This is a genomic window from Streptomyces sp. NBC_00212, from assembly GCF_045206365.1.
GTDB lineage: Bacteria > Actinomycetota > Actinomycetes > Streptomycetales > Streptomycetaceae > Streptomyces.
Window position 1 is genome coordinate 7,733,697 of the sequence record NZ_CP108115.1, and the last position, 112,085, is coordinate 7,845,781.

The window sequence follows — 112,085 nt, forward strand, 5'->3', positions numbered from 1 at the left end:
CGTGACGACAGGAGCGGACCGTGGCGACCAGTTCGGACAGCCCGATCGACCCCACCGACCCCTTCAACCCCTCACCGCTCAATCGGCTGCTGTTCGGCCAGGTGTACTCGGCTGCGGTCCGGGCCGTGGCGGTGCACCGCATCGCCGACCAACTGGCCGACGGCCCCCGCACCGTCGAGGATCTCGCCGCGAGCGCCGCTCTGCACGCCGATTCCCTGCGGCGCGTGCTGCGCCTGCTCGCGATGCACGGGCTGTTCAGCCAGGACGAGAAGGGCGCCTTCGCGCTGACCGATTCGGGCGCGGCGCTGCGCACGGACGTGCCCGGCTCGCAGCACGCGGCCGCCATGCTGATCACCCACGAGATGTTCAGCCGGTCCGCAGCCGGAATTCAGGACACTTTGCGCACCGGAAAGACGCCTTTCGAAGCCGCCTACGGGGTGCCGTTCTTCACCCACCTCGCGGGCTCGCCCGCCGAAGGGGAGCTGTTCGACGCCGGGATGGCCTCGATGTCCGGCCGGGTCGACGAACTCGTCGCGGAGAGCTACGCGTTCCCCGGCAGCGGAACCGTGGTCGACGTGGCCGGTGGCCGGGGCGGACTGCTGCGCGCGGTGCTCAGCCGCGAACCCGCCCTGACCGGCGTGCTCTTCGACCAGCCGAACACCGTGTCCGACCACCTGCTCGACACCGAGGAGGTGCGCGGACGCTGGAGCGTGGCGGGCGGCGACTTCTTCTCGGAGGTACCGGCCGGCGGCGACCTCTACCTGCTCAAGCACATCCTGCACGACTGGAACGACGAGGACTGCCTGCGCATTCTCGGCGCGATCCGCCGGGCCGCCGCCCCGGGCAAGCGGCTCCTCGTGGTCGACGCGGTGCTGCCCGACAACGGTGACGCACACCCCGCCGTGGAGCTGGACATCATCATGCTGATGCTGGTGAAGGGACGGGAGCGGACGGCCACGGAGTTCGAGAACCTGCTCACCCGGTCCGGATTCAAGCTGAACCGCATCCTGCCGACCCCGTCGCTGCCGTCGATCATCGAGGCCGAAGCGGTGTGAACGGACTCGGCCGACCGGTCCTCAGAAGGCCGTCGCCAGGTTGCGTACGAAGAGGGCGACGACGCCGATGACGGCGAGGATGATCATCCAGGACGCGAAGCCGGTGTGCCGACTCCCGCGCACCGGCTTCGGGGACCGCTCGGCAGCCTTGGCCTTCTTCGGTCTGCCGCGTCTTGGCTGCTCGCTCCGCGGCGCGGGCCCGGCCGCGGTGTCGGCGAGCAACCTCCGGCAGACGGCGGCGAGTTCACTCGTGCCCTCGGTGAGCGTGGCCACCGCCTCGGAGCGTGCCGGGGCGGTGGTGCCCCCGTCGAGGATCCGGCCCGCGCGGACAAGGACCTGGTCCCGGCCGCCGGTGGGGGAGAGGCTGATCCAGCGCTCCACGTGTGCCCCGCGGATGACCACGGTGCCCGACCGCTCGCGGTACAGGGTGTGCTCCCGCCACAGCAGCTCGGCCAACTCGCCTGCGATGTCCCGTAGTTGCGCGCTCACGCTTCCCCCGTCGTCCCCGGACAATCGAACAAGCATGGCACTCTAGCGGCAGCCGGTGCGCCTCGCGAACCGGCCCCGCCTCATCCCGCCGGTTCGACTTCGAGGTAGTGGTGGCGGCGCGGCCCGCGGTACTCCAGCGCCACCCACCCCAGCGGCCGCAGTACGGCGGCGCAGCGCCGCAGCGACTCGTTCGCCGCGTACTCGGCGCCGCTGCCGGGCGGCCCCAGCCACTCGACGCGGACGCCGGTGGCTCCTTCGGCGGCGCTGACGCGGTAGCCGGTGGCGTACCGCTCGCCCTCCGCGTCGACGGCGGACGGTTCGATGCCCGCCGCCTCCAGGGCCAGCGCGATCGCCCGCACCGGCTGGAGCCGCTCCCACCGCGCCGGTCCCGAGACGTCCATGACCCGGCGGATGTGCAGCAGCCCCTCGAAAGCCGTGCGCACGGCGGCATCCCGGCCGGCATCCGGGGACGCCATGGGCCCGTCCCCGGTCGCCGCCTCGAACGGTTCTGTCATCCGCCCCTCCTGAACTCCCAGCATGCTGGCCGACGTCCCACCGTGTCGAGCCGGCATTCACCGCCCGCCGGCGACCCTGAGGATCGCGCCGGTGGTGTACGAGGCGTCGGGCGAGAGCAGCCAGGCGATGGCGGCGGCGACCTCGCCGGCCTCGCCGGGGCGGCCGAGGGGGATCGCCGAGGCCATCCTGGCCGGCCGGTCGGGGTCGCCCATCGTCGCGTGCATATCGGTGTCGATGATGCCGGGGGCGACCGCGTTGACCCTGATGCGGTCCTGGCCGAGCTCCTTGGACAGGCCGAGGGTCAGCGCGTCGGCGGCCGCCTTGGACGCGGCGTAGTGCACGTAGTCGCCGGGGCTGCCCAGCGTGGCCGCCGCGGAGGAGATGTTGACGATGGCGCCCCCGCCGTTCGCCGCCATGTCGCGGGCGGCGCGCCGGCAGCAGAGCAGATAGCCGAGGACGTTGACGTCGACGACCTGGCGAAGGACCTCGGTGCCGGTGTCGGCGAGGCGGCCGAGCGGGCCGCTCACTCCGGCGTTGTTGACCAGGCCGGTCACCGGCCCGAGCTCGGCCGCCGCCGTATCGAACAGCCGCTCCACGTCCGCCTCTTGAGAGGTGTCGACCCGCACGGTGACACAGCGGGCCCCCGCCGCACGCACCGCCTCGGCGACCTCCTGCGCGGCCGCGCCGTTGCTGACGTACCCGAGCGCCAGGTCGTGCCCGTCCGCCGCGAGGCGGACGCAGGTCGCCGCCCCGATTCCCCGACTGCCGCCTGTGACGATGGTGACCGGACGTGACACGTGCTGCCTCCCGCGCTTGCTGGTGTGTGCATGGTTGGACAGCAAGTCCTATCGCACGCGCGGCAGCTCACCGCCGGGACCCCCACCCGCAGGGTGAACCAGAGGTGGTCCAGACGCGCGGGGGATCCGGCGAGAGGGTCCAGGACTGTGCCCTCTTCGGGGACTCACCCCTCGGCGCAGGCCGCCTCGTCCGTGTCCGTCGGCAGCGGCCCCTGGGCGGCGTCGAGGCCCTCGGTGAGGGTGGCCAGGAGAGTGCGCAGGGTGTGGAAGTCCTCCGGGGGGAGATTGACGGCCCGGGCGATGTGGTGCGGCACCGCCAGCGCGCGCTCGCGCAGCGCCGTGCCCTGTTCCGTGAGGCGGACGGTGACGGAACGCTCGTCAGCCCGGCTGCGGTGCCGCTGCACGAAGCCCGCCGATTCGAGCCGCTTGAGCAGCGGCGACAGCGTCCCCGAGTCGAGCCTCAGCTTCTCGCCGATCCTCTTGACCGGCAGCTCCCCGTGCTCCCAGAGCGTCAGCATCACCAGGTACTGCGGGTACGTGAGCCCCAGGTCCTTCAGGAGCGTGCGGTAGACGCCGTTGAAGGCGCGCGAGGCCGCGTGCAGCGAGAAGCAGAGCTGAAGGTCGAGCCGCAGATAGTCCTCGTCGTGCGGGCGGGCGGAGGGCGTGGTCACCATGCGGCCAGGCTAACACGCGCGCCATTTAGTTGTGCACAACTTAATTGTGTGCTTCAGTTGGTTCCGGGCAGCCGAGGCTTCCCCGTACGGAGCCGCACCGACTCGGTACGGACGGACACGAGAGGAACCGATCACTATGGACGCGCTCTACACCGCAGTGGCGACCGCCAATGGCCGCGAAGGCCGCACCGTCAGCTCCGACGGCCAGCTCGACCTGCCCCTCGCCTTCCCGCCGGCCCTCGGGGGCAACGGCCAGGGCACCAACCCGGAGCAGCTCTTCGCCGCCGGCTACGCGGCCTGCTTCGCCAGCGCGATGGGCTCCGTCGCCCGCCAGCTGAAGCTCGACGTCAAGGACGTCTCGGTGACCGCCGAGGTGGGCATCGGCAAGGACCCCGCCGACGGCGGCTTCGGCATCGGTGTCGTCATGCGCGTCGAGCTCCCCGGGCACCTGGAGGGCGAGAGCGGCGCGAAGCTCGTCGAGCTGACCCACGCGGCCTGCCCCTACTCGAAGGCGACCCGCGGCAACATCCCGTTCGAGATCGTCATCGAGTAGCGGCCCGCGCGCCGCGGTCAGGCGCGCTCGGCCAGCAGGCCGCGGTACCAGGCGAGGGTGGCGTCGAGGGTGTCGCCCATCGCGATCGGCGCGGTGCGGAACGCGGCCTCGAAGGCCCCCGAGCTCACGATCTGCGGCTCGGTGTGCTGGTAGAACATCTCGGCGTACGCGTCCATGAAGACCTGGTCGAACGGGCCGAAGGGGCCCGGCTCGTCGAGCGTCACGATCTTCAGCGGGCGGCCGACCCGGTCCTCGACCATCCCGAGCACCTCGCGGGTGGTCAGGGCCGACGCCGTCGGGAGGTGCCAGACCCGGCCGTCGCCGTGCGGGCTCTCGCCGAGCGTGGCGAGCCCGGCGGCCACCGCGCGGATGTCGGTGTAGCTGTGCGGGAGGTCGATGTCGCCGAGCGTCAGCACTTCGCCGCCGGTCAGCGCCCCGGGGAAGACGGCCGCGCCGAGCGTCGAGTTGAGGACCCCGGGGCCGACGAAGTCGGCGGACCGGCCGAGCACCACCGAAGCGCGCGCCTCGCGGTGCGCGGCCAGGTACTTGTCGTCGAGCTCGGCGCGCATCCGGCCCTTGTGCGCGGTGGCGCGCCACGGGGTGTCCTCGGTCATGACCTCGCCGTGGGTCTCTCCGTACGGGTAGAGCGTGTCGAGGACGACCAGGCGCGCGCCCTGCGCCTCCACGGCGCCGAGCACGGCCTCCTGGATCCGCGGCATGACCTCGACCTGGAGCTGGTAGGCGACGTTGACGCAGTGGTAGACGACCCCGGCGCCCCGAATGGCTGCCGTCGCCCCCTCGGCCGAAGCGACATCGCCCTTCAGCCGGTCGACTCCGGCTATCTCGGGGCCGGTTCCCGACCGGTCGACGAGGCGGACCGGGTGGCCGCGGTGCGCGAGCTCGGTGGCCAGGGCCGTGCCGGCCGGGCCCGCGCCGAGAACCACGTGCAGGTTGCTTTCGGTGTGCGACATGTCGATTCCCCTCATGGCCGGGACGGCGTCAGCCCCCGGCTGCGTTATGTGCAGTGCCGTTAGTTAGAGACTATAACTCTGGCGCGTGCTTGACGCAATGGGGAGAGGTGTTCGTCGTGGATGCGCTGTTTCAGGGCAGCCCTGTGCGGCACAGCGCCCCAAAGGGGCGCGGGGAACTGCGCGATCAGCCTCCACCGGCCCGCGGATGAACCACTCCACTCGCCGCGGGGCCTCAGCCGCGGCCCGGACCTACGCCGCCGGCGCCCCCGGCGGCGTCGTGCCCTCGGCCGCCGCCGCGAGCCGCGCGGACAGCGGGGCGGCGATGTCCTCCAGGGACTTGCCCTCCGCGTCGATCGCGAGGAACGCGGCCACCACCCCGGCCGCCGTCATCAGCGCCGCGCCGATGCCGAAGGCGATGACGGCGTCGCCGACCACCCCGCTGGACGTCAGCGCCGAGAAGACCAGCGGCCCCGAGATGCCGCCCGCGGCCGTACCGAGCGCATAGAAGAAGGCGATCGCCATGGCCCGCGTCTCCATCGGGAAGATCTCGCTCACCGTGAGGTACGCGGAACTGGCACCCGCCGACGCGAAGAACAGCACCACACACCAACAAGCCGTCATCGTCGTGGCGTTGAGCCACCCCTGGGCGAAGAACCACGCGGTCACGAAGAGCAGAACGCCCGACAGCACATACGTACCGGCGATCATCCTGCGGCGGCCGACCGTGTCGAAGAGCTTGCCGAGCAGCAGCGGGCCCAGGAAGTTGCCGAAGGCGATCACGGCGAAGAAGTAGCCGGTCGTTCCGCTGGAGACGTCGAAGAACTTCACCAGGATCGAACTGAACCCGAACGTGATCGCGTTGTAGAGGAAGGCCTGCCCGATGAACAGGGCGAAGCCGAGCACCGCCCGCTTGGGGTAGGCCTTGAACAGGGTCCGGGCGATCTCGACGAAGCCCACGCTCTCGCGCTGCTCGATGGTGATCGACCGCCCCGGCGGCGGGAGCCGCTCGCCGGTCTGCTCCTCCACCTCGTGCTCCACGTCGTCGAGCAACTGCTCCGCGCCCTCCTCGCGGCCGTGGATGAACATCCACCGTGGACTCTCCGGCACGTGCCGCCGCACCAGCAGGATGACGAGACCGAGCACGACGCCGAGGGCGAAGGTGAGCCGCCAGCCGACGTTCTCCGGCAGGATGTCGGTGTTCAGCGCGACGACGGAGAGCAGCGCCCCGCCCATCGCGCCCAGCCAGTAGCTCCCGTTGATGATGAGGTCCACCCGGCCGCGGTACTTGCTCGGGATCAGCTCGTCGATGGCGGAGTTGATGGCCGCGTACTCGCCGCCGATGCCGAACCCGGTCAGGAAGCGGAACAGGAAGAACCACCACGCCGAGAAGGACAGCGCGGTCATCGCGGTGGCCGCGAGATACACCGCGAGGGTGACCAGGAACAGCTTCTTGCGCCCGAACCGGTCGGTCAGCCAGCCGAAGAACAGCGCCCCCGCACAGGCCCCCGCCACATACAGCGCGGCGCCAAGGCCTGTGACCTGGGCGTCGGTGATCGCGAGCCCGCTGCCGCGCTCCGAGAGCCGGCTCGCGATGTTCCCGACGACGGTGACTTCGAGCCCGTCCAGGATCCACACGGTGCCGAGACCGATCACGATCATCCAGTGCCAGCGCGACCAGGGCAGCCGGTCCAGCCTCGCCGGCACCTCGGTCGTGATGGTCCGTGGCCCCGGGCCCCGCACCGCGCTGCTCATGAACCGCCTCCTGCCGCCGCGAGCCGAAACCGCACCTGCCGGACGCGAGTACCCGGCGCTCACCGGACATACTCCCCGCGATCGCCCGCACCCAGTCGGACCCGAACAGGTGGCGCGCCCCGCGGCCGGCAGCGGCTCTCAGACGGAGGGAACGGGATCCGCGTCCTGGCTCAACTCCAGGGCGGAGAAGGTGTGTTGGGCCCAGATGTGACGCGATGTCTCGTGCGGGTACGGCACGGTGTGCGGCTCGGCCGCGAACACGCGGGTCAGCCGGCCGTCGGTGCGGTAGCGGGCCCAGCCCGGGTCGCCGTGCGCCGCGAACGCGGTCCACGCGCTGCCCATCGCATCCGAGACGGCCACGGCCTCGGCCGGCGGTTCCGCGCCGAGCACCATCGTGGCGATCCCGCCGCGCAGCGTGCCGAACACCAGCGGCACATCGAGCCCGTGACAGGCGCCGAGCGCACCGCCCAACGCCGGTGCCCCCCACGCCAGTTCATAGGTGTACGTGGTGCCGCCGCCCATCGCGTGCGCCTCGGCCAGGTGCAGGCTCGGCATCCGGAACAGCCAGTCCGACATGACCAGGTCCTGCATCGTGGTCGGGTCGGCCTCCGGATGGCCGGCCCGGTAGGCCGCCGCCCCCTCGCGGCTCGGCGCGAACCTCGCCAGGGTGGTGTCGGCCTCCTCCTGGGTGACCTTTCCGTAGCGGCCCGCCATCACCGTGAACAGCCGTGCCTCGTCCCGGGTGTGACCCGCGATCAGTTCGACGTCGCGGCTCTGCCCGGCGCGCAGCGCCTCCCAGGGCGAACGGGGAAGCACCTCGCCGTCGACCACCGGTGAGAACGGGAGGTGGGCGTGGGCGATCCGGCCCCAACGCGCCCCGTACTGCGTGATCTTGCCGAGCACCGCGTCCGCCGCGTCCCGCAGGGCCTTCGGCGACACAGGAGCCAGCGCGTCCCAGGTGGCGGGCAGGCCGAGCTCGCCGGCCACGCTCGCGCCGACGTCCGCGGCCAGCGCCGGGCTGAAGACCGTGCCCGGGACGCTCTGCGCCACGGCCCGGTGGAAGAGACCGGCCGCGCTCGGCATCGCCAGGAGGGCCGCGATCGCGCCCGCCCCCGCGGACTCGCCGAAGACGGTCACCCGGCCCGGGTCGCCGCCGAACCCCGCGATGTTGTCCCGCACCCACTCCAGGGCGGCGACCTGGTCGAGGAGCGCCCGGTTGGGCACCGCGCCCTCGAAGTGGCCGTACCCCTCGGCGCCCACCCGGTGGTTGAAGGTCACGACGACCGTGCCCCGGCGGGCCAGCGCCGTCCCGTCGTAGGTGGGCCCGTCGGACGAGCCGACCAGGAAGGCCCCGCCGTATATCCACACCATGACGGGCAGCCGGGCCGACCCGCTCGGATCCGGCGACCAGACGTTGACCGTCAGCCACTCGTCCGAATCACCCGGGCTCTCGGGACCCGAGCCGAACCCCAGGCCGAGCGACTGCGGGGGAGTGGGGCCGAACGAGAGGGCCTCGCGTACGCCGTCCCACGGCAGGGCGGGCGCGGGCGGGGCCAGGTGCAGCGGGCCGACGGGCGGCTGGGCGAACGGGATGCCGCGGAAGACGGCCATGCCGTCCGCGACGCGTCCGCGGACGGTTCCGGAGGTCGTACGGATCTCGGGTGCGGGCGTGCGTCCGGTCATGCGATGTCCCTTCTCGGCAGCGGGACTCCACGATACGGAAGCCGAGGAGGGGAGGTGAGTGGCGGGTGCGCATGACGGGCCCAACTCCCCGCCTGGCATGGGTAGTTGGGGCAGGTGCGGAAAGGGGCGGCGGGCGGACGGAGCGTGGCCCGCCCGCCCGGCCGGGCTACGGAACTTCGCGCAGGTACAGCGCGCCGCAGGTGTGACAGAAGGGGCGGGCGCGGTCCGTGCCCCAGGCGTCGTCGGGCTGTTCGTCGGCGCCCTCGACCAAGTCGTGTCCGCACATGGCCTGTTTCTCGTCGCCGCGGACCATGTGCCATTCCTTCAGGGTGTCGCCGTCGGGTCTTTCGGCAACGATGCGATGGCGCACTGGTGACTCCTCATCCGTATCGGGCCGCGCCCGGCCGCCCGGCCGCGGACGCCGGGTACGCCCCGGCCTTTCGACACTGTCACCGGTACCGCGCCGACGCATGCGGAACACCCGCCGAAGGTGACACGGCGGTTCTCGTCGCGCGGCGTGTTCCATGAGCGCCTCGGCCGTGGCGCGGGCCCGGCGGGCCGGGGCGAGGCGGACCGCTGCCCGCGCTGATCCGCCGGACGGCCGCTACGCCCAGTCGACGCCCAGCTGGGCGAGCGCGCTGCGCTGGGTGTGGCTGAGCCCGGCGCGCCGGGTCTTGGTGTTCGAGTACCAGATGCCCAGCTTCACGACGGTGCCGTCCGGCAGCGTCTCCTCGTGCCCCCGGGGAATGGTGGTGCGGGCTTCCCGCCGGACGTACTGCCCGAGCGCCGCGAGGCCGCGGGTGAAGGCGGCCGGCGCCTTGCCCGTGCCGGTCTTCGCGTCCGGGCGGGGCGGTTTCGCGGGCCTGAGGCCCAGCGCGGAGAGCCGTTCCCGCTGGGCCTCGGACAGGGCGCGCCAGTCCTGCCGCTGCCGCTCGGCCCAGCGCCCGAGGTCGTCGCCGTCGAAGGTCACCCCGGGCCGGATGTCGGGAAGGGAGCCGTCGGCGGCCACGAGGTCGCGCAGCACGGCGTACTGCCGCTGCCAGTCGAGGGGCCAGGGGCAGTTCCAGTCGGGGTCGATCGCGGCCAGCTGGGCCGCCCGGCGCTCCACCCGCTCCGGGTCCTTGCCGAGCCCGCCCGTCCGGCGCAGATTGGCCAGGTGCTGCCCGACCGGCTCGTCCAGCCAGACGGCGTCCTGGCGGGGCGCCAGATGGTTGTGGACGCGGTGGAAGGCGCGGAACGCCGCGAGCTTGCCCTCCCACGCCTCGTCGCCCGGCTCCCACACCATCCCCGCCTCGTCGAGCTGGAACTTGCGATGCTCGTCGAGTTCGCCGGTCCGCAGCGCCCGCCGCTGCTGCGCGACCCACCGGCCGAGCGGGAACCGGGTCACACCCAGGGCGACTTCGGTGTCGTACGGGACGGACACGAGCCCGGTGTAGTGGTGCTCGGCGCGCCAGCGGCGCAGCGCGTTCAGCCCCTCCAGCCACACCAGGGACTCGGGGCGGTAGACCCGGGTGCGCAGGAACGCGGCGACGGTGGCCGGATCGCGCGGCGTCGAGAAGCGCAGGAGCGGGTTCGCGGCATCGTCGGGGGACTCGACGATCCGGCCCCGGCTGTCGCGGCGCAGGTGCGGGTGGCGGCCGCTGTCGGCCGCGCGGGTCAGCGCGTGCGAGGCGAGCTGCTCGACGAGCCGCTCGTCGTGCGAGCGCAGCCCCTGCAGGACGGCCACGAGCGGGGCGTAACTCGCCGAGGCGATCATGTCCTGCGGGTCCTCGTCGCGGCCGAGGAAGACGGGCACCAGGATCCGGGCGGTCTTGGTGGTGCCGTCCGGGTTGGGCCGCAGCGCCCGGCCGATGTTCTGGACGATCTCGACCTGGGAACCCCGGGCGTCGGCGAAGCAGATCGCCTCCACACCGCGCGCGCCGACGATGTCCACGCCCTCGCCGAGCACCCGGACACTCGCGAGGAACGCGCGGTGCACGCTGCGTCCCCCGGCGTCGGTGCCGTCCGCGAACTGCCGCAGCACATCCCGCCGTTCGGACACCAGATGGTCCCCGCACAGCCACTCGGCCCACACCCGGTCCGCCGGGACGTGGCGGTCCGCTTCGAGCCCGTACGGCTCGGCCTGCGAGGGCGGAAGCTTCGCGGCCCGGCGCCGCGCCCTGGAGCTCACCTCGCTCGTGTACAGCTCGGCCGCGGTCTCCGGGAGCCGGGCGGCGAAGGCCTTGGCCTCCTCGACGCGGTGGTGGAACGTCATCACGGTGTGCAGGTCGTGCGCCGCCGCGTGTTCCAGGAGCGCGGTCTGGAGCAGCGCCAGGCGACGGCCCCGCCGCTCCTCCTCCGAGGCACGGGCGCGCAGCGGCGCGGGGTCGCGGATCTCCAGTACGTCGATCTCGAAACCGGCCAGGATGCCGCGCTCGACGGCCTCCGCGAGCCCGAGCTGGACGATCTGTCGGCCGTAGGTGGCCGAGTCCGTGGTCATGCTGGCGATCTCCTGCTCCCGGCCGTCCTTTCCGCGCGGGGGCCGGGGCGCGGCGAGGATCCGCGGGGTGGCCGTCAGGTACAGCCGCCGGCCGGCCGGGACGCGGTCCTGGTCGTGGACGGCCGCCCAGGGGCGCCCGGTGTCGCCGGCCGTGCGGTGGGCCTCGTCCACCACGGCGAGGTCGAACGGGTCGAGCCGCTGTCCGTACATCAACTCGCCGCCCGCCAGGGCCAGTTCGAGCGGACCGGGCACTTTCTCCACTCCGAGCAGGGCCCCTTCCTCGGGGTCGTCCCGCTCCACCAGTGAGGCGTACGTGGCGAGCACGACGACAGGACCCCGCCCGGCCCACAGGGCCAGCTGGATGGGGTTGGTGGTGCACCGCACCCCCAGCCCGTCCAGGACCTCGTCCCTCTCCAGGGAACACACCGCGACCATCGGGGAGCGGTGGCCCACGGCTCGCCAGGCCCGCGCTGTCTGCACCAGGAGGTCGAGGGTGGGCACGAGCACCAGGATCCGGCCGCGCGGGAACATCTCCAGCGTGGCCGACGCGGCGGTGTAGGTCTTGCCGCTGCCCGTCGCCGACACGACGGTGGCCCGGGCCCCGCCCTTGGGCACGTCGGTGCGCGCCGGGAAGCCGAACTCGGCGAGGATCCGCGCCTTCGCGTCCACCTGGTGCTCACGGAGCCTGATCACGCTCGCCCACCGTTCCTCATCGCTGCCTCCGGCCACTTGCGACGCCCGGAGAAGGAAAACTCTAAGCCCCGCCCGCCTGCCGTCCGGTGGCCGAGAGCGGCTCGTCCGTTCGGTGCAGTGCGCAGGATCAAGATCGGTCGCCGGGATGATTTGCCCGGACCGGGCCCCTTGCGACAGTTGATGCCCAGTTCGCCCATCCGAAAGGGAGACCCCATGTCGTTAGCCCGCCCGGACCGGCGTCGCCGCGCACGCGTCGCCAAAACCACCGCCGCCCTGGCGGTGGCCCTCCTCGCGACCGTCGTCCCGGCCCAGGCCGCGCCCGCCCCCACGGCCCCTTCCGCCCCCGCCGCGACGGCCGCTTCGGCGGGCCTGGACCGCAAGGCGCTCGGCGCCGCGCTGGACGCGGTCCACGCGGCGGGCATGTACGGCGTGAACACGGAGGTCAGAGACGGCAGTCAGGAGTGGCAGGGCGCCACGGGGCTCGCCGACGTCGGCGCGGGCCGCCCCATGAGGCCTCAGCTCCAGCACCGCGTGGGCAGCGTCACCAAGGCGTTCACCTCGGTCGCCGTGCTCCAGCAGGTCGCCGAGGGCCGCATCGACCTCGACGCCCCGATCGGCCGCTACCTCCCCGACACCGTCCCCGGCGAGCGCGGGCAGGCGATCACCGTACGGATGCTGCTCAACCACACCAGCGGCATCGGCGACTACATCCCGGGCGCGTTCCCCTCCCTGCTGGAGAAGTCGACCAAGAGCCTGGACGACAACCGCTTCCGCCACTTCCGGCCCGAAGAACTGGCCCGCCTCGGCGTCGAGGCCGAGCCCACCGGCAAGCCCGGCGAGAAGTGGTCGTACTCCAACACCAACTACATCATCGCCGGGATGCTGATCCAGAAGGTCACCGGCGAGGACCCCGAGGCGTACATCACCCGCGAGGTCATCCAGAAGGCGGGGCTGCGCAACACCTACTTCCCGCGCTCCCCGTACATATCCGGACCGCACCCCAAGATGTACGAGTCGTTCTACGGGCTGATCGACCCGCCGCGCGACTACAGCGTGTACGACATGTCGTGGGGCGGGACCGCGGGGGCCCTCGTCTCGACGACGGGCGACCTCGACGACTTCTACCGCAAGCTGCTGCGCGGCCATCTCCTGCCCGCCGCACAGCTCCACCAGATGCAGACCACGGTGCCGGTGCTCGGCGAGAACGGCGAGGTCGTGATGGGCTACGGCCTCGGCGTGGCCGCCGTCGACCTGCCGTGCGGGCGGTTCTGGGGGCACGACGGAGCGGTGTTCGGGGCCGGGACGTCCGTCCTGTCCAGCCCGGACGGCAAGCGCCAGATGGCCACCGCCTACAACCTGATGAAGTATCAGAAGCTGGACAAGGACGGGAAGGTGGAGCCGAGCCCGATCGACGCCGCGCTCGACGGCTTCTACCTCCAGGCGCTGTGCGGCAAGGACGCGGGCGACCGGACGGGCAAGCCCGCCGCCCCCGCCGTGCCGCTCCCGCGCACCCAGGATCTCGCCCCGGCGACGGCCCCGCGCCTGTGACCGATCGCCCGACCCGCCTCCGCGGTCCGCGCTTCGGACCGCCGAGGCACCGGTGGGTCAGCCGAACGACAGGGCCGCGTTCACCCTGGCGTTCGGCGTCGGGTTCTCCACCCGGTTGTTGAGCATGAACAGCCGGCCTCCCGCCCAGGCCAGGTGCGGCGAGAAGAAGCTGCGCTGGGCGTCGGCGGCGGCCTGGGGGCTCTGCAGGAACACCTGCGGGGCGCCGCCCGCCGGGGCCAACGTCGCGACCGCGGAGCCCAGTTGGGGCCCGGCGTCCAGGTAGACCACCACCTTGCCGTTCTCGACGGCGAGCGGGCGCACCTTGCGTGCCTGGGGCGGGTTGGCGCGCCACTTCTCCTTGCCGGTGTTCAGGTCGACGGCGACGACCTGAGTGCCGTCGGCGTCCTTGGTCATGTCCGTGTCCTTGCCGTCGGCCGCTACGTACAGCGTCTGGGCGTCGGCCACTGAGCCGTAGCAGTACTGGAGTTGGTCGACGCTCTGCCCCCAGCCGCTGCACGTACTGGGCATCTGGAACTTCGGCTCGGTCTGGGAGCGGAGCTTGCCGTCCGGGGTGAACGCGAGGATCTTCCAGGTCTTGCCCTCGTGGGGGAGCGCGGTGACGACCAGCGGGTCCACCGACAGGACCTGGCCGATGCGCCAGCCCTTCTCGTACTGGTAGTTCCACTTGGCCTTGCCCGTCACCGGGTCGAGCTCCTGGAGCAGGTCGCCCGGCTGGTCCTTGACGTCGTTCGGGTCGAAGCAGAACCCCGCGCTGATCAGCCGGACGCCGCCGGCGAAGCCCTGGGGGCTGCAACCGCCCTGACCCTGCAGGTCGTACAGCTTGTGGCCGTCGGTGACGGAGAAGCCGGTCGCGCCGCCCGACCAGGCGACCGCGACGGTGTCGCCGGAGATCGCCATGTTGAGGGTGAGCGCGGAATTGGTGGGCTTGTCCTCGGCCCTGACCGCCTTCCAGCCCGCCTTGCCGGAGGCCAGGTCGATCTGCTGGAGGACCTTGCAGTGGGCGCCCTTGGTGTTGCTCTCCAGAACGCCGACGACCAGCTTGTTCTGGGCGGACGGTGCGCGCGGCACCCCGCACAACGGGGTGTCGAAGGTGACCTTCCACCGCTCCTTGCCGTCGGCCACCCCGTAGCCGGTGACCTCCTTGTACATCGCCTTGACCATCACGTCGCCGACCCGCCACGGGCCGTACTGCCAGGCGCCGTCCTTGACCAGCGGAGTCCTGTTCTCGTTCAGCCAGACGTGTGCCTGGCCCGCCGTGATGCCCGCGTTGGGGTCGTAGTCGCCCCCGCCGTCGCCGGTGCCCTTGCCGTCGCCCTGGTCGACGGAGGGCGAACCGGAGGGAGTGGGGGAGGCGCTGGACTTGGCGACGGGCTTGCCGCCGTCACCGCCGGTCGTCGCGAAGTACACTCCGCCGCCGATCACCAGGAGGCCCGCCACTCCTGCGGCCACCATCAGAGCTCGCCTGCCCCGGAACGGGTCGCGGCCGGCCGGGGGCGGCGCCATCGGCGGCTGCTGTGGCGGCCCGAATCCGCCCGACTGCGGCTGTGCGTAAGGGTTCCCCGGCACGGGCCCCTGCCCCGCAGGCATCGGGTGCCCCTGCCCGTAGCCGGGCCGGACCGGTGGCGGCTGCCGCTGCTCCGAGGCGGGTGGCAGCAGGCCGGCACCGGGCCACTGGAAGCCGTCCGGCCGGTGCGGATCCAAGTTCCCATCGGGGTCCGGCAGTTCTCCGGAGTTACGAGCGGTCATGCGTCCAGTGTGACGGGTGGGGCGAATTCTGTGGAGTGGCTTTCTGGCATGGCAACAGCGGGGCGAGTCTCGGCAGCCTCCATGCCGTACGGGAGTTGAACGTGGCCTGATTCGGACCGGCCGTGTTCCCAAGCGCCGTCGCCGTCCCCAATGCTCTGCCGGGGAAACGGCGACGGAGCGAGAGGGGACGGGCACGATGACCGATGCTCAGCGGACCGGCTCGGCAGCGGGCGGCGGGGTGGGAGTGGCGGGCACCGCCGCCGCGGAGGGCATGGCCCCGTTCGACGACCTCTACGATCAACCTGATCCCCGGGCCTACTTCAGGGTGCTCGGCCCGCTCGAATACCGCACGCCGGGCCACGCGCAGCACATCTTCCGGCGGCTGCGGTCCGCCCTCGACGCGGCCGCTCCGGCCGACGGGCCGCCGCTGACCGTGCTCGACCTGTGCTGCTCGTACGGCATCAACGCGGCCCTGCTCAACCACGACGTGACGCTGGAGGACCTGTACGAGCGCTACACCTCGCACGAGGCCGCCTCGATGAGCACGGCCCAACTGGCCGACTGGGACCGGGAGTTCTACGCCGCGCGACGCCGGCGCGACCCGGTCCGCGTCGTCGGGCTCGACATCGCCCCGCACGCCGTCGCCTACGGGCGGGCCGTCGGGCTGCTCGCGGACGGGTTCGCCGAGAACCTTGAGGACGCCCCGCCCAGCCCGGCCCTGCGCCGCGCGGTGCGCGAGGCCCGGCTGATCACCGTGACGGGCGGCACCAGCTTCCTGTCGCCCCGCACCTTCCGGCCGCTGCTCTCCGCGGCGCGCGGACCGGTGTGGGTCGCCTCGTTCGTGCTGCGCACCACCGCGTACACGGAGATCTCCGGGTGCCTCGCCGCGTTCGGCCTCGCCACCGAGCGGGCCGCTCCCACCTTCCCGCAGCGCCGCTTCACCGACGAACGCGAACGCCGCTACGCCATCGACACGGTGACCGCGGCCGGCCACGACCCCGAGGGCAAGGAGTCGGACGGCTACTTCCACACCGCCCTGCACCTGTCGCGTCCCACCAGCGATGTGGTGATGACACCACTCGACACCCTGGTTCCATAGCCGGACACACCACTGCCGCCCCGCACTTCGCGGGGCGGCAGTGGTGTGCTCGGTCAGTTGGCGGACGGGGCGTTCGCCGCGGTCACGTTGACGGCGGCCCAGGCCTTGTCCACCGTCTTGTACTCGGTGCTGCTCGCGCCGTACAGGTCGGCGGCCGCGCTCAGCGTGGCGGTGCGGGCGTCGTGGAAGTCGGTCGTGGAGACCATGTACCGGGTGAGCGCCCGGTAGAAGATCTGCGTCGCCTTGTCCCGGCCGATGCCGGCCACCGTCGAGCCGTCGTAGGTCGGCGAGTCGTAGGCCACCGAGTTGATGGTCTTCTTGCCGCTGCCCTCGGCCAGCAGGTAGTAGGCGTGCGAGGAGACGCCCGAACCCGCGTGGACCTCGGTGTCGTACGACGCCTTCGACCAGTAGTCGACCGTGCCTTCGAGCTTGTCGAGGGACGGCTTGTCCAGGCGGCGCAGGAACTTCTGCTGCAGGCCGAGCTTCTCGCCCATCAGGTAGTTGGGCGGGTTGTTCGGGTTGTTGGTGGCGAACTCGACGTTGCTGCCGAAGATGTCGGCGAGCGACTCGTTCAGCGCGCCGGGCTCGCCGAACTGGTTGTCGTTGGCGTCGACACGGGTCGGCTGGAGGTTCGCCGTGGCGTCCACGACGCCGTGGGTGAGCTCGTGGCCGGTGACGTCGAGGACGACGAGGGGCTGCGCGAAGGTCTGCCCGTCACCGTCGCCGTACAGCATGCAGCCGCAGTCGGAGGACCAGAAGGCGTTGCCGACCTTGCTGCCGAAGTGCACAAGGGCGTGCGCGCCGGCCCCGTCGTTCTTGATCCCGTTGCGGCCGAACGTCTTCTTGTAGAAGTCGAGGGTGCTGGTGATGCCGTACTGCGCGTCGACGGCGGCCGTGGAGCGGTCGCTCGCCTTTCCGGTGCCCCAGCGGTTGGTGGTGCTGGTGAACGCCTTGCCGCCGGTGAACTGCTCCAGCTCCTTGTTGCCGGCGTCGCGGGTCTCGGTCTGGCCGCGGCTCGGGTCCTTGAGCGTGAAGGCGCTCTTCGCGGTCTGCGTGGTGGTCAGCGACACGCTGCCGACGAACAGGGACGAGCCGGTGCCGGTCGCCTGTGCGGGGAAACCGGTCGCGGCGGACGAGGCGAACGGGGCCGGCGACGCCGTGCCCAGCGCGGGGCTGAGCTTCTGGCCGCTCTTGCGGAGCTTCTCCTGGACGCTGGGCGACAGGAACGAATCGCTGGCCGGGGTGTTGCTGAGGACCGTGCCGGTGGCCGCGTCGACGACGACCGTACGGCTGCCGGACTCGGCGGTGGAGCTGTCCTTCACCTGGATCTGGTAGGCGAGCGCCGAGCGCCCGGCGCGGGCGTCGACCACGAGCTGGGCGGCGCCGGCCGTGCCCTTCGCGATGGCGGCGGCCTTCGCCTGGGCCTGTCCCGCCGTCACCTTGGCGCTGGTGGTGGGAACGTCGACCTGGTGGCGCAGTGCCCGGGTCACACCGGTGTAGCCGGATCTGGCGTCGAGGTGGATGACGAGGTCGCCGCCGAGGACCGGGAGTCCGCGGTGCGAGCGTATGAAGCGGACGTGCTGCTTGCCGTCGGCGTCGACCAGGACGTCGGTGGCCTGAAGCGTGTCGTCCTTGCCGACTCCGGTGGCGGAGGCGTGGGCGACGGCCGCGGTGCGGGCCGCGTCGATCACCGGCTGGAAACCGGCGCTCGCGGCGGGGGCGGTGGCCCCCTGGGCGGTCGGGGCGGCGAAGGCCGTGGCCCCGCTTCCCGCCGTGATGGTGACGGCCGTGGTGACGGCCAGGGCTATCGCCAGGCTGCGTATGTGGGGTGTACGCACGGTGGGGGGTCCTTAGAGGGTGCGGGGGCGGTCGGCTCAACAACCACCCGTACGCACGGTGCTGTTGTGCACCGTGGGGACCGTGTGGTCCCGGCCGAAACCCTGCTATGCCTGGCATGAACATGTAAAGAGGGATGATCGAGTTCTGTGCTCCCGGAACCCAGATTTAACAATTGCCCGGGACTTCGATGGCTGGAAGGTGTCCAGCTCCCCTCACCGGCCCAGATGCATGATCACGCCAAGGGGTTGCCCGGCTCCCGCAAGGTTTGGGCGAAGGTCCAGGTACGGAGTTCGCGTTGCCCAACGAACCCGGCTCGTACGTCTGTTGCCGACCGGAACCCGACGAAGTTCGTCCTTTTCAGGCGTACGCCCCGTCCGTCACGGAAAGGTAGGTGCCGTGCCAACGGACGACGAAACGGCCGACGGATTCGCAGCGGAGCTGCGGCGCCTGCGAGGCCTGCGCAAGGTGTCCCTCACGGGACTGGCCCGCTCGATCCACTACAGCAAGGGATACCTCAGCAAGATCGAGAACGGCAGCAAGCCGCCCACCCTCGACGTCGCCCGCCGCTGCGACGACGCCCTTGGCGCCCAGGGCGAACTCGTGCGCCTGCTGCCCAAACCGGCCGCCGTGCCCGCTGCGCGCACCGCGCACGGCGGCCCCGCCGAGACGGCCCAGTGCCCCTACCGCGGGCTCGCCGCCTACGGGCCGCAGGACGCCGCATGGTTCTACGGCCGCGAGAGCGCGACGGCCGAACTGACCGGACGGCTCGCCGAACGGATGGGCCGCGGCCCGCTCGCCGTGGTCGCCCCTTCGGGCGCCGGGAAGTCCTCGCTGCTCCAGGCCGGGCTGCTGCCCGCGCTGCGCCGCGGCGCCCTGCCCGTACCCGGCTCCGACGACTGGCCGGTCGTGGTGTGCACCCCAACCGCCCACCCGCTCAAGGAACTTCTGCGCTGCGCGTCCGACGTGCTCGGCGCGGCGGGCGCGGAGATCACCCCCGAAGCGCTGGCCGCGCGCCCGCGCACCCTGCTCGACGCCTGCGCGGCGCACGGCCGCAGCCCCGGCCTGGTCCTCGTGGTCGACCAGTTCGAGGAGGTCTTCACCCTCTGCGAGGACGAGCGTGAGCGCCGCGACTTCGTCGCGGTCCTCCACTCCCTGGCCACCGCCCGCGACGTCGACGGCGCCACCGCCCGCGCCGCCGTCGTGGTCGGCCTGCGCGCCGACTTCTGCGGCCGCTGCCTGGACCACCCGCACCTCGTGGAGGTCTTCACGCACGGCCTGTTCGCTCTCGGCCCGATGTCCGCAACCCAGCTGCGCCAGGCCATCACGGGACCCGCTGAACGAGCCGGGCTCAGCCTCGAACCAGGCCTGGTGGAACTCCTGTTGAGGGATCTGGGCACCGACTCGGCGGCCTCCGTCGGCTCGCTCCCCCTGCTCGCGCACGCCCTCCTCGTCACCTGGCAGCAGCGCACCAGCCGCACCCTGACCGTGGCCGGCTACGAGACGACCGGCGGCATCCACGGCGCCGTCGCCCGCACCGCCGAGTCGGTCCACGCCCGGCTCGACCCGGCCGAACAGCTGACGGCCCGCCAGCTCCTCGTCCGCCTCGTGCACGTGGCGGACGACAGCGCGGAGACCCGCAGACCCGTCGAACGCGACCTGCTGATACGGCAGTTGACCGACCCCGAGTCCGGCGCCCGCGCCCTCGACGCCTTCGTCCGCGCCCGGCTCGTCACCGCGGGCAGCGAGGCGGTGGAGATCACCCACGAGGCCCTCCTGCACGCCTGGCCACGGCTGCGCGGCTGGATCGACGCAGACCGGGCGGGCCTGGTGATGCGCCAGGAGGTCTCCGACGCCGCGACCCAGTGGGTCCGGGCCGACCGCGACCCGAGCCTCCTCTACCGGGGCACCCGCCTCGCCGCCGTGCGCGACCGGACGCAGCAGGCCTCCGACCGGGCCCAACTCGGGCCGGTGGAGCGGGAGTTCGTCGATGCCTGCGAAGCCGAGGAAGGGCGCGGGGAGCGCACGGCCCGGCGCCAGACCCGGATCCGCCGCGCCCTGCTCGTCACCCTCGCCGGGCTCCTCGCGGTCGCGGTGACGGCCGGAGCCCTCGCCTTCCAGCAGCGTCAACGGGCCCTGGACCAGAGCCGCACCGCCCAGTCGCAGGCCCTGGCCGTGCGCTCGGGTGCGCTGGCCGCCGGGCAGCCGGAGGCCTCCATGCTGCTGGCCGCCGACGCCTACCGCACCGACCGCACCCCGCAGGCGCGCGGCGCCCTGCTCAGCACCCAGGCGACCTACTTCGACGGGCGGCTGCGCGGCCACTCGGGCCCGGTCAACTCGGTGGCGTTCAGCCCCGACGGCAAGACCCTCGCGACGGCCAGCTCGGACGCGAGCGTGCGGCTCTGGGACACCGCGAGCCACCAGGCGACGGCCACCCTGACCGGCCACACCGGAGCGGTCACCTCAGTCGCCTACTCGGCCGACGGCACACGCCTGGCGACGGCGGGCGCGGACGGCACCGTCCGGCTCTGGGACGCCGCCACCCACCGCATGACCGCGATCCTGCCCGGCCACCAAGGGGCCGTCCGCTCCGTGGCGTTCAGCCCCGACGGCCACACCCTGGTGTCGGGCGGATCCGACCGCACCGTACGCCTGTGGAACGTGCCCGACGGCACCCCGAGCGCCGTCCTCACCGGTCACACCGACGCGGTGATGGCGGTCGCCTTCGCCCCCGACGGGCACACCGTGGCCTCGGCCTCCGCCGATCGCACCGTACGCCTCTGGGATGTGACGGACAGTCAGCCACCCGTGATCCTCACCGGCCACAGCGACCAGGTGCTCGGCGTGGCGTTCAGCCCCGACGGCCACACCCTGGCATCCGGCGGCGCCGACCGCACCGTACGGCTGTGGAACCTGCCCGACGCGACCCTGCGCAGCGTCCTGACCGGGCACAGCGACGACGTCAACGCCGTGGCCTTCACGCGGACCGGAGACACCGTCATCAGCGCCAGCGGCGACGGCACCGTCAAACTGTGGGACGCCGTGAACCACCGGGTGGTCGCCACCCTGTCCGGCCACACCGACTACGTCCTGGCCGTCGCCGCCGGGCCCGACGAACGCCTCGCCACCGCCGGGTTCGACCAGTCCGTGGTGCTGTGGGACCCGGGCCGCTCCGCGCTCACCGCACGGCCGTTCACCGAGGCGTGGCAGTCCGCGTTCTCGCCCGACGGCAGCCTCCTCGCCTCGGCGGAGGCGGACCGCACCGTCCGGATCTGGGACGTCGCCCACCACCGGCTGCGCACCACCCTCACCGGCCACGACGGCTCGGTGTTCGCCGTTGCCTTCTCGCCCGACGGTCGCCTCGTCGCCTCCGCGGGCGCCGACCGCACGGTCAGACTCTGGGACGCGGCGACCGGCCGCCCCGAGGCGACCCTGACCGGCCACGACGGCTCGGTGTTCGCGGTCGCCTTCTCGCCCGACGGTCGCCTCCTCGCCTCGGCGAGCGCCGACCGCACCATCACCCTCTGGGACGTCGCCACGCGGAAGCCGTACGCCACGCTCCACGGCCACGAGGACTTCGTCAACGCCGTCGCGTTCAGCCCGGACGGCCGCACCCTGGCCAGCGGCAGCGACGACCTGACCGTGCGGCTGTGGGACGTGAACGACCCCGGCCGCGGGCCGCGTTCCGTCCTTCGCGGCCACACCGGCTCGGTGCGCTCCGTCGCGTTCGCCCCCGACGGCCGCACTCTGGCCAGCGGCGCCAACGACGGCACCGTACGCCTGTGGGACCTCGCCCGCGGCACGGCGGCCGGCACTCTCGCCGGGCACAGCGGCTCGGTGCGCGCGGTCGCGTTCAGCCCCGACGGCAGGACCCTCGCGAGCAGCGGCAGCGACCAGACCGTACGTCTGTGGAACCCTGATCGCGGCGAGCAGATCGCCACCCTCAGCGGACACACCGGCGCCGTCTGGGGCGTCACCTTCGACCCCGGCCGGCCCGGCACGCTGGCGAGCAGCAGCAACGACGGCACCGTCCGGCTCTGGAACACCGACGTACCCCGCCAACAGGCCGAGGTGTGCCGCCTGTTGGGCGACACCGGGCCCGAACGCTGGGCCCACCTGCTGCCCGACCTGCCCTACCGGCCCCTGTGCCCGTCCACCAACTGACCTGCGGAACCCGGGGTGTTTCCCGCGTGTTTCCCGTTTCCCGTCGGCACGGGAGACGGCCGCCACCTCGACAGGGGCCCTCCGCACGGCACAGTCTCGAACCACCGCGGCAGGTGATCCGGCTCCGCACAGGAGCATCTGCCGCGTGCCAGGCGCCGGCCCGGCGCACGCTCGGAACGTACGACGAAACGGGGAGACAGACATGCACCATACGCTGGTCAGAGCGCGGCGCACCCTCGCCGCGGCGGGCATCGTGGCGGCCTGCGCCATCGTGCCAGCCGCCCAACTCTCTTCGGCGGCGCCCCAGTTGAGGGTGGCCGCAGCGGCCGCCGGAGGCTGCGACGTGCTCGCCCCCGGCGCCTCGGCCACCGCCGAGGCGGCGGTCCGGGCGGCCTGCTCCCAGCTCGGCATCTGGTACACGTGGGGCGGCGGCCACGGGCCGCAGCCCGGCGCCACCTACGGGCAGGTCGACCCCACCGACCCGGCCAGCAACCACGACCCGGAGCGGCTCGGCTTCGACTGCTCGGGCCTGGTCCGCTACGCCTACGCCCGGGCGACCGGGCAGGACATCCTGGCCGGCAACTCCAACAGCCAGTACCACTCCTCGCACGCCACCGCCCGCTTCGGCGCGGCCCAGGGCACCGGGCCGCTGCTGCCCGGCGACCTGATGGCCTGGGGCGGCGACAACTCCATCCACCACATCGCCGTCTACCTCGGCGCGGGCAAGATGGTCGAGGCCCGGCAGTCCGGCACCCATGTGATGGTCAGCGACGTGCGGCTCGGCGGCGACTACAACGGCGCCGTACGCATCGGCGCGGACCCGGGCCAGAACGGCACCTTCTCCACCTGGGGCACCGACGTGTGGACGCACGCCGAACCGTCCACCACGAGCGCCCGGGTCAACAAGTTCACCGGCCCGACCCGCGTGAAGGTCGGCTGCCAGAAGCACGCCCAGCTCGTCGAGGCCGAGGGCTACCGCAACGACGCCTGGTCCTACCTGCCCGACTACAAGGCATGGATCACCAACATCTACATCCAGGGATCCGCCTGGCTCGACGGCGTCCCCACCTGCGCCTGAACAGCCCGGCCCACCTACGCACCCACACCCGCAAGGAGTTCACCGTGAACGCACGCAAGAAGATCGCCCTGTTCCTCTCGGCCACCGCGCTGACCGCCGGCCTCACCGCGACCGGGCTGCCGGCCGCCGTCGCCGCACCCGCCGGGCCCGCGGCCGAGTGCGGGGTCCGCTCGGACGGCCGGCTGTACTGCGGCAACGCGGTCGGCGCGAAGGGCTACGCCGACCGCTCGTACCGCTCGGCCACCCGCGGCACGCTGACCACCGACTTCAACTGGTTCGTGTGCTGGGGCCACGGCGACCCGCACCAGGGCGGAAACGACATCTGGTACTGGACGCAGCTCGACAACGGCGCCTGGGGCAACGTCCCGGCCGTCAGCCTGAGGACCGGCCAGGACCCCGCCCCCGGCCTGCGCGAGTGCTGACCCCGGCACCCCTCTAGAGCACCGGGCCGCCCGTCGATCCCCCGACGGGCGGTCCGGCCAACTCGCTTTCCTGTTGATGTAGTTGATGACGCGTCAGGGGCCGATCGGGTGGCGCGTCACGGGAACAGCAGCGAATCCTGCGGCCCGATTCCCTGCGCCGTCGCGAACAGCGAACTGAGCCCCGCGTCGAAGCGCGCGGTGTACGAGACGTCGTCCGCGAGGCCGCCACCCCGCTCGGCGCCGCCGAGCACCCCGACCACGGTGCTCCCGCCGTCCGGCGCCGAGATCACCCACGGGCTGCCGGACACCCCGGTCGAGAAGCCCGCACACCGGGCCTCGCGGAAGTCGCCGTAGGCGGGCCGGGAGTCCACCGTGCAGGTGTGCTGGCCCGGCCTGTCGTGCGGATAGCCGATGAGGGTGACCCGGGCGAGGACATCGGAGAGCCGTTCCGGGTGCGGGGGCACACGGAACGCGGAGCCGACCGCCTCCTGCACGCTTCTGCCGCCGACCCGGGCCACCCGCACGAACGCCCAGTCGTACGGCCAGTTCTCGGCGCCGTCGCGAGCCCCGGTGAACCGCGGGTCCGCCAGCGCGGCCAGGACCGGCCACTGGCCCTGCGGGGTGAGCCCGTCGTGATAGCCGGGCGCGAACGAGGCCCCGTCCAGCGGAAGGCAGTGCGCCGCTGTCACCAGCAGATCGCCGTGCCTGCTGTCCACCACGGCGGCCGTGCAGGACTGCCCACCACCGGGCCGCAGGAAGACCCCCACCACCGGGTACGAGCAGACCGACCGCAGGTCGTGCGGGACCGGGCGGAGGTGCTCGGCCGCACACGCCGCCGACTGTTGTGGGCGGGAGGTGCGGTGGCCCGCGCCGTCGACCCCGGCGCCGTCGAAGGAGCCGCTGTAGCGCGCGGCAGCCGCCCCGGGCGGTCCGGCCGAGGGCCCGGCGGCCCGGGCCGGCGAGGCGACCGCGGTGGCGGCCTCGTCGTCCCGGGCCGGGCAGATCGTCAACGTGCAGGTGAGCACCGTGATCAGAACCGCCCACCGGGCGACTCCGAGCATCGCCCCGAGCCGGCCGCCACCGTGCGCATTTCGTCTCATTAGCACTCTGGCGAGGCTAGGGCCCGGACACCGGAAGGAGTCGCGTCGACACGACCGCCATCCGGGCTCAAAACGTTCGGGCGGCCTCGGTGCCCGCGCCGAGACCCTGCGAGCGGGCGCCGGCTGAGGGAAGCTGGGAGGGTGCTCGCGGGGCCCCCGCTCGCAGGAGGTGTCCATGGATCCCGTGTCGGCCCTGAGGCGGATCGCCTTCCTCCTCGAACGCGGCCAGGGCGCCACGTACCGCGTACAGGCCTTCCGTACCGCCGCCGCGGCGATCAAGGACATGCCGCCGGACGAGGTCGGGGAACGCGCGGCCGTGGCCGGGCGCCTGGAATCGGTCAAGGGGATCGGCCCGAAGACCGCACAGGTGGTGCGCGAGGCACTCGCCGACCAGGTGCCGGGCTACCTCCAGCGCCTTGAGTCGGAACTGGAGGCCGCGGCGCCGCTCGCGGTGGGCGGCGACGACCTGCGGGCCGCGCTGCGCGGCGACTGCCACATGCACTCCGACTGGTCGGACGGGGGCAGCACCATCGACGACATGGGGCGTACGGCCGCCGAGCTCGGCCACGAATGGGCCGTGCTCACCGACCACTCGCCCCGGCTGACCGTCGCTAACGGACTGACCGCCGAGCGGCTGCGCAGCCAGCTGGAGGTGGTGGCCGAACTCAACGAGCGCTGGGCGCCGTTCAGGCTCCTCACCGGCATCGAGTGCGACATCCTCGACGACGGCTCCCTCGACCAGGAGGACGAACTGCTCGACCAGCTCGACGTCGTGGTCGTCTCCGTCCACTCCAAGCTCCGCATGGACGCCGCCGCCATGACCCGGCGCATGGTCGCGGCCGTCGGCAACCCCCTGGCCGATGTGCTGGGGCACTGCACCGGACGCCTGGTCACCGGGCGCGGGCGGCCCGAGTCCGAGTTCGACGCGGACGCGGTCTTCGCCGCCTGCGCGGAGGGCGGCACCGCCGTGGAGATCAACAGCCGCCCGGAACGGCTGGACCCGCCGCGCCGCCTCTTGGCCCGGGCCGTCGAGGCGGGCGTCCTGTTCGCCATCGACACCGACTCCCACGCCCCGGGCCAGCTCGACTGGCAGATCTACGGCTGCGCGCGGGCCGAGGAGTGCGGCGTACCGCCGGAGCGGATCATCACGACCTGGGCGATGGAGGATCTGCTGACCTGGACCCGGAGCCGCGAGGTCCCGGCGGCCTGAGCGGGCCTGTTCGAGAGGGCCGGCATGTGGGAGCCGGGGCGTTCACCCAGTGCTGGGTGGAGCCCCGGCTCTCGTGCCGCGTGGGTTCAGCCGCGGTCGATCCCGGCGTCGCGCATCGCCTGCTCGGTCCGCTCCTGCTCGTCATCGGCATGCTGCTTGTCGGCGCGCTCGGAGATCTGCTGTCTGGCCTCGGAGGCCTTCGCCCTGGCCTGTTCGGCGGCCTGCCGCGCCTTGTCCTGGAAGTCTTCGGCCTTGACCATGGAGATTCACTCCTGCATGTGGGTGGGGTGGAACCCCTTCACCGTGGCACGCCCCGTCACCCACCGCACGCCAAGAAATTACGCAGCGTGATGATCGGCGGCGTGCCGCCAGAAGTCGTGCATCAGGGCGGCCGGGGTCGGCCCGGTCATCTCCACCTGGCTCAGCAGGATGGTGACCTCGCCGGTGGACGGAACGACATAGGCCGCGGTACCGGTGCCGCCGACCCAGCCGTAGCGCCCCGGCACGTTCCACGGCTCGACGCGCTCGATGTCGACCGAGCCGCCGAATCCCCAGCCCTGGCCCTGCAGGAACAACGTGCCGGCGGCGCGCTGGGCGGGGGTCAGATGGTCGGTGGTCATCTCCCGCACCGCCTCGGGCGAAAGCAGCCGTCGCCCCTCGACGGTCCCGCCGCCGAGCAGCAGCCCGGCGAAGGCGTGCAGGTCGTCGACGGTGGACACGAGCCCGCCCGCGCCGGACGGGAACGCGGGCGGGGTGCTCCACTGCCCGTCGGGGGCGTCGACGAGCTCCAGACCGCCCGACGGAAGGGGCCGGTAACAGCTGGTGAACCGGCCCAGATCGCGGGCCGGCACCGAGAACCCGGTGTCGGTCATGCCGAGCGGTTCGAAGAGGCGCTCGGCCAGGAACTCGGGCAGCGTACGTCCGGAAACCCGGGCGATCAGGACGCCCTGGAGGTCGGAGCAGAGGTTGTACAGCCAGGCCTCGCCCGGCTGGTGCAGCATCGGAATGCGGGAGAGCCGCGCGAGCCATTCGTCCGGCGCGGGCACCGACTGCGGGCGGGGGGGAGCCTGGTGGAGCTCGCTGAACAGGGGCGCGACGGCCGGCAGGGAGAAGTCGGACGGGAAGCCGTACCCGGCGCGGAAGTCCAGCAGATCGGCCACCGTGATCGGCCGTTCGGCGGGGACGACGTCGTCGACGGGGGAGAGCGGCGTACGGACGACCATGGGCGAGGCCAGCTCCGGCAGCCATCGGGCGATCGGGTCGCCCAGCGCGATCCGCCCGTCGTCGACCAGCATCATGACCGCCGCGGCGGTGACGGGTTTGCCGATCGAGGCGATGCGGAAGATCGAGTCCCTGGTCATCGGGGAGGCGCCGCTCGTGTCCTGGGAGCCGGTGACCACGCACTCCACGCGGTCACCGCGGGCCACCAGGGCCACGGCGCCCGGCACCGTCCCGTTGTCGACGTAGGTGTCGAGGATCTTCTGCAACGCGCTCATGGGCCCACCTTCTGGGAAGTCCGCTTCTCGAAGTCCGTCGGAAGGGAGACTCCCTCTGGGCCACAAAATCATCGCTCGTCGCCGTGCGCCGTGCGCCGTGGGGTGCACCCGGTGCGACCGCCGGTCACGTGAAGTAGCCCCGCCGACGCGGGGAAACGGTGAGATCCTGGAACCGGGATATTTCGCCCCGAGGAGGCATCTCATGCGTAAGGTCGCTGACTGTCGGGAGTACCCGAGCGATTCGAATTGCAGCCTGACGATCTCCGGTACGGAAGAGGAAGTCGTCCGGGCGGCCGCCGAGCACGCCGCATCGGTGCACGGCCACACCGACTCCCCCGAACTCCGCGAAGAGGTAAGGAAGATGCTGAAGGACGAGGCCACCGTCTAGCGCCCGCCCCAGCAACCCCGGACCAGGATCGACCACCCTGCGGGCCGTTCCAGGTAGGCGTCGGGCCCCGCGCCCCGAGCGCACCCGACTGGACCCGAGCGGACCCGACTGGTCAGAGCTCCGCCGCAGGTGGCGTAGGGTGGTGTTCACCGACGCGGGGTGGAGCAGCTCGGTAGCTCGCTGGGCTCATAACCCAGAGGTCGCAGGTTCAAATCCTGTCCCCGCTACGAGAATTCGGCCCCCGGCACTCAGTGTGCCGGGGGCCGAATGCGTGAGGCGGCCCCTTGCGGGTATGCCTCCTCGACCCGGCAATCTGTGGGGACCCTGTGCGTCGGGCTCGCTGGGGTGGGTGTGCGCGGGGGCGTGTGCGCTCGGCGGGCTGGGGGTGTGTCGATGTCCGGGTTCTGTTACGCGTTGAACCACCCGCTTCGGCCGGTGCGGATGAGGTCCAGAGTGTGGGTGTCCGGCAGCGAGAAGCGCCGGACATTCGCACCGTCGGACGGTCGCGCAGCACGCTGCCCACCGTCCTGAACTGGGGGTTTCCATGTCCGCACGTTCCATATCCCGTGTCTTCGCCGTCCTGGTGGCCGGCGCCGCACTCGCCGGCGCCACGGCTCTGCCCGCCACCGCCGCCGCTCCGCGCTCGCCGATCACCTTCGGCGCCATCCAGTACGACAGCCCCGGCAAGGACGACGGCTCGCAGCGCAGCCTCGACGCCGAGTGGGTCACCGTCACCAACACCGGTCGCTCCACCGTCAACCTGAAGGGGTGGACGCTCAGCGACCGCAGCCACCACGTGTACACCTTCGGCGGCTTCACCCTGGGCGGCCACGCCTCCGTACGTGTTCACACCGGGATCGGCCGCAACACCCGTACCGACGTGTACCAGAACCGTCGCGCCTATGTGTGGAACAACACGGGGGACACCGCCACGCTGCGCGACAACCGCAACCACGTCGTCGTCACCAAGTCCTGGGGCCGCCACTGATCCCGCCGAGCGCCAACTGATGGGCGCACAGCGGTAGTTGACGCGGCCGGCACACCTCGGGGAGGGGAGTGCCGGCCGTCGCCCCGCCCGTACGTTCATGCCTCTGGCCTCGGGAAAAGGGAACCGACGCACCCCGCCGCCCATCTTCTCGGGCGACGTTTGGCCGTGGGTGGGGCTCTCGGGGTTCACGGGGCTTTCATGAGGGTGGGGTGGGGCATGTTCGCTGTAGGTGGGGCCTTCGGGGTGGTGTTCGGATGTGTGGGTCTGCTGTTCGCCGTGGTGGGCATCGGGGCACTGCTCTGGGTGGTCCGCAGGGTGTCGGAGCACAAGCGCACCCTGCGTGAGGGGGTGATGGCGCAGGCCCGCTGTCTGGAGACCTATGTGGTGCGCACCCACCGTTCCGACGGGCCGGTGCACCACCAGCGCCGTCTCATCGTCGGGTTCTGTGCGGGCGACGGGCGTGATGTGCGGGTGCGGGTGACATCACGGCAGCCGTATGTGACGGGCGACCCGGTGGTGGTGCGCTATCTGCCGAACCGCCCCGAACGCGCGGTCGTGGACGAGGCGCCGACCGGTATCGGGGTGGTGTCGTGCCTCTTCGGCGGGGCCATGGTGGTCTTCACCTGCGTGGGCCTGTTCTTCGCCGCGATCGGCTTCGGCGCGGCCGTGTTCCTGGGTGCCTCGGCCGACGACGGTGGTCCGGTCCCCTTGCCGGACCCGTATCGCACCGCCGGGCCCTGAGAGCCCGAGTCTGCCTCCGACCGGTCCGGGCGAGGGACTCCGATGTGGGCGATTTCTGGTGTGGGGGAGGGCGGTGGGATGATGGCGCGATGTCTGATCGTGTTGTTGTTGCCGCTTGTGACGGGGCCTCGAAGGGCAATCCCGGCCCTGCCGGATGGGCCTGGGTGATCGCCGACGCGGAGGGGCGGCCGGAACGCTGGGGCGCGGGGCCGCTCGGCACCGCCACCAACAATGTCGGCGAGCTCACCGCCCTGGAGCGGCTCCTCGAAGCAGTCGACCCCGGCACGCCCATGCAGGTGCGCATGGACTCCCAGTACGCCATGAAGGCGGTCACCCAGTGGCTGCCGGGCTGGAAGCGCAACGGGTGGAAGACCGCGGCGGGCAAGCCGGTCGCCAACCGTGAACTCGTCGAGCGCATCGATGAGTTGCTGGCCGAACGGGAGGTGGAATTCGTCTATGTGCCCGCACACCAGGTGGGCGGCGACCCGCTGAACGCCATCGCCGACCAGGCCGCGAGCGACGCGGCCACCACCCAGCGCGCCGCCGGCACGGCGCTCGGCGACCAGGAGATGCCGGCACCCGCCCCGGCTCGCGCCAGCACGACGCGGGCCAGGCCCGCCACCGCGCGCAAGACATCCTCCGCGGCCAAGTCGCCCGCCTCGGGCGCCGGTTCGGGCAAGCCGCGGACCATCAAGGCGAAGTTCCCCGGACGCTGCCCCTGCGGCCGGCCCTATGCCGCAGGCACTCCCATCATGAAGCGCGAGCAGGGCTGGGGCCACCCGGACTGCAGCCCTGTGGTGTGAGGCACGGGGCTGCCACGTCACCTGTCCGGTCGGTGGCCACGCGTGTGCCGGCCGAGCCGGCACCGCGCGCCGGTCAGTCGGTGGCCACGGGGGTGACGGCGTCCTCCCCCTTCTTGACGTCGCTGTCCGCCGGCGCCGCGGACGTGTGGGTGTCGCCGCTCTCGGGAGCCGTGTAGAACACGGACCGGTTCTGTCGGGTGCGCTGTGCCTGCCCCTTGGCCACGAGGTTTTCGAGGGTGTTGCGCACCACGGTGCCGGCGATGCTGCGGCCGGGGTGCGCGTCGGTGAGACCCGCCGTGATCTCGGCCGCGGAGCGCGGCTCACCGCTCTGCGCGAGGTGCGTCGCGACGAGCTCCCGCAGGGTGGGAGTACCCCCGGACGCCTTGGCCTTGGCGGCGGGCTGCGCCTGCTTCTTGGCGGCGCGACCTGCGGACTTGGAAGCCGAACGCGCCTGGGGGATGCGCGGGACAGGAGCCCCGGCGGCCTTCTTGGACGCCTTGCCCGGTGCGGGCACGGCAGGGGTGCCGATCGCCTGCTGCATGGAGGCAAGCAGGGCGTGGTTGTTCTCCAGGACGCTCAACTGCTCCTGGAGCGCACTGATCTGGCCGGCGATGTGTTCGCGTTCGGCGACGTTGCTGTCGAGATCGCTCTGGATCTGGGCAGCGTACTGGGACTGGAGCGTGGTGCTGTCCGGCACGAGTCGTTCCTCCGGGGGCGTGTGCGTACGTGATTGGTGCCGGATGTTACGCGCCTCCTCTGTGTAGGGGCACCCACTTGACAGTAGATGAGACCGCTCAGGGTGAATGAATCCTGCGGGCAACCGCTCTGCGGGGGCACGCCGAGTAATGTCGCGCCCTGAGATGAGGGCCATTTCCACCCCCGCTCGCTTCCCGGTCCCGGGGTACTTCGGGTATCGGATGGTGTTGTGTGAGCCCGGCACCCATCTGCGAGGCGCAAGGTGTGGGGCGCTGTCACACCTCGGCGCCCAGGGTCACCTGGCGGAGCGTCATTCCGGTGTCGTGTATCGGAGTTCCCGCTCGCCCAGGGTGCGCCGCACACATGCCGCGACCACACGACTGAGGCTTCCGGTGCGGGCGAGCAGCTCGCGCTGAAGGCGGGCGCCGTTGCCGCGGGCGAGCAGTTCCGCGGTCGCCTTGTGGGCCCAGGCGAAGTCCCCGCTGTCTTCGAGCGCCTCCCGTACGTGGTCGAAGAGCGCCCGTGCGACGACGGGTGCGGGGGCCGGCCGCATGGTCAGCGGGTGCAGCAGGTCGCCGTCGAGCCCCGAGCGCGCGGCCCGCCACGCGGCGAGCCGCAGCAGCTGCACCCCGTGCCCCAGCGGCGGCCGCCCCCTGCGCCAGTCCCGGGCGGCGGTCTCGACCAGCGCGCGGACCAGACACGCCACGAGCAGCGCGGTGGTGGCCTCCAGGCACACATCCGCCACGCGGACCTCCACCGTGGGGTAGCGGTGGGAGAGCCGGGCGTCGAAATAGATCATCCCCCGGTCGTGCACCACACCGCTCGTCACCATGTCGTCGACCTGGGAGTGGTAGCGCTCGGCCGAGCCGAAGACACCCGTCGGCCCGGACATGGGCCACCGCCCCCACACCCTGCTGCGGTAACTGCTGTACAGGGTGTCGTCGCCCTGCCAGTACGGCGAGTTCCCGCTCAGCGCGGTCAGGACGGGCAGCCACGGCTGGATCCGGTCCACGACGGCGACGCCCTCGTCGTCCGATGCGACCGACACATGCACGTGGCATCCGCAGGTGAGCTGTTCCTGGGTCGTCAGGCCGAACTGCTCCTCCATCCACTGGTAGCGGCGGCCCACGTTCACGGCGGGCCGGACGGGCAGGGGAGAGGTCGCGAGGGCGGCGACCGCCGCTCCGGCTTCGGCCGCGTGCCGGGCCGCCTCGTGGCGCCAGTGCACTATCTCCGCGCCGAGTTCTTCCATGTCCGTCTGCGGCCGGGTCCCGAACTCCAGCTGCTGACCCTGCAGTTCACGCGCGAACGTGCCCTTGGCCGGGCCTCCTTCGCCGGCGGCGCTCTTGGCCAGCCGGGCCAGCACCTCCGAGGACAGGGCACACGGCTGCCCGCTGCCCGGATCGACCAGGAGCAGTTCCTCTTCCACGCCTACGGTGCGCAAAATGACGCTCCCATCCTGTCCGGGCGCCCGTCGGGCGGCACGGAAAACGGCCGGGGGCACCAGCATGCACGGCCGGTGCCGCCCGCGGCTCCCGGTGAGGGGGCCCTCTTTCGGTCACACCCGGGAGGGCCGGGCACCGCCGGCCCCAGCGGCTGCCACGGCAGCTCTGCCGTCACTCGGGTCACGGTCGCGCTGCCCGGCCTGACACGCCACCGACCGGGGGGAATCCCCGGCGGGCGGGCGCCCGGGCGGTATTCCTTGGGGCGCTAGGCACGGGCGCCGGCTCCGTCGCCCGCGCGCCACTGGAGGAAGTGCCACTACATCAACCGCCACCACATGGGCCCCGACCACATGGACCCCCAGCACACGGCCCACCACCACACAGGAACGTCGCACACCACGCGAACGTACGTACGGACGTAGGAGATCTGCCGATGCGCGTAAGACTTGCTGCCGCCGGGGCCATTGTCGCCGCCGGAGTCCTTCTCGGTGCGGCCTCCGTCCCGGCCGCCGCCGCCTCGAACACCCTGTCCGCCGATGAGACCGGGACGGTCTCCACGGACGGCACCGTCACCCTCTCGGGCACCTACCGGTGTTCCGTCCCCTCTGGGTCCGGTCCGGTCTTCGTGGCGAGTACGGTGCGGACCGGCGACGAGGGCCACGGCATCGGCGGCACGTCCGCCAGGTGCGACGGCGCCGAACACGCCTGGGTCAACCGGGGCAGGGTCTCGGGCGGGACACCGGTGACACCCGGGTCGGCCAAGGTCGAGGCGACCCTGGTGCAACTGAACACCCGCAGCGGCCTGCCGCTGCCCGCCATCCTCGCCGCCGACTGGCACGCCGTGGACCTGCGCCCCGCCAAGGACTGACGGCTGCTCCCCACGCCGTTCCGGCACCCCCGACGTCTGAGATCGCTTCTGGTTGCCTCCGCAAGTGTGCGAGCGGTGAGTTTCGGACATACCTGCATTCATGGGGTGCGGGGGTGCACTGTCCCTTTAAAACCCTCGTTCAAGGGCGGGGAAAGTCCTCTGCCGTCAGGGCTCAACTTCTGTAATTCATCCGGCCGTTGCCCTGATCTGGCCGTTGATTTTCTTGATCGACTGTCAGGATGGCGCAAGAAACGACCGAAAGTGTCCTGTTTGTTTTGACTCCTGATCGGCCTGCGGTGAAGGTCTCGTGCATGTCCCCTTCGTCCCGGGCCGCTCCCAGTGGCCTGCTCCGTATGCGCGATTTCCGATTGCTGCTCGCCGGAGCGGCGGCCGGGCAGGTCGGCGCTCAGGTCACCCTGGTCGCACTGCCCCTGGTGGCCGTGCTCGAACTCAAGGCGCCCGCCTTCCAGGTGGGACTGCTCACCGCCGCCGAGACCGCCGCGTTCCTGCTCATCGGACTGCCCGCGGGGGCCTGGGTCGACCGGATGCGCAAGCTGACGCTGATGATCCGCGCCGACGCGGTCCGCTGCCTGGCCATGGCCAGCGTCCCGCTCGCCGCCGTGGCGGGCGTGCTGACCATGGCCCAGCTGTACGTCGTCGCCCTGGTCGTGGGCGTCGCGACCGTCTTCTTCGACGTCGCCCATCAGAGCTATCTTCCCCAACTCCTGCCCAGGGAGCACCTGGTGGCCGGCAACGGGGCCCTGGAGACGGTACGTTCCTCGGCGCAGGTGGCCGGCCCCGGGCTCGGCGGCGGCCTCGTACAGCTCGTCGGAGCACATCTGGCGATCGTGGCCGACGCCGTCGGCTACGCCGTCTCTGCCCTCTTCCTCCTGGCCATCCGCCGCCCCGAGAGCAAGCCCGAACCGGTCCCCGGCGCCTCCCTGCGCAAGGAAGTCGCGGAAGGCCTGCGCTTCGTGCTCGGCCACCCGCTGCTGCGCGTCATCGCGGGCACCACCGCGCTGGGCAACTTCTTCACCGCGATGCTCATGGCCACCCAGACCATCTTCCTGGTCCGGGTCCTCGACCTGCCTCCGGCCGCCATCGGCGTGATGCTCTCGGCGTCGGCCGTCGGCGGACTCGCCGGCGCGCTCTGCGCGGGCCGCCTCGCCGGCCGCTTCGGCCAGGCCCGCATCATCTGGCTGTCGGCCCTGGTCACCGGCCCGTTCGCGCTGCTGTGGCCGCTGTCCGGCAAGGGCCTGGCCGCCGCGCTCTTCGCCCTCGCCTCAGGCGTGGTCTTCTTCGGCGCCGTGGTCTACAACGTCGCCCAGGTGAGTTTCCGTCAGACCCTGTGCCCGCCGCGCCTGTTGGGGCGGATGAACGCCACCCTGCGCTTCATGATGTGGGGCACCCTGCCGCTCGGCGCACTCGTCGGCGGCGCCGTCGCGGACGCGTCCGGCGCGCGCGCGGCCCTGTGGATCTGCGCGATCGGCTTCCTCGCCGTGCCGCTGCCGCTGCTGCTCTCCCCGCTGCGCCGGATGCGCGATCTGCCCGAGACCGTGCATTCCGAGACCGCACGTACCGAGACCGCGCACACCGAGGACGGCACCCGGCAGGACGCGACGCCGGGACAGGACGAGACCGTCCCCGTCGCCTGACCGACCGTCCTTCAGGGCAACTCCCCTTGACTGCACGCCAGTTCAAGCCAGCGACCCCCCGCCCCGAGAGTTCCCAACCCCGAGAGAGGATCACGTGCTCCCCAGCATCACGGGCCAGTATCTGGCCCGCTACCAGCGCCTCGGCGCAGGTGACCCGGCGGCCGGACTGCTGCCCGTCACCGGGGCCCAGCGGCGCTTCCTGCTCGTACGCGCCCTGGATCCCGCGGGTCGCGCCGACATCGTCCCGATGTTCTTCGCCTTCCCGCGCGGCACCGTCGACGAGGCACGGCTGCGTGCCGCCGCGAACCACCTGGCCGCCCGCCACCCCGTACTGCGCTCGCGGCCGTGCGTCGTGCGCGGCACGCCCGCGCTGCGGCCCGAACCGGCGGACGTACCGCTGGAACACGTCGACCGCGCACCCGGCGAGGGCGCCGAGGACGCGCTGCGCCGGACGCTGGCCGGCTGGCCCGCCGACGGCCCGCCCCTGCGGCTGTTCCTCGCCGACGGCGGCCCGCACGCCGAGGAGGAACTGCTCGCCGTCGTCCTGGACCACACCGCCTGCGACGGCCAGTCGCTCGCCCGCATCGTCGAGGAACTCGGCGACGCCTACCGCGCCCGCCTGGGACCGGACGCCCTGTCGCCCGCCGAGGCGGCCGCCGAACTCGCCGCCTACCGGGACGCCGTCCTGCGCCAGCTCGACGCCGAGGACCGCGCCGCCTCGCCCCGCGCGCTCACCTACTGGGGAGAGCGGCTGCGTACGGTCCACGAGCAGGCCCCGCTGCCCGGCTCCCGGCGCACATCCGCCGAACTGCCCACCGGCGCCGTGGAGTTGAGGCTCCCGTCACCTGCCGGAGGTGTCCCCTTCCCGGCGCTGCTCGATGCCTGTCGGGCGGCCGCCGGAGCCCTGTTCGGGACGGGGCCCGTGGCTCCCGTCGGCTACCCGTGGGGCGGCCGCCCGGCCGGAGCCGAGCCCGTGCTCGGCTGCTTCCTGAACACCGTCGTCTTCCCCGCCGACACGGGCAGCGCCCCGGCGCCGGAGGTGACCGCCACCGACTGGTGGGACGACCTGGACCGCGCCGACACCCCGTTCGACGAAGTCGTGCGGGCGGCCCGGGCGGGCGGCTCCGCCTGGTCCGGCCGGCTCGACGGGCTGCTCACCGTGGACGACGCCCGCAATCGAACCCCGCTGAGGCTCGGCGGGACGGCCGGCCGCGAGGTGCACATCGGCGGCCGACAGGTCCGCGCCCCCTTCGCCGTCTCCGCCACCCAGGGCCCCGAACTCCACCTCCGCATGGTGTGGGACCGCTCGGTCCTCGACGACGCCGCGGCCGAAGACGCCTTCGCGGCCCTGTGCGCGGCACTGCCCGCCGAGGCCCCGGCCCACTGAGCCCGGCCCGACCCGTCTCCCACGCGGACATCGCAGCACGACCGCGTACCCCCTGAAGCCCCAGCATCCGGCCGTGCCGCGCGATCCGCGGACCGGCCGGCGCACCGCCGCGCGGGCGCACGAACGCGCCCCGCGCCACCCGACCCGACAACCCAAGGGATCGCCCATGCTCCCCCTCTCCTCCTCGCAGGAGATCGTCTGGCTGCACGAAGAAGTGCAGCCGGGCAGCCGCGCCTACAACTTCACCGCCTCCCTCGACCTGTGGGGCACCCTCGACGTCGAGGCCCTGCGCAGCGGCCTCGCCGCCACGCTCGCCCGCCACCCGGGGCTGCGGCTCGAACTCGTCCCCGTGGCGGGCGCGATGCCCGGCCAGCAGGTGGCCGACGTCTGCCTGCCGCGGCTGCGCACCGTGGACGTCACGTGGGAGGCCGACCCCGAGGCCGCCTTCGACAAGCTGCTGCGCATCGAGGCGGAGACCCCTCTCGACACCTGCGAGGCGCCCCTGCTGCGCTGGACCCTGGTCAAGCTCGCCGAGGACCAGCACCGGCTCATCCACGTGGAACACCACCTGATCCACGACGGGCACTCGTTCGCGATCCTCCTGGGCGACGTCTTCAGCGTCTACCGGGCCCAAGTTCTCGGCGAACACGTCGAGTTGGGGACTCCCAGCTCGTACGCCGACCATGTGCGCGCCCGCGCCGATGACGTACGGGCCAAGGAGCTGAGCGCGAGCCTGGAGTACTGGTCCGAGGCGCTGCGCGACGCCTCGTTCGACATGCCGCTGCCCGGTCTGACCCGGCCCGGCGCGCGGCGCCGCCACCACGGCGGCCAGCTGCGCCAGTCGATCGGCGCGGACCTCGCCGAGCGGCTGCGCGCCCACACCCGCGAGCGCGGACTGACCCCGTTCGCCACCCTCCTCGGTCTGTTCGCCGAACTGTTGCGGCGCCACAGCGGTCGCAGCCAGATGGTGGTGGGAACCGCTGTGGGCAACCGGCCGCGCGGCTTCGAGGACGCCGTCGGCATGTTCGTCAACACCATTCCGCTGCGACTGAACCTGGACTCCGGCGCTCCGGCCGAAGACGCCATGGACGAGGTGACCGACACCCTCATCCGCGCGCTCCCGCACCAGGAAGTGCCGGTCCAGGAACTCACCCGGGCCCTCGGCCTGCACACCTCGGGCGCCGACAACCCGCTGTTCAGCGTCATGTTCAGCGCCCACGACGCGGCCCTGCCCGAAATCGACGTGCCCGGCCTCGACATCACGCTGTTCGAGGGGTTCAACACCGGCACCACCCGCTTCGACCTCGACGTGGTGCTGCTCCCCGACGACCGGCGCGGCGTGAGCCCGCGCCACGGCGCGGCCGGCATGACCCTCGTCTGGGACTACGACGCCGACCTGTTCGGCGAGGACGTCGCGAAGCTGCTCGCCGAGCGCTTCCTCGACCTGCTGCGCGCCTACCTCGACGCGCCCGCCACCGCCCTCGCCGACCTCGCGCTCGCCCCAACTCCCGTGGAAACAGCGCCCGTTGGTGTCATGGCGCCGAACCGCGACCCGCTCGACCCGGCCGCCACCCAGGACCCGTCCCTGCCCGCCCTCCTCGTCGGCGCCCGCCGCCTCACCTACGGGGACCTCGATGCGCGGGTCACCGCCCTCGCCGAGCGGATGCTGGCCGCCGGAGTGACGGCAGGCCAGCCCGTCGCCGCGGTGCTGCCCCGCGGCGCCGACTCGGTGGTGACGCTGCTCGCCTGTCTGCGGACCGGCGCGGTGTACTGCCCGCTGTCGCCGTCCGACCCCGCCGCCCGCCTGGAGCTGCTGCTCGAACGCCTCGGCCCGGCACTCGTCCTCACCGCCGAGAACAGCCCGGTGCGCATCCCCGAGGGACTCCCCAGCGCCGAAGTCGGCGCCGCCACACTGCCGTCCGCCCGCGCGGCGGAGCTCGTGCCGAACGCGGCGTACATCATCCACACCTCCGGCTCCACCGGCATCCCGAAGCCCGTCGCCGTCGGGCGGGACGCGCTGATCAACCATCTGACCGGCGCGGCCGAGCGGTTCGGGCTCGCGGCCGGCGACCGGGTGCTCCTGTTCGCCCAGCCGTCCTTCGACGTCGCCCTCGAAGAGGTGCTGCCCTCGCTGTACGCGGGCGCCTGCCTGGTCGTACCCGAGCAGGACGTGCCGACCGGCACCGAACTGGCGCAGCTCCTCGCCGCCGCCCGGATCACCGTGGCCAACCTGCCCACCAGCTACTTCCTCGCCACCCGCGAAGACCTGCTGCCGGTGCTCAAGGACGGCCGCTGGACGCCGCGCCTGCTCGTCCTCGGCGGCGAACGCATCCCCGCCGACGTGATGAGCGCCTTCCTCGACGACATCGACACCGAGCTCAGCGTGCTCAACGTGTACGGCGTGACCGAGGCCGCGATCAGTTCCACCGTGCACGAGATCACCCGGGACAGCCTCGTCGAAGGCGCAGAGATCCCGCTCGGCCGCGAACTGCCCGGCGAGCGGATCCACGTCCTCGACGAGGGCCTGCGACCCCTGCCCACCGGCGGGGTCGGTGAACTGGCCATCGCGGGCGCCGGGCTGGCCGAGGGCTACGTCGGCAACCCGCAGGCCACCGCGGCCCGCTTCGTCACCGTCGAGGCACTCGGCGGCGAACGCGTCTACCTCACCGGCGACCTCGGCTACCGCGGACAGGACGGCCTGCTCCGCTTCCTGGGCCGCCGCGACAACCAGATCAAACTGCGCGGCTACCGCATCGAACTCGAAGAGGTCGAGGCCGCCGCCTCCGCCGCGCTCGGCGGCCGGTCCTGTGCCGTCGTCCTCGACAAGGAGGCCAGTGGCGGACCCCGTCTGGTCGCCTTCCGTGAGCGCGCCGACGAGGTCGAGGAGTGGGACGAGCAGGCTCTGCACGCCGAGCTCGGCACCCGCCTGCCCAGTGCCCTCGTGCCCGGCCGCTGGGTGCTCCTCGACACCATGCCGACGCTCGCCGGAGGCAAGCCGAACCGGGTGGCACTGGCCCGCATGGCCGCCGAGCTGACCCCGGCCGCGCCCGTCGAGGAAGCGGCCCCCGGGACGGACCCCACGCTGTCGGACGACCCGGCCGTCGCGCTGCTCGCGCAGGGCTGGCGCGAGATCCTCGGGCACGACCGCTTCGAGGAGAGCTCGCACTTCTTCCACATCGGCGGCCACTCGCTGCTCGCCGCGCAGCTGGCGGCCTGGCTGGAACCGCGCCTGGGCGAGCGTCCCTCACTGCGCCTGCTCTTCCAGCACCCGGTCCTCGCCGACCAGGCCCGCGCCCTCGCCGCAACCGCCACCCCCGCCCTCGCCACGCCGAAGGAGTCGTGATGACCGAGCAGTTGATGAACCGTCAGGAAGCAGACCACGCGAACGCCGCCCCGAGCGTGCTGCACGGCGCACCCCTTCCCGGGTCCACCGAGGCAGGAGTGTTGTCGCGCTACGAGGAATGGGTACGGCGCTCCCCAGGGGCCCCCGCGGTGATCGACGGGGAGTGTCGCTGGACGTATGCGCAGCTCGACGAGGCGGCCGCGGCGGTCGCGAAGGCGCTGGCCGACCGCGTCCGGCCCGGCGACCTCGTCGGGGTCTGCCTGGACCGTTCGGCGGCCCTCGTGATCACCGCGGTCGCGCTGGCCCGGATCGGCGCGGTCTATCTGCCGCTCGGTCCGCGCCCGGGCGAGCGCCGCATCGCCGCGGTCACCGAGGACATCGGTGTCGTCTGCCTGATCGGCGATCCCGACATCCTGCCGAGCCGTCAAGAAGCCGTCGAGCACGTCGAGTTGCCGCTGTCCGGCGAAGGCGCCAACGCCGCCCCCTCGGTCGTCGCGGCCTTCGGCCCGGTCGCACCGGATGCCCGGACCGCCCCGCCCGAGGCCCTGTACGCCGTGCTCACCTCGGGCTCCACCGGCCGCCCCAAGGCCGTCGCGGTCGCCGAACCCGCACTGGCCGCACTCCTGGACTGGTACCGCGCGGAAACCGGGCTCGCCCCCGGCGACCGCCAGTCCCTGCTGATCGGCGTCGCCTTCGACCCGCACCTCCTGGAGCTGTGGGGCGGCCTCACCTCCGGCGCCGCCCTCATACCCGCGCCCGACGACGTCCGCTGGGACCCGGCCGCACTCACCGACTGGTGGCGCGACGCCGAGGTCACCGTCGCCGTGTCGGCCACCCCGATGATCGAGCCGCTCCTGGACCGGCCCTGGCCGCAGGACCTGAAGCTCCGTCACCTCATGGTCGGCGGCGACCGGATGCGCCGCCGCCCCGGCCCCGACGTGACCGCCACCCTCCACAACGCCTACGGCCCCGCCGAGGCCACCGTCATCACCACCACCCACGCCATGCGGGCCGACGACGCGGACCTGCACGTGGACGCCGCACCACCGATCGGCACCCCGATCGCGGGCGCGACCGTGGCCGTCACCGACGCCGACGGCACGGTCCTGGCCCGCGGCGAGGACGGCGAACTGCGCATCGGCGGAACCTGCCTGGCCCTCGGCTACCTCGACCCGGAGCTGACCGCGCGCCGCTTCACCGCCCCGCCGCCGGAGCTGCCGGGCGTGGACCGCATGTACCGCACCGGTGACCGGGTGCGCATGCTCGACGACGGCCGGCTCGTCTTCCTCGGCCGCCTCGACGACCAGGTGAAGATCAGCGGAGTGCGCATCGAACCGGCCGAGGTCGAGGCCGCCTTCGAGCACGACCCCGCCGTCCGCAGCGCGGTGATCACCGCACCCCGCGACGCCGAGGGCCGCGCCCGGCTCGTGGCGTACGTCCTGCCGACTCCCGGCGCCACGCCCGCCGCCGACGAACTGCTCGCCGGCGTACGGGCCTGGCTGCCCGAGCAGGCGGTGCCCTCGACGGTGCGCGTCGTGGACGCCTTCCCGCTGGACGCCAACGGCAAGGTGGACCGGCCCGCCCTCCTCAAGCACGCCGAAGAGGCACCCGCGGTCGCCGCGACCGAGGCCGCCCTGCCCGACGACGCGACCGCCGACGAGCGGCTCGTCCTCGCCTCGGTCCGCGACCTGCTCGGCCGCCCCGAGACCACCCTGGAGGAGAACTTCACCGACGCCGGAGGCACCTCCCTGCTCGCCGCCCGCCTCCTCGAAGTCCTGGAGAGGGAGACCCGAGTCCGGTTGCGGGCCCCGGAGTTGCTGCGCCAGCCCGACCTTCGGGCGATCGCCGCCGTCATCGACAAGCGCCGCAGGGCGGGGTCCTGACGTGCCGAACCCCAAGCCTCACCTCGACGACCGGAAGGAAACGACCGTGACCGTGGCCCGGACCGGCCTGCCCGCCCTGGTGGCGCGGCACGCCGAACACACCCCGCACGCCCTCGCGGTGGCGGACGGCGACACCACCCTGACCTACGCCCAACTGGCAGGCGCAGCACGCAGGTTGGCGTCCCACCTCCACGAACAGGGCGTACGCCCCGGCGACTTCGTGGCGCTCCTGATGCCGCGCTCGGCCAAGGCCGTCGTCGCCCAGCTCGCCCTGTGGTGGGCGGGCGCGGCCTGCGTTCCCCTCGACCCGGCGCACCCCCGGCCCCGTACCGCCGCCATGCTCGAAGACTCGGGCGCCACGCTCACCGTCGGCGACAGCAAGCTGCTCGAAGCTGCCGGAACGCCGGGCGCCACCCTGGCCCTGCCCGACGACGAGCAGCCGGCCGGTGCGGAGCTGCCCGGCGACGGGCCCGGCCCCGACGACACCGCGTTCGTCATGTTCACCTCCGGCTCCACCGGCCGCCCCAAAGGCGTAGCGATCCGCCACGGCGCCATCGCCGAACTCGTCACCGACCCGACCTACGTCACCGTCACCGCGCGCGACCGGGTGCTCCTCCACTCGCCGGCGACGTTCGACGGCTCCACCTTCGAGGTGTGGTCCGCGCTCGCCAACGGCGCGGCCGTAGTGGTGTGCACCACGGAGCGACCCTCGTTCGAAGACCTGGCCAAGGAGGTGGAGCGGCACGGCGTCACCGTCGGATTCTTCACCACGGCCCTCTTCCACCAGCTCGCCGCGCGCCGCTCCCGCGTCTTCTCGCTGCTGCGCACCGTCGTCGTGGGCGGCGAGGCGATGGCCGCCCAGCCCGCCCGCGCCGTCCTGCGCGCGTTCCCCTGGATCGAGCTCGTCAACGGCTACGGCCCCACCGAAGCCACCACCTTCGCCACCACCCACCGCGTCACCGACGCCGACTGCGACGGGCCCGTGCCGATCGGCCGCCCCATGGCCGGCGCCACCGCCCACATCCTCGACGAAGCCGGCCTGCCCGTCACCGAGGGCGCTCGCGGCGAACTGTGGATCGGCGGCAGCCGCCTGGCCCACGGATACACCCGGCAGCCCGAGCTGACCGCCGAGCGCTTCGTCGAGCACCCCGCGTTCGGCCGCCTCTACCGCACCGGCGACCTCGTCTCCGCCCGCCCCGACGGCGCCCTCGACTTCCACGGCCGCACCGACGACCAGGTCAAGGTGCGCGGCTTCCGCATCGAACCGGGCGAGATCGAGCACGCGCTGCGCGAGCAGCCGGAGGTGGACGACGCGGCCGTCACCGTACGCCGCCCCACTCCCGACGACGCGCGCCTGGCCGCCTTCGTGGTGGCGGCACCGGGCCCGGTGCCCCGCCCCGACACACTCCTGGCCCGCCTCACCGCGCTCCTGCCCGCGCACCTGGTCCCGGCCGAGCTGACCGTCGTCGACCGGCTGCCTCTCACCACCGCCGGCAAGGTCGACCGCCGGGCGCTCGCGGACCTCGCCACGGCCGCCGAGACCATCGGCGCCGCCGAGCCGCTGACCCCGCTCCAGCAGGCCGTCGCCGACGTGTGGAGCCGCTCGCTGGGCTGCGAAGTCACCCGTCCCGACGCCGACTTCCTCGACCTGGGCGGCCACTCCCTGCTCGCCCTCGTCGTGGCCGAAGAACTGCGCGAAGACCTCGGCGTCGAACTGTCCCTCGCCGACTTCTTCACCGCCCCCACGGTCGCCGGACACGCCGCCCTGGTCGAGCGCGCCCTGCTCGCCGCCCACACCGATCTGCACCCCGACGCGCCCGAGGACACCGATGGCCACTGACACCTCCGCCGCCCTGCAGGAAGAGCTGCTGCGCAGGGCCCGCGCCCGCGCCGCCGGCCGCGGTGCGACCCCGACACCCGCAGCCGCCCGCGACACCGGCCCCGCCCCGCTCACCCACGCCCAGCGCCGCATGTGGCTGATGGAACGGCTCGGCCAGAACAGCGCCCAGTACAGCGTTCCGTTCGCCACCCGGCTGCACGGCCCGCTCGACGTGGACGCCCTCGGCTCCGCGCTCACCGAGCTGGTACGCCGCCACGACATCCTGCGCACCCATTACGGCCGCAACGGCGAAGAGCCGTACCAGGAACCGCTCCCCGCTCCCGAGAGGGTCGAGGTGAGGGTGGTCGAGTCGGCGGGCGACGGCGCCGACCTCCTGACCGAGGAGGCCCGCCACCCCTTCGACCTGGCAGCGGACACGATCCCGCGCGCCCTCGTCCTGCGACACGGGCCCGAGGACCACACGGTTCTCCTGACGTTCCATCACATAGCCATCGACGGCGGCTCGTTGGAGACGGTCGCCGATGAGATCGCGGCGTTGTACGAAGCCGCGGCGGACGGCCGCCCCCACACGCTGCCCGAGCCGCCGCAGTACGCGGACTTCGCGCGCCGCGAGCACGCCGACGCGGCCCGCCTAGACGACGGTCTCACCCACTGGACCCGCCGTCTCGCCGGAGCCACCCCGCCCCGGCTGCCCCGACCCGCCACCCCGCCCGCCGACGCGGCCGAACACCCCGCCGCCACCCGCGCCACCGAGCTCGGCGAGCAGGTGCTGCCCGCCCTGCGCGAGCTGGGCCGGGAGCGCCGGGCCACGGTGTTCACGGTGGGTCTGGCCGCCGCGTTCGCCGCGCTGCACCGCCTCACCGGCGAGCTGGACCTCGTCATCGGCTGCGCCGCCACACACCGCGAGGGCCAGGCGATGCGCGGCCTGGTGGGCCTGTGCGTCAACACCCTTCCGGTGCGCGTCGACCTGTCCGGCGACCCCGCGTTCGCCACCCTCGTCGAGCGCGTACGCGACGCGCTGCTCGAAGCGCAGCAGCACCGCGACGTGCCGTTCGACCTGATTCTGGAGCGGCTCGGCGCCGCGGCCCGGGGCGACGACGGCACGGCCCTGGTGCGCGTCACCTCGGACGTCGTCGGCGAGCAGACCGGCCTGCGCCTTCCGGGACTTGAGGCGCGTGCCGTAGAAGTCGGCGTGGGTGAGGCCAAGTTCGACCTCACCTTCGGCCTCCTTGACGCGGATGCTCCCGCGAGCCTGGTCCAGTACGGCCGGGCGGCCCTCGACGAGGAGACGGGCCGGGACCTGGCCGCGTCCTTCGCCGAACTGCTGACCGCCGTGGCGGCCGACCCGCAACTCCGGCTCTCCGGGTTGCCCGGCCGGCTCGCCCAGCCGCAGGCCGCCGCGGGGCACCCGGCCGAAGTCCGGCTGAAGGCCCACCCCGAGATCGCCGACGCACACGTATCGGACCCGGCGGGCGGCCCCCTGCTCGCCTACGCCGTGCTGCGCCGCACCGGCGGCCCCTCGCCCGCCCAGCTGCGCGCCCACCTGCGCGCCGTGCTCGGGCGTGAACTGGTCCCGGCCGCAGTGGTGTTGCTCGACGAGATGCCGCGTACGGCCGACGGCGCGGTGGACGCGGGGAGGCTTCCTTCGGGCCCGCGTCCCGTGGCGCCGAAGAGCCCTCACCTCGAAGCGGTGACGGAGGCGTTCGCGGGCCTCCTCGGCCAACGGCCCGGCCCGGACGAGGACTTCTTCGCGCTCGGCGGGCATTCGCTGGCCGCGGTCCAGCTCGCCGAGCGGCTGCGGTCCGCTCTCACGCTGCCGCTCGTCGGCCTCGACGTCATGCAGACCCGTACGCCACGGGCCATCACGGACCTCCTCGACGCGCGTGCGGCGGAGCGGGCGACGGCCGTCGCGGCAGCCGCCTCCACCACCCGTCCGCGCAGGGTGCGCGAGGGTACGGTCCTGGTCACCGGCGGCACGGGCGGCGTCGGCGCCTTCGTCCTGCGCGAACTGGCCGCGCGGGGACGGCCGGTGCTCGCGCTCGCCCGCCCCGAGTCCGCGCACCTGGTCGGGGGCGACGGCATCGAGGTGATCGAGGGAGACCTCGGCGATCTCGACAGCCTGCGCGCCGCCGTCGAAAGCGCGGACGCGGTGATCCACGCCGCGTGCACGTTCACCCGCCCCGAGGTGGACGTGGCCGCGATGCGAGCCATGGTCGACGCCTGGCGCGGCGGCCCGTTCGTCTTCGTCAGCAGCGTGGACGCCTACGGGCGGCCGGCGAGCGGACAGGTCGCGGAGGAATCGGCGTCGCAGGCTCCGTTGAGCCCGTACGGACAGGCCAAACTCGACTGCGAGCGGCTCCTGTTGAGCGCGGCGGGCACCGAGGGGCGCGGCGGCGCGAGTGCCGTGCGCTCGCCCATCGTGTGGGGAGCCCATGACCGACTCCGCGACCAACTGCGCTGGGGTGCTACGGGGCTGCTGTACCAGGCGGCCCTGGCCGGCCGGCCCATCGGCCTGCCTGCTGCCGGTGCCGGCGGGCACGACTGGTACGGGGCGCCCTGGGTACACGCGGCCGCCCTGGCCCGCGCCGTGACCGCCTGCCTCGACGCGCCCGTCCACGGCGTGGCCAACGCGGTGAGCGGGCACGTGGCCTGGTCCGACCTGACCGCCGAGCTGGTGACACTGCTCGGCAGCGACAGCGTCGTCACGTTCGAGGACGAGGTGCACCGCGACCTCGACCACCGCTGGCACTATCGCGCGGACCGGCTCTCGGCGGCCCTGCGCCCGGCGGCGGGCGAGGAACTGCACGCGGTGCTCGCTTCGATGATCAAAGGCATGGAGTCGTAAGTAGCGCTGTCCGTACGGCAGTTGCGGCGCCCGCGACACTTGAGTACGTCCGTACTCGGGTGCTTGCGGGCGCCGCACCGGCCTCGCGAGAGCCGGGTGGGCCCTTCACCGGGAGGGCCTGGGTCTGTGGCCCGGGTTCGCTATCGGCGACAGGTGAAGATGCCCCAGCTCAGATGCCCCTCACGACAGGCGTCCACCCACAGCGGCAGATTCTCCAGGAGGCTCTCCACATAAGCCGGGCTGATGACGTCCCGCAGTTCCGTGGCGCGACTCCGGGTCTCCTCGGTGAGCCGGAGATAGTGGGTGAGCAGCTGGTCGCTACGATCGTCGAACTCGACGTGGGGCAGGCCGAGTTGGGCCAGCTGATGGAGATAGAACGACGGTGTGGCGAACTCCTCCACACCGAGGCGGGCCACCACCGGGCGCAGCGCCTCGGCCGGCGCGGAATCGGCCGCCATGAGGTCGGTGAAGACCAAGACGCCCTGCGGCTTGAGCACCCGAACGGCCTCGCTGAGCAGCCGCTCACGGTCCCCGCTGTGACAGAAGGCCTCCTGCGACCACACGACGTCGAACCGCTCGGCCGGGTAGGGAATGTCCTGGAAGGAACCGGCGACCACCTCGATGAGCCCGTCGAGCCCGCGCTCGGCATTGGTCTTGCGGTGCCGGTCGTTCTGCCCCTCGCTGATGTTCAGCGCGACGACCCGGCAGCCGAACTCACCCGCCAGATGGCGGGCGGGGCCGCCGTATCCGGACCCCAGATCCAGCACCGTGCAGGCGGGAGTGAGCCGGTCGGCGATCTTCGACGCCGCCGTCTCGACCGTGCGCCGGGAGGCAGCGGCGACCGGCTCCCGTTCATGGGTGTAGATCCCGGTGTGGATGTCCTCGCCGCCCCAGACCTCGGCGTAGAAGGCGTCGACGTCGCTCGTGTCGTAATAGCGGCGCGCCGACTCGGCGGCACCGGCCGTGCTCTCTTGGCTCATCGCTGCTGTCCTTGCCTTGCTGTTGCGCTGGTACTTACGCGTGCGTCTGCGAGTGCTGAAAGTGACGTTAACCGAGCATTCCGCCGAGATCAGGAGGGCCAATTCGGCCACGCGGCCGGGTCGTTGAGAGGTGTCGGCCGAGACGCGCCGGGTGCGCCGAGCCATGTGGCGTGGCCACATGGGTGAGACGGCCATGGCGCGCGGCCACGTGGTGGCCGAGCACATGTGGCCTGCGCACATGGCTCGGGTACGTCGCCACACGTTCCGCTGCGTACAGTTGTCGGCTGACCATCGGTCGGCCGCACATGTGTGGCCGACTCTGCTTCACCCGCCAGGAGTTCACGTGTCTTTCCCGCGCGCCCGTCAATCCACCCGCGGCACCGGCCGGCCGACGCCTTGGAGGGCCGCCACGGCCGGCGCCCTGGTGCTTCCGTTGGCGCTGCTCGCGTTGGAGATCCGGGCCGGCTCGCCGGCTCAGGCGCGCACACACGAGTCGGCGAAGGCCGGGCAGGGCATCGCGGCCGAGGCCGTCGCGCGGGGCACCAAGGCGCCGCTCGCAGCGACGGTCTCGGAGGGGCAGGTCAGGGAGGTCGCCCCGGGCGGTGTCATCACGTACCCGAGTGTCACCAGCTGCCTGACCGTGACGGTCCGGCTGCGCGGCGGTGGCCTGGTGGGTGCGCACGCCAGCCTGTTCCAGGTGCCGGGCGAGCTGCGTTCCGACGAGATACTGCCCGCTCTCAAGGCCCTCGTCGGCGGTCGGCCGGTGACCGCGATCGAGGTCAGGGGAGCGGTCGGCGCCTGGCACCCGAGCTACTTCACGAAGGCGATCGAGAGCTACGGCGACGGGGAACAGGTCCCGGTCCCGACCGGCCAGGACCTCGACGGCATCGCCCGCAGCGTGGCCGACGGGCTCGGCCGGGCCCGCCACATCGTGACGGTCCAGGACGTGCCCGACGGCGACCAGATCGTCCGCTGACCCGCGCTGTTCTCCCCCCTCCGTCGGGCCCCTCCACCGATCCGCTCCGCCGGCCCGTGCTCCTGACCCGCAGCGTCGCACCCCTCGTCGCGCCGCCCGTCAGGAGCGTGTGCGGGAGCGGGCGGGGGAGTGGGTGAGGGACCCGGCGTGGTCGACGGCCTCGGTGGCGCCCGGGTCGCCGTCGTCGGGCGCGGCCACTGCCACGCACAGCACCTCCACCCGCTGTACGAGGTTGTTGCCGAAGCCGCCGCGGTTCCAACTCTGTGTCAGAGGCTGGGAGTTGCCCTCCGCGTCGGTGGCTCGGACGCTCAGGACGTGGGTGCCGGGCTTCGCTGTCCAGGGTGCCTGCCAGTGCCGCCAGGCCCAGTCGTGGCCGTGCGGCGACTCGTCGAGTTCGGCGTCGTACCAGCCGCGTCCGCCGTCCGCGCTCACCTCGACCCGTACGACGGGAGCCAGGCCGGACCAGGCGCGGCCCTCCAGGAACTGCGGCCCGGGCCGCACCACACGAGTACGGGACATGAAGTCCGGGAAGCCGGGCGGGATCATCAGCGCGCGCGGGGCCATCCGGGTCACCGGCTCGCCCGGATCGTCCGCCGACTGCCGGTAGCGGTAGGCCACTTGCTGCTGGAACCCCGTGAACTCCGTGTCGATGACGGTGATGTCGCGCAGCCACTTCACGTGCGCCATGCCGTACCACCCGGGAACGACGAGCCGCAGTGGATATCCGTGCTGCGGCGGCAGGGGAGCGCCGTTCATCGCGTAGGCCACGACGACTTCCGGGTCGCGGCCGGTGGCCACCTCCACCGGCAGGCTGCGCTGATAGTCCTGTTCGACGCCCCGCTCCAGGCCGTGGTCGGCACCGGTGAAGACCACATCGACGGAGCCCGGTGCCACACCGCACTCGGCGAGGAGTGTGCGCAAGGGCACGCCCGTCCACTCGGCGGTTCCGATCCCCTCGACGAGCCAGGGCTGGCTCACGGGCCTCGGCGTGAGCCGGGCCCGGCCGTTGCCCGCGCATTCCATCGTCACCCGGTGCGTGACGGCCCGGAAGGACCGCAGCGCCGCCAGGTCGAGCGTGAGCGGGGTACGGACCCGGCCACATAGGGTGAGCGCCCATGTGCCGGCGTCCGCAGCCGGGATGTCGTAGTGGACCAGCACATAGTGCAGCCCCGGCGGTGTGACGTCGTACCGCAGGGACTCCAGAGGCATGCCGTGATTGCGGGTCGCGAGCGCCAGTTCCTCGGGGCTGATGCCCTCGGCCGGCTCGGCGAGGCGCCCCGGTGGACTGATGGCACCGATGCGACGGTCCATGACTCCATGGTGCGCCCGGGGACCGGATCCCGGCACCTCGCCGATGCCGAGCCACCGGCCACGGGCTCGTGAGCCACCGATTGCGGGTCCGCGTGTCCGGCGGGACGCTTGAAGGGTCAGCCCTGTGGCGCCCGATCGTGTTTGCGGCCGAGAAGGTGCCGGGGCACCGGCGCGCGCGTGTCACCACCGGCGGCCCAGCAGGGGAAGCGCCGGGCGGACACGGGCCCCCACCGTGCCCTCTGTAAGGAGATCGTCATGGACGGCACGACGCTGGAGGCGATGCGGACCGTGCTGCGCGGCCCGGTCATCGGCCCGAAGGACCCGGAGTACGACGAGGCCCGCACGATCTACAACGCGATGATCGATCGAAGACCAGCCGCTGTGGTGCGCTGCACGGACACCGCCGATGTCATCGACGCGGTCGACTTCGTCCGGGACCACGGCCTCGAACTGGCGGTGCGCGGAGGCGGACACAGCGGCGCCGGACTGTGCCTGGTGGACGACGGCGTCACCCTCGACCTGTCGCCGATGCGCTGGGCGCGCGTCGACCCCGTGACCGAGACCGCCCAGGTCGGTGGCGGAAGCGTGCTCGGCGACCTCGACCACGCGGCCCACGGATTCGGCCTCGCCACCCCTGCCGGAATCATGTCCACCACGGGCATCGCGGGCCTCACCCTCGGCGGCGGCCACGGCCACCTGACCCGCAAGTACGGCCTGACCGCCGACAACCTCCTAGCCGCGGACGTGGTGCTCGCCGACGGCTCCTTCGTCACCGCCACCGAACGCGACAACTCCGACCTGTTCTGGGCGCTGCGCGGCGGCGGAGGCAACTTCGGCGTCGTCACCTCCTTCACCTTCCGGCTGCACCCCGTGCACACCGTGGTGCTCGGGGTGACCCTGTGGACGCTGGACCGGATCGGCGACGTGCTGCGGTGGTACCGCGACTTCCTGCCGCAGGCGCCCAACGACCTGAACGGCTTCTTCGCCGAGCTCGTCGTCCCGCCGGGGCCGCCGTTCCCCGAGGAGATCCACGGCCACAAGATGTGCGGCGTGGTGTGGTGCTGGACGGGCGACCCGGACGCCGCCGACAAGACCTTCGAGCCGGTGAACGAGGCGGGCCCGCCCACCTTCCACTTCACGAGCCCGATGCCGTACCCCATGCTGCAGGCCATGTTCGACGAGCTGATCCCCAAGGGGCTGCAATGGTACTGGCGAGGGGACTTCTTCGACCGGATCACGGACGGGGCCATCGACGTGCACGCCAAGTACGCGGAAGGCCTGCCGACCAACCTGTCGACGATGCACCTCTACCCCGTCGACGGCGCCGCCCACCGCATCGCCCAGAAGGACACCGCCTGGGCCTACCGGGACGCCGTGTGGTCCGGAGTCATCGGCGGCATCGACCCCGATCCGGCCAACGCAGAAGTCGTCCGGCAGTGGTGCGTCGACTACTGGGGTGAGCTGCACCCACACTCGATGGGTGGTTCCTATGTGAACTTCATCGGTGCCGGCGAGGGCCAGGACCGGGTGAAGGCCACATACCGCGACCACTACGACCGTCTGGCCTCGATCAAGCGGCTGTACGACCCGCACAACCTGTTCCACGCCAACCAGAACATCGAGCCCGCCGCCGCGTAATGGCGGGCGGATCTCGGGACGGGTGCCTCAGCGCAGACGGATGCTTCAGCGCAGTGTTGTCGGAGGGAGGAACTCGCGGGGTGCCTCACGGTGCCACCACGCTCCGGTCGTACGGAGTTCCTGCCAGGTGGTGAAGCGGTAGCGCCACATGCGGGCGCGGATGAACACCGGCGGGGCGTCCGGGAAGGGGTTGTGCCGCAGCAGACGCAGTGTGTCCCGGTCGTTGACCAGCAGCCGTTCGACGAATCCGCCGAACCAGGAGTATCCGTACGACGGCGAGAGTGCGAGGAACCAGAGCAGCCAGTCGAGCCGCAAGTGATAAGGGGCGAACTGGCGAGGAAGGCGCCGCACATCGCCCGGCTTCCCATGGAATTCGTATTCCCGCCAGACGGTTTGCGGGGTGATCTCCTCGTCGGCCGTCCCTTCGACGACGACCTCGTGGCGGATCCGCGTGATGCTTCCGAACGCGCCGTAGGAATTCACCAGATGCAGCGGTTCGTACGTCGTGTTCATGCGTTGCTGATGCGAGAGGAGATTGCGGGCGGGCCGATAGCTGAGCGCCAGTACGAGCACGGCGATCAGGATGACCAGGATCTCGTACCAGAGCGGGGGACCGGGCAGCGAGGGCGGCTCTGTGATGAGGGAGCCGTCCAGGGCGGAGGCGGCGAGGACGATGGTCAGCCAGTTCAGCCAGGCGAAATTGCCGGAGAGGACCAGCCACAGCTGGGTGCAGATGATGAGGCACGCGGCGATGCTCGCCACCGGCTGCGGGGTGAACAGGGCGACGGGCACGACGAGTTGGACGACATGGTTGGCGGCCACCTCGGCGCGGTGGAGCGGCTTGGGGAGATGGTGGAAGAACCAGCTCAGCGGGCCGGGCATCGGCTGGGTCTCGTGGTGGTAGTACAGGCAGGTCAGATCGCGCCAGCACGGATCGCCGCGCATCTTGATCAGCCCGGCGCCGAACTCGACGCGGAACAGCACCCAGCGCAGCAGCCACAGCAGCACCACCGGCGGGGCGACCTCGTCGTTGCCCAGGAACACGGCGAGGAATCCGGCCTCCAGGAGCAGCGACTCCCAGCCGAAGCCGTACCAGGTCTGGCCGACGTTGACGATCGACAGGTACAGCGCCCACAGCACCGCCCAGCACACCATCGCCGCCCAGAGCGGCACGGCATCGGCCGCCCCCGCCACCACGGCACCGGCGAGGAGCGCGCCGGCCCACGCACATGAGGCGAACAGCCGGTCGGAATAGCGCAGTTGGAACAGGCTGGGGGCGCTGCGGAACGGCACGCGCCGGACGAAGTCGGGCACGGGCAGCATTCCGCGTTCCCCGATGAGCGCCCGGAACTGGAGGGCCGCCGACAGAAACGCCACCACGTAGACGGCGGCGAGGGAGCGCTGGAACACCAGCCGTCCGAGCCAGTACGCCGACGACGAGAACCACTCCACGGCGAAGGCGCCTCCTGGTCCGAGTGGGCAGCGGGGAGAGTGTGCGCCCTCTTCGTAGCGGGGATCGAGGTGCCACGTCGAGGCGGTGGACGACCGCTTCACCCGCTCGCGCCAGAACCGTGATCATCGGACCAGGTTGCTCCCTACAGGGCGCGGCACAGCAGAGCGGCCGGTGCCGGGGAGGCTCCGACGCGGGCGGTGAAGGCGATTCCGGCCGCGTATTCCGCCACGCCGCACTGCCCCTTGTAGCGGCCGTACGCGAATTCCCCGCCGGGGGAACCGGCCGGGCGGTTGTCGCCGCGGTCGAACCAGACGGTGCGCCCGGTCGTCCCGAGCCGGTCGCGGGCGGGGACGCACAGGGCCGAGGCCGTCGCCTCGCCGCGCACGGCGTAGCCGGTCAGGAACTGGCCGGCCGGGCACTCCAGTTTCGTGTAGCCGCCGGCCCAGTCCCCGTGGGTGACGTACCGCTCGTCGCGTACGACGGTGTACGCGTCACCCGCCGCGCGCAGGTCGCCCGTACCCGCGTCGGTGCACAGCCCGCGGCCGCCTCCGTGAGCCAGGCCGATCAGCCGCTGGCCATCGGGGCAGACACCCTTGCGAGCCCCCGGGTCCCAGTCGCCGAGGGCCGTGACGCGCAGCGAACGCACGGCGTCCGCATGGTCGAGGTCCAGCATGTTCCAACGGGCCGGCGTCGCGATCAGGCCTGTGCGGGAAGGGGAGTCGAGCAGGGACTGCCAGCCCGCCGCGCGCCAGTCCGTCCCGTCGAGGAGTCCGGAGCGGTGCCCGTCGGGATCGTACCGCAGCAGGGCGAAGTCGTCGCCCTGGCCGGCCGGTCCGCGCAGGCCCACCAGCGGCCAGTACCCGAAGTCCGTGTCGTTCGCGGCGAGGTAGTCCGTGAAATTGGCGAACCAGGCGCGCGCCTTGGGGTCCGTCTCCGAGGCGCCCGTGCCGAATTCGCTGACCCACAGCGGCGCCGTGTAGTGCTGGCCCTCGTCGGTGACGAAGAACGCCTCCTGGCGCAGTGCGTCGTACAGGTCGGCCTGGGACAGGTCCTGGTAGCGCGGGTCGTGTGTCTCGCCGGTGCCGTACGCGCCCGAGTGGTTGGGGCCGGTGAAGCCGTAGAAGTGCGCCGAATACACCAGCTTTCCGGACCGCAGCAGGGTGTGCGAGAGAGTGCGGACGGGGGTGAGCGTGGGGCGGCCGTGGGGGAGGCCGTCGGCCGGGATGCCCGTCCAGTTGATCCCCTCGATGATGACGAGCAGATCCGGATCGGCTGTGGTGAGGATGCGGTCGGCCGCCTGCTGTGCGGCGGTGAACCAGTCGTGGTCGTCGCCGTTGCCCCAGTTGGGGTCGTCCAGGATGTTGCGCCGCACTTCGTTGTACAGGTCGGCGCCGACCACCCGCTTGTTGTCCCGGTAGCGGCCCGCCATGAACGCCCAGTCGTCCACCCACTGGGCGGTCGACTGCGAGGTGTTCCAGCGTTCGTTGCCGTCGAGTCCGCAGCACCAACGCGCCGTGTTGGTGTGGTTGTTGAGGATGACGGCGAAGCCGTCCCCGGTGAGAGCAGCCACGACGGCGTCGTACACCTGGAGCGGGGTGCTGCCCCGGAGCTGGGGGTTGGCGGCGACCGCGCTGTCCGGGACGGGAGTGGTGTTGTGGAGGAGCGCGTTGGAGAAGGGGAGCCGCACACTGTTGATGCCCAGGCGGTGGAAGTCGGCAAGCAGATCGGCGATCGGCACCCGGTCGATGCCGACGGGCATGTTGTACGAGTCCTCGCCCGCATGGTGATTGGCGGGGTCGTCGATGTCACCGGACCCTGACCAACTGCCTTGCGCACCACCCCAGTTGGCGGCCTTGAGTTTGAAACGGGCGCCGGTCGCGTCGACGATGTAGCGGCCCCGGGTGGACAGCGGCCCGGTCCAGGATTCGGCGAGCGGCCCGGTCCGCTGCGTCGGGCCCGCGGTGCTCGCGGTCACCGCGAGGCTCTGTGGTGCCGCGCCCGCGGGACTGCCGACGAGCAGAGCGGCGAGAGCGGCAAGGGCCAGGGTGCAGCGCGGCAGAAGCCCCAACATCCGTACTCCGTCTCAATTGACCGCCCTGGAAGCCGGGTTGGGGCGGTCGGCGGATATCGGATGTGACCGGCCGACAGCAGCATGGATCGCTGTTACCGCCGGGTACAACGGGCTGCGTGGTAAAGGAATCGCCAAGAGGGCCCCGCCGCCTACCCTGGTGAAGAGGGGGCGGCGGGGTGTGCGGCCGGGCGGTCAGACGTTGACGCCGTAGTCGGATGCGATGCCGGCCAGGCCGGATGCGTAACCCTGGCCGACGGCGCGGAACTTCCACTCGGGTCCGTGGCGGTAGAGCTCTCCGAAGACCATCGCCGTCTCCGTCGAGGCGTCCTCGCTCAGGTCGTAGCGGGCCAGCTCGGCCCCGCCCGCCTGGTTGATCACGCGGATGTAGGCGTTGCGCACCTGGCCGAAGCTCTGGCCGCGGGCCTGCGCGTCGTGGATCGAGACCGGGAAGACGATCTTCGAGACCGGGCCGGGGACCGCGGTGAGGTCGATGTTGATCGTCTCGTCGTCTCCCTCACCCTCGCCGGTGAGGTTGTCGCCGGTGTGCTGGACCGAACCGTCCGGGCTGGTCAGGTTGTTGTAGAAGACGAAGTGGCTGTCGGAGAGCACCTTGCCGCTCTCGTTGCACAGCAGCGCGCTGGCGTCGAGGTCGTGGTCCGTGCCCGTGGTCGTCCGCACGTCCCAGCCCAGGCCGACCGTGACGGCCGTCAGCCCGGGGGCTTCCTTGCTCAGCGAGACATTGCCGCCCTTGGCCAAGCTCACGCCCATGTTCTTCCTCCGTGGTTGTGCCGGTTCCGTCCCCCGATTACAACGCCCGGAACATCACTACGGTTCCCTGTTTGCGCAATCCCTGAAATGTGGATCAGTGCCGGAGGTGCGGCTCGCGGCTGCTGTGCGCTCGCGCAGATGGGGCAGGATCCCGCGCTCCAGCAGGGCCTGGCGCCAGAGTTCGTACGCTCGGACGGCTTCGGGGTGTGGTGCGGGTCCGGCCTGCGGTCCGGGTCCGGCCTGCGCCGCGGGGCGGTTGCGTGCCGCGGTGACGAGGAGTGCCACAAGGCCCGGCAGCGCGCTGAGCGCGGCGAGGCTCGCGAACATCCAGCCCGCGTTGTGCAACCCCCGCGCCAAGTGGGCGTGGAGGCCGACCAGATGCAGTGCGTACCCGATGAGGAGCAGCAGGGCCGCGGCCATGGCCGACAGTGCCGGTGTCAGAACGGCCAGGACGGTGAGTAGCCCGCCGCGTTCGGGCTCCGGTATGTCGTCGAGCGGCTCCGGGGGTGCCTCGGCCCGGACGTCGGTGGCGGCCGCCGCGCGGAGGAAGGCCCGGTACTCGCAGGCCGCGGCCGCCGCGATGCGGGCGCGCTCCCGGAGGGCCTCGCCGCGCAGTCGATCCGCATCGACGGCGTGCCCCGCGGATCGGAGCAGACCCTTGATCTCCCTTGATGTCAGGGCGAGTTGGAGGAGGTGCGCGAACTCCTCCGCGTCCTGCTCGCGCAGCCCGTCGTCGGAACGGCTCATGTCTCCCCCGATGGTGTGTCCCCGATGAGGGGTCCGCTGGTGGCGTGTCGTGTTCGCCGTGCGTACGCGGCGTGTTGCCGCAGTCGTGGTGTTCGGCCCGCCGCGTGACGGACCTCACCATAGTTCAACTATTGCGCAAGCTTTAAAGTGAATGCATGGATGCGGGGACGGATGCAGGGGGCGGGACGGGTGCGGGCGGCGAGCTGCGCAGGGAGGTCGCGGTGCTGGCGGGTGGCCCCGCGGACGGGTTGCGCATGTATGTCAGAGGCCGCCCGGCGGTGGTGCAGGTGACGTACCCATGTGAGTGGCAGTCACCCGTGCCTGGGGTGCGTGCCGACGCGGTGTACGTATACCGCCGCGATCACCGCAGCTATGAGGAGCCCTTGCGCTACGGATTCGACGGCGCCAGCCCCTGAGTGGGCACGCCAGTACTATTTGGTGGGGGCGGCCCATCCCCTTAGGGGCGGGCCGGAAGGAATGGGGAGCACGCGCATGGCAGGCGGTCGGGGCGGACAAGAGGGGTCGGGGCGAAGTGGTGGGGCCGGGGTGAGTGGGCGACAGCGCAAGCGCAGAGGGGTACGGCTGGGCCTGGGCATCGCGCTGGCCCTGCTCGTCCTGGTGGCGGCGGGTGCGGGCTGGGCCTATCTGCGGCTCGACGGCAACATCGACACGTTCAACGCGGACGGCGTCTCCGGCGATCGCCCGCCGGCCTCGACTCAGGGCACGAACGTCCTGGTCATCGGCACGGACGCGCGCATCGGCGGCAACAGTGAACTCGGCGGTGGCGACAAGGACGACATAGGGCGCTCCGACACGGCTTTCCTGCTGCATGTGTACGCCGACCACAAGCACGCCGTCGCGGTGTCCATCCCGCGCGACACCCTCGTGGACATCCCGTCCTGCAAACTGCCCGACGGCACGTGGACCAAGCCGCAGACCCACACCATGTTCAACGCGGCCTATTCGGTGGGCGAGAGCGCCAAGGGCAACCCCGCCTGTACCCAGAACACCGTGGAGAAGCTGACCGGGCTGCGCGTCGACCACACCATGGTCGTCGACTTCAAGGGCTTCGCGAAGATGACCGAGGCCGTCGGCGGCGTCCAGGTCTGTCTGCCGCAGGACGTCTACCAGAGGGACCTCAACCCCAACCGCGCCACCCTTGGCGACCAGATCTTCGCCAAGGGCCCGCAGACCGTCTCCGGACAGCGCGCCCTGGACTACGTACGCATCCGGCACGGCATGGGCGACGGCTCCGACATAGGCCGGATACAACGCCAACAGGCCTTCCTCGCCTCGCTCATCAAGAAGGTCAAGAGCGACGGCCTGAGCCCCACCAAACTGTTTCCGCTCGCGGACGCCGCCACACAGTCCCTGACCGTGGACCCCGAACTGGGCTCCGCCGACAAGCTGATCTCGTTCGCCATGTCGCTGCGCGACATAGATCTGCACAACACGAAGTTCATCACCCTGCCGTGGCGCTACCAGGGTGAACGGGTCGCCATCGTCCACCCCGACGCCGAAGCACTGTGGGCCGCACTCAAGGCCGACCGCACTCTCGACGGGCAGGACGCGAGCAACCACCAGACCGAGCAGGTCGCCGCGGCTTCCCCCTCGCCGAGCGGCGGCGCGCCGGTCGCGGGCACGGGCATCTCCGTCGCCGTCTACGACGGCACCACCCTCACCGGCCTCGCCGCCCGCGCCGCGGACGCGCTCAAAGCGCACGGCTTCACCGTCACCGGCACCACCCCGGCCATGGTCCGCACGCAGACCAAGACGGTCATCGAGTACGGACCCGGCCAGCGGGACCAGGCCGAGAAGGTCGCCCAGGTCTTCCCCGGCGCGGAAGTCACCTCGGCCGCGGCGCCCGGGATCAACGTCATCCTCGGCCGGACCTACGCCGACGCCCCGCAGCCCGCCACCTCGCCCGCCACCACCGCATCGCCCGCGCCCACGGCCCTGCCCACCGGCGTGGCCGGGACCGCCCGCTCGGCCGACGACGACCTCTGCTCCAACCTCTCGTACGGCTGAGGGGGTAGCCGTCAGCCATCAAGTAGCCCTGTCGTGCAGGCATGTGACGCTGCGTCAACCGCGACGGTGGTCAGCGCGGCAGGGTCACGCGGAAGGCGGTGTGGCCCGGGCGGCTGGTGACGCCGACGGTTCCCCCGTGGGCCTGGACGACCGCGAGCACGATGGCCAGGCCCAGCCCGGAGCCCGCCGATCTGGCGCGGTTGTGGCCGGCTCGCGTGAAGCGCTGGAACACCTCGGGCAGCAGGTCATCCGGGATGCCGGGGCCGGTGTCCGTCACGCTCAACTCCCTTTCCCCTGTGCCGGTTTCGCCGAGGCTGAGGGTGATCTCGGTGCCGGGCGGAGTGTGGGTGCGGGCGTTGGTGAGGAGGTTGGCGATGACCTGGTGGAGGCGGTGTTCGTCGCCGGTCACCGTGACGGGCTCCTCCGGCAGGTCGAGCAGCCAGCGGTGACCAGGGGCGGCGGCCCGCGCGTCGCCGATCGCGTCAAGGGCGAGCCGGGTCAGGTCGACGGGCTCGCGCGCGAGGGGGCGGCCCGCGTCGAGACGGGCGAGCAGCAGCAGGTCGTCGACGAGCCCGGTCATGCGCCGCGTCTCGGACTGGATCCGCTCAAGGGCGTGCCGCACCTCGCCCGGTACGGGGCCGCGGTGGCGCAGGGCCAGTTCGGCGTGGGCGCGCACGGTGGCCACCGGGGTGCGGAGCTCATGGCTGGCGTCGGCGGCGAAGTGGCGCAGCCGCTCCTCACCGGCCTGCCGCTGGGCGAGGGCGTCCCCGACGTGGCCCAGCATGTGGTTGAGCGCGGCGCCCACCCGGCCCACCTCGGTGCGCGGATCCGTGTCGGGAACGGGGGCCGGCATCGCGATCTCCCCGCTGGCCAGGGGGAGTTGGGTGACTTCGGTCGCGGTGGCCGCCATTCTGCGCAGGGGCCGCAGCGAGAGCCGTACCCACAGCGCTCCGGCGATTCCGGTGGCCGCGAGGGTGGCACCGAACACGACGGCCTCGACGATCTCCAAGCGGTGCACGGTCTCTTCCACCGGCTCCAGCGGCAGCCCCGTGATCAGTACGTCGCCGTCGTCGCCCGACACCGCCACCACACGGTAGTGACGCAGTGTCGACAGCCGGATGTCGTGGCCCCGCCCGTCCACCGGCACGGCCGCGAGCGATGCGCGGTCCGCGGCGGTGAGCGGCACGGAGGCGTCGGTCTGGGCGTGCACCACGGCGGCCTGGGTGGTCTCGCCGCGCAGCAGCCGGGCGCCGAACGTGCCGTTCGACTGGCCCCGGGTGTCCGGCTGGTTGTCGGCGTCGGGCTTCTCGTCGTGTTCGAGACTGGCCGCGAACCGGCCGCCGGACGCGCTGAGCTGCTGGTCGAGGCGGCTGACCAGGAACCCTTCGAGGGCGAGCACGGATGTCACCCCGACCGCGAGACACGCCAGCGCAAGCAGCAGGACGAGCCCGGCCGTGAGGCGGGCCCGCAGCGTGCGGGGGAGACCGAGCCGCCTCGCGAGGTTCTGGAGACCGGGCCGCTTCATGAGGGGTCGGGCTTCAATACGTAGCCGACGCCGCGCACGGTGTGGATCAGCGACGGCCGACCCGCGTCGATCTTCTTGCGCAGATAGCTGATGTACAGCTCGACGATGTGCGCGCGGCCACCGAAGTCGTACGACCAGACGCGGTCCAGGATCTGGTCCTTCGACAGCACCCGGCGCGGATTGCGCATGAGGAAGCGCAGCAGCTCGAACTCGGTGCGGGACAGGTCCACGAGCCGGCCCGCCCGGCTGACCTCCATCGCGTCCTCGTCCATCACGAGGTCGCCGACCACCAGGCGGTTCCCGCCCGGCTCGCGTGCCATGCCCGCCCGGCGCAGCAGCCCGCGCAGCCGGGCCAGCACCTCCTCCAGGCTGAACGGCTTGGTGACGTAGTCGTCGCCGCCCGCGGTGATGCCCGCGATGCGGTCCTCGACGGAGTCGCGCGCGGTCAGGAACAGGACGCAGACGTCCGGTAGCCCGGCCCGCATCTCGCGCAGCACGTGCAGGCCGTCCACATCGGGCAGCATCCAGTCCAGGACCACCGCGTCGGGACGGAAGGCGGACGCGGTGCTGAGCGCGCTCGCGCCATCGGCGGCCGAGCGGACGTCCCAGCCCTCCGAGCGCAGGGCGCCGGACAGCACCTCGGTCAGATCGGGCTCGTCGTCGACTACGAGGATCCGGACGGGACTGCCGTCGGACCGGCGCAGCACGGCAGGTGGTGAGGGGTTTTCCATGGTGCCTCCAGCATCCCCCGGACGCCCCGCCGACGGGGTGGCGGACAGCTCTGAGTTTCCTCTGAATCACCTGTGGATCCGGTTCCGGGCCGCCCTTTCAGAGGGAACTCAGAAGTGCCGGTGTGAGGCTGGCCGGGCACCGCACACATGGCGCGGGACCACATGGTCCGCCGCCCGGAAAGGGGGCCGCATGGCCGCCAGCATGTACGACAGCCGGCCCGCCGCGCGCGTCCCGCACGCCGCACCGCGCGGCACCGCCTGGATACCCGTCGTCGCCCAGATCCTCATCTGGAGCGGAGCCGCGGCGGTCCTCGGTATGTGGTGGAGCGACACCACATCGGTCGTCGGCATGGGCCGATGGCTGACCGACGGGGGCCGCATCACCGGCCTCCTCGCCGGATACGCCTGCGCGGTCCTGCTCGCCCTCATGGCCCGTGTCCCCGTGCTGGACCGGGGTGTGGGCACCGACCGCCTGGCCCGCTGGCACGCCATGGGCGGCCGCTACACCCTCTCGCTCGCCCTCACCCACACCCTGCTGATCATCTGGGGCTACGCGGTCACCTCGCACGCGAACGTGGTGAACCAGACCACCACCCTCGTGCTGCACTATCCGGACCTCCTGAAGGGCACCGCCGGGTTCCTGCTCCTCATGGTCACCGGCATCGTCTCCGCGCGCGCCGCCCGCCGCAGGCTGAGCTACGAGACCTGGCACTACCTCCACTTCGCGACGTACCTCGCGGTCTTCCTCGTCTTCGGACACCAGCTCTCCAACGGCGCCGACTTCGTCGGCAACCGGTCCGCCCAACTGGCCTGGTACGCGATGTACCTCGGCATCGCCGCACTGCTCGCCTGGTACCGCTTCGTCGTCCCCGTCCGCCGCGGAACGCGCCACCGCCTGCGCGTCGCCGAGGTCCGCAGCGAGGCGCCCGGCGTGGTGTCCGTCCACCTCACCGGCGAGCACCTCGACGAACTCGGCGCACAGGCAGGCCAGTTCTTCCGCTGGCGCTTCCTCACCCCGGGCCTGTGGTGGGCCGCCAACCCGTACTCGCTCTCCGCCCCCGCCCACCACCGCTTCCTGCGCATCACCGTGAAGGCCGTCGGCACCCACAGCGCCGCCGTCGCCCGACTGGCCCCCGGCACCCGCGTGTGGGCCGAAGGCCCCTACGGCGGCTTCACCGCGGCCCGCCGCACCACGACCAAGACCCTGCTCCTGGGAGGCGGCGTCGGCATCACCCCGCTGCGCACGCTCCTGGAGAGCCTGCCCGGCGACATCACCCTCATCTACTGGGCCCGCCGCCCCGAGGACCTCGCGCTGCGCGGTGAACTCGACGCCCTGGCCGCGGCCGGCGGCGCCCGCGTCCTGTACTCGGTCGACGAACCGGCCGCGCACCGCCTGCCGCTGACGGCCGCGGCACTGCTCCAGTACGTGCCCGACCTGCGGGACCGGGACGTGTACCTGTGCGGACCGCCCGGCATGACCGACGCGGCGCTGGACGCCCTGCGCGGCGCGGGCGTGCATCGCCGCCGCATCCACCACGAGTCCTTCGCGTTCTGATGCGCGCCCCGAGCCGTCCGAGGAGACCCGCCGTGCGCAGAGTCGCCGTCACCACCCTGTCGACCGCCGCGGGCGTGGTCCTGCTGCTGTCCCTCAAGCCTCATCAGAGCCATCCGCCCGTCGTGTCCGCGCCCCGGCCGGCCGCTTCGACGCCGGGGCAGGCAGCCACCGGCACCCGTACCGGCGACTTCACCGGGGACGTCATCGACACCCGGTACGGGCCGGTCCAGGTGGCCGTCACCCTTGCCAAGGGGCGCCTCACCGCCGTCCACGTCCTCCAGGCGCCCTCCGAGAGCGGGCGCGACCAGGAGATCGCCGCACGGGCCGTGCCCCGCCTGACCGAGGAGGCACTCGGTGCGCAGAACGCCCAGATCGACGCCGTGTCGGGCGCGAGCTACACCAGCGAGGGCTACATCCAGTCCCTGCAGAGCGCATTGGACAAGGCCGGTGCGTGACGTGGCCCGGGCGGGCGAAGGGGCGCACACCATCCGCGCGGCCGAGGGGCGGCACACCACCGGCGCGGCTGAGGGGTCGCACTCAACCGGTCCGGCCGAAGGCCCGCACCCGTCCCGCGCGACCGTGGGCCTGCGCCATGCCGAACACGTCATGGGCACCGTCTTCTCCTTCGACATCCGCGACCGGCCCACCCCCGCGGTCCGCGACGCCCTCGCCGAGGCCGTCGCCTGGCTGCACCGCGTGGACGCCGTCTTCTCCACCTACCGGCCCGACAGTGAGATCAGCCGTATGGCGCGGGGCCACATAGGCGTGAGTGACTGCCCGCCCGAGGTGGCCGAAGTACTCACCCTCTGCGAGAGTGCAGCCGCGACGACAGACGGCTGGTTCAGCCACACCCCTGGCGGCCGGCTCGACCCCTCCGGGCTGGTCAAGGGCTGGGCCACCCAACGCGCCTCGCAGATCCTGTACGACGCCGGGGCCCGGAACACGTGCGTCAACGGTGGCGGCGACCTCCAGCTCAGGGGCGAGTCGGCCCCCGGCAGCGCCTGGCGCGTCGGCATCGCGCACCCCTTGCGCCCCGGCCATCTCCTGACCGTCGTCACCGGCCGAGACCTCGCCGTCGCCACGTCGGGCACCGCCGAACGCGGCCACCACATCCTCGACCCACACACCGGGCAGCCCGCCATGGGCCTCGCGTCGGTCACCGTCACCGGACGCCACCTCACCGACGTCGATGCATACGCCACCGCCCTCTTCGCCATGGGGGACGCGCCCGCCCGGACCTGGATCCGGGCCCACAGCGCATACGAAGCCTTGGTGGTGACCGCGGCGGGCGACGTGTGGCAGAGCGAGCGCTTCCCCGCTGCTCAGCACGACAACTGACCTGCACAACCCGGAACCCGAGGGCCTATTCGAGGGTGAGCAGCACTTCGTCGATGTCCTGGCCACGGGCGAACGCGAAACCCCGGCCGTGCCCCGTGACGACGAAGCCGCACTTTTCCAGGACGCGGATCGAGCCGGCGTTGTCGGCCGCCGCGTGCGCGAACAGCGGGCGGCCGCTTTCGAGGCCGACCAGCTGCGCCAGGGCCGCGGTGGCGATGCCGCGGCCCCAGTGCGCCCGGTCGATCCAGTACGTGACCTCGCGCTCGCCCGGCGGACCGAAGAGGGCGGCATGGCCGACCACCACACCGTCGGCGAGCACCGTGCGCATCGTCACCGAAGCATCGCCACGAACCCGCGCCCAGTGGGCGTCGAACTGCTTCCGGTCGTAGTTGTACTCCCTGGTGACCGCGGCCACCTGCTGCGCCTGTGGATCGGAGAGCTGCCCCCAGAAGGCGGGCAGGTCGCCGTCGCGCACCTCGCGCAGGGCGATCACCACGGTCATCAGGAGGCTGGCCCCGCCGGCGGGGCGCCGGTGGTCGCGGCGTTGTACAGGGCCCGGGTGGCGGCGCCGAAGTACGCGCTGTAGGAGACCTGCGGGGTGTTCCCGCCGGTGTGGTAGCCGCCGATGACCCCGATCACCGCCCAGCCGCCGGGCCACGCCACCAGCATCGGGCCGCCACTGGTCCCGCCCACGAAGCCGTCGCAGGCGATGCGGTCGAAGGTGCCCGGGTCGGCCGGGTCGTCGCTGACCCACTTGGTGGTCCAGCTCAGGCACTCCAGCGGCTTCTGCGCGCCGCCGGGGTAGCCGATCATCCGCACCGGGGCGTGCGAGTACCCCGACTCGACGAGCAGCTGGACCGCCCCGGCCGCGTCCTGGAGCCGCTTCCCGTCCTGGTTGGGCTCGGTGACCGCGAACCCGAAGTCATAGGCGGCGCCCGCGTGTTCACCCCGGTCGTAGTACTCCTGTGAGACGTACACGCCGTTGTCCTTGACGGGGAAGATGCCGAACGGCGTGAGCCCGTCGTGGTACTGCGGCACGAAGCCCAGATGACGCTTGGGAGAGGTGCCGGAGTACCCCTTCAGACAGTGCCCGGCGCTGAGGACCAGATCGTGGCCGGGGCTGCGCACCACAGAACCGCTGCACGTGCGGCCCGTACCGGAGGCGTCGGTCCAGAAGAAGGTGCCGGCCTGCGGGATGCCGTCGAAGCTCTTGCTCGGCGGGATGAACTCGCCGGGCCGGGGCCCGTCGACGGTGGGCGATGTGGTGCGGGCCCCCAGGGAACCACTCCGGCTTGTGTCGTCGGGCAGTGCGGCCGTCATGCGGGCCGGGGTCCAGTAGGCGCCCAGAGCGGCCGCGTCCGGGTTGGGGGTGGGCGGGGAGCCCGCGGCGAACGCTGCCGGGCCGAGCCCGGCGGACAGCAGCAGGGCGACCGCGGCCGCGGTGGTCCCTCGGATGATCCTGGTCCTACGCACCATCAGTACCCCTCTGTCCGGACACATGTGACGGCTCACCATACGGCTGGCGCGGTTGCGGGCAGAAGTGCCCGAAGTTGCCCTGGCGCGGCGAGCCGGTGACGTGGTGACCCCACCCGGCGAGCGCGCGGTATGGCTTTCAGCCATATGGGCCGTCAACCGGGCAGCGGGCCGAACGCCTGGCGGGCGGCGCGCCGCCACCGGTTGGCGGGCAGCGTGGGACGCAGCACGGCGAACGCGCCGCAGTACTTGGTGAACACGGCGGGCCGTACCCGGTGGGCGTGCAACAGCCGGTCCGCCTCGGTGAGATGCTCGGCCGACTTCGTCTCGACGAGGACGAGACCACTGTTGCTGCGCACCCTGTGATGGGTGCGCAGATCGACGCAGACGAGCCCCGCATCGCATGTGATGCGCTGCCCGTCGGCCACGAAGGTGGTCCGGAGATAGTCGGTGGACAGGGAGGGCCGCAGCGCGGTGGGGGCGTCGATCGCGTAGGCGTGCTTGAGCGTGTCGGCGAGGAACGCCTGCCGCGCGGTGTCGAGCGGGCTGTCCGTGCCGGTCAGGGGGCAGCGGTGTTTGACGGTGTCGCCGCGGCCACCCTTGAGCTTGATCTCGAACTGCCGCTCTCCGCTGTCCTCGTAGACGCGTTCACGGATCTTGAAGCGCAGGCGGCGACCCTGACGGTGGTCGTGGAAGGAGCGCAGCCCCGGGGTGTCGTAGTAGACCGAGTGGTAGCGGAAGGCGCGGCGGCCGTCGATGGCCAGCGCCCGGAACGCCCCGTCGGGTTGGCGGGCCTCGGTGAGCCGGCCCACCACCCGCAGGAACGTGTCGGCGGGCACGAGGTAGCTGCGGTCGAACCGGGTGAGCAGCGAGGACCGCTCATTCAGCTCGGCCAGCGAGATCGGATCGGCTCCGTGCGCCGCCTCGTCGATGGCCCGTACGGCTTCCGCGGCCGCCGGCGCCGCCGTCGTCTGGATGGTCATGCGGCGTCCAGTGCGCTCGCGGTCGGACGCAGGGCCTCGACAGGACTGGTCTGCTGCCCGCTCGGCCGCGGTTCGGGTTCGCGGTAGCGGACGTCGACGACCATCAGATCCCGTACGAAGTCGATCTCCATCACCGTCCAGTGGAGGGGCTCGCCCAGGCGCCGCGCCAAGTCGGCCCGCAGGGCGGCGGGATCGGTGTGGACGGTGTCGAGGGTGATGACGGTGCGCCGGGCGCGGGCGAACAGACGCGGGTGGTCGGCCGCGTAGACGACAAGCAGCAGAACGGCGCTCAACGCGGCGGCCAGGGTGAACCTGAGGTGCGGCAGACCGCAGATGAGGCCGAGGACGAGCGTGGTGAAGTAGTAGGCCACTTCCTCGTGTTGGACCGCGTCGGAGCGCAGCCGGATGATCGAGAGGACGCCGAACAGCCCGAAGCCGAGCGCCATCCCGCCGCTGCCGCCCACTTCGGCGAGCGCCGCGACGATGGTGAACAGGGCCACGTTCAGGGCGAGATACGCCGGCACGAGGTCGCGCCGCCGGTGCCTCGGATAGTAGATCGCGAACGTGAGCAGGCAGATGGCGGTGAGGTCGAGCCCCAGATGGGCAGTGAGGTGACGTAACGAATCCATGGCTCCGCTCCCTGTGTGCGTACGAGTCCGTACGTGTGCGTACGGGAAGAGAACTCAGACTCTAGGAGGCCACAGAGTGAACGTTCGCCAACTTGTCAGTAAATCCAACGGATCATTGATGTATCCGGGTGGTCAATGACCAATACGGCACCACGGCTGTCCCGTTCGGCCCTCTTGCGAGCTCCTCGCCGGGGATGATTCCTCTCCGTGTTCGAGAGCTTGGGCATCCGCCCCGCGACCGCCCTCAACAGCCGCCATAGGCAGATCGCTATAGATGTCTTCGCGCGAAGCCTCTTGGACGGCGGCGGTCCGCGCCTGTTCTGCTGGAGCCATGCGAGACAAAACGACACGACTTGCCTCCTTGAACCGCTCCCGTGCGCATTCCCGTACGAAGTGGCCTGCCGCGCTGCTCGCCCTCGCGGTCCTCACGACCGGTACCGCGTCCACGGCGCGGGCGGCCGAGGCGCAGGACCGGACTTCCATCACAACCCCGTCGACGTTGGCGCCACTCCATGTGGGCGGCGCACATGACGTGGCGGACGAGCTGAGCCGCCTTGAGCGGACACACCACGTACGGATCGGCGCGTACGCCCTCGACACCGCCACCGGAGGGACCGTCACCTACCGGGGCAACGAGAAGTTCCCTTCCCTGTCCACGTTCAAGGCCATGGTGTGCGCCGCCGTCCTCGACAAGGCTCGGCGCTCGGAGCCGGGACTGATGGACAAGGTCATCCACTGGAAGAAGAGCGACGAGGTTCCCAATTCCCCGGCCACCGCGGGCCAGGGCGACAAGGGAATGACGGTGGCCGAACTCTGTCGTGCGGCCATCACGCGAAGCGACAACACGGCGGGCAACCTGCTGCTCGGCCGCATCGGCGGCCCCCAGGGGCTGACCCACTACTACCGGTCCCTCGGTGACCCGGTCTCCCGACTGGATCGCTGGGAACCCGACTTGAACGTCTGGAAGCCGGGCGAGCGGCGCGACACCACGACCCCCGCGGCCATGGGCCGCAACCTCGCCAGGACCTCACTCGGCAGCGGCCTGGTGCCCGCGGACCGGGACCGGTTGAACGGCTGGCTCCGCGCCACCGTCACGGGCGACGAGCGCATCCGCGCCGGGCTGCCCAAGGACTGGGCCGTCGGCGACAAGACCGGCACCAGCGACGCCTATGGCTCCGCCAACGACATCGCCGTCGCCTGGCCGAAGTCGGGTCACCCGGTGATCATCGCGATCTACACCAACCACACGACCGCCGACGCCGCCGCGGACAACGCGGTGATCGCGAGCACGGCCGCGACGCTGGTACGTGGCCTCGGCGTGCAGCAGACCCACTGACGGGTCAACAGCCATGGACGGCAGCCCTCTTGGTGATGGCTGACCACACTTCCCGGGCCAGGGCAGGTGGATCCAGGGTGGCGTCGACGACCAGGTCGCAGGAGTGGCGCAGCGGCTCGACGTGGCGTGCGTGGGCGTCCCGGCGGCGCTCGATGTAGTTCCGCAGGAGCACGTCGAGGGGGAAGCCCTCACTCAGGCATTTGCGCCGGATCTTGCGCGCCAGGCGGAGGTCGGCCGGCAGGTCGACGAACACATCGAAGCGGACGTGTGGGGGCTCCGGGGCTATGTGGTGGGCAAACATGCCGTCGACGATGACGTATGCGGCGGTTGCCAGGGCGGCGTCGGCGTCGCGGCCGAGACGCTCGGCGTCCATCGAGCGGGGATCGCCGACGTCCAGGCGCGGCGTCCCCGCCTCGTCGGGTGCCCACACCCCGCGGTCCGGGGTGGAGAAGTAGTAGTCGTCGCCGTGCAGGACCCGTACGGGAGCGCGGGGCGCGGTCTGTGCCAGCGCCGCGGCCAGCGTCGTCTTGCCCGCGCCCGCGCCGCCGGTCAGCGTCAGCAGCATCCGACCTCCCCGTTCGTCACCAGAGCCGACAGCATCCGGCCCTCCCCGACCATCACGACGGCCGATGATCGCACGAGGACGGGACGCGTCGGGCGGGCGGCAGGCACGCCCCCGGTGGCGGCACCCCGAGCCGCCTTCCGGCGCGTCCCGGGGTGCCGCCGACCACGGTTCTGCCAGGGTCGGCCTGGTGCGCACCTCCGTGGCGCGGCACCCCTCACAAGCGGCACCCTTCGCACAAGGAAGTGAGAGCAAGGCATGGAGAAGTTCTCCCTGGAAGCAATCGCCCGCGCTCAGCTGAAGGCGGCCCGGGAAGCCGGGGCCGGGCGCAGCGCGTCCACCGTGATCGGCGGCCACGAGCGTGTACTGCGGCAGACCGTCATGGCTCTGACCGCGGGCAACACGCTCGGCGAACACGGGCTCGGGGGAGAGGCGACGCTCCTGGTGTGGTCGGGCCGGATCCGGCTCGTCGCAGGCGCGGACACCTGGGAGGGCCGGGACGGCGACCTGCTGGCGGTGCCCGGCACGGCGCACACCGTAGAGGCGCTGGAGGACTCGGCGTTCCTGCTGACCGTGGCGATGACCTGACACCACGTAAATCCGCCCCTATGTGTGTGCCCCGCATACACGTCCCGGCACGCGCCGCCGTCGTGCGCGGCAGCGGCGTGCCAGAACCGCGTTGGTGACGGTCGCGGAGCTGGTCGGTTCCGCGGCCCGGTAGTCGTCGACCGCGCCGCCCGGATTGTCGAGCAGGCGCTCGCGACGGGCTCGTCGCTTCGGTCGCCACGCCGGCGAAGCCCGGGTCCAGTGCTCGCCGACCGGTCCCGCATCGCCGTCGGCTAGAGTCGCCCGATGACCGAGCCTGCCTACCTCGCCGCCGTCCGGGAGTCGTACGACAGCGTCGCCGACGTCTACGTCGAGCGCGTCATCACCCCGGCCGAGCTGGACCCGCTGTCGCGCGCGATGCTGACGGCGTTCGCCGAGCTCGTGCGGGACGCCGGTCGCGGTCCCGTCGCGGACCTGGGGTGCGGGCCCGGCCGGGTGACGGCGCATCTGACCCTGCTCGGGCTCTCCGCGTTCGGGGTGGACCTGTCGCCGAGGATGGTCGAGCTGGCCCGGGAGGCCCATCCGGAGCTGCGGTTCATGGAGGGCTCGATGACCGCGCTGGACATCTCCGACAACGAGCTCGGGGGGATCCTCGCCTACTACTCCACACATCACACACCGCCCGAGCGGCTGCCGTCGGTGTTCGCCGAGTTCCACCGCACCCTCGCACCCGGCGGCCATCTCATGTGGGGGGACTACACAGGCGCCAACGAGCACATGTGTCCGACGCAGGCCTACGACCGACCGGTGTCGTACGAGTCCTACTTCCTGCCACTGGACCGTACGGCTGAGCTGCTGCGTGGAGCCGGGTTCAACGTCACCGCGCGCATGGAGCAGGAGCCGGACGGCCGGGTGAAGAGGCGCCACGCCTGCCTCTTGGCCCGCAAGCCGGAAGCGTGATGTCCGAGGGGCGGCGGGCTTCGCGCCCGCCACCCGGCCGGGGTGTTCAGGAGTTCTGCCGGGTGATGGCCCGGCACACCATCGGCGTGCTCAGAGTGCGGCAGCCAAGGCGGGTGCGAACTGGCGGTTGGTCTGGCAGCCCAGGTTCTCGTATGTGTTGACCTTGGTGTTCGGATCGGTCTTCAGAAGCCGGTACTTGCAGGCTTCCTTGATGTAACGCCCCTGGATTCCGCCGGGAAAGTCGATCTCCTTGTTCCACAGGTACGGGGACTGGTACCCGTTGAGGTGGGCGGTGGCGTTCACGTCGACGCCGCCCGGGGCCTCGATCTCGTAGACCCAACCTGACTTCGCCGCGCCATATGTGGCGAACTTCTGCGCCACCCACTTCTCGCAACTCGTGCTGACATGCGCGGTGTTCTGGCCACCGCCCTTGACGATGTACTCGGCGAGCGGGGTGACCGTCTCGCCTCGCGGAGTGAAGCCGTCGTCGAAGAGCTGCTGCACGTTGTCCCGGGTGTCGCCCCGCCAGAGGGTGTTGACGTCGTCGCGCCACTGCCAGTTCTCGTCCGCCGCCGCATGCCGGATGGCCGGGGCGATGGACGGGGAGGTGGTGGTGCGCCACCAGTCCGAGGAACGGAACTGCCCGACCGGCCCACAGGGTCCGGTGTCGGGGCCTTGGGACCGTGCTGTCGTGGCGCGCTGGACGGTCGCGTCGGCGGGAGCGGCGACGGTCAGCGAGGCGGCGGCCAGGGATGTGGCGGCGAGGACGCGCAGAGCGGTCTTCAACATGTGGGAACAGCCCATCTGTTGGTCAACAGGACGGGCCCTTTCTAACGGGCACGGATCATGAATCAGGGGGAATGGGCCCCGCGGTCACCCCCAGGAGGGAAACAGTCATACCGATCCCGCGCCGCCCCGCCGGCTCCCTGATGCAGGGGCCGGGTCCGGGCTCCCTTACGGGGTGGCCCTCACCGGTCCCTGAGGCCGCGCCGGCCGGGCTTCGTTCGCGGGGGCGATGGATGGGCGGCGGGCGGCATGGACCCTGGGATTGACGGTGGGAGGGCGCGCATGCCGTACCGCGAAGGCGCGGCACCTGTAGCCCGGCCGCCACACAACACCAGGGACCAGCCATCGACAGAGAAGGGACCGTCATGAACGCCGCCCGGAGCTCGCACACCGCAGCCGCCCCCGTTTCCGCGGAACACCTCGACCATCCGCGCAGCCTGGCGGCCTTCCGCAGCACGAAGCTTCTCGTCGGGGGGTACCTAGGCATCAGCGTGCTCACGCTGGTGGCCATCGTGCTCCTGCGCAACGACTCCGCGGACGTGAACGCGGCCGTATGGGTGCGCGGAGCCATCGTCGTCGCCAGTGCGTTGGTCACTTACCTGTGTGCCGTGCGCGCGGCGCGCGGCTCGCGCTCGGCGTATCGCCGGCTCAGGGTCATCTCCGGCGTCATGATCGTGGCCATCGCGGCGATCATCGCGCTCCCGGGCGCGTTCCCGGTGTGGATGAAGGCCGAACAGGCCGTCTGCGGCGTCCTGTTGATCGCCGTGGCGACGCTGGTCAACGGCAAGTACCTGCGGTCGTTGTTCGCCGCGAAGTAGGCGTGGGTGAACCACGCCGGGGCAACCGCGACCGCACCGCGGGGTGAACAGGGCCGACTGTTCGGGGGTGAAGGCCCGCAAGGGGCGCGGGCTTTCGCCCTGAGCGTGATCGGTTGTGGCCGGGGCCCAGATGGTGAACCGTGCGGGGATGACCCCGGCCATCGCTCATCTCAGTGATCCGCACATCACGGCCGGCGCGCTGGGCGGCGCCCCGGCCGAGGCGCTGAGCCGTGCCCTCGGCCGCGCCCTCGCTCTCGATCCGCAGCCGGACGCCGTGGTCATCACGGGCGATCTCGTCGACCGGGGCCGTCCGGAGGAGTACGGGGTCCTGCGGGAAGTCATCGGCGGGTTCCCGTTGCCGCTGTATCTCGTCGCGGGCAATCACGATGACCCGGAGGCCCTGCGGGACGCCTTCGGCGGCACCGCGTTCCTGGGCGAGGCGCACGACACGCACTACGTGGTGGAGCACCCCGCCTTCACCGTCGTCGTGCTGGACTCCAAGGTGCCCGGATCACCCGGTGGCCACCTGGGGTCGGCCCAACTGACCTGGCTGGACGAGGCACTTGCTCGCCGACCCGACGTCCCGGCGCTGGTCTGCCTGCACCATCCGCCGATCCCGGTCGGGATCCCCTTCCTGGACGGGATGCGGCTGGCCGACGGTGAGCGCCTGGCCGAAGTGGCCGGACGGCATCCACAGGTCGTGCGGGTCCTCGCAGGCCACGTCCACCGCTCCGTCACTGCCGCCTTCGGGGGCGCCACCCTGGCCGTGGCTCCCAGCACCCGGCTCCAGAGCGGCCTCGCGCTGCGCGGCGAGATCCCCAACTACCTTGCCGAGCCCACGACTTTCCTTCTCCATATGGGTGTCGGACCCATGTGGGTCACCCACACCGTCCCCGTCAGCCATACGGCCGCCCCCGTGGCCACATGGTCCTTCGGCCCATGACGGGGAACCGCGGTCCCGGTCCCGTGAGACGGCCGCGTCAGGCAGTGAAGCCCACATGGACGTGGTCGTGATGGGTGTCGTCCGAGAAGAACTGGTTCGCCGTGTCGCCGCCCGCCAGCTGCACGGGGCCGCCGACGTTGTACGAACCGGCCGCCGCCGCGGCCCGCATGAAGGCGGTGATCAGGGTGCGGGAGGTCGCCGGATCGACGACGGGGTGGCCGTCGATGCGCCACACGTCGAAGGCCCGGCCCAGTGGATGGTCGCTGGGGCGATCGGTGCCGAACACGTCCAGTGGGTGCCCGGAGCGTACGACGCTGACCGACAGCCGGTAGGCGCCCGCGAGTTGGAGCATCGCGCGCAGCACGCTGTCGTGCACGGCACCGCTGCGAATGTCGGCGGCCGAGGCGGGCGGCAGCTCGATCCGGGACTGACCGAGCACCTCCCTCGCCGCCGGGTCCAGCGCCTTGGCCGGGCCGGGCGTGGCGGGGTGCAGGGCGGTGACGCGCCAGCCGGCTGAGCCGCGGCTGAGCCGTACGTCGACCGTGGTTCCGCCGGACCGGACGGTGGTACCGGTCAGGGTGGGCTGGTCGCACACGACCAGAACGCTCGCCGTGTCGGACAGGATCCCGCCGTACTGGGCGTCGATCACCCGCACGACCGCCGCATCCCCGGACGGCATCAACGACCCTGCCTGGGCGGCCAGTTGAGATGCCGACGAGGTCGAGATGCCCAGGGCGGCGGCCCGCCCTGCCGCCGCTTGCCCGCTGCCCTGCCCGGCAGGCCACGTACCCAGCGCCTCGACCAGCTCGACGGCGGCGAGCTTGGCCGCGGGCTCGATCTCCCCGGGCCCCGGCCGCCACGGGACGGCCCGGGGCAGCCCGGCGCCGCGGCTCTCGGAGACGGACGGTGAGCCGGACGCGGGCGAGATGGCGGCGGACGGCGTGTGCGAGCCGGTCGCGGGCGAACTGGTGGAGGCGGCCGACGACGTCTTCGCCCCGCCCGAGCAAGCGGCGGCACTCACACACCAGGCCGCCGTGGCGAGCAGTACCGAACGGCGGGCGAGGGCTCCGGGCGGATGCGGGCAGGGCGGGGGAGGCAGGGCCATGACCGGCTCCTCGGACGCGCGGCGTACGGAAATGCCGCCAGTATCCGCCCGCGCGCCCGTCCGGCGGGGCGCCTCGCCGGGCAACCGACCGGAACTGTGCCGGTGGCCGAATCTCCCGGCGGCCGGCACGGACCATCTGCACACCGCATACGGACCACATAGGGCTGTGCCCCACACCGGACAGGACCGGTGTGGGGCACAGCCCCATGAAAAGGGCCTGGCGTGCGTTACTTCCAGTAGATGCCCTGGCCGAGGGTGTACGGGTCGCCCCAGTACTCGGCCGAGGCGACCTTCGTCGCGGTCGACGGCGCCAGGGCGACCGCGCAGCCGGTCTGGGTGTGGCCGTTGGTGAAGCCCTTCGGCAGCGAGTCGCTGGGGCACTTGTCGAACGTACCGATGACCATCAGGTCCTGCGCCTCGGTGCCGTCCCCGAGGAGCCCCTTGATGTGGCCCACCGACGCATAGGCAAGGTCCGTGGTGCCGGTGTTCTTGATCGAGTACCGGATGTAGTAGGGGACCTTCCCCTTCACCTGGTCGCCCATCTTGAGCGGGGCCAGGTCGCCGGGCTGCCCCTGGTCGATCGAGGTGACGGTGAGTGCGATCGTGCCCTTGGTGGTGGATCCGTAGCTGAACGGTATCTGCGCCGCCTCGCCGATCTTGAAGCTCTGCCCCGCCTTCGCCGTGCCGCCGCCACCGGCCGGAGCGGGTGCGTTGGGCGGTGCGGAGTGGGTGGGGGCGGTGGACCCGGTGGCGGGAGGGGTGGACGCGTTTTTGCTCGCGCCGTTGTCGTCGCCGTTCTGGCAGCCGGTCAGGGCCAGTGCCCCGGTGACCGCCAGACCGATCGCACCGTACGCGGTCCGCCGCACGCCGAAACTGCTCACTGTTTCCCCCATATATGACTGTGGACCGTCAAACGCGGTCTCTGTGATCACACTTCTTAGTACGGGAACGTGGGTCTCCGCCAGGGTCGTCACCGTTCCATGACCTGCTCAATACGCAAGCGGAACGTGTTCATCGCCGCAGGTGGGATGTGTAGGAGCGGGTGCCGGGCCGTCGCCTGCCGACGGGGCGCTGGGCAGGGCGCGGGGTTGCGCGGGTGATGATGGGTGCCGCGGTACCGATGCCGGTGCTGATCGCAGTACCGACCGGAGTACTGCGCGGAACACGAGGAGTGCCATGGCCCGCAGGGTCCACCAACCACTGGAGAACCAGGAGTTCGACTTCATCCTCGGCATGACCGACGGCCCGGTGCTCGCGTACTTCTGCGGGACCTGGCCCAAGGCCGTCAAGGCGTGCAAGGCGATGGACGAGGTCGTGGGCGAGGCCGCCGAGGAGTACGCGGGGCGCCTGACCGCCGTCAAGGTCGACATGACGCGCTGCCCGGGGCCCGTGCAGCGGTACGGAGTCACCGGTGCGCCCACCGTCGTTCTGCTCAAGGGCGGCGAGGCGACGGCCACGGAGACCGGCCCGATGGACGGGCCCGCGTTGAGGGAATTCCTGGACGGCAATCTCTGAGGAGTGGGAGGCGGCCCGGCTCAGGCCCTGGTGGCGACCGTCACCACGAGCGGCGGAAGCCGGCGTTCGGCCGCCCAGTCGCGGCTGCGCGCATGATCCGGGTCCGCGACGCCTTCCGCCTCCTTCGGCGTCGGATGGTGCTGCACGGTGGTGGTGAACCCCGCGCGTTCCAGGAGGACGCACATCGCGGCGGGGGGCCACGCGTGGTTCGGCATGGTCTGCCAGGTGCCGTCGGAGCGGCGCAGCCGTACGGTCATGGGCTGCCCGGGGTGGTAGCTGACGCCGGACTCGCCGACCCGCAAGGAGGCGTACTCGATGCCGCTGCCCGCGGGGTCCGTGGTCAGCAGGACGAGCGGGGCTCCGGGCCGCAGCAGCCGGTGGATCTCGCCGAACACGCCGAGGACGGTCCGCTCGTCGGGCAGCGACGCCAGGACGTGGTTGCACATCGCGGCATCCGCGCAGGCATCGGGCAGCTCGTCCGCCCGGCCGTCCGTGACCAGGTGGTACTCGGCCCCGGGGGTGTCCTGTTGGCGGGCCAGGACGAGCATCTCCGGGGAGGCGTCCACGCCGACGATCCGCATGCCGAGCTGCCGGGCGGCATGGTCGGCGACGCGCCCCGGCCCGCAGCTGAAATCCAGCAGCGTCCCGCCCGCCGGACCGTTCTCGGCCAGCGCCCGGAACACGAAGGGATGGCCGAGCAGCCAGTCGGTCGCCGCGTCCACCGCCGCGAAGGCCCGCGCGCCCTTACGCCCGGACCAGGCCCGCTCGCCCGCTGGTTCCTGCGGCATGGCCTGGTCCCGCCTCTCGGATGCGTACAGTGCACAGGTTTCTCCATCATCGAGTCCCTACGGGTGGGGCGCACTCCGCTCGGCAGGTGAACGGAGCCGTTCGATGGCCACCATCGCGGCGTCGTCGCCCAGGGTCCGGGTGGGTGTGTGGGCGAGGAGGTCGTCGCGGAGGTGGCTCAGCAGGGCGCGGGGTCCGGTGCCGTGCCACGCGGCCGCGCGTTCCGCGAGCGGGTAGAACGCGCCCGCCTCGTCGCGGGCTTCGAGGACGCCGTCGGTGTAGAGGAGCAGAATGTCGCCGGCCTCGAACGGGAAGCCCTGCGCGGCGAGTTGGGACTCTGCGAGGTCGGACAGGCCCAGCGGCGGCGCCGGCTGGTCCACCTCCAGGGGGATGACGCGGTTGCCGCGCAGGAGGAGCGGCGGGGGATGGCCGCAGTTCACGAGCTGGAGGCCCTGGCCGAGGTCGGGGATGTCGAGCAGGGCCGCGGTGATGAACGCCTCGCTGTGTTCTTCGGAGGGGGAGTGGGACTGCGGGTCGGTGTCGGTGTCGAGGCCGGTGGTGTCGAGGCCGACTCCAGGGGCTTGGTCCAGGTCCGGCGCGACCGCCCGTTCGAGGTAGTCGACGAGCCCAGGGAGGTCGGCCTCCTGGTGGGCGGCGGCCCGGAACGCGCCGAGGACGAGAGCCGCGTCCCCGACCGCCTCAAGCCCCTTGCCCCGTACGTCGCCGATGATGAGCCGGGTGCCGTGGGCGGTGCGGGCGGCGGCGTACAGGTCGCCGCCGATCTGCGCGTCGGCCGCCGCGGCCAGGTACACGCTCGCGATGCGCAGCGGCCCGAGGCGCTCGCGCAGGGGCCGCAGCACGACCTGCTGCGCGGCCTCGGCGACCGAGCGCAACTGCACCAGCTCCTTCTCGTGGACCTCGCGCAAATGGGCGAACAGCGTCACGAACACCGAGATCAGAAGCAGCGTGATGATCTGGAAGGTGTGGTTGAGGTCGGTGACACTGCCACGCACCATCGCGACGATCACCTGCGCCGCGACGGCGACCGCTCCGACGAACCCGGTGGCCCGGGGCCCGGCGAACGAGGCCGTGACGGCGGGAGCCGCGGCCAGGAACGGGCCGAGGTGCACGTCGGGCGGGGCGAGGACGTCCCCCACCGTGACGACCGCGATCATCGTGAACGGCACCGAGAAGAGGGCGTGACGCGTCGCCGGGGAGCGGGGCCGGGCCGCGCGCAGTGCCTGAAGATCCATCACTCCTGAATACACCGCACCGCCGTTCACACGCAGGACGCCTGGCCGAGTGTGCCGCGACCACACCGCCCCAGAGGTGACCCGAGTCCGCAGGGACTCCGGCTGCGGAGCAGACTGGGCTCCGACAGTCCGCGCAAGAGCCTCCGGGACCCGGGAGGCGACCCGGGCTGTCGGACCGTGGAACCACAAGGGAAAAGGTGCAGCCACATGGACAGCGGCATGGACAGGGACAGGTCACTCGACTCGCGCTGGGTTTCCTCGCCCGCGGCCCACCGCGAGGCGGTGATGACGGAGACCGCCAGGTTCGTGGCGGTCGTCGAGCCGGCGGACCTGACGACGCCGGTGCCGAGCTGCCCCGGCTGGACGCTCGTCGACCTGATCAGGCACACCGGAAGCGTGCAGCGCATGTTCTCCGGGCTGCTGCGGCAGCGCGTCCAGGAACGGCCTCTCACCCGCGACACGCAACTGGACCTGCCGGCCGACGACGCCGGCTACCCCGGCTGGCTGACGGCGAGCTCGCAGGTGGCGGCCCGAGCGTTCGCCGACACCGACCCGGATGCCCCGATGTGGGTGTGGGGCGCCGATCCCCATGCCCGGTTCTGGATGCGGCGGATGCTGTTCGAGACGCTGGTGCACCGTGTCGACGCGGAACTCGCCGTGGGCCTGCGGCCCGTCATCGACCCGGCTCTCGCGGCCGACGGGGTGGACGAGTTCCTGGTCAATCTGCCGTTCGCCGCGTCCTTCGCGCCCAAGACCGCGCACCTGCGTGGCCAGGACGAAACCGTTCGCTTCCGCTGCACCGACCGGGCCGGCGACTGGCTGGTGCGGCTGCGCCCCGACGGCTTCGGGCTCGCCCCCGCGGACGCCGAGGCCGCGCACCCGGCGGACGCCAGCGTCGAGGGGGCCGCCGCAGATCTGCTCCTGCTCATGTACGGCCGCCTCGACCGGACCTCGGACGCCTTCGAGACGTCTGGCGACGACGACCTGCTCGCGCGCTGGGTTGCCAACTCCGAGTTCTGAGGGTGCCGAGGGGTTCCGAGAGCGACTGGGCCGCGACGGCCGCGGCGGCGACGGACCGGGAAGGGAAGGAGTGGCTCGTGCCGACATGGGGGCTGATCGTCGAGATGACGGTGGGTACGGGGGATCGCAAGCATGTGGAGGCGTACGTGCTGACGCATGTGGAGGGCTCGCGCGACGAAGCCCTCGCGGAGTTGGAGGGCCGGGCCCGGCGCTTCACGCCCGAGCATCCACGGAACCCGAAGCGGCGCCGGCTCTTCCGGGCCGGCGACGGCTTCGTGCTGGTCATCGACGGCTCCTGGCAGTCCTACAGCGCCCGGTTCACCGTCGCCGAGCTGCTGGACGACACCGCCGCGCCCGTACCGAAACGCGAGCCCGAACCACAGCCGGAACCCGCCGACGCGGTGCCGCCCCGGATACCCCCGATGCCGACCGCTCCGCCGGAACCGCGGTATCCGGACGGCGTCCCCGTGAAGCCCGCATGGCTGGGCCGCTCGGACCTGTCCTGACGGACGACTTGCAGCCGCACCCGTCAACTCGGGCCGCAGCCAAGGGCATTGGGCTTGACGGGTGCCTCTATCGGGGCTCCGGCCACGAGACCTTCCTCATGTGGTGAGCCCACACCACGAGCACCGTCAGCACGGCCGCCACGCCCCCCGTCGTCATGACCGTCGAAGCCGAGAAACGGTCGACGACGACGCCGCCGACCAGCGCCCCGGTGGCGAACGTGGCCTGGAACGACGCGGTGAACAGGACTGAGGACGCCTCCGGCGCCTCGGGGGAGGCCTTCGAGAACCAGGTCTGCGAGCAGACGGGCACGGCACCGTAGCCGACGCCCCACACGATCAGCAGAGCCACCGCGCCCAGCTCCCACCGGCCGAGCACCGGGAGCAGCAGGGTCGCTCCGGCGATCATCGCGGCGGCCGTCGCGAAGGTGGCTCGCGGACGACGTGCGACTGACGACCCGCCGAGGAAGTTGCCGGCGATGCCCGCAACTCCGTAGATGAGCAAGAAGACCGTGATGTGGCCGGAGCCCACATGTGTCACCCGCTCCAGGAAGGGCGCCACATAGGTGTAGGTGCCGAAGTGTGCGAGGACGACGAGGAACGTAGTCCCCAGCGCGAACCGGGTGTTGACGTTCCGGAACATGCCGCCGAGCACATGCAGCCGGGTCGTCCGCCCGGCAGGGAGCGGAGGGATCACCACGAGCAGCAGCACAAGCACCCCGACGGTGAAGAGCCCCATGGCGAGGAACGCCGTCCGCCAGCCCGCGAGGTCGCCGATCAACGTGCCCAGCGGCACTCCGAGCACCGAGCCGAGGGGGACCGCCGCGAAGATCACCGAAGTGGCGCGGGCCGCCGACTCCGCCGGCACCAGACGGCCGGCCAGACCGGCGCCGATGGACCAGAACCCACCGATGGTGATCCCGACCATCACGCGAGAGACCAGGACCAGCCAGTAGCTCGACGCCATCGCGGCAAGGAAGTTGGCCAGCGCCAGCAGGAGGACGAACGCGCCCAGCATCAGCCGACGGTCGATGCGCCCGGTCGCCACGGTGACCAGCGGCGCCGAAAGCGCGGCCAGGAAGCCCGGCATGGTCATCATCAGGCCGGCCATGCCGTCCGAGACGGTGAAACTCGATCCGATCGACGTCAGCAGGCCGATGGGAAGGATCTCAGTGGTGACGATAGAGAAGATCCCCAACATCACCGACAGTACGGCCAGCCAGGACAAGAGTGCCGATCGAGTCGGTGGTGCGGAGACTTCGTCGGACGTGGTGACGGCGGTGGAGGACATGGCTCCCGTCCTGTGTGTGGAGGCACCACATGGCATGGCCAGGGGTAGGTGTGGCCACTACTCCAGCAGGAAGGGAAAGCAGCTTCTGGCAGCTCCGCGACACCACCCATGGGGGCGCAAGGTGATGTCGTGTTCTCGCGAGGCGCGCGCAACTACGCAGTGACCGTAGGGTCTGGCCGACGGCGCTGTGGGCGCACGTCGAGACCGTGGAGGGTGTGGATGTACGCGATAGCCCTGGGCGAGGACGGCGCCGAGCTGCGCCCGCTCGAACCCTGGCAGGCCGAGGAGTTCCTGAACCATGTGGATCGAGGGCGGGAGTTCATCGGGCGGTACAACGGGCTGCCCGACGTCGTGACCGACCTGGAGTCGAGCCGGGCGTTCCTCCAGACGTACGCGGACAGGACGGCGGCCGACACCGGGCGGCTCTGCGGCATCCGGGCCGACGGCAGACTCGTCGGCGCCGTGCTGTTCCGCAGGCTCGACACCGCGCAGGGCATCGCCGAGGCGGGCTGCTGGCTGGAGCCGTCGGCAGTGGGCAAGGGACTGGTGACCCGCGCCGTGCGCGCGATCATCGACTGGGCCGTGGAGGAGCGCGGCATCCACCGCGTGGAGTGGTGGGTCTCGGCAGCCAACGAACCGAGCATTGCAGTGGCCCGGCGCCTGGGCATGACGAAGGAAGGCGTGCTGCGGGAGAGCTACCTGTACCACGGCGCCCGGCACGACGAGGAGATCTGGGCAGTACTCGCGCCGGAGTGGCGGGCGGCCAGGAAGGTGTCCCGACCGGCATGAAGACGCGGTAGAAGACGCCAACGCGCCTGTTCGGGCGCCCAGTTGTGACACACACCTTGTGAAGCACGCCGGGTCCGTCGCCCAGTTGTGAAGCACGCCGGATCCGTCGCCCAGTTGAGGAACAAGGCGGATCCGGCGGCTGGACGTGGCGCTGTGCGCGGCTAGTTGTGGCCGAACTTCCGCGGCTGCTTGTGGGAGACCTCTGGCGTGGTGTGCGTCGTTTCCGGCGCGGCAGGGGTCTTCACCTGCTCCGTGGTCTCGGAGGTGGCGCTCCGGTCATGGCCGCCGGTGCGTGCTCCCCGGTTCTGGCGGGTCTGCTTCTTGCTCATGGTGGTCGCCCCCTGCTGGGCAGGTCGGAGGTAGAGCCATCTCCACGCTCGCACGCACCCCCGTAGATCGCATTCTGGGTGTGGCCCGCCCCGGAGGGCCGGGTTCGTCGGCGTAAGGGGCGTGTTGACGGGTGCGGGATTCACCTCCGTACGCCTGTGACGACACGTAGTCATGTGCATACGGTGAGTCGCACCAGTGGGTCGTTTGAGGGTGCGGCCCGCGGTGACGGAAGGGACAAGTGCATGGTGCGACGCACGATGACGGCGCTCGGTGTGTGCGCGGCGGCCGCGACACTCGCGCTCGCGGCCGCGAATTCCGCGTATGCGGCCGAGGGGGTATTGATCATCGACGGTGTGGCCCATGAGCATCCGAGCGGCTGCTTCCCCCTCGGGGACTTCGCGCCACCTGTGGTGACCAACCACACGGACGCGGTCGCCGAGGTGCACTCCGGCCCCAACTGCACCGGACAGGTCACCTGGTTGATCTATCCCGGCGAGACCTACCGCCCGAACGGCAGCCGGAGCGTGTTCGTCCTCTGAACCCGGCATCCCCTCGGTCCGGTGCCCGGCCCGAGGGGATGTCAGCGCATGCCGAAAGTGCGCCGGTACGCCTCGGGCGGCAGGCCCGTGACGCGGGCGAAGTGGCGGCGCAGGGTCGCGGACGTCCCCATACCCGTGCGCGCCGCGATGTGCTCGACGCTGTCGTCGCCCGACTCCAGGAGTTCCTGCGCAAGGCGTACGCGCTGGCTCAGCAGCCAGCGCAGCGGCGAGGTCCCGGTGACGGCATGGAAGTGCCGGGCCAGGTTGCGGCTGCTCATGGCCGCCTGCCGGGCCAGATCCTCCACCGTGAGCGGCTGGTCGAGGCGGTCGAGGGCCCAGGGCAGCAGGTCGGCGAGCGGGTGGTCGCGCCCGTGGGTCACCGGCGCGGGGATGAACTGGGCCTGGCCTCCGTCCCGGTGCGGCGGTACGACGAGGTGTCGGGCCAGCGCGTTGGCCACCGTCGCGCCGTGGTCGGTGCGGACGATGTGCAGGCAGAGGTCCATCCCGGCGGCCTTGCCCGCCGAGGTGAGCACGTCGGTCTCGTCGGTGAAGAGCACCCCGGCATCGACCGTCACCCTCGGATACCGCGCCGCGAGCAGCTCTGCGTGGGCCCAGTGCGTGGTGGCGCGGCGGCCGTCCAGGAGCCCCGCCGCGGCCAGCACGAACGCCCCGGTGCAGAGCGAGACCATCCGGGCGCCGGCCGCGTGCGCGGCGCGGACCGCGTCGATCAGCTCACCCGGCGGGTCGCCCTCGATGTCGTCCTGCGCCGGGACGATCACCGTGTGCGCGGAGACGAGGGCGTCCAGACTGTGGGTGGTGTCGGCACGGAGCCAGCCCCCGACACGAGCCTGCCGCGAGCCGCACACGCGGAACGAGTACCAGGGATCCACCAGCTCGGAGTGGTCGGTGCCGAACACCTCACAGGCCGCCGCGGCCTCGAAGAGCATGCTCCCCTCGGCGACGGCGAGCGCCACGGTCCGGCCGTCCGAAGTCACAGAAGTACTCATGTCCGAAACTGTACGCCCCTCGTCGTTCCGGCCGCTGGTGCATGGGGGTCCGGAGCCAGCACTATGGCGTCACACCACATACCACCTGCAGAAACCGGGAGCCAACGATGAGTTCCGCCCTTTCCCCCCTGTCTGTTCCGCACACCGTTACCTGGCCCGACGAGCGGCCCGTCGCCGTCGTCGGCGCCGCGGGCCACACGGGCCGCTTCGTCGTGCGGGAGCTCCTGAACCGCGGTGCGCGCGTCGTGCTCGTCGGCCGCGACCGGGCGAAGCTCGACGGGCTCGGCGAGCTCGCCCCCGACGCGCCGGTGCGCGTCGCGTCGACGGGGGACGCGGCGTCCCTCGACCGCGCTCTGGAGGGCGCGTCGGCGGTCGTCAACTGTGCGGGGCCGTTCCTCGCGACCGCGCTCCCCGTTGCTCAGGCGGCACTGCGCGCCCGCCTTCCCTACCTGGACGTCGCCGCCGAACAGGCCGTCACGGCGGCGCTGTTCGACACGTACGACGCGCGGGCGAAGGAGGCGGGCATCGTCCTCGCCCCCTCGGTCGCGTTCTACGGTGCGGTCGGCGATCTGCTGGCCACGGCGGCGCTGGGTGACTGGACGGAGGTGGACGAGGTGGTCCTCGCGTACGCCCTCGACAGCTGGCTGCCCACCCTTGGCAGCCGGCTCACCGGCAAGAGCAACGCCGGGCAGCAACTCGCTTACACCGACGGCAAGTTGAGGCCATTCGACTACACGCCGCAGGAATTCCCGTGGGAGTTCCCCGAGCCGTTCGGGACGCAGGGCGCCGCCCCGTTCGCGACGGCCGACCAGGTGACCATCTCGCGCCATGTGCGCACGCCCGAGGTGCGTGCCGTCATGAACCTCGCGCCGCTGCGGGACGTACGGGATGCGACCACGCCCGAACCCGTCCCCGCCGACAGCAGCGGACGCTCCGCGCAGACCTTCCTCGTCGAGGCGGCCGTCCGCAGAGGCGGCGAGACGCGCCGGGCGGTCGCGGGCGGCCGTGACATCTACGCGGTCACGGCGCCACTCGTCGTCGAGGCCCTCGCGCGCATCCTCGACGGACGCTCCCGCGCGACGGGCGTGGTCGCCGCCGGGGCGGCCTTCGACGCGGCGGACTTCCTGCGCGCGCTCACGCCCGAACACTTCACGCGGCTGGATCTGCCGGAGCCGGTGTAGGCCCCGGAGTCACCTCCGCGGTACGTGTGTCCTGCGCGCCGGGGCGCCGTCGTCCATGAGTGCCTCCATGACGAGCCGGACGCCCCGGGCCAGGCGGCCCAGCTGTTCGAGCTCCATCGCGTACATCCGGATGGTGTTCTCGATGACGGCCGGGGCCACACCGAGGGTGGGCAGTTCGGCGCGGCTGGTCTGGAGGGCGACGCGCACCGCGCGTATCTCGTGCTGCACCTGGATCTGGGCGTGCCGCGCGAGCAGGACGTGGTGGCGGATGAGGGGTGAGTAGCCGGCGTAGCGGGCCGGCAGCAGGTCGCGCAGCCAACGGGTGGCGGTGCGTTCCCAGTCACGACTTCCCGGCGATTTGACCTGGCAGGGCCAGTCCGGGCTGAGCGTGGTGGTGGGGGCCGTAGGGGACATTCTCGTCGCTTCCGATGGTTGTCGAACTCTGATCGAGAGAGGGGGGCGGCCCCGGCTCAGGGGTTAGCCGAGGCCGCCACGGGCGTGCCACCGGATCCAACAGCCTGGATCGGACATCCAGCGCGACGTGAGGAGGAGGGGGAGAGCGTCACGCTGGTCGTCCGTTCAGAGGGACTGGGTGGGGTCGCTCTCCTTGGCAGGAAGAGATCGGCGGCCGCCACGGCTCAGTAAACATATATACCGTTGAGTACACAAGGGTATGAAAAAATTCATGCGCCCCCAGGGTGTGAAGATCTTGCGCAGTGACCTGGGCGAATCGGGCCCGGGGGGAAGAAACGGAAGGGCGGGCCGACCGGGGTGCTAGAGGAAGAAGCCGTGCTTGTCGGCGGCCTGTTCGTACTCTTCGAGCCGAGCCTGCGTCCGCTCGGGATCGGCGTCGGCCATCGCCTGGAGGATGGCGGCGGCGAGCACGCCCGGCGCCGCGTACGAGTCGAACACCAGCCGTGAGCCGGTGCCGGCGGTCAGCGCCACATCGGCCTCGTCGACGAGCGGGCCCAGCGTGGTGTCCGTGACCAGCGCGACGCGCAGCCCCGCGCTGCGGGCCGCCCGCATCGCGGAGAGGGTCTCCTTGGCGTGCCGGGGCATCGCGAAGGCGAGCACCCAGGTCCCGCCCGCCGAGCGGGACTGCAGCAGCGCGTCGTAGGCGACGCTGCCGCCTCGCGTCACCAGCCGCACATCGGGGTGGATGCGACGGGCCGCGTACGCGAAGTACTCCGCGAGGGACACGGAGATCCTCAGGCCGAGGACCGTCAGCGGCACCGAGAGGGCCAGCTCGCGGCCGATCTCCAGGAGCTGGGTGGTGTTGGCGACCAGGCGCCGCACGTTCTCCAGGTTCTCGATCTCGGCGTCGACCGCCGCCTGGAGCTCGTTGTGACGGCTCTCCTCGCGGCCCTCGGGGGTGCCCGCGACCGCGCTCAGGGCGATCGGCTGGAGCACTTCCCGCAGTGCGGGATAGCCGCTGTAGCCGAGGGAAGAGGCGAAGCGGGTCACGGACGGCTGGCTCACCCCGACCCGCTCCGCGAGCTCGGTGATCGACAGGAAGGCGGCGTCGGTGAGGTGATCGATGAGGTACTGGGCGATGCGCCGCTGCCCGGGGGAGAGGCGGTGGCCGTCGAACAGTGCGCGGACCCGGTCCGCCGGGGCGCGCTCATGGTCCGAGGGCTCCCCGCTCGGCGTGATCGCGGCCGACTGGGCGCGTACCTGCTGCCCCGATGACACCGGCGGGCCTCCTTCTCGTGCCATGTGTGCTCAAAACATAGCTCACCCTTGTGGCGGACCAGCCCAAATTCCACCACTGACCTGGCTACTTCGGTGAAGCACACACCCTGCGGAGCCCGAGCGGGTGTGGTGAAACACCATTCGCGCACACCCGGGTGGGGAGTGTCCCGCACAAACCCGGTGGGGGTATCGTCGGGCCCGAGCGCAAGGACTCGTACGAGCGAGGGAAGGCCGAGGAAAGCCATGGACCGCGGACGGACGCGTGGGGCGGGGCTGTCCCGGCTGCTCGTGCTGTGTGCCGTCCTGTTCGGCCTCTTCGCCATGCACGGGGCTCCGGCGAACGCAGCCGCGGGTTGCCACGGCGAGATGGTGGAGCCGGCGCCCGGAACCGTGCCCATGAAGCCCATGGATGCGGGCCATGCGGACGTGGGCGGGCAGCAGCACGCCGCCCCTGTCGTCTCGGGGATGGGCGGCGAGCTCTGCGTGTCCACCCCCGCCCGCGAGCGCCTGCCGCTGGCCGCGGCCGGCCTGCTCGCCGTGCTCGGGCTGGTGGTCCTCGTGGTCTCGGGACTGCGCCGTACGGGGCTGTTCGCCGAGGCGCGGCGTGGGCCGCCGCTCAGTGGCAGAGGTCTGCTCCTTCAGGTGTGCGTCGCGCGGACGTGACAGGCGCTGCCCGGCCCGGCCCCGGCCGGACCGGCGAAGTGCCCTGCCCGTTCACCCGCGCCCCAGCATGGGCGTGGCCACCTGGAAAGAACCCTTTGATGTCCGTTTCCCGTTCCTCCGCCGCCCGTCGCCGCATGCTCGCGGCCGCCGGCACCGTCGCCGCCCTCGCCCTGGCGCTGGCCGCCTGCGGCTCCTCCGACAGCTCCAAGCCCGACGGTTCGGCCACGCCCGGGATGAACCACGGGGCCAGCGGCGTCCCGTCCTCCGGTACCTCGTCCCCGGGCGGCGCCTTCAACGACGCGGACGTGACGTTCGCTCAGCAGATGATCCCGCACCACCAGCAGGCCATCGAGATGGCCCGGCTCGCCGACGGCCGCGCCGCCGACTCCGAGGTCAAGAGCCTGGCCTCCGCGATCGAGAAGGCTCAGGACCCCGAGATCAACACGATGAAGGGCTGGCTGAAGGCGTGGGGCAAGCCGCTGCCCTCGGCCTCGTCGTCGATGGGGGACATGCCCGGGATGAACCACGGCTCGTCCGGCATGCCCGGGATGATGTCCGACCAGGACTTGAGTGACCTCAAGTCCGCCAAGGGCAGGGACTTCGACAAGAAGTTCGCCCAGCTGATGATCGGCCACCACCAGGGCGCGGTCACCATGGCCAAGGACGAGCAGAAGAACGGCGGCAACCCCGACGCGAAGAGGCTCGCGGGCAACGTCATCGCCGCCCAGAACGCGGAGATCGAGCAGATGAACAAGATCGTCGACCGGCTCAAGTAGTGGCGTGCGGCCGCCAGTTGTCGGCTGTCGGAGGTCAGCCGTCGGTTATCAGCCGACGGCTGACAGATTGCGGACAACAGATGGCAGATAACAGATATCGGATAGCCACCAACAGATAACAGCGAATCGGGTTCTGGGTCTTCGTCCCGGTGAGGGCCCGGAACCCCAACTCTCCCGTACGCCGCGCGACCCACCCGGCCCACGCCCCTCCTCGCGGAAGGCACGCCCATGGATGCCGTACTGCACGCCCTGCGCATCGCCGGCTCCATGAGCTGGGAGATCACCTGGGCCCTGGTCCTGGGCTTCGCCCTGTCCGCCGTCGTGCAGGCGGTGGTGCGCAGGTCCACCGTCGTCGCACTGCTCGGCGACGACCGGCCGCGCACCCTCGCGCTTGCGGCCGGGCTCGGCGCGGCCTCGTCCTCCTGCTCGTATGCCGCCGTCGCGCTCGCCCGCTCGCTGTTCCGCAAGGGCGCCCACTTCACCGCGGCGATGGCCTTCGAGATCGCCTCGACCAACCTCGTCGTCGAACTCGGGGTAATCCTGGCCCTGTTGATGGGCTGGCAGTTCACGGCGGCCGAGTTCGTCGGCGGCCCCCTCATGATCGTGCTGCTCGCGGTGCTGTTCCGTCTCTTTTTGCGGGAGGGGCTGCTGAGCCGGGCCAGGGAACAGGCCGAGCGCGGTCTGGCCGGCTCGATGGAGGGGCATGCCGCGATGGACATGTCCGTACAGAAGGAAGGCTCGTTCGCCGGGCGGCTGTTCTCGGCCGAGGGGTTCACGGCCACCGCGCACGTCTTCGTCATGGAGTGGGCGGCGATCCTGCGCGATCTCGTAGTCGGTCTGGTCGTCGCGGGCGCGATCGCCGCATGGGTGCCGGACGCCTTCTGGCGTACGTTCTTCTTCGACGGGCATCCGCTGGCGGCCAGGATCTGGGGGCCGCTGATCGGCCCGCTCGTCGCCATCGCCTCGTTCGCGTGCTCCATCGGCAACGTGCCACTGGCGGTGGTCCTCTGGAAGGGCGGGATCAGTTTCGGCGGGGTGGTCGCGTTCATCTTCGCGGACCTGTTGATCCTGCCGATCCTCGCCATCTACCGGAAGTACTACGGCGCCCGTATGGCCGCCTTCCTCCTCGGCACGTTCTATCTGGCGATGGTCGTCGCCGGGTACGTCGTGGAGTTCACCTTCGGCGGCCTCGGCCTGGTACCCGACCGGCGCTCGGCCACCATCCCCATGGCGGGCGTCGCCTGGAACTACACGACCTGGCTCAACCTCGTGTTCCTTGTGCTTGCGGCCGCCCTGGTCGTACGTTTCTTCCGGACCGGAGGGATGGGGATGCTCAGGATGATGGGCGGGGCGCCCGGCGACTAGGTGCTGTCCGGGCGACGCAGGAGACCGGGCCGGCTGCGTCGTCAGCCGTCTGCGCGCAGCTCAAGCGCTCACGACGCCGAAATGACCGATGACGGCGGAGCGTGCCGCCGCCATCCCGGCAACGTCAGCGTGTCAGGCCGCTGGACTGCTCCTCGACGACTCACTCCAGTGGGCCAACCCAGCGCATCGAGTGCATCGGCCAGGGCGAACCCCTTGTCAGGGGCTGTGACTGGGAAGGTTCACCGGGTTGCTGTCCGCTTCTGAGGTTCCGGACGGGTGGCTCTCGGCTGAGACGGCCGACTGCCGTCGGCGGCACGGGATGTCGGCAGTCTGTCGGTGCGATGTCGGTAGACAGGTACAAGCTTGTGCGCATGACTGAGCTTCTCGCGTCATCTGATGACGGCTGGCCCATCACCGCTCTCGACGACGGATCCGGTCCGAACCTGCTGGTGGTCCACCCAGGCGGCGGAGATGTGACGACCTGGGACGGTGTCGCACGCCACCTCTCTGATGACTTCCGTGTTGTCAGGATCCGACGACGGATCTATGTGCCCGAAGCACACATCGAACTACCTCACTCGATGGCCATCGAGGCAGCCGACATCGTCGCCGTCGCGGGTCTCCTGGAGCCCCCTGTGCTCCTCGTGGGGCATTCCTCGGGCGCCGTCGCCGCACTGGAAGCCGCATTGCTGGACCCGTCGGCGTTCGCCGGACTCTTCCTCTACGAACCGCCGATGCCCACCAAGGAGTTGCTCGCCGGGACGGCGGGCGCACGTGCTCGCGCCGTGTTCGACAGGGGCGATCCGGTCGAGGCGATGCGGATCCACATGCGGGACATCGTCCGCATGCCCGCGAACCTGGTCGACGCCATGTTCGCCGACCAGCAGGTGCGAGCGGCCTTCTCTGCGTACGCGGCGGCACAGATCGCAGACACCGAGGCGATCGACGCGCTCGGCCCAGGTGTTGATCGCTTCGCGACGCTCGAAATACCGACGACCCTCATCGCGGGCGATCTCAGCCCCGCCCACCTGCGCGAACGTCTGGCTGACCTGGCGGCAGTCCTGCCGGATGCGCGCATCGTCACGCTCCCACGCCAGGGACACTTCGCCCATCTCAACGCCCCTGACACCCTGGCCGACACCATCCGGGACATGGCGGGCCAGATCTTCCACCTGTAGCCGAACGGGTGCCCTGCCGCGGAAGGTTCGCCGGATTGTCAGGCTGAGGGTGTCAAGGGGCGGCCGCTCTCTATATCGACAGATGGTTCGATGGGCGGCGGCTGCGTGCAAGTGTGAAGAGCCGTATGCACAAGAACGCGGATGTGCTCACCGGCCTGCTGCGCTATCACGCGACCAATCAGCGGGTCTCCGGTGTGGCAACCCAATTGGGTGTGCGGCTGTCCCCACGCGGCCAGCGGGGCGCTTGGCGGCTCAACGGCCTGGCCTATCGATTCGTCATCGCGCATGAGATCGCCCACCATGTCTTGGGGCACTCGTCCGACCCGAGTTCGTTCGCGCCAGGCGAGCATGTCCCTGTCTGTTCCGAAAATGAGCGCAGGGAACGGGATGCGGACCTGCTTGCCTTCCGCGCCACCAGGCGGGCCGGCGAGATGCAGGAAGGCGGCCCGTTGATGGAACTTGAGGCCGTGGATTCAGCTACCAAAGGCGCACTGATCGCCATGCTCGGCCTGAACCTGACCGAACAGGCATTGTTCGTCCGCCGCGGCTGCACACATCCACCGGCCGCCACCAGGGCTGCTTGGCTCGCCGAGGGGGCTCGCCTCGCTTTAGAAGGAATCCCTGTGGAGGCTCTGCTCCCATGGGGCCTGAGCGAGAGCACTTCTCACTGGGCTTGATCCGCTTTGGCGGACATCCGAGATCAGGGGTTCAGCCCCGGGAGGATGTCCATCATGGAGAGCATGGGAAGAAGAAGCCTCGCCCTCGTCGCTCGTTCACGCCGGAGTTCAAGGCGGAGATCGTCGAGCTGTGCCGACGCGGTGACCGCTCGGTGGGTCAGATCGCCAAGGACTTCGATCTGACCGAGACCGCGGTGCGTGACTGGGTGAAGCAGGCCGAGGTCGATGCGGGCGAGCGGGACGGCCTGACCAGCAGCGAACGCGAGGAACTGGCCGCACTGCGGCGGGAGAACCGCCGTCTGCGTGAGGACGTCGACATCCTCAAGCGGGCCACGGCTTTCTTCGCGAAGGAGACCCGGTGACGGTGCACCCGTTCATCGAGGCGGAGAAGCGTGCAGGTCACAGCGTCAAACGAGCGTGTGAACTGCTGAAGGTCTCCCGGACCGCCTTCTATGCCCGCCGCGCTGCCAAGCCTGGCCCCCGCGCGGTCTGTGACGCCGAGCTGACGGAACAGATCGCCGACGTCCACACGAGATCGCAGGGAACCTACGGCGCCCCACGCGTCCATGCCGTGCTCAAGCGGGCGGGCGCCGGATGCGGCCGCCGACGTGTCGCCCGGCTGATGCGAGCTGCCGGCCTGCAGGGCCGACAGCGCAGACGACGGCACCAGACGACGGTCCCCGATCCACGAGCTGCCCTACGGCCCGATCTCGTCGTCCGGGACTTCCAGCCCGACCCCGCCAGCCTGGATGCCCGCTGGTGCGGCGACATCACCTACATCGCCACGGAAGAGGGCTGGCTCTATCTGGCCACCGTTATCGACATCGCTTCCCGTCGCGTGGTCGGCTGGGCAACGGCCGACCACCTGCGGACCGATCTGGTCGCCGATGCCCTCACGGCCGCCTGCCGCAAGCGCCGCCCCACCCGGCCGGTGATCTTTCACTCGGATCGTGGCTCGCCCAGTACACCAGCCAGCAATTCGCCGTTCTGGCAGAGCAGTTGGGGGTGCGTCTGTCAGTCGGCCGCACCGGACAGTGCTGGGACAACGCACTCGCCGAGTCGTTCTTCGCCACCATCAAGAGGGAGTTGCTCAACACCGGCTCCTGGCCCAGCCGGGCCGCCGCCCGCACCGCGATCTTCGACTTCATCGAGGGCTGGTACAACTTGCACCGTCTGCACAGCAGCCTCGGCTATCGCAGTCCCGCCGAATACGAGACCGCACTCGCAGCCTGACCACCACACCAATGGTGTCCGTCAAAGCGGAACAAGCTCACACAGCCTTTGTGACCCGCGGAGGGCGCTGACGTTCTTCACGCCGAAGGATCACCTTGCCAGATCATTCGCGGATCAGGGCGTGACGGGCGATTGGCTGCAGGTGTACTCCGTGGTCGCTGCGACTCTCTTTGCTGCGCGGCTGAATGCGCGGTGACGGTAACGGGCCACCGGCTCAGGGGCTACCCGGTATGGGCCTTACCGGCTTCGGGGTTGAGTTCGACCTCACAAAGCGATTGGCCGATACGCCAGGGCCTGGTCGACTACTTCATCAGCCGAGAGCTCCCGCTCCGGCGGCCAGAAGATCAAATCGCTCACATGGCCGGACGGGCACGCCAGGGCTCGGTCGAGCCTATTCAGCCAGCCGTCTACCTCGTCGTCTGAGGCGTAGTCCGCTTGCATGATCCGCTGCACGAGCGCCACCGCCTCCGCGCGACTCATCTCCAGTGCGCTCATCGAGTCCTCCGTCGAGTCACCCCGGCGGGGCGTGTGATCGGCATGACAGGTCCTAGTCGGCCTTGTTCGGCCGGCTCGCGGCCGGGCTCATGACCAGTGGGAGGTACACGTCGTCCACGATGTCCACGATGACCTCGTCCGCCACGGGCGCGCCGAACAGCAGGAAATGGTTGCGCAGCAGATCCGTCGCCACCGTGGCCCGCCGGGAGGAGAGGACCCATGGCTCGACCTCGCCGCGCTCGACGGCCCGTTCCAGGATGACGCCGACCGCCAACGGGCGGACGGTATGGATCCGCTCCCGGATCAGCTCGGCCAGCTCGGGATCGCGGGTCATCTCCCCGAGGAGTCCGCGCATGATCCCGCCGAGCGGGCTGGACATCGTGGCCGCCATCTGCCGCAGCAGGGCCAGCGCGTCGCCGCGGATTCCGCCGGTGTCGGGCAGGTCCACTTCGGAGATCTTGCCCAACTTGCAGGCGTCCAGGACCAGTTGGGCCCGGCTCGGCCAGCGGCGGTAGACGGCCGCTTTGCCCGTGCGGGCCCGTACGGCGACCCGCTCCATGGTCAGCGCGGAGTAGCCCACCTCGGCGAGCTCGTCCAAGGTGGCCCGCAAAATGGCGCTTTCCAGTTCCTCGCCGCGGCGGCGCGGCCCTTTGCGGTGGTCAGCGGATGGTTCGGTGGCCGGGCCGGTGCTGCTGGGCACCCATGCCTCCCGGGTGTGTCCGATAGGGGCCGTTGCGTTCTCTATGGGGGACAGCTTAGCCTCGCAGTTAGAGAACTGTCCGTTCTTTAACGTCTGAGGTTTCGAGGTATTCGATGACCGACATGACCGAGACCGCCGCAGCGATCCAGACACGCGAGGCCCCAGCTTTCCCGGCCGACCGCACGTGCCCCTACCAACTGCCCGAGTCGTACCGCCAGTTACGGGACGAGCCCGACGCGCTGAACGCCGTGACCCTCTTCGACGGCCGCAGGGCCTGGGTGGTCACCAAGCACGAGACAGCGCGGAAGCTGCTCGCCGACCCGCGCCTTTCCTCGGACCGCACCCGCGACGAATTCCCCGCCACGTCCCCGCGTTTCCAGGCCATCCGGCAGGTCCGCCCGGCCTTCATCGGCCTGGATCCGCCCGAACACGGGCCGCGCCGGCGGATGACGATCAGCGAATTCACCGTCAAGCGCATCAAGGGCATGCGGCCCGACGTCGAGCGCATCGTGCACGGCTTCCTCGACCAGATGCTCGCCGCGGGACCGCCCGCCGACCTGGTCAGCCAGTTCGCGCTGCCCGTTCCGTCCATGGTGATCTGCGAGTTGCTCGGCGTGCCCTACGCCGACCACGACTTCTTCCAGGACGCGAGCAGGCGCCTCGTGCAGGCGACGGACGCGGCCGGTGCGATCGCCGCCCGCGAGGACTTCGAGTACTACCTGGACGGGCTGATCACCACGATGCAGGCCAAGCCCGGCCCCGGCCTGCTGCACAACCTGGTGACACGCCAGTTGGCGGCGGGTGAGATCGACCGCGAGGAGCTGATCTCGACCGCACTGCTGCTGCTCGTCGCCGGTCACGAGACCACGGCCTCGATGACCTCCCTCAGCGTGATCACCCTGCTCGAACACCCCGACCAGCACGCCGCCCTGCGTGCCGACCCCACGCTGCTGCCCGGCGCGGTCGAGGAACTGCTGCGCTACCTCGCCATCGCGGACATCGCGGGCGGCCGCGTCGCCACGGCCGACATCGAGATCGATGGGCAGCTCATCCGGGAGGGCGAGGGCGTCATCGTCACCAACTCCATTGCCAACCGCGACAGTTCGGTGTTCGAGAACCCGGACGCCTTCGATGTGCACCGCTCGGCCCGCCATCACCTGTCCTTCGGGTACGGGGTGCACCAGTGCCTCGGCCAGAACCTGGCCCGCCTCGAACTCGAAGTCATCCTGACCGCGCTGTTCGAGCGCATTCCCACCCTGCGCCTGGCCGTGCCCGTGGATCAGCTGACGCTGCGCCCGGGCACGACGATCCAGGGCGTCAACGAACTCCCGGTCACCTGGTGACCGGGGAGAAGGGAGCCCCCATGCGAGTGTCCGCCGACCGGGACGTCTGTGTCGGCGCCGGACTGTGCGCGCTGACCGCGCCCGGCGTCTTCGACCAGGACGACGACGGTCTCGTGGATGTGATCACGCCCGATCCCGATCGCGCCCAGCAGCCCGCCGCCCGCCAGGCGGGGAACCTCTGCCCCTCCGGCGCGGTCCAGATCAGCGAATAGCCCTCGCCTCCGTCCGGACCGGGCCGCCCGAACGGCTCCGGTCCGGACGAGCGCCGTCTGCCTACGCTGCCCGCTCCTGCCCGCTCCTGCCCGCTCCCGCCCTCGATGCGCGGTACGTGCGTGGATCCCGCGGTGTCGGTGGTGGCCCGTCGGCGCGACCCGGGTGACGATGGGCTTCCCCACCCCGTCGGCGCGACCCGGGGGCTTTCCAGTCTGCGAGGAGCGGCGCATGACGACGTACGTACTCATCCCCGGCGCGGACGGCCGCGCCTGGTACTGGCACTTGGTCGTCCCCGAACTGCGCGGACGCGGGCACGAGGCCGTGACGCTGGATCTGCCGCACGACCCCGCGGCGGGTCTCGCCGAACATGTCGACGCCGTCGTACGGGCGATCGGCGAACACGACCAGGACCGCTGTGGGGCTTCGCCCGGGCTGGTCCTCGTCGCGCAGTCGCTGGCCGGGTTCTTCGCACCGCTCGTCTGCGATCGCGTCCCCGTCGACGGGCTGATTCTGGTCAACGCCATGATTCCGGCGCCCGGTGAGACCGCGGGCGACTGGTGGGCCAATACCGGCCAGGCCGAGGCGCGTTCGGCGTTCGCCGCGCGGCAGGGCCGCGACCCGGCGGCGGAGTTCGACCTGCGGACCGACTTCTTCCACGACGTGCCGCCCGCCGTGACCGAAGAGGCGATGGCCGCGGGGCCGGCCGGCCCTGCGGAGGCCCTCTTCGCCCAGCCCTGGCCGCTGAACGCCTGGCCGGATGTCCCGACCCGCTTCGTGCAGGGATGCGACGACCGGTTCTTCCCGCTCGACTTCCAGCGACGCAACGCCAAGGAGCGCCTCGGCATCGACATCGAGCCGATGCCCGGCGGACACCTCCTCGCGCTGAGCCGTCCCGCGGAGCTCGCTGACCTCATCTGCCCTTAGAACAGGGCCAGTTGACGGAGCTAGGCCGTCTCGCTGTCCGGTGCGGACCAGAGGTGGTCGAGGGTGTCGACCACCAGGCGGCAGACGGTGTCCGGGTCCGCGCTGGCCAGCGGCTCGCGCGCCACGACCGTCCGCATGAGCCCGATGCCGAGCAGCCAGGCCATGGCCAGATCCGCGCGCAGGGCACCGTCCTTGGCCCCGGAGAGCGCGGCCAGCGCGCTCTGGTACTGCTCGCCGAGCTCCCGCAGTGTCCCGGTCGCCTCGTCGCCGCGCCCCATGGAGCGCAGGTAGACCTCCAGGGACCGGTCGGCCGACCCCGACGCGCTGCTGGTCAGCATTGAACGCAGCGCGGTCTCGAAGAGTTCCTCGGGCGGTGTGGCGCGCAACTGCTCCAGGCCACCCTGCGCGACGACCTCCGTGAGCAGTCCCTGCTTGGACCCGAAGTACCGGAACAGCAACGCCTGGTTGGCGCCCGCCCGTTCGGCGATCTCGCGGACCGTCGCCCCTTCGTAGCCCCGTTCCGCGAACAGGTCCCGGGCGGCGTCGAGCAGCCGACGGCGGGTGGCCCCGGCATCGCGGCGGCGCTCACCAGCGGGCGAGTCAGGCGCGGGCGGGTCGGGCGCGGGCGATTCGGGGGCCATCGGTTCGGGGGCTTCTTCCACGGCACAGGTCCTCTCAGACGGCCCGTCAGGATAACGGCCACAATGCGCCGTTGACCGCCCCCAGGAGGCACCTCTACCGTTGTAAGCAGCTGCTTACATCCGGGAGGCCGCAGTGACGACAGCCGACACCACACCCCTCGCCTATCCCTTCAACACCTCCGACGGACTCCAGCTCGCCGAGGAGTACGAGCGCGTACGCGAACTGCCGGGTCTGTTGCGCGTACAGCTGCCGTACGGCGAGTCCGCCTGGCTCGTCACCCGTTATGCGGATGCCCGGCTCGTCCTCGGTGACCAGCGTTTCAGCCGGGCCGAAGGCGCCTCGCACGACGAGCCCCGCCAGTCCGAGGGGCGCAACGACAGCGGGATTCTCGGCATGGACCCGCCGGATCACACCCGGCTGCGCTCGCTGGTGGCGCGGGCGTTCACCGTCCGCCAGGTCGAGAAGCTGCGTCCACAGGTCCGCGAACTCACCGCGAGCCTGCTCGACGACCTGGAAGCGGCCGGGCCGCCCGCCGACCTCGTGGACATGTATGCGCTGCCCCTGCCGGTCGCGGTGATCTGCCGCATGCTCGGCGTGCCCACCGAGGACCGCCCGCGCTTCAGGGTGTGGAGCGACGCGGCGCTGTCCACCAGCTCGCTCACCGCCGCCGAGTTCGAGGCCAACCGTGAGGAACTCCGCGCCTACATGGGCGAGTTGATCGAGGTGCACCGCCGTGATCCGCAGGACGACCTGATGACCGCGCTCATCGAGGCCCGCGACGGCGGCGACCGCCTGACCGAGCTCGAACTCGTCGACCTGTGCGTGGCGGTCCTGGTGGCCGGACACGAGACCACCGCGTCGCAGATCCCCAACTTCACCCTGACGTTGCTGGAAAACCCCGACCAGCTGGCGCAGCTCAGGGCCCGGCCCGAGCTCATCGCGGGCGCGGTGGAGGAACTGCTGCGCTTCGTACCGCTGGGCAGCGGGGCCGGCCAGGCCCGGTACGCCACCGAGGACGTCGAGGTGGGCGGCACGCTGGTGCGGGCCGGCACCCCGGTCCTGGTCGCGATGGGCGCCGCCAACCGCGACGCGCTCCGCTTCACCGCCCCCGGTGTGCTCGACATCGCCCGCGAGGGCAACCAGCACCTCGGTTTCGGCCACGGAGTCCACCACTGCCTGGGCGCCCCGCTGGCCCGGCTGGAACTCCAGGAAGCCCTCAGCGCCCTCGTCACCCGCTTCCCCGGGCTGAAACTGGCCGGCGACGTGACGTGGAAGTCCGAGATGCTGGTCCGTGGCCCGCGCGTCATGCCGGTCGCGTGGTGACCGCCATGACCTGGAGCGTACGCGTGGACCCGCAGCTCTGCCTGGCCTCGGGCATGTGCGCCGGAGCGGCCCCCGACGTGTTCGCGCTGGACGGCGAGCACACGCGAGTGCTGCCGGAGGGGATCGAGCCGGACGAACGCATCCTGGACGTCGCCGACGCCTGCCCCGCCCAGGCGATCACGGTGCACGACGGCAGCGGCGTCATCGGGCCACGCCGCGACTGACCGACGCCGCGGTACGACGAGCGCCCGGGCGCGGGCGACTACTCGAAGCGCGAGGTGTCGCCCGCTCCCCGGCGTACGATTTCGAGCTCGCCGTTCGAGAAGTCGATCACCGTGGTCGGCTCGGTGCCGCAGTCCCCGGAGTCGAGGACCGCGTCCACCACGTGATCGAGGCGCTCCTTGATCTCCCAGCCCTGCGTCATCGGCTCGTCCTCGTCGGGCAGGAGGAGAGTGCTGGACAGCAGCGGTTCGCCGAGGTCGGCGAGGAGGGCCTGAGCGACGGCGTGGTCGGGGATCCGCACCCCGACCGTCTTCTTCTTCGGATGCAGCAGTTGGCGCGGTACCTCCCTCGTCGCGGGCAGGATGAAGGTGTAACTGCCGGGCGTCGCCGCCTTGATGGCGCGGAACACGTCGTTGTCGATCTGTACGAACTGGCCCAGCTGCGCAAAGTTCTGGCACACCAGGGTGAAGTGGTGGCGGTCGTCCAGCTCGCGGATCGACCGGATCCGGTTGATGCCGTCACGACTGCCCAGCTGGCACCCCAGCGCGTAGCAGGAGTCCGTCGGGTACGCGACGAGCGCGCCGGAACGGATGCTGTCCGCCACACTGCTGATGGTGCGCCGCTGAGGGTTCTCGGGGTGCACGTCGAAGTACTTTGCCATCCACCGAGTCTAAGGTCCGGGTGCCCAGGTGCCTGGCCGCCCGGTTCCGGCGGTTTCGAGGTGTCGGCGCGGGGCCGTTCCCCAACGGCCCCGACGCCGAGGGGCAGCCCGGTGTGCCGCCCCGGAGGCCGCGTACGAGGTCGCGGGGCAGGCCGTGGGTGTCGTGGAGGTGGCTGTAGTCGTCCTCGGTGAGGGGGCCGGAGTAACGGGGCCGGGACAGGACGCGGCGGCCCCGTTCGAGGAGCCGGGTGAAGCGCCGCTCCTCGTCGAGGAGTACGTCGCGGACCGAGCCGGTGTGCCCGTGCTGCCCGAAGTGGTCCAGCGTGTGCCGGACCAGGTCCTCGGGCAGGTCGCCGAGCGTTCGGGACGGATCGACCCGCCACAGCGTGGTGAGCACCCGCCGGATCAGCCGCCGCAGGACGTATCCGCGCCCGGTGTTGGACGGCAGGACACCGTCGCCGATCACGACGATGCTCGACCGCAGATGGTCGCAGACCAGCCGCAGCGACGGCTCCTCCAGCTGCCAGAGCGAAGGCACCGAGCCCCGCCACGGCTCGAACAGGTCGGTCTCGAAGACCGATCCCTTGCCCTGGAGGACGGCGACGAGCCGTTCGAGGCCGAGCCCGGTGTCGACGTTCGGCCGGGGCAACAGGTCGAGGGTGCCGTCGCCGCGCCGGCGGTGGCGCATCATCACGTGGTTCCACACCTCCACCCATCGTTCGTCTCCGGTCGGTGTGGATCGCGGCGGTGTGTCTCCCGTCCAGATGAAGATCTCCGAGTCGGGACCGCAGGGACCGGTGGGGCCGTTGGACCACCAGTTCTCCTCGGTGGTCAGCTCGACCGGCACCCCGAGCTCCTCCCATGTGCGTAGCGATTCGGTGTCCGGGCCCGAGTGCTCGTCGCCGCCGAAGACCGTGGCGTACAGCAGTCCCGGATCGACGCCGAAGCCGTTGACCAGCAGGTCGTGGCCCCAGCCGAGGCTCTGCGAGCTTCCGTAGTCGCCGAGGGACCAGGTGCCGAGCATCTCGAAGACCGTCAGGTGGGTGTCGTCGCCGACCTCCTCCAGGTCGGTGGTGCGCAGGCAGCGCTGGACATTGACCAGGCGCCGGCCGAGCGGATGGGGCCGCCCCTCCAGATAGGGGGTCAGCGGATGCATGCCCGAGGTGGTGAACAGCACGGGGTCACCGGGCGGCGGCAGCAGGGACGACCCCGTGATGCGCCGGTGGCCCCGGTCCTCGAAGTACTCGACGAACGTGCGGACTACGTGCTCGGTGTTCATGGTGTTCATGGCTGCGGGTCCTTGGCTGTGGGGCAGCCGGAAAGGGACCGCGGACACGGGACGCGACAGAAGTTTCAGAGGCAGGAATCCAGGACTGGGATTCCGGACCATGAATCCGACGATCCACCGGCGGGCCGTTTCCGGTCGCCGGGGGAGTGGGGAATGAGGTCAGGCGGCGGCAACCGGCGAGCTGGTCGCTCGCGCGGTCGCGCTGTCGATACGGCTGATGACCTTCATACCGTCCACAGTAACGGGCGGATGGGTGGCCTGCACACGAATTCCTGTGAGGGTGGTGGCGGTCGCGATGGGGGCCAGCGGTGGGGTCGGATGTGATGGTCGGAGGCGGTCAATGGTCTGCCGCTCCTTGGCGTCCACCGGCGGGGCCGACCGGGTGGGCGGCCGCCCTCAACGACCCGGCCATCACAGCCGCGCTGCAGGCCAAGCACAAGCGGGACTACGGAGTGGCGCCCGGCCGGTACCGCAAGCAGGTGAGCACGAGCTGATCCGGCGAAGGCGGCAAGGCGGGCCCGGCGAGTGAGGGGCTCGCCTGGTGGGGGGAGTACCAGGGAACCGTCGTCCCACTCGCCGGGCGCCTTCCCGGTGGCGGCACGGGCGGCCTGGAACTCCCGCGACGGCTGCCCTGCCAGTGGTGGTGCGCACCGGGAGCGGGTGGTGGTGCGTTCGGGGCCGAGCGGCCGGGGCCGCTCATGCTGCCAGGGAGACCGGTCTCTCGCTGCTGCCCTCACCATGGCAGCGGGCAGGTGTCCTGTACAGGTCGATTCTGGACGCGGACGGGCAGCGCTCCGTCCATCGCGAAAGTCCTCAACTCCCGTATGGCACAAGGCCATTGAGCGTGGCGCACACCTGCCCTCGTGGCTCGGCTGTCGCAGGCCGACCGTGCTCTCAAGCCTTCTCGGTGTTCTGCGCCGCCCGCTCGGCGGCCTCGACCTGGGCGGTGAACTCCTTGGCGGACAGGCGTTGCAGGGTGCCGTCGTGGCGCCGGGCCAGTTCGTCGGCGGGCTCCGGCGCGGACTCGTGCAGATCGAGGACCAGCATGGCCGTGCCGTCCTCGACCCTGCTGCTCAGCACGATGAGGCCGGCGCCGTCCTCCAGGAGCTGACGGTTCTCCGCCGCGTTGGCCAGCGTGGCTCCTGCCGCGCTGCCCAGCAGCACGCCGATCGGTCCGCCGAGCAGCCCCACGAGACCGCCCACAAGGCCGCCGCCCACCGTGGGCACCCCGGCGCCGCGCACATGGTTGTCCGGCACGTCGAGCAAGCCCTCGGCCGAGCGCTCCAGAATGGCGGCCTGGCGCAGGCCCGGCAGAGAGACGGCCTCCGCGAAGGCCGACCGGCAGCGCGCCGGATCGGTGAACGAGATCAGCAGAACGTGGTGGGTGTCCGCCATGGCGGGTGTACTCCCTCGTCGGATGACGTTACGGCTGTCGGCCCTCCCAGTGGAACGCCCGCCCGACCGCCCCGCCAGGCGGGCACGTCCGTCGGAGGACCGGGCTGCTCCCCGGGGGCCCGCCGGCCCGCTCGCCGGACCCGAGGCCGAGCCGCCGGGTCCGCAGCGTGCCGCTACTTGCCCGGGTGGGCCAGGACCAGCTCGGTGTTGTGGTCGGCGGAGGAGCCGAGCTTGGCGGCCGGAGTGGCATACGGGTCGTTGTACGACAGCTCGCGGTACAGGGCCGCCAGGCCCCGGTCGGAGGTGTCCGCGAAGTCCGTCGTGTAGGGCGCGGCGGACTCGATGAGGGTGGTGAACAGCGACAGCGTGCCGTCGCCGTTGTCGGCTATCTCGATGATCCGGGCGTGCTGCGGATAGTCGACGTGGGACGCGGTGTTGATCTCCCAGAAGGCGCGCTCCGGAACCGCGTGGCCGTGCGGGGTGATGCGGTTCTCGTGGGTGTGGCCGTTGACCCAGGCCACCACGTTCGGATAGCGCTGGAGCAGCGCGACCAGGGCATTGCCGTCGTGGCGCCCCTCGAAGGGGTGGTACGGGTCGGGCAGCAGGTTGCCCATGGTGGTGCTGGTGTGGTGGCTGAACAGGACGATGAGCGAGTCGCTCGACCCGCCGCGCACCACGTGCCCGTCGGTGTCGTACCAGCGGCTGCTGTGCGACTTCAGCACCGATTCGAGCCAGTTGAGCTGCGCCGTGCCGAGTGAACCGTCCGCGAAACCGGCCCTGTTGGTGGTGTCCAGGCTGATGCCGAGCACGCCGCCCGCGAGCGGGAACGTGTAGTACAGGTGCCCGCTGCTCGCCGCGTCCGAGGTGAAGCCGTGGCCGACCGGCCCGGCGCCGGTGTACGCCGGGTTCAGGTGCGCCTTGGCGAACTCGGCCGGGGTGAAGGGGCGACGGCGCTCGTCGGGGGTGACCTTGCGTATCGCACCGCCGTTGCCGAGCAACTTGCCCACCAGGATTACGGCTTGGGCCGGGTCGTGCTGCAGGGCGTAGGCGAGCTTGGCCGCGGTGGCGTCGTCGCAGCCCTCGATCTTCCGGTCGCCGGTGTACAGGTCGTTCAGCAGACCGAGGTCCGGCAGGCTGCCCTCGATGCTGTCGTCGTGGTTGCCGACGGTCGTGTACCAGGGCACGCTCAGGCCGGGTGCGTCGAAGGCGCGGCCCGCGCCCGACAGGAAGCCGGGGATCTGCGGGAGCCCCTTGGCCTTGTAGCTGTCCTGGAACGACAGCTCCGGGTTCCAGTAGTCCGCGTTCCCGGAGTTCTGCACGCCCTCGTAGCGTGAGGGGTCGCCGCTGCTCGGGGTGATCCGGCCACCGCTCATGACGGACAGGTACCAGTCGAGCTCGATGAGTTCGTGGTTGTCGGTGTTGTCGCCGGTGGCCATCACCATGCCGAACGGCAGCCCCGTGTACGGGCCTTGGCGCACCGCGTTGACCCGCTCGACCAGTGACGAGGCGCCGCGCACCGTCAGGGCTTCCTGCGGGCGGTACGCGCTGTCGTTGAACTGAGCCAGGTACTCGAACCGCACCGGCGACTCGGTGTCCGCCAGGTGCAGGTCGGTGAACTGGACGAAGGAGGCGAGCCCGGTCCGGCGGTCGTCCCGACCGGGACCGGCCGCGGCCAGCTCGCCGCGGACCACCAGCGGCCAGCCCGGTCCGGCCACGAGGCGCTTGTACGCGCCGCTGCCGACCGGCATCGCGGCCTGTTCCAGCGTGGTCCCGCCGATCCGTACCGCCCGCGCGGCCGTGGCCGCCAGCGCCCGGTCCTGCGCCGTCGCCGACCACAGGGCGGCCCCTGCGGCAGCGGCGGTCATCCTGGAAACGAACTGACGGCGGCTCATCCCGCGCATGGGTATCCCCCTGGTGGCACTGACAGTTGATGGCACGGCAGCTTTCGGCCACGACCGTGCGGCCACACACTACTGGCGGGTAGCTGTATGTACAGGGGCTGGGAGGAAACTTGAGGGAAACAAATGAGGAGCGTGCTACTGGAGCGGCGGGCAGCCCGGAGCCCGCCACGATGCCCGTCGTACGCCACGCAGCCCGTCCCGGCTACGGGACGGCCCGGCGCCGACCGTGGGGGTGCGGGCCGCTTCCGTCACCTCCCTGCTTCGCCGAGGAGGATGTCTGCCAGCTCGGCCGGCCGGGAGAGCATCGGCCAGTGGCCGGTGTCCATCTCGGCCAGGCGCCAATGCCTGCTGGTCAGCAGCTCGGCCACGTCGTCGGTCGGCTTCGCGCCGTCGAGCAGGCACTTGATGTAGGTCGCCGGAAGTCCGCCGAGCGGGCGGCTCAGCACCGCCGGTTCGGTCAGCGTGGCGCCCGGGTGCGGTGTCGAGCCGCGCACGATCCGGGCGATCTGCTCGGTGCTCAGCCCCTGTGCCTCGAAGTCGGGCTCGGTGAGCGGCGCCCAGAAGCCGCCGTTCTCGGCTATGGACGCCTCCACCGCGGCCTGCCAGTCGAGACCGCCGGACACGAACGAGTCGCCGTCGGCCGGGACATTGGAGTCGACGAAGACGACACGCGCCAAGCGGTCCCCTATGCGCTCGGCGGCCTGCCCGACCGGAATCCCCGCATAGCTGTGCCCGACCAGGACGACATCGCGCAGATCGAGACGCTCGACCTCGTCGACGATGTCCTGGACATGGGTCTGCTGCCCGGCCGGAACGCCCTGCTTCTCGGCGAGGCCGGACAGCGTCAACGGGTGGACGCCGTGGCCGCCCGCCCGCAGCGGCACCACAACCTCGTCCCAAGCCCACGACCCGAGCCACGCTCCCGCAACCAGCACGAAATTCGTCATGGCTCCACCGTAGGGGGAGGGTCTGACAGCCGGTCCTACGCCGACTCCTGGGCCCTCTCCCGCATGGCGGCCGACTCGGGATCCTCCGAGGTCAGGGCCCCTTCCGCGGCAGCGATGGTCCGCACGAGGGTCGCTCGCGCGGAGGCGATCCGGGCCGACCGTTCGTCCAGCGCGGTCAACTGCCCGCGCAGGGCGTCCAGTACGCCGGGACACGGCAGCACCGAGGCGTTCTCGGCCGTACAGGGGAGGACTTGGCGAATGACGCGGGTCGGCAGCCCGGCGGCGAGCAGCGCTCGGATCCGGACCACGGATTCCTCGGCGCCACGATCGTAGAACCGGTAGCCGTTGGGCCGGCGCTGCGGCCTGAGCAGACCCATGCGTTCGTAGTAGCGCAGCAGGCGCTCGCTGGTCCCGGTCCGCTCGGCCAACTCACCGATGAGCACGCCCGCCCGTCCTTCCACGCTTGACCTTCCAACAGTGTCAAGGAGCAACAGTGGGCCCGTCGGCCGCATTCCCGCGGCCCGTCGCCGAGAGGACGAACAGTGATCATCGACGCCCATGGGCATGTCCACGATCCGGTCGAGGCCCATCTGCGCCTCCTGGACGAGGCAGGCGTGGACCGTGCCGTGCTCTTCGGAACCCGGCCCCACCCCGAACGCGCCACCGACCTGCCGTCCCTGCGCCACGAGATGGGCGCCCTGGACCGGGCCCTGAGCGGAAAGGACGACCGTGACGACGGATACCGCACCGCGCGACGGGAACTGGACGCGGCGCTGGCCGCCCACCCGGAACGCTTCATCGGGTTCGGTTCCGTGCGCCTGGATCTGCCCGCGGAGCAGATCGCGGCGGCGGTCGAGCGGGACATCGTCCAAAGTCGGCTGCACGGCATCGGAGAACTGACCCCGCCGCCCGGACAGGCCGACCGACTCGCCCCGGTGATGGAGGCCGCACACGACCACGGCGGACTGCCCGTCGTCGTGCACGGCTTCGCGCCGACCACCGCCGAGGACCTCCACACCCTGTCCGAGCTCGCCACGCGCCACCCGAAAGTGCCGCTGATCGTGAGCCAGCTCGGCGGGCTCAACTGGATGACCGCCATCGAACTGGCCCGGGACACGCCGAACATGTACCTGGAACTCTCCACCGCCAACATCGTCTTCGCGGTGAAGCTGGCCATCCAGGAACTCCCCGGGCGCACCCTCTTCGGCTCGGACGCGCCCTACGGCGACCCCCTGCTCGCCCGCACGACCGTCGAGCGCGTCACCCCGCCCGGGGAACTACGCGACCTCGTCCTCGGGGGAACCCTGGGACGGCTGCTCGGAATCCTCTGATCCGGAGCCGCCCGCCGCCAGGGCGCTCGCCCGGCTCGTCACCGCCAACCGGCCGCAGTGGCCCGATGCCGACTGCTCAAGACGTCAACTGGCCGTGGAGTCCCGGGAGTTGGACTCCCACTCGGCTCCGATCGACCGGATCAGCGCCGGGTACACCCAGACGTACCGGAAGGGCTTGATGCTTGCCATGTACAGGGTGCCGAAGAGCCCGTTCGGCTTCACCAGGACGGCCATCTGGCCGTGGTAGCCGCCGGATCCGTCCGGGACCCAGCCGATGTGCAGCACCGCCTGCACCGTCTTGTTGGCCATCTCGGCCGCCCACTCGTCGTGCGTCTGATAGACGGAAGTGAACGGCGCCGAGCGGAACGCCGGTCCCTGCGGCCCCTCGCGGAGGTCCGCCGGAAGCCGGTCGCGCAGGGTGGGCACCCGGGTGCCCACGCCCTCGCCGGGCTTGTCCCAGCCGAGCAGTGCGCCGAGCTTCCGGCGGACCGCGAAGAGGAAGCGCTGCACGGGCGAGGAGGCGCTTGCGTCGTCGCCCTGGGTGAACTGGCGTACCAGGCGGTCGAGTTCGTCCGGGCGGCCCGGTGTCGGCAGCGCCCACACGTCCTCAAGCGTGAAGTCGGCCGCGATCTCGTGGATCCGCCAGGGGCGGGACGTGTGCGCGGTTGCGGGGAGTTTCATGAACGGGCCCCTATCTATACGATGCCGTATAGATCGATGCTAGCACCGAATATACGGCACCGTATAGATGACGGTCGGCGTGAGGGGAGACACAGCATGGGCGCGACTCGCACGCCGCGTGGCAAGTGGATCGAAGAGGGACTGCGGGCGCTGTCCGCCGGTGGCCCGGAGGCGGTCCGGATCGAGTCCCTGGCGCAGTCCCTCGGGGTGAGCAAGGGCGGCTTCTACGGCTACTTCAAGAACCGGGGCGCCCTGCTCACCGAGATGCTCGACACCTGGGAGCGCGAGGTGGCCGAAGCGGTGATCGAGCGGGTCGAGAGCGGCGGGGGAGACGCCAGGGCCAAGCTGGAGCGGCTGTTCGCCATCGCCGTGGCGGGCCGGGGGCCCACGATGGGCGTCGTGGCCGAGCTCGCCATCCGGGACTGGGCCCGGCGCGACGACGACGTCGCGCGGCGACTGAGACGCGTCGACAACCGGCGGATGGAGTACCTGCGCTCGCTGTTCGGTGCCCTCTGTTCCGACGAGGTCGAGGTCGAGGCCCGCTCGATGCTCGCCTTCTCGCTGCGGATCGGCGAGCACTTCATCGCCGCCGACCACGCGGGTCGCAGTCGCGCGGAGGTGATGGAGCTGACCAGGCAATGGCTCCTGAGGTAGCCGCCCGCTGAGGGCCTGCGCCTGATCCGGGCGGGGTCAGGCACAGGCCCTCACATGACGGAGCGCCAACAGCCGCTGGTCATACGGCTGTTGGCGCTCCGTGTCAGCTCAGTCGCAGTACGGCACGCGGCTGAGGTTCTGCACGTAGCGTGCCGAGACCCAGCCCTGCTTGCCCGCTCCGAGCTTGTACCAGATCCTGTTGCCACCCACGCTCTGGCCGATCTTCTTGCACTTCGGCGCGGTGGCCATGCCCATGGGAAGCAGGCCGAGCCGCTTGGAGGTGGTGTTCGCTTCCTGGTGGATCCACACCCCGCCGTTGGCGACGACCTTACTCATGGGCTGGACCGCCGGCGCGGCGGCGGGCGCCTGCTGAGCCGAGCCGCCGGGCTGCGGCCCCGGATTCGCCGCCGCAGCCCCGCCCGCGCTGAGCAGGATTCCCGATCCGGCGAGTGCCGCCACCGCGCTCGCGGTGGCGATCCAGCGCATTCCAGATGCGTACACGCTTTTCCCCTTTCGTTCCTTTTTGGGATGTTACGCCCCGTAGGGCTGTCAATGGTGGCGACCCGTCCTACTGGGACCAAAGAACTTCCCTAATGTGTAGGTCAGTTGATGTGCTAATCGGGGTTTCCCGTGGTCCCCCGGGGTGGAAGGGATGATGCGGCCATGTCACGCTCGTCCCTCCGGAAGGAAGCCCCTCAGTGCTCCGCAGACAAGGCGCGTTGCTTGCCGCAGTCGTTCTGATTCCGCTCGCCACGGCAACGCAGGCCGGTGCCGCCACGGCAACGCAGGCCGCCGCTTGTACCTACACTCCGGCCGTCCCCGCCGACAACTACAAGGGGATACCGGACTTCGACCCGGTCAAGGCCGCCCGCCCGTTCAACGCGACCCTGCGCACGAGCCAGGGCGCCATCACCTTCAAGGCGCTGACCGACAAGGCCCCGTGCACCACCAACTCCTTCCGGTTCCTCGCCGAGAAGCGCTACTTCAACGGCTCGCACTGCCACCGGCTCACCACCGCGCGGCTGTACGTGCTGCAGTGCGGCGACCCGACCGGCACGGGCAGTGGCGGCCCGGGATACTCCTTCCCGGACGAGAACCTCACCGGCGCCACCTATCCGGCGGGCACGGTGGCGATGGCCAATGCCGGGCCGAACACCAACGGCAGCCAGTTCTTCTTCGTCTGGAAGGACACCAAGCTCTCGCCCGCCTACACGCCGTTCGGGCAGGTCACCTCCGGGCTCGACGTCCTGCAGAAGATCGCGGCGGGCGGTGAGGACGACCAGAACGGGCCGGGCGACGGGTACCCCACGCTCCTGGTGAACATCAAACGTGTGGAGATCAAGCGGGGCAACCACTGATCGGGCCACGACCGGTAGGCCAAGCGATTGCCATTGTGGTTCCGCTGGCGGGGGAGCGCGGGGTGAGGCGGGGGCGAGGCTACTCTCCGCCCATGACGGACACCTATGACCACACCCCGCAGGTATGGACAGCAGGCCGCTTGCGGGAAGCTCTCGCCGGCCTGTCCGACGACACCCCCATCCACATCGCCGTCGCGGACGGGCCCGGCGACTTCGAGGGCTACAGCGAGTACGCCCTCGTCGACCTGGAGCCCGTCGAGAAGGACTTCGGCGAGGACGAGACGGCCAGGACCGAAGTCGAGTACACGCTGTTCGCCGACTACAAGGCCGGCCAGTACCACGTCGACCTGGTCTGACCCGCCCCGCCGCGTCGCGCACGGGCCGGGAGGCAGGCGGCTTCCCCGCCCCCTGTTGCCCGGCCCCAGTACCGCTCAGGAGCAGAAGTCGCGCTCCCGCCGCACGACCGGGCCGACGAACCGGGAGCTCAGTCCGCGGCGAGGCGGGTGCTCAGCCATTCCAGGGAGGGCGGGATCTCCCGGAGCCAGGTGTTGAAGTTGTGGCCGCCGGAATCGAGCGTGATCGACGAGACGTGTGCGGGCTTCTTGACCTTGGCGATGAACTTCTGGGTCTCCTTGAGGTTGCTCTCGCCCTGCTTCGACGTGGTGACCAGGAACGACGAGTTGCCCTGGGGCAGATGGTCGAGGCTCCACAGGAGATCGGACCGCTTCTCCTCGTGCTTGTTCCCGTGGAAGAGGTCACCGGAGTCCGTGTCCACCTCGGGCTGGTAGTCCGCGGACAGGCCGGCCCCGGCCGCGTACGCCTCCGGGTGGTGCAGGGCGATCTTCAGCGCGCAGTAGCCGCCCGTCGAGTCGCCGATGAAGCCCCAGTTCTTCGGCTTCGTACCGACGCGATACGTACCGGAGATCGCCTTGCGCACGTCGTCGGCGAAGAACGTCTCCGTCTGGGGGCCGCCCGGGATGTCGATGCACTGGGTGTTGCGCGGCGGAGCGACGGTGGGCCGCATCATCACCAGGATCATCGGCTGCGTCTTCTTCTCCTTGGACAGCGTCCACGCCGTCTTCGGGTAGTGCAGGCCCTTGATGAGGTTCTCGGCGGTCCCGGGGAAGCCGGTCAGCACCACGGTGGCGGGGAAGGACTTCTTCTCGTACCCCTTCTGGAAGTACTCCGGCGGCAGATACACATAGGCCGGGGTGACTATCCGGGACCGCTCGCCCTGCACCGTGACCCGCTGCACCTCGCCGCCGATGCTCGGCTTTCCCGCGCCGGGAACGTCCACCTTCTGCTTCCCGTCGACCTTCACACCCGGACTGGCGACCGTCCGCGCATCGAGGACGCCCACGCCGTCCTGCCGGCCGAACAGGTCCGCCCACGAGCCGTAGAAGAGGAACGACTTGTTGGCCGCGAGACCCACGGAGGAGAAGAGCAGCAGCTGAACCGCGCACATCAGGCCCACCCGCGCCACGACCGGCCGCCACCCCTGCCTCGCCAGCCGCGGCCACAGCCACACGACGACGAGGGACAGCAGCACCGTGCAGAGCACGGCCAATGCCAGAACGGTGGTACTTGTCAGCCCCATGGATCAAGAACACTCTCTGCACGAGATCGTCCTGGACGCGGCGCCCGGCGGCCACCGTCCAGCCGCACCGACTCGGGGGTGCGCACCGAACTAGACCGGGATCCGGCGTGATCCGTTGCCTCGTGATCGCCAACCTTTCGGACGCGTGCGGTATGTGGCGAAATTAGTGCCCCATTCAGGTGTCCGGATGACGCGCGCTGCTCGTCAGGGCGTCGAGCGGGCCTCGGTGCGGGACGACTCCTCGGCGTTCCAGCGACGCGCCGCCACCTCCCTCTCGTCGGCGGCCGACAGCCAGAAGTAGAGCGGCGGCAGGGCGAGTTCGATGCCCATCAGAACCAGCTGGAACCAGTTCGGGCGGCCGAGCGCGGCCCACGACAGGAGCCTGCTCGCGCCGCCCAGGAAGAAGATCCCGGCGAGCAGACGCACGGCCCTCGACGGGATCGGCGACTGCCGCGCCACCCAGATCCAGGCAAGCCCGTACCCGAGGAAGATCGCGCCGAAGAACCGCATGAGGCTGTCGACGGTCGGGCCCGGCGAGCCCGCGCCGGGTACCGAGTCCATGCCGGTGGCGAGGTGAACGGCGCCGATCAGTACGTCGGCGATGCCCATCGCCCACGAAAGCCACTTGAGGAGCCTGGCCACGGTGTGGTCCCCCTTCGCCCTACTGGACGTGTGTCTACTAAGGCGACCATAGGTTCGCTAGTAGACACACGTCAAGTAACCTGGGTGCCATGACCGCGCGCCGCAGGCTGAGCCCCGACGAGCGCCGCAAGGAGTTGCTCGACGTCGGAGCCCACCTGTTCGCGGCGAAGCCCTACCACGACGTGCTCATGGAGGACGTGGCCGAACAGGCCGGTGTCTCAAGGGCGTTGCTCTACCGCTACTTCCCCAACAAGAGCGCCCTGTTCGCCGGCATCTTCCAGCAGGCGTCGTACCGGCTGCTCGACGGAACGCGCATCGACCCGGCACAGTCGCTGCTCGACCAGCTGTCCGCCGGGCTCGATGTCCACTTCGACTACTTCGCCGCGAACAAGAACACGGTGCTCGCCGCGAACAGGGTGCTCGCGGGCGACCCGGTGATCCAGGCGATCATCAACGACGAGCTGGCCGAGCTGAGCCGGCGCGTACTCGACGCGACCGGACTCGAAGGCCCCGCCAGGAACACGGTCTCCGCTCTCCTGACGAGCTGGCTGGTGTTCGTGCGCGCGCTGTGCGTGGACTGGCTGACGGACGAGGCGTTCTCGCGGACCGAGCTGCACGACATGTCGGTGGGCGCCCTGCTGGGAGCGCTGGGCGCCGTCACCGATGTCGACCGGCTCCTCGGCGCCCGCGGCCCGTCCGGTCAGCCGAGCGCGGGTGCGCCGCCGGGTCGCTCGAACTGGGTGCGGTACAACTCCTCGTAGCGGCCGCCGAGTTCGAGGAGCTCGTCGTGCGTGCCGCGCTCCACGATCCGGCCGGCCTCGACGACCAGGATCAGATCGGCGGAGCGCACGGTGGAGAGGCGGTGCGCGATCACCACCGCGGTACGGCCCTCCAGCGCCTCGCCGAGTGCTTCCTGCACCGCCGCCTCGGACGTGTTGTCGAGGTGGGCGGTGGCCTCGTCGAGGATGACCACACGCTGGCGGGCAAGGAGCAGCCGGGCGATCGTCAGACGCTGGCGCTCACCGCCGGAGAGCCGGTAGCCGCGCTCGCCGACCACCGTGTCGAGCCCGTCGGGCAGCGAGGCGACCAGGCCGTCCAGACGAGCCCGGCGCAGCGCCTCCCACAGGTGCTCCTCGTCGGCGTCGGGGCGGGCGAGCAGCAGGTTGGCGCGGACCGACTCGTGGAAGAGATGGCCGTCCTGCGTGACCATGCCGATGGTGTCCCGGATCGAGTCGGCGGTCAGATCCCGTACGTCGATGCCGCCGAGCCGCACCGTGCCCCCGTCCGCGTCGTACAGCCGCGGAAGCAGCTGGGCGACCGTCGACTTGCCGGCGCCCGACGACCCGACCAGGGCCACCATCTGGCCCGGCTCGGCCCGGAAGGAGACGCTGTGCAGCACCTCGGTGCCGCCCCGGGTGTCCAGGCTTGACACCTCTTCGAGCGAGGCGAGGGAGACCTTGTCGGCGGACGGGTAGCCGAAGCGCACCTCGTGGAACTCCACCGACACCGGGCCCGGCGGCACCTCCCGGGCCTCGGGCTTCTCCGCGATGAGCGGCTTCAGGTCGAGCACCTCGAAGACCCGCTCGAAGCTGACCAGCGCGCTCATCACCTCGACGCGCGCCCCGGCCAGTGAGGTGAGCGGCGCGTACAGCCGGGTCAGGAGCAGGGCGAGCGAGACGACCGCGCCCGCTTCGAGGGTGCCGTGCAGCGCGTAGTAGCCGCCGAGCCCGTAGACGAGGGCGAGCGCGAGGGCCGATACCAGGGTGAGGGCGGTGATGAACGCGGACTGGGCCATCGCCGTACGCACCCCGATGTCGCGCACCCGGCCGGCCCTGGCGGCGAACTCGGCGGACTCGTCGGCGGGCCGCCCGAACAGCTTGACCAGGGTCGCGCCGGGGGCCGAGAAACGCTCGGTCATCCGGGTGCCCATCGCCGCGTTGTGCTCGGCGGCCTCCCGCTGGAGCCGGGCCATCCGGGTGCCCATGCGGCGCGCGGGCAGCACGAACACGGGCAGCAGGACCAGGGCGAGCAGCGTGATCTGCCAGGAGATGCCGAGCATCACGGCGAGCGTGAGGAGCAGCGTGACCAGGTTGCTGACCACGCCGGACAGCGTGTTGCTGAAGGCCCGCTGGGCGCCGATGACGTCGTTGTTGAGGCGGCTCACGAGCGCGCCGGTGCGGGTCCGCGTGAAGAACGCGACCGGCATCCGCTGCACGTGGTCGAAGACGGCCGTGCGCAGATCGAGGATCAGCCCCTCGCCCAGCGTGGACGACAGCCACCGGCTCACGATGCCGAGGGCCGCCTCGGCGACGGCGATCGCGGCGATGAACAGCGCGAGCCGGATGACGGTCCCGCTCTCCTTCCCGCCGACGATCGCGTCCACGACCCGCCCGGCGAGCAGGGGGGTGGCCACCGCGAGCAGCGCCGTGGCGACACTCAGGACC

Annotated in this window: 106 protein-coding genes, 1 tRNA gene and 2 pseudogenes (1 of these 109 only partly in view); 56 read left to right on the top strand and 53 right to left on the bottom strand. The window is 71.4% G+C overall.

The window, feature by feature from the left end:
* The first annotated feature begins 20 nt into the window (after nt 1–20).
* Complete coding sequence (locus tag OHA17_RS35265) at nt 21–1,055, top strand: methyltransferase (protein WP_406509861.1); 1,035 nt, start codon at nt 21–23, stop codon at nt 1,053–1,055.
* 21 nt (nt 1,056–1,076) lie between these two features.
* Here the strand turns inward: OHA17_RS35265 and OHA17_RS35270 are convergent, their stop codons facing one another.
* The 4 genes from OHA17_RS35270 to OHA17_RS35285 form a co-directional block, all read right to left on the bottom strand.
* On the bottom strand, nt 1,077–1,544 hold the full coding sequence (locus OHA17_RS35270) for a hypothetical protein (RefSeq protein ID WP_406509862.1): 468 nt from the start codon (nt 1,542–1,544) through the stop codon (nt 1,077–1,079).
* An 80-nt stretch (nt 1,545–1,624) separates the two neighbouring features.
* Nucleotides 1,625–2,059: a hypothetical protein gene (locus tag OHA17_RS35275; protein WP_406509863.1), complete on the bottom strand. Its 435-nt coding sequence runs from the start codon at nt 2,057–2,059 to the stop codon at nt 1,625–1,627.
* A gap of 57 nt (nt 2,060–2,116) precedes the next feature.
* Nucleotides 2,117–2,857 (bottom strand): SDR family oxidoreductase, encoded by a 741-nt coding sequence (locus tag OHA17_RS35280; RefSeq protein ID WP_406509864.1) that lies wholly within the window; start codon nt 2,855–2,857, stop codon nt 2,117–2,119.
* 164 nt (nt 2,858–3,021) lie between these two features.
* On the bottom strand, nt 3,022–3,531 hold the full coding sequence (locus OHA17_RS35285; protein ID WP_406509865.1) for a MarR family winged helix-turn-helix transcriptional regulator: 510 nt from the start codon (nt 3,529–3,531) through the stop codon (nt 3,022–3,024).
* Nucleotides 3,532–3,667: 136 nt separating this feature from the next.
* Between OHA17_RS35285 and OHA17_RS35290 the strand changes: the two genes are divergently transcribed.
* The gene (locus OHA17_RS35290) at nt 3,668–4,084 is read left to right on the top strand and encodes an organic hydroperoxide resistance protein (protein ID WP_053726770.1); all 417 of its coding nucleotides are present in this window, start codon (nt 3,668–3,670) and stop codon (nt 4,082–4,084) included.
* A 17-nt stretch (nt 4,085–4,101) separates the two neighbouring features.
* Here the strand turns inward: OHA17_RS35290 and OHA17_RS35295 are convergent, their stop codons facing one another.
* From OHA17_RS35295 to OHA17_RS35315, 5 genes are all read right to left on the bottom strand, one after another.
* Entirely contained in the window at nt 4,102–5,055 is a 954-nt protein-coding gene (locus OHA17_RS35295; RefSeq protein WP_406509866.1) for an NAD-dependent epimerase/dehydratase family protein, read from the bottom strand.
* Between the two features lie 249 nt (nt 5,056–5,304).
* Nucleotides 5,305–6,807 carry an MFS transporter gene (locus OHA17_RS35300; protein ID WP_406509867.1) on the bottom strand — a complete coding sequence of 501 codons (1,503 nt, stop codon included), beginning with the start codon at nt 6,805–6,807 and terminating at the stop codon, nt 5,305–5,307.
* A 138-nt stretch (nt 6,808–6,945) separates the two neighbouring features.
* Nucleotides 6,946–8,490 (bottom strand): carboxylesterase/lipase family protein, encoded by a 1,545-nt coding sequence (locus tag OHA17_RS35305; RefSeq protein ID WP_406509868.1) that lies wholly within the window; start codon nt 8,488–8,490, stop codon nt 6,946–6,948.
* A 166-nt stretch (nt 8,491–8,656) separates the two neighbouring features.
* The gene (locus OHA17_RS35310) at nt 8,657–8,860 is read right to left on the bottom strand and encodes a hypothetical protein (RefSeq protein ID WP_398875145.1); all 204 of its coding nucleotides are present in this window, start codon (nt 8,858–8,860) and stop codon (nt 8,657–8,659) included.
* A gap of 234 nt (nt 8,861–9,094) precedes the next feature.
* A complete protein-coding gene (locus tag OHA17_RS35315) occupies nt 9,095–11,662 on the bottom strand; it encodes a Helicase associated domain protein (RefSeq protein WP_406509869.1) in 2,568 nt (855 codons plus the stop codon).
* 213 nt (nt 11,663–11,875) lie between these two features.
* Here OHA17_RS35315 and OHA17_RS35320 point away from each other — a divergent pair, with 213 nt between their 5' ends.
* Entirely contained in the window at nt 11,876–13,210 is a 1,335-nt protein-coding gene (locus OHA17_RS35320) for a serine hydrolase domain-containing protein (RefSeq protein ID WP_406509870.1), read from the top strand.
* A gap of 57 nt (nt 13,211–13,267) precedes the next feature.
* Here the strand turns inward: OHA17_RS35320 and OHA17_RS35325 are convergent, their stop codons facing one another.
* Complete coding sequence (locus OHA17_RS35325) at nt 13,268–14,977, bottom strand: PQQ-binding-like beta-propeller repeat protein (protein ID WP_406509871.1); 1,710 nt, start codon at nt 14,975–14,977, stop codon at nt 13,268–13,270.
* 196 nt (nt 14,978–15,173) lie between these two features.
* Between OHA17_RS35325 and OHA17_RS35330 the strand changes: the two genes are divergently transcribed.
* Nucleotides 15,174–16,076, top strand: coding sequence for a hypothetical protein (locus OHA17_RS35330; RefSeq protein WP_406509872.1), 903 nt, complete (start codon nt 15,174–15,176; stop codon nt 16,074–16,076).
* 53 nt (nt 16,077–16,129) lie between these two features.
* On the opposite strand, the gene OHA17_RS35335 is transcribed toward OHA17_RS35330, so the two are convergent.
* Complete coding sequence (locus OHA17_RS35335; protein ID WP_406509873.1) at nt 16,130–17,914, bottom strand: M4 family metallopeptidase; 1,785 nt, start codon at nt 17,912–17,914, stop codon at nt 16,130–16,132.
* 397 nt (nt 17,915–18,311) lie between these two features.
* Here OHA17_RS35335 and OHA17_RS35340 point away from each other — a divergent pair, with 397 nt between their 5' ends.
* From OHA17_RS35340 to OHA17_RS35350, 3 genes are all read left to right on the top strand, one after another.
* The gene (locus OHA17_RS35340; protein ID WP_406509874.1) at nt 18,312–22,076 is read left to right on the top strand and encodes a helix-turn-helix domain-containing protein; all 3,765 of its coding nucleotides are present in this window, start codon (nt 18,312–18,314) and stop codon (nt 22,074–22,076) included.
* Between the two features lie 202 nt (nt 22,077–22,278).
* Nucleotides 22,279–23,154 carry a C40 family peptidase gene (locus OHA17_RS35345; protein ID WP_406509875.1) on the top strand — a complete coding sequence of 292 codons (876 nt, stop codon included), beginning with the start codon at nt 22,279–22,281 and terminating at the stop codon, nt 23,152–23,154.
* 44 nt (nt 23,155–23,198) lie between these two features.
* Entirely contained in the window at nt 23,199–23,576 is a 378-nt protein-coding gene (locus OHA17_RS35350; RefSeq protein ID WP_053726779.1) for a hypothetical protein, read from the top strand.
* A 116-nt stretch (nt 23,577–23,692) separates the two neighbouring features.
* On the opposite strand, the gene OHA17_RS35355 is transcribed toward OHA17_RS35350, so the two are convergent.
* The gene (locus tag OHA17_RS35355; protein ID WP_406509876.1) at nt 23,693–24,676 is read right to left on the bottom strand and encodes a trypsin-like serine peptidase; all 984 of its coding nucleotides are present in this window, start codon (nt 24,674–24,676) and stop codon (nt 23,693–23,695) included.
* 175 nt (nt 24,677–24,851) lie between these two features.
* Here OHA17_RS35355 and OHA17_RS35360 point away from each other — a divergent pair, with 175 nt between their 5' ends.
* Entirely contained in the window at nt 24,852–25,886 is a 1,035-nt protein-coding gene (locus OHA17_RS35360; RefSeq protein ID WP_406509877.1) for a PHP domain-containing protein, read from the top strand.
* 86 nt (nt 25,887–25,972) lie between these two features.
* On the opposite strand, the gene OHA17_RS35365 is transcribed toward OHA17_RS35360, so the two are convergent.
* Together OHA17_RS35365 and OHA17_RS35370 are read right to left on the bottom strand one after the other, a co-directional pair.
* Nucleotides 25,973–26,146, bottom strand: coding sequence for a hypothetical protein (locus OHA17_RS35365; protein ID WP_398875168.1), 174 nt, complete (start codon nt 26,144–26,146; stop codon nt 25,973–25,975).
* Nucleotides 26,147–26,224: 78 nt separating this feature from the next.
* Nucleotides 26,225–27,382 carry a serine hydrolase domain-containing protein gene (locus OHA17_RS35370; RefSeq protein ID WP_406509878.1) on the bottom strand — a complete coding sequence of 386 codons (1,158 nt, stop codon included), beginning with the start codon at nt 27,380–27,382 and terminating at the stop codon, nt 26,225–26,227.
* Between the two features lie 202 nt (nt 27,383–27,584).
* Here OHA17_RS35370 and OHA17_RS35375 point away from each other — a divergent pair, with 202 nt between their 5' ends.
* From OHA17_RS35375 to OHA17_RS35395, 5 genes are all read left to right on the top strand, one after another.
* Nucleotides 27,585–27,770, top strand: a complete 186-nt coding sequence (locus OHA17_RS35375) for a DUF1059 domain-containing protein (RefSeq protein WP_053726783.1) — start codon at nt 27,585–27,587, stop codon at nt 27,768–27,770.
* Between the two features lie 153 nt (nt 27,771–27,923).
* A tRNA-Met gene (locus OHA17_RS35380) sits at nt 27,924–27,997 on the top strand.
* 317 nt (nt 27,998–28,314) lie between these two features.
* Nucleotides 28,315–28,758: a lamin tail domain-containing protein gene (locus OHA17_RS35385; protein WP_406509879.1), complete on the top strand. Its 444-nt coding sequence runs from the start codon at nt 28,315–28,317 to the stop codon at nt 28,756–28,758.
* 216 nt (nt 28,759–28,974) lie between these two features.
* Nucleotides 28,975–29,499, top strand: a complete 525-nt coding sequence (locus OHA17_RS35390; protein WP_406509880.1) for a DUF3592 domain-containing protein — start codon at nt 28,975–28,977, stop codon at nt 29,497–29,499.
* A gap of 89 nt (nt 29,500–29,588) precedes the next feature.
* Nucleotides 29,589–30,302: a ribonuclease H gene (locus OHA17_RS35395; protein WP_406509881.1), complete on the top strand. Its 714-nt coding sequence runs from the start codon at nt 29,589–29,591 to the stop codon at nt 30,300–30,302.
* A gap of 73 nt (nt 30,303–30,375) precedes the next feature.
* Here the strand turns inward: OHA17_RS35395 and OHA17_RS35400 are convergent, their stop codons facing one another.
* Both OHA17_RS35400 and OHA17_RS35405 read right to left on the bottom strand, forming a co-directional pair.
* The gene (locus tag OHA17_RS35400; protein ID WP_406509882.1) at nt 30,376–30,999 is read right to left on the bottom strand and encodes a hypothetical protein; all 624 of its coding nucleotides are present in this window, start codon (nt 30,997–30,999) and stop codon (nt 30,376–30,378) included.
* Between the two features lie 309 nt (nt 31,000–31,308).
* Nucleotides 31,309–32,442 (bottom strand): glutamate--cysteine ligase, encoded by a 1,134-nt coding sequence (locus tag OHA17_RS35405; RefSeq protein ID WP_398875181.1) that lies wholly within the window; start codon nt 32,440–32,442, stop codon nt 31,309–31,311.
* Between the two features lie 434 nt (nt 32,443–32,876).
* On the opposite strand from OHA17_RS35405, the gene OHA17_RS35410 reads away from it, so the two are divergent.
* The 7 genes from OHA17_RS35410 to OHA17_RS35440 all read left to right on the top strand — a co-directional run bounded on the left by OHA17_RS35410 (nt 32,877) and on the right by OHA17_RS35440 (nt 46,264).
* Nucleotides 32,877–33,311, top strand: a complete 435-nt coding sequence (locus OHA17_RS35410) for a DUF6299 family protein (protein ID WP_406509883.1) — start codon at nt 32,877–32,879, stop codon at nt 33,309–33,311.
* A 353-nt stretch (nt 33,312–33,664) separates the two neighbouring features.
* Nucleotides 33,665–34,966: an MFS transporter gene (locus OHA17_RS35415; RefSeq protein ID WP_406509884.1), complete on the top strand. Its 1,302-nt coding sequence runs from the start codon at nt 33,665–33,667 to the stop codon at nt 34,964–34,966.
* Between the two features lie 94 nt (nt 34,967–35,060).
* The gene (locus OHA17_RS35420) at nt 35,061–36,353 is read left to right on the top strand and encodes a condensation domain-containing protein (RefSeq protein WP_406509885.1); all 1,293 of its coding nucleotides are present in this window, start codon (nt 35,061–35,063) and stop codon (nt 36,351–36,353) included.
* A 166-nt stretch (nt 36,354–36,519) separates the two neighbouring features.
* Nucleotides 36,520–39,696, top strand: coding sequence for a non-ribosomal peptide synthetase (locus OHA17_RS35425; protein ID WP_406509886.1), 3,177 nt, complete (start codon nt 36,520–36,522; stop codon nt 39,694–39,696).
* Entirely contained in the window at nt 39,696–41,579 is a 1,884-nt protein-coding gene (locus OHA17_RS35430) for a non-ribosomal peptide synthetase (protein WP_406509887.1), read from the top strand. The genes OHA17_RS35425 and OHA17_RS35430 overlap by 1 nt, the downstream gene beginning before the upstream one ends.
* 46 nt (nt 41,580–41,625) lie before the next feature.
* Complete coding sequence (locus OHA17_RS35435) at nt 41,626–43,419, top strand: amino acid adenylation domain-containing protein (RefSeq protein ID WP_406509888.1); 1,794 nt, start codon at nt 41,626–41,628, stop codon at nt 43,417–43,419.
* On the top strand, nt 43,409–46,264 hold the full coding sequence (locus OHA17_RS35440; RefSeq protein ID WP_406509889.1) for a condensation domain-containing protein: 2,856 nt from the start codon (nt 43,409–43,411) through the stop codon (nt 46,262–46,264). Before OHA17_RS35435 ends, OHA17_RS35440 begins: the two co-directional genes overlap by 11 nt.
* A 140-nt stretch (nt 46,265–46,404) precedes the next feature.
* Here OHA17_RS35440 and OHA17_RS35445 read toward each other — a convergent pair whose 3' ends face one another.
* A complete protein-coding gene (locus OHA17_RS35445; RefSeq protein WP_406509890.1) occupies nt 46,405–47,244 on the bottom strand; it encodes an SAM-dependent methyltransferase in 840 nt (279 codons plus the stop codon).
* A 343-nt stretch (nt 47,245–47,587) separates the two neighbouring features.
* On the opposite strand from OHA17_RS35445, the gene OHA17_RS35450 reads away from it, so the two are divergent.
* A complete protein-coding gene (locus OHA17_RS35450) occupies nt 47,588–48,220 on the top strand; it encodes a hypothetical protein (protein ID WP_406509891.1) in 633 nt (210 codons plus the stop codon).
* A 99-nt stretch (nt 48,221–48,319) separates the two neighbouring features.
* On the opposite strand, the gene OHA17_RS35455 is transcribed toward OHA17_RS35450, so the two are convergent.
* The gene (locus OHA17_RS35455) at nt 48,320–49,531 is read right to left on the bottom strand and encodes a sulfite oxidase (RefSeq protein WP_406509892.1); all 1,212 of its coding nucleotides are present in this window, start codon (nt 49,529–49,531) and stop codon (nt 48,320–48,322) included.
* Nucleotides 49,532–49,786: 255 nt separating this feature from the next.
* Here OHA17_RS35455 and OHA17_RS35460 point away from each other — a divergent pair, with 255 nt between their 5' ends.
* Nucleotides 49,787–51,169 (top strand): FAD-binding oxidoreductase, encoded by a 1,383-nt coding sequence (locus OHA17_RS35460; RefSeq protein ID WP_406509893.1) that lies wholly within the window; start codon nt 49,787–49,789, stop codon nt 51,167–51,169.
* A gap of 45 nt (nt 51,170–51,214) precedes the next feature.
* Here OHA17_RS35460 and OHA17_RS35465 read toward each other — a convergent pair whose 3' ends face one another.
* The 4 genes from OHA17_RS35465 to OHA17_RS35480 all read right to left on the bottom strand — a co-directional run bounded on the left by OHA17_RS35465 (nt 51,215) and on the right by OHA17_RS35480 (nt 56,208).
* Complete coding sequence (locus tag OHA17_RS35465) at nt 51,215–52,621, bottom strand: lipase maturation factor family protein (RefSeq protein ID WP_406509894.1); 1,407 nt, start codon at nt 52,619–52,621, stop codon at nt 51,215–51,217.
* A 143-nt stretch (nt 52,622–52,764) separates the two neighbouring features.
* Complete coding sequence (locus OHA17_RS35470) at nt 52,765–54,693, bottom strand: glycoside hydrolase family 5 protein (RefSeq protein WP_406509895.1); 1,929 nt, start codon at nt 54,691–54,693, stop codon at nt 52,765–52,767.
* Between the two features lie 192 nt (nt 54,694–54,885).
* Complete coding sequence (locus OHA17_RS35475) at nt 54,886–55,461, bottom strand: TerD family protein (protein WP_406509896.1); 576 nt, start codon at nt 55,459–55,461, stop codon at nt 54,886–54,888.
* Between the two features lie 57 nt (nt 55,462–55,518).
* Entirely contained in the window at nt 55,519–56,208 is a 690-nt protein-coding gene (locus OHA17_RS35480; RefSeq protein ID WP_406509897.1) for a hypothetical protein, read from the bottom strand.
* Between the two features lie 155 nt (nt 56,209–56,363).
* On the opposite strand from OHA17_RS35480, the gene OHA17_RS35485 reads away from it, so the two are divergent.
* Complete coding sequence (locus OHA17_RS35485) at nt 56,364–56,624, top strand: hypothetical protein (RefSeq protein WP_406509898.1); 261 nt, start codon at nt 56,364–56,366, stop codon at nt 56,622–56,624.
* Nucleotides 56,625–56,700: 76 nt separating this feature from the next.
* Nucleotides 56,701–58,236, top strand: coding sequence for an LCP family protein (locus tag OHA17_RS35490; protein ID WP_406509899.1), 1,536 nt, complete (start codon nt 56,701–56,703; stop codon nt 58,234–58,236).
* Nucleotides 58,237–58,306: 70 nt separating this feature from the next.
* Here OHA17_RS35490 and OHA17_RS35495 read toward each other — a convergent pair whose 3' ends face one another.
* Both OHA17_RS35495 and OHA17_RS35500 read right to left on the bottom strand, forming a co-directional pair.
* Nucleotides 58,307–59,761, bottom strand: a complete 1,455-nt coding sequence (locus OHA17_RS35495) for a sensor histidine kinase (RefSeq protein ID WP_406509900.1) — start codon at nt 59,759–59,761, stop codon at nt 58,307–58,309.
* On the bottom strand, nt 59,758–60,492 hold the full coding sequence (locus OHA17_RS35500) for a response regulator transcription factor (RefSeq protein WP_406509901.1): 735 nt from the start codon (nt 60,490–60,492) through the stop codon (nt 59,758–59,760). Before OHA17_RS35500 ends, OHA17_RS35495 begins: the two co-directional genes overlap by 4 nt.
* A 190-nt stretch (nt 60,493–60,682) precedes the next feature.
* On the opposite strand from OHA17_RS35500, the gene OHA17_RS35505 reads away from it, so the two are divergent.
* The 3 genes from OHA17_RS35505 to OHA17_RS35515 all read left to right on the top strand — a co-directional run bounded on the left by OHA17_RS35505 (nt 60,683) and on the right by OHA17_RS35515 (nt 63,385).
* A complete protein-coding gene (locus tag OHA17_RS35505) occupies nt 60,683–62,047 on the top strand; it encodes a ferric reductase-like transmembrane domain-containing protein (protein ID WP_406509902.1) in 1,365 nt (454 codons plus the stop codon).
* 32 nt (nt 62,048–62,079) lie between these two features.
* Nucleotides 62,080–62,502 carry an FMN-binding protein gene (locus OHA17_RS35510; protein WP_406509903.1) on the top strand — a complete coding sequence of 141 codons (423 nt, stop codon included), beginning with the start codon at nt 62,080–62,082 and terminating at the stop codon, nt 62,500–62,502.
* A gap of 151 nt (nt 62,503–62,653) precedes the next feature.
* Nucleotides 62,654–63,385: an FAD:protein FMN transferase gene (locus tag OHA17_RS35515; RefSeq protein WP_406510901.1), complete on the top strand. Its 732-nt coding sequence runs from the start codon at nt 62,654–62,656 to the stop codon at nt 63,383–63,385.
* A 25-nt stretch (nt 63,386–63,410) separates the two neighbouring features.
* Here the strand turns inward: OHA17_RS35515 and OHA17_RS35520 are convergent, their stop codons facing one another.
* The 4 genes from OHA17_RS35520 to OHA17_RS35535 all read right to left on the bottom strand — a co-directional run bounded on the left by OHA17_RS35520 (nt 63,411) and on the right by OHA17_RS35535 (nt 66,470).
* Entirely contained in the window at nt 63,411–63,887 is a 477-nt protein-coding gene (locus OHA17_RS35520) for a GNAT family N-acetyltransferase (protein ID WP_406509904.1), read from the bottom strand.
* Nucleotides 63,887–64,861 (bottom strand): trypsin-like serine peptidase, encoded by a 975-nt coding sequence (locus OHA17_RS35525; RefSeq protein WP_406509905.1) that lies wholly within the window; start codon nt 64,859–64,861, stop codon nt 63,887–63,889. The genes OHA17_RS35520 and OHA17_RS35525 overlap by 1 nt, the downstream gene beginning before the upstream one ends.
* A 152-nt stretch (nt 64,862–65,013) precedes the next feature.
* Entirely contained in the window at nt 65,014–65,841 is an 828-nt protein-coding gene (locus OHA17_RS35530; protein ID WP_406509906.1) for a polyphosphate polymerase domain-containing protein, read from the bottom strand.
* The gene (locus OHA17_RS35535) at nt 65,838–66,470 is read right to left on the bottom strand and encodes a DUF4956 domain-containing protein (protein WP_406509907.1); all 633 of its coding nucleotides are present in this window, start codon (nt 66,468–66,470) and stop codon (nt 65,838–65,840) included. The genes OHA17_RS35530 and OHA17_RS35535 overlap by 4 nt, the downstream gene beginning before the upstream one ends.
* A gap of 361 nt (nt 66,471–66,831) precedes the next feature.
* Here OHA17_RS35535 and bla point away from each other — a divergent pair, with 361 nt between their 5' ends.
* Complete coding sequence (gene bla, locus OHA17_RS35540) at nt 66,832–67,806, top strand: class A beta-lactamase (protein WP_406509908.1); 975 nt, start codon at nt 66,832–66,834, stop codon at nt 67,804–67,806.
* Between the two features lie 4 nt (nt 67,807–67,810).
* Here the strand turns inward: bla and OHA17_RS35545 are convergent, their stop codons facing one another.
* Nucleotides 67,811–68,371, bottom strand: coding sequence for a hypothetical protein (locus tag OHA17_RS35545; protein WP_406509909.1), 561 nt, complete (start codon nt 68,369–68,371; stop codon nt 67,811–67,813).
* Nucleotides 68,372–68,626: 255 nt separating this feature from the next.
* Between OHA17_RS35545 and OHA17_RS35550 the strand changes: the two genes are divergently transcribed.
* A complete protein-coding gene (locus OHA17_RS35550) occupies nt 68,627–68,956 on the top strand; it encodes a LuxR family transcriptional regulator (RefSeq protein WP_398875236.1) in 330 nt (109 codons plus the stop codon).
* Between the two features lie 264 nt (nt 68,957–69,220).
* Nucleotides 69,221–69,874: a class I SAM-dependent methyltransferase gene (locus OHA17_RS35555; RefSeq protein ID WP_406509910.1), complete on the top strand. Its 654-nt coding sequence runs from the start codon at nt 69,221–69,223 to the stop codon at nt 69,872–69,874.
* A gap of 90 nt (nt 69,875–69,964) precedes the next feature.
* Here the strand turns inward: OHA17_RS35555 and OHA17_RS35560 are convergent, their stop codons facing one another.
* Entirely contained in the window at nt 69,965–70,663 is a 699-nt protein-coding gene (locus OHA17_RS35560; protein ID WP_406509911.1) for a hypothetical protein, read from the bottom strand.
* Nucleotides 70,664–71,025: 362 nt separating this feature from the next.
* On the opposite strand from OHA17_RS35560, the gene OHA17_RS35565 reads away from it, so the two are divergent.
* Nucleotides 71,026–71,478: a hypothetical protein gene (locus tag OHA17_RS35565; RefSeq protein ID WP_406509912.1), complete on the top strand. Its 453-nt coding sequence runs from the start codon at nt 71,026–71,028 to the stop codon at nt 71,476–71,478.
* A gap of 148 nt (nt 71,479–71,626) precedes the next feature.
* Nucleotides 71,627–72,421 carry a phosphodiesterase gene (locus OHA17_RS35570; protein WP_406509913.1) on the top strand — a complete coding sequence of 265 codons (795 nt, stop codon included), beginning with the start codon at nt 71,627–71,629 and terminating at the stop codon, nt 72,419–72,421.
* Nucleotides 72,422–72,458: 37 nt separating this feature from the next.
* Here the strand turns inward: OHA17_RS35570 and OHA17_RS35575 are convergent, their stop codons facing one another.
* Nucleotides 72,459–73,526, bottom strand: coding sequence for a hypothetical protein (locus OHA17_RS35575; protein WP_406509914.1), 1,068 nt, complete (start codon nt 73,524–73,526; stop codon nt 72,459–72,461).
* Between the two features lie 227 nt (nt 73,527–73,753).
* On the bottom strand, nt 73,754–74,407 hold the full coding sequence (locus tag OHA17_RS35580; RefSeq protein ID WP_406509915.1) for a hypothetical protein: 654 nt from the start codon (nt 74,405–74,407) through the stop codon (nt 73,754–73,756).
* A 295-nt stretch (nt 74,408–74,702) separates the two neighbouring features.
* Between OHA17_RS35580 and OHA17_RS35585 the strand changes: the two genes are divergently transcribed.
* The gene (locus OHA17_RS35585) at nt 74,703–75,041 is read left to right on the top strand and encodes a co-chaperone YbbN (RefSeq protein WP_053726815.1); all 339 of its coding nucleotides are present in this window, start codon (nt 74,703–74,705) and stop codon (nt 75,039–75,041) included.
* A gap of 20 nt (nt 75,042–75,061) precedes the next feature.
* Here the strand turns inward: OHA17_RS35585 and OHA17_RS35590 are convergent, their stop codons facing one another.
* Together OHA17_RS35590 and OHA17_RS35595 are read right to left on the bottom strand one after the other, a co-directional pair.
* Nucleotides 75,062–75,829, bottom strand: a complete 768-nt coding sequence (locus tag OHA17_RS35590; RefSeq protein WP_406509916.1) for a class I SAM-dependent methyltransferase — start codon at nt 75,827–75,829, stop codon at nt 75,062–75,064.
* Nucleotides 75,830–75,886: 57 nt separating this feature from the next.
* On the bottom strand, nt 75,887–77,080 hold the full coding sequence (locus OHA17_RS35595; RefSeq protein ID WP_406509917.1) for a PP2C family protein-serine/threonine phosphatase: 1,194 nt from the start codon (nt 77,078–77,080) through the stop codon (nt 75,887–75,889).
* Between the two features lie 207 nt (nt 77,081–77,287).
* Between OHA17_RS35595 and OHA17_RS35600 the strand changes: the two genes are divergently transcribed.
* The gene (locus OHA17_RS35600; RefSeq protein ID WP_406509918.1) at nt 77,288–78,100 is read left to right on the top strand and encodes a maleylpyruvate isomerase family mycothiol-dependent enzyme; all 813 of its coding nucleotides are present in this window, start codon (nt 77,288–77,290) and stop codon (nt 78,098–78,100) included.
* Between the two features lie 77 nt (nt 78,101–78,177).
* Complete coding sequence (locus OHA17_RS35605) at nt 78,178–78,606, top strand: hypothetical protein (RefSeq protein WP_234392131.1); 429 nt, start codon at nt 78,178–78,180, stop codon at nt 78,604–78,606.
* Between the two features lie 67 nt (nt 78,607–78,673).
* On the opposite strand, the gene OHA17_RS35610 is transcribed toward OHA17_RS35605, so the two are convergent.
* On the bottom strand, nt 78,674–79,894 hold the full coding sequence (locus OHA17_RS35610) for an MFS transporter (RefSeq protein ID WP_406509919.1): 1,221 nt from the start codon (nt 79,892–79,894) through the stop codon (nt 78,674–78,676).
* A gap of 219 nt (nt 79,895–80,113) precedes the next feature.
* Here OHA17_RS35610 and OHA17_RS35615 point away from each other — a divergent pair, with 219 nt between their 5' ends.
* On the top strand, nt 80,114–80,683 hold the full coding sequence (locus OHA17_RS35615) for a GNAT family N-acetyltransferase (RefSeq protein WP_406509920.1): 570 nt from the start codon (nt 80,114–80,116) through the stop codon (nt 80,681–80,683).
* A 161-nt stretch (nt 80,684–80,844) separates the two neighbouring features.
* On the opposite strand, the gene OHA17_RS35620 is transcribed toward OHA17_RS35615, so the two are convergent.
* Nucleotides 80,845–81,012: a hypothetical protein gene (locus OHA17_RS35620; protein ID WP_398875265.1), complete on the bottom strand. Its 168-nt coding sequence runs from the start codon at nt 81,010–81,012 to the stop codon at nt 80,845–80,847.
* Nucleotides 81,013–81,255: 243 nt separating this feature from the next.
* Between OHA17_RS35620 and OHA17_RS35625 the strand changes: the two genes are divergently transcribed.
* On the top strand, nt 81,256–81,552 hold the full coding sequence (locus OHA17_RS35625) for a hypothetical protein (protein WP_406509921.1): 297 nt from the start codon (nt 81,256–81,258) through the stop codon (nt 81,550–81,552).
* 41 nt (nt 81,553–81,593) lie between these two features.
* On the opposite strand, the gene OHA17_RS35630 is transcribed toward OHA17_RS35625, so the two are convergent.
* Nucleotides 81,594–82,559 (bottom strand): helix-turn-helix domain-containing protein, encoded by a 966-nt coding sequence (locus OHA17_RS35630; RefSeq protein ID WP_406509922.1) that lies wholly within the window; start codon nt 82,557–82,559, stop codon nt 81,594–81,596.
* A 107-nt stretch (nt 82,560–82,666) separates the two neighbouring features.
* On the opposite strand from OHA17_RS35630, the gene OHA17_RS35635 reads away from it, so the two are divergent.
* Complete coding sequence (locus tag OHA17_RS35635; RefSeq protein WP_406509923.1) at nt 82,667–83,740, top strand: saccharopine dehydrogenase family protein; 1,074 nt, start codon at nt 82,667–82,669, stop codon at nt 83,738–83,740.
* Between the two features lie 9 nt (nt 83,741–83,749).
* Here OHA17_RS35635 and OHA17_RS35640 read toward each other — a convergent pair whose 3' ends face one another.
* Together OHA17_RS35640 and OHA17_RS35645 are read right to left on the bottom strand one after the other, a co-directional pair.
* On the bottom strand, nt 83,750–84,154 hold the full coding sequence (locus OHA17_RS35640) for a hypothetical protein (protein WP_398875273.1): 405 nt from the start codon (nt 84,152–84,154) through the stop codon (nt 83,750–83,752).
* 360 nt (nt 84,155–84,514) lie between these two features.
* Entirely contained in the window at nt 84,515–85,432 is a 918-nt protein-coding gene (locus OHA17_RS35645; protein ID WP_053726824.1) for a MurR/RpiR family transcriptional regulator, read from the bottom strand.
* Between the two features lie 243 nt (nt 85,433–85,675).
* Between OHA17_RS35645 and OHA17_RS35650 the strand changes: the two genes are divergently transcribed.
* From OHA17_RS35650 to OHA17_RS35685, 8 genes and pseudogenes are all read left to right on the top strand, one after another.
* On the top strand, nt 85,676–86,095 hold the full coding sequence (locus OHA17_RS35650; RefSeq protein WP_406509924.1) for a hypothetical protein: 420 nt from the start codon (nt 85,676–85,678) through the stop codon (nt 86,093–86,095).
* A 98-nt stretch (nt 86,096–86,193) separates the two neighbouring features.
* A complete protein-coding gene (locus OHA17_RS35655) occupies nt 86,194–86,871 on the top strand; it encodes a DUF305 domain-containing protein (protein ID WP_406509925.1) in 678 nt (225 codons plus the stop codon).
* A gap of 228 nt (nt 86,872–87,099) precedes the next feature.
* Entirely contained in the window at nt 87,100–88,236 is a 1,137-nt protein-coding gene (locus tag OHA17_RS35660; RefSeq protein ID WP_406509926.1) for a permease, read from the top strand.
* Between the two features lie 371 nt (nt 88,237–88,607).
* Nucleotides 88,608–89,414: an alpha/beta fold hydrolase gene (locus OHA17_RS35665; RefSeq protein ID WP_406509927.1), complete on the top strand. Its 807-nt coding sequence runs from the start codon at nt 88,608–88,610 to the stop codon at nt 89,412–89,414.
* Between the two features lie 125 nt (nt 89,415–89,539).
* A complete protein-coding gene (locus OHA17_RS35670) occupies nt 89,540–90,091 on the top strand; it encodes a hypothetical protein (RefSeq protein WP_406509928.1) in 552 nt (183 codons plus the stop codon).
* Complete coding sequence (locus tag OHA17_RS35675; RefSeq protein ID WP_406509929.1) at nt 90,055–90,453, top strand: transposase; 399 nt, start codon at nt 90,055–90,057, stop codon at nt 90,451–90,453. The genes OHA17_RS35670 and OHA17_RS35675 overlap by 37 nt, the downstream gene beginning before the upstream one ends.
* Before the next feature lie 2 nt (nt 90,454–90,455).
* Nucleotides 90,456–91,043, top strand: a pseudogene (locus tag OHA17_RS35680) (IS3 family transposase); the annotation flags it as partial.
* 53 nt (nt 91,044–91,096) lie between these two features.
* Nucleotides 91,097–91,324: a transposase gene (locus OHA17_RS35685; protein WP_406509930.1), complete on the top strand. Its 228-nt coding sequence runs from the start codon at nt 91,097–91,099 to the stop codon at nt 91,322–91,324.
* A gap of 264 nt (nt 91,325–91,588) precedes the next feature.
* On the opposite strand, the gene OHA17_RS35690 is transcribed toward OHA17_RS35685, so the two are convergent.
* Nucleotides 91,589–91,819 (bottom strand): e9imm peptide, encoded by a 231-nt coding sequence (locus tag OHA17_RS35690; RefSeq protein ID WP_406509931.1) that lies wholly within the window; start codon nt 91,817–91,819, stop codon nt 91,589–91,591.
* Between the two features lie 52 nt (nt 91,820–91,871).
* On the bottom strand, nt 91,872–92,519 hold the full coding sequence (locus OHA17_RS35695) for a TetR/AcrR family transcriptional regulator (protein WP_406509932.1): 648 nt from the start codon (nt 92,517–92,519) through the stop codon (nt 91,872–91,874).
* 122 nt (nt 92,520–92,641) lie between these two features.
* Here OHA17_RS35695 and OHA17_RS35700 point away from each other — a divergent pair, with 122 nt between their 5' ends.
* The 3 genes from OHA17_RS35700 (at nt 92,642) to OHA17_RS35710 (ending at nt 94,999) form a co-directional block, all read left to right on the top strand.
* Nucleotides 92,642–93,862, top strand: a complete 1,221-nt coding sequence (locus OHA17_RS35700) for a cytochrome P450 (RefSeq protein WP_406509933.1) — start codon at nt 92,642–92,644, stop codon at nt 93,860–93,862.
* Between the two features lie 20 nt (nt 93,863–93,882).
* The gene (locus OHA17_RS35705; RefSeq protein WP_406509934.1) at nt 93,883–94,074 is read left to right on the top strand and encodes a ferredoxin; all 192 of its coding nucleotides are present in this window, start codon (nt 93,883–93,885) and stop codon (nt 94,072–94,074) included.
* Nucleotides 94,075–94,303: 229 nt separating this feature from the next.
* A complete protein-coding gene (locus tag OHA17_RS35710) occupies nt 94,304–94,999 on the top strand; it encodes an alpha/beta fold hydrolase (protein WP_406509935.1) in 696 nt (231 codons plus the stop codon).
* A 20-nt stretch (nt 95,000–95,019) separates the two neighbouring features.
* Here OHA17_RS35710 and OHA17_RS35715 read toward each other — a convergent pair whose 3' ends face one another.
* Entirely contained in the window at nt 95,020–95,640 is a 621-nt protein-coding gene (locus tag OHA17_RS35715) for a TetR/AcrR family transcriptional regulator (RefSeq protein ID WP_406509936.1), read from the bottom strand.
* A gap of 133 nt (nt 95,641–95,773) precedes the next feature.
* Between OHA17_RS35715 and OHA17_RS35720 the strand changes: the two genes are divergently transcribed.
* Nucleotides 95,774–96,964, top strand: coding sequence for a cytochrome P450 (locus tag OHA17_RS35720; protein WP_398875297.1), 1,191 nt, complete (start codon nt 95,774–95,776; stop codon nt 96,962–96,964).
* A gap of 5 nt (nt 96,965–96,969) precedes the next feature.
* A complete protein-coding gene (locus OHA17_RS35725) occupies nt 96,970–97,188 on the top strand; it encodes a ferredoxin (RefSeq protein ID WP_406509937.1) in 219 nt (72 codons plus the stop codon).
* 38 nt (nt 97,189–97,226) lie between these two features.
* On the opposite strand, the gene OHA17_RS35730 is transcribed toward OHA17_RS35725, so the two are convergent.
* From OHA17_RS35730 to OHA17_RS35755, 6 genes and pseudogenes are all read right to left on the bottom strand, one after another.
* The gene (locus tag OHA17_RS35730) at nt 97,227–97,847 is read right to left on the bottom strand and encodes an L-threonylcarbamoyladenylate synthase (RefSeq protein WP_053726835.1); all 621 of its coding nucleotides are present in this window, start codon (nt 97,845–97,847) and stop codon (nt 97,227–97,229) included.
* 115 nt (nt 97,848–97,962) lie between these two features.
* Nucleotides 97,963–99,126 (bottom strand): annotated as a pseudogene (locus tag OHA17_RS35735) (alanine--tRNA ligase-related protein); the annotation flags it as partial.
* Between the two features lie 903 nt (nt 99,127–100,029).
* The gene (locus OHA17_RS35740; RefSeq protein WP_406509938.1) at nt 100,030–100,530 is read right to left on the bottom strand and encodes a histidine kinase; all 501 of its coding nucleotides are present in this window, start codon (nt 100,528–100,530) and stop codon (nt 100,030–100,032) included.
* Between the two features lie 173 nt (nt 100,531–100,703).
* Nucleotides 100,704–102,431: a TIGR03767 family metallophosphoesterase gene (locus tag OHA17_RS35745; RefSeq protein ID WP_406509939.1), complete on the bottom strand. Its 1,728-nt coding sequence runs from the start codon at nt 102,429–102,431 to the stop codon at nt 100,704–100,706.
* A 248-nt stretch (nt 102,432–102,679) separates the two neighbouring features.
* A complete protein-coding gene (locus tag OHA17_RS35750; protein WP_406509940.1) occupies nt 102,680–103,378 on the bottom strand; it encodes an alpha/beta fold hydrolase in 699 nt (232 codons plus the stop codon).
* A gap of 35 nt (nt 103,379–103,413) precedes the next feature.
* Complete coding sequence (locus OHA17_RS35755) at nt 103,414–103,839, bottom strand: MerR family transcriptional regulator (protein WP_406509941.1); 426 nt, start codon at nt 103,837–103,839, stop codon at nt 103,414–103,416.
* Between the two features lie 81 nt (nt 103,840–103,920).
* Here OHA17_RS35755 and OHA17_RS35760 point away from each other — a divergent pair, with 81 nt between their 5' ends.
* On the top strand, nt 103,921–104,709 hold the full coding sequence (locus OHA17_RS35760) for an amidohydrolase family protein (protein WP_406509942.1): 789 nt from the start codon (nt 103,921–103,923) through the stop codon (nt 104,707–104,709).
* Nucleotides 104,710–104,793: 84 nt separating this feature from the next.
* On the opposite strand, the gene OHA17_RS35765 is transcribed toward OHA17_RS35760, so the two are convergent.
* A complete protein-coding gene (locus OHA17_RS35765) occupies nt 104,794–105,390 on the bottom strand; it encodes a DUF2867 domain-containing protein (RefSeq protein ID WP_406509943.1) in 597 nt (198 codons plus the stop codon).
* 96 nt (nt 105,391–105,486) lie between these two features.
* On the opposite strand from OHA17_RS35765, the gene OHA17_RS35770 reads away from it, so the two are divergent.
* Nucleotides 105,487–106,044: a TetR/AcrR family transcriptional regulator gene (locus OHA17_RS35770; RefSeq protein WP_406509944.1), complete on the top strand. Its 558-nt coding sequence runs from the start codon at nt 105,487–105,489 to the stop codon at nt 106,042–106,044.
* Between the two features lie 108 nt (nt 106,045–106,152).
* Here OHA17_RS35770 and OHA17_RS35775 read toward each other — a convergent pair whose 3' ends face one another.
* Nucleotides 106,153–106,545 carry a hypothetical protein gene (locus tag OHA17_RS35775; protein ID WP_398875313.1) on the bottom strand — a complete coding sequence of 131 codons (393 nt, stop codon included), beginning with the start codon at nt 106,543–106,545 and terminating at the stop codon, nt 106,153–106,155.
* Between the two features lie 197 nt (nt 106,546–106,742).
* Here OHA17_RS35775 and OHA17_RS35780 point away from each other — a divergent pair, with 197 nt between their 5' ends.
* Complete coding sequence (locus OHA17_RS35780; RefSeq protein ID WP_406509945.1) at nt 106,743–107,402, top strand: peptidylprolyl isomerase; 660 nt, start codon at nt 106,743–106,745, stop codon at nt 107,400–107,402.
* A 92-nt stretch (nt 107,403–107,494) separates the two neighbouring features.
* Nucleotides 107,495–107,758, top strand: a complete 264-nt coding sequence (locus OHA17_RS35785; protein ID WP_053726845.1) for a DUF6225 family protein — start codon at nt 107,495–107,497, stop codon at nt 107,756–107,758.
* Between the two features lie 128 nt (nt 107,759–107,886).
* Here OHA17_RS35785 and OHA17_RS35790 read toward each other — a convergent pair whose 3' ends face one another.
* A complete protein-coding gene (locus OHA17_RS35790; RefSeq protein ID WP_406509946.1) occupies nt 107,887–108,999 on the bottom strand; it encodes an alpha/beta hydrolase in 1,113 nt (370 codons plus the stop codon).
* 204 nt (nt 109,000–109,203) lie between these two features.
* Nucleotides 109,204–109,641, bottom strand: coding sequence for a DUF4345 domain-containing protein (locus tag OHA17_RS35795; protein WP_406509947.1), 438 nt, complete (start codon nt 109,639–109,641; stop codon nt 109,204–109,206).
* An 89-nt stretch (nt 109,642–109,730) separates the two neighbouring features.
* On the opposite strand from OHA17_RS35795, the gene OHA17_RS35800 reads away from it, so the two are divergent.
* Nucleotides 109,731–110,402: a TetR/AcrR family transcriptional regulator gene (locus OHA17_RS35800; protein ID WP_406509948.1), complete on the top strand. Its 672-nt coding sequence runs from the start codon at nt 109,731–109,733 to the stop codon at nt 110,400–110,402.
* Here OHA17_RS35800 and OHA17_RS35805 read toward each other — a convergent pair.
* Nucleotides 110,342–112,085 carry the 3' portion of an ABC transporter ATP-binding protein gene (locus OHA17_RS35805; protein WP_406509949.1) on the bottom strand. The gene runs 140 nt beyond the window's last position, so only the last 1,744 of its 1,884 coding nucleotides appear in the window; its start codon lies off the right edge, out of view; it ends in the stop codon at nt 110,342–110,344. The two genes, OHA17_RS35800 and OHA17_RS35805, sit on opposite strands and share 61 nt — an antisense overlap.

Excerpts from the sequence above, each read along its gene's own strand:
- OHA17_RS35275 (WP_406509863.1), bottom strand. The coding sequence starts at position 2,059 with ATGACAGAACCGTTCGAGGCGGCGACCGGGGACGGGCCCATGGCGTCC.
- OHA17_RS35285 (WP_406509865.1), bottom strand. The coding sequence starts at position 3,531 with ATGGTGACCACGCCCTCCGCCCGCCCGCACGACGAGGACTATCTGCGG.
- OHA17_RS35290 (WP_053726770.1), top strand. The coding sequence starts at position 3,668 with ATGGACGCGCTCTACACCGCAGTGGCGACCGCCAATGGCCGCGAAGGC.
- OHA17_RS35295 (WP_406509866.1), bottom strand. The coding sequence starts at position 5,055 with ATGTCGCACACCGAAAGCAACCTGCACGTGGTTCTCGGCGCGGGCCCG.
- OHA17_RS35300 (WP_406509867.1), bottom strand. The coding sequence starts at position 6,807 with ATGAGCAGCGCGGTGCGGGGCCCGGGGCCACGGACCATCACGACCGAG.
- OHA17_RS35305 (WP_406509868.1), bottom strand. The coding sequence starts at position 8,490 with ATGACCGGACGCACGCCCGCACCCGAGATCCGTACGACCTCCGGAACC.
- OHA17_RS35320 (WP_406509870.1), top strand. The coding sequence starts at position 11,876 with ATGTCGTTAGCCCGCCCGGACCGGCGTCGCCGCGCACGCGTCGCCAAA.
- OHA17_RS35325 (WP_406509871.1), bottom strand. The coding sequence starts at position 14,977 with ATGACCGCTCGTAACTCCGGAGAACTGCCGGACCCCGATGGGAACTTG.
- OHA17_RS35330 (WP_406509872.1), top strand. The coding sequence starts at position 15,174 with ATGACCGATGCTCAGCGGACCGGCTCGGCAGCGGGCGGCGGGGTGGGA.
- OHA17_RS35345 (WP_406509875.1), top strand. The coding sequence starts at position 22,279 with ATGCACCATACGCTGGTCAGAGCGCGGCGCACCCTCGCCGCGGCGGGC.
- OHA17_RS35355 (WP_406509876.1), bottom strand. The coding sequence starts at position 24,676 with ATGAGACGAAATGCGCACGGTGGCGGCCGGCTCGGGGCGATGCTCGGA.
- OHA17_RS35360 (WP_406509877.1), top strand. The coding sequence starts at position 24,852 with ATGGATCCCGTGTCGGCCCTGAGGCGGATCGCCTTCCTCCTCGAACGC.
- OHA17_RS35365 (WP_398875168.1), bottom strand. The coding sequence starts at position 26,146 with ATGGTCAAGGCCGAAGACTTCCAGGACAAGGCGCGGCAGGCCGCCGAA.
- OHA17_RS35370 (WP_406509878.1), bottom strand. The coding sequence starts at position 27,382 with ATGAGCGCGTTGCAGAAGATCCTCGACACCTACGTCGACAACGGGACG.
- OHA17_RS35375 (WP_053726783.1), top strand. The coding sequence starts at position 27,585 with ATGCGTAAGGTCGCTGACTGTCGGGAGTACCCGAGCGATTCGAATTGC.
- OHA17_RS35385 (WP_406509879.1), top strand. The coding sequence starts at position 28,315 with ATGTCCGCACGTTCCATATCCCGTGTCTTCGCCGTCCTGGTGGCCGGC.
- OHA17_RS35390 (WP_406509880.1), top strand. The coding sequence starts at position 28,975 with ATGTTCGCTGTAGGTGGGGCCTTCGGGGTGGTGTTCGGATGTGTGGGT.
- OHA17_RS35395 (WP_406509881.1), top strand. The coding sequence starts at position 29,589 with ATGTCTGATCGTGTTGTTGTTGCCGCTTGTGACGGGGCCTCGAAGGGC.
- OHA17_RS35410 (WP_406509883.1), top strand. The coding sequence starts at position 32,877 with ATGCGCGTAAGACTTGCTGCCGCCGGGGCCATTGTCGCCGCCGGAGTC.
- OHA17_RS35415 (WP_406509884.1), top strand. The coding sequence starts at position 33,665 with ATGCGCGATTTCCGATTGCTGCTCGCCGGAGCGGCGGCCGGGCAGGTC.
- OHA17_RS35425 (WP_406509886.1), top strand. The coding sequence starts at position 36,520 with ATGCTCCCCCTCTCCTCCTCGCAGGAGATCGTCTGGCTGCACGAAGAA.
- OHA17_RS35430 (WP_406509887.1), top strand. The coding sequence starts at position 39,696 with ATGACCGAGCAGTTGATGAACCGTCAGGAAGCAGACCACGCGAACGCC.
- OHA17_RS35440 (WP_406509889.1), top strand. The coding sequence starts at position 43,409 with ATGGCCACTGACACCTCCGCCGCCCTGCAGGAAGAGCTGCTGCGCAGG.
- OHA17_RS35445 (WP_406509890.1), bottom strand. The coding sequence starts at position 47,244 with ATGAGCCAAGAGAGCACGGCCGGTGCCGCCGAGTCGGCGCGCCGCTAT.
- OHA17_RS35455 (WP_406509892.1), bottom strand. The coding sequence starts at position 49,531 with ATGGACCGTCGCATCGGTGCCATCAGTCCACCGGGGCGCCTCGCCGAG.
- OHA17_RS35460 (WP_406509893.1), top strand. The coding sequence starts at position 49,787 with ATGGACGGCACGACGCTGGAGGCGATGCGGACCGTGCTGCGCGGCCCG.
- OHA17_RS35470 (WP_406509895.1), bottom strand. The coding sequence starts at position 54,693 with ATGTTGGGGCTTCTGCCGCGCTGCACCCTGGCCCTTGCCGCTCTCGCC.
- OHA17_RS35475 (WP_406509896.1), bottom strand. The coding sequence starts at position 55,461 with ATGGGCGTGAGCTTGGCCAAGGGCGGCAATGTCTCGCTGAGCAAGGAA.
- OHA17_RS35480 (WP_406509897.1), bottom strand. The coding sequence starts at position 56,208 with ATGAGCCGTTCCGACGACGGGCTGCGCGAGCAGGACGCGGAGGAGTTC.
- OHA17_RS35485 (WP_406509898.1), top strand. The coding sequence starts at position 56,364 with ATGGATGCGGGGACGGATGCAGGGGGCGGGACGGGTGCGGGCGGCGAG.
- OHA17_RS35490 (WP_406509899.1), top strand. The coding sequence starts at position 56,701 with ATGGCAGGCGGTCGGGGCGGACAAGAGGGGTCGGGGCGAAGTGGTGGG.
- OHA17_RS35495 (WP_406509900.1), bottom strand. The coding sequence starts at position 59,761 with ATGAAGCGGCCCGGTCTCCAGAACCTCGCGAGGCGGCTCGGTCTCCCC.
- OHA17_RS35500 (WP_406509901.1), bottom strand. The coding sequence starts at position 60,492 with ATGGAAAACCCCTCACCACCTGCCGTGCTGCGCCGGTCCGACGGCAGT.
- OHA17_RS35505 (WP_406509902.1), top strand. The coding sequence starts at position 60,683 with ATGGCCGCCAGCATGTACGACAGCCGGCCCGCCGCGCGCGTCCCGCAC.
- OHA17_RS35515 (WP_406510901.1), top strand. The coding sequence starts at position 62,654 with ATGGGCACCGTCTTCTCCTTCGACATCCGCGACCGGCCCACCCCCGCG.
- OHA17_RS35520 (WP_406509904.1), bottom strand. The coding sequence starts at position 63,887 with ATGACCGTGGTGATCGCCCTGCGCGAGGTGCGCGACGGCGACCTGCCC.
- OHA17_RS35525 (WP_406509905.1), bottom strand. The coding sequence starts at position 64,861 with ATGGTGCGTAGGACCAGGATCATCCGAGGGACCACCGCGGCCGCGGTC.
- OHA17_RS35530 (WP_406509906.1), bottom strand. The coding sequence starts at position 65,841 with ATGACCATCCAGACGACGGCGGCGCCGGCGGCCGCGGAAGCCGTACGG.
- OHA17_RS35535 (WP_406509907.1), bottom strand. The coding sequence starts at position 66,470 with ATGGATTCGTTACGTCACCTCACTGCCCATCTGGGGCTCGACCTCACC.
- OHA17_RS35545 (WP_406509909.1), bottom strand. The coding sequence starts at position 68,371 with ATGCTGCTGACGCTGACCGGCGGCGCGGGCGCGGGCAAGACGACGCTG.
- OHA17_RS35550 (WP_398875236.1), top strand. The coding sequence starts at position 68,627 with ATGGAGAAGTTCTCCCTGGAAGCAATCGCCCGCGCTCAGCTGAAGGCG.
- OHA17_RS35555 (WP_406509910.1), top strand. The coding sequence starts at position 69,221 with ATGACCGAGCCTGCCTACCTCGCCGCCGTCCGGGAGTCGTACGACAGC.
- OHA17_RS35560 (WP_406509911.1), bottom strand. The coding sequence starts at position 70,663 with ATGTTGAAGACCGCTCTGCGCGTCCTCGCCGCCACATCCCTGGCCGCC.
- OHA17_RS35565 (WP_406509912.1), top strand. The coding sequence starts at position 71,026 with ATGAACGCCGCCCGGAGCTCGCACACCGCAGCCGCCCCCGTTTCCGCG.
- OHA17_RS35570 (WP_406509913.1), top strand. The coding sequence starts at position 71,627 with ATGACCCCGGCCATCGCTCATCTCAGTGATCCGCACATCACGGCCGGC.
- OHA17_RS35575 (WP_406509914.1), bottom strand. The coding sequence starts at position 73,526 with ATGGCCCTGCCTCCCCCGCCCTGCCCGCATCCGCCCGGAGCCCTCGCC.
- OHA17_RS35585 (WP_053726815.1), top strand. The coding sequence starts at position 74,703 with ATGGCCCGCAGGGTCCACCAACCACTGGAGAACCAGGAGTTCGACTTC.
- OHA17_RS35590 (WP_406509916.1), bottom strand. The coding sequence starts at position 75,829 with ATGCCGCAGGAACCAGCGGGCGAGCGGGCCTGGTCCGGGCGTAAGGGC.
- OHA17_RS35595 (WP_406509917.1), bottom strand. The coding sequence starts at position 77,080 with ATGGATCTTCAGGCACTGCGCGCGGCCCGGCCCCGCTCCCCGGCGACG.
- OHA17_RS35600 (WP_406509918.1), top strand. The coding sequence starts at position 77,288 with ATGGACAGCGGCATGGACAGGGACAGGTCACTCGACTCGCGCTGGGTT.
- OHA17_RS35610 (WP_406509919.1), bottom strand. The coding sequence starts at position 79,894 with ATGTCCTCCACCGCCGTCACCACGTCCGACGAAGTCTCCGCACCACCG.
- OHA17_RS35615 (WP_406509920.1), top strand. The coding sequence starts at position 80,114 with ATGTACGCGATAGCCCTGGGCGAGGACGGCGCCGAGCTGCGCCCGCTC.
- OHA17_RS35620 (WP_398875265.1), bottom strand. The coding sequence starts at position 81,012 with ATGAGCAAGAAGCAGACCCGCCAGAACCGGGGAGCACGCACCGGCGGC.
- OHA17_RS35625 (WP_406509921.1), top strand. The coding sequence starts at position 81,256 with ATGGTGCGACGCACGATGACGGCGCTCGGTGTGTGCGCGGCGGCCGCG.
- OHA17_RS35630 (WP_406509922.1), bottom strand. The coding sequence starts at position 82,559 with ATGAGTACTTCTGTGACTTCGGACGGCCGGACCGTGGCGCTCGCCGTC.
- OHA17_RS35635 (WP_406509923.1), top strand. The coding sequence starts at position 82,667 with ATGAGTTCCGCCCTTTCCCCCCTGTCTGTTCCGCACACCGTTACCTGG.
- OHA17_RS35640 (WP_398875273.1), bottom strand. The coding sequence starts at position 84,154 with ATGTCCCCTACGGCCCCCACCACCACGCTCAGCCCGGACTGGCCCTGC.
- OHA17_RS35650 (WP_406509924.1), top strand. The coding sequence starts at position 85,676 with ATGGACCGCGGACGGACGCGTGGGGCGGGGCTGTCCCGGCTGCTCGTG.
- OHA17_RS35655 (WP_406509925.1), top strand. The coding sequence starts at position 86,194 with ATGTCCGTTTCCCGTTCCTCCGCCGCCCGTCGCCGCATGCTCGCGGCC.
- OHA17_RS35660 (WP_406509926.1), top strand. The coding sequence starts at position 87,100 with ATGGATGCCGTACTGCACGCCCTGCGCATCGCCGGCTCCATGAGCTGG.
- OHA17_RS35665 (WP_406509927.1), top strand. The coding sequence starts at position 88,608 with ATGACTGAGCTTCTCGCGTCATCTGATGACGGCTGGCCCATCACCGCT.
- OHA17_RS35670 (WP_406509928.1), top strand. The coding sequence starts at position 89,540 with ATGCACAAGAACGCGGATGTGCTCACCGGCCTGCTGCGCTATCACGCG.
- OHA17_RS35675 (WP_406509929.1), top strand. The coding sequence starts at position 90,055 with ATGGGGCCTGAGCGAGAGCACTTCTCACTGGGCTTGATCCGCTTTGGC.
- OHA17_RS35690 (WP_406509931.1), bottom strand. The coding sequence starts at position 91,819 with ATGAGCGCACTGGAGATGAGTCGCGCGGAGGCGGTGGCGCTCGTGCAG.
- OHA17_RS35700 (WP_406509933.1), top strand. The coding sequence starts at position 92,642 with ATGACCGAGACCGCCGCAGCGATCCAGACACGCGAGGCCCCAGCTTTC.
- OHA17_RS35705 (WP_406509934.1), top strand. The coding sequence starts at position 93,883 with ATGCGAGTGTCCGCCGACCGGGACGTCTGTGTCGGCGCCGGACTGTGC.
- OHA17_RS35710 (WP_406509935.1), top strand. The coding sequence starts at position 94,304 with ATGACGACGTACGTACTCATCCCCGGCGCGGACGGCCGCGCCTGGTAC.
- OHA17_RS35715 (WP_406509936.1), bottom strand. The coding sequence starts at position 95,640 with ATGGCCCCCGAATCGCCCGCGCCCGACCCGCCCGCGCCTGACTCGCCC.
- OHA17_RS35725 (WP_406509937.1), top strand. The coding sequence starts at position 96,970 with ATGACCTGGAGCGTACGCGTGGACCCGCAGCTCTGCCTGGCCTCGGGC.
- OHA17_RS35730 (WP_053726835.1), bottom strand. The coding sequence starts at position 97,847 with ATGGCAAAGTACTTCGACGTGCACCCCGAGAACCCTCAGCGGCGCACC.
- OHA17_RS35740 (WP_406509938.1), bottom strand. The coding sequence starts at position 100,530 with ATGGCGGACACCCACCACGTTCTGCTGATCTCGTTCACCGATCCGGCG.
- OHA17_RS35745 (WP_406509939.1), bottom strand. The coding sequence starts at position 102,431 with ATGCGCGGGATGAGCCGCCGTCAGTTCGTTTCCAGGATGACCGCCGCT.
- OHA17_RS35750 (WP_406509940.1), bottom strand. The coding sequence starts at position 103,378 with ATGACGAATTTCGTGCTGGTTGCGGGAGCGTGGCTCGGGTCGTGGGCT.
- OHA17_RS35765 (WP_406509943.1), bottom strand. The coding sequence starts at position 105,390 with ATGAAACTCCCCGCAACCGCGCACACGTCCCGCCCCTGGCGGATCCAC.
- OHA17_RS35770 (WP_406509944.1), top strand. The coding sequence starts at position 105,487 with ATGGGCGCGACTCGCACGCCGCGTGGCAAGTGGATCGAAGAGGGACTG.
- OHA17_RS35785 (WP_053726845.1), top strand. The coding sequence starts at position 107,495 with ATGACGGACACCTATGACCACACCCCGCAGGTATGGACAGCAGGCCGC.
- OHA17_RS35790 (WP_406509946.1), bottom strand. The coding sequence starts at position 108,999 with ATGGGGCTGACAAGTACCACCGTTCTGGCATTGGCCGTGCTCTGCACG.
- OHA17_RS35800 (WP_406509948.1), top strand. The coding sequence starts at position 109,731 with ATGACCGCGCGCCGCAGGCTGAGCCCCGACGAGCGCCGCAAGGAGTTG.